Below are 113064 nucleotides of genomic sequence, written 5' to 3' on the forward strand. Positions count from 1 at the left end.
GGTTCGCGGTTTCCGCGGCAAACTGAGACTGGTTCGAATTCGTCTGACAGCACCCTTAATCTGTTCAAATCTGGTGGTTGGTGCAGCATAACTCCACGCAGCTTTCTTTGCCGCGGCCGCCCCGCTCTGAACGTCCCAGTAGCTCGCAACACCCTTCCACTCGCAGAATGATCTACCCGAGGCCTTCGTCAGAACGGCATCAATGTCTTGCGGCGGAATATAATACGTGGGGGCGTGATGGGTTTCGAGAACCTGAAACGCCTGATCGGTCTCCACGATGGTTTGACCGCCGAGTTCGATCCGCACTCGATGGGGTACAGCCCGTAGCGCAGGTGGTCGCGGATAGTCTTGGACGTTTTCAGTTGTCCAACCTGTCATTTCGAACCTTGGTTATGAATCGGTTGTTCCATCTTCGAACTAGCGCGCAACCAGCGCTATTCTAGCGGAAAAGCTGTCAGCACATGGCGGGTGAACTTGCACCATCAAGACGCTCAATGTCAGCTTTGATCGGGTAGCACTTTTTGACCGGCGTTGCAGGCCGAGAAGTCGAAATGAGTGTCCTAAATCTACCAGTTCGCCAACAGTTCGCCCATGCGCTCTAGGCCAAGGTCAAGGTTGGCAGCAGCACCTCCCCCCACACCCAGTCGGATGTGGTTCCGCATCCCGTAAGACGAGCCCGGTAAGAGAAACGTCCGATAGGGATCTGCCAGCAAGCGTTTGGCGAAAACATCGCCATCAATCCCATCGAGCCGTGCCAAACCAATCAATCCAGCCTGAGGTTTGACCCAATCGAGGCCGGGTTGATCGGCAACAAACCGATCCAGGCGTTCCAGCGTTTTCATCCCAGCTGCCCGCGCAGTTTTCAAAGCCTGGCTATATCGGTCAGGCCTTAAGGCGATTTCGGCAATGACTTCGCCGAGAATATTCATAATTTCGCTCGAGTTTTCCCGCAGAATAATAGCATCCCAAATCAAATCGGGATCACGGCAAACCATCCAGCCGATTCGCAGCCCTTGGAGCCCCAATGCCTTGGAAACGCTGCCTGTCGTGATACCCCTAGGATACAAACCAGCAATCGAAGGGGCACGGGATCCGACCCACTCCAATCCTGCATAAACCTCATCAACAACCAGCCATGCGCCGACGCGATCTGCAATTTGAATAAGCCTTTCAAGCTCTGCTTGCGTCATCAACTGCCCGGTGGGATTATTGGGGTTGGTTATAAAGATTAGTCGAGTGCGTTCTGTTACTGCGGCCTCAACTTTGTCGAGCGGCAATACCCAACCAGCACTCTCTTCCCGGTCGACAACTTTTAGCGTCGCGCCAACTGCCTCTGCCAATACGCTCGCTTGTGGCCAACCCGGGCGTTCCGTTACGACTTCGTCGTCCGGTTGGACCAATTGCATGAATGCAAGATAATTGGCTTCTGCTGCGCCGGCGGTGATTAGGACGTCGTCTGGCTTGCAATCATCAGACAGGCCGGCGCGGTCCAGAACATGCCGTCGTAAAGCAGGCAGACCCCGAAAGCTCTTTTGGTTCCAATCCAACGGCAGCGCTGGATCCAGCGCATCCATGAACTCACCCAAACGCGGCGACTCGGACAAGGAAAACCCAACAAAAGCTTCTGGATCCGCTTCCGTGGTATCCAGAAGGTACTGAAAGAGTGTGTGTATCTTGACTTTCATGCTCTACTCAAAATCTTTGTAGTCAATCTGGGAGAGATTCTGTGCAAGCAAAGGGATTTGTCAAAGGGCGACCGATTGACCTTGCAGTTTTGGACTATGGGCTGTTCAAGGTCCATTCCACTGGCCGCATCATAGGGATCTGCGGGTTTCTGATCCGGACAGATTTAGGAGAAGCAATACTCATCGATACTGGGTTTCCTGAAAAATATGCCAACGATACCGACGCCGCGATCAATGAAGATCGATTGTACGAGTTTGGCGAGGTCCTGAAGTGTGAACCAGCTAATCTGCCACGCGCACAACTGGCAAAACTTGGGCTTATTCCGTCAGATATTACATTACAGATTTGTACGCACACCCATATCGACCATATCGGGGCACTCGGCGACTTTCCAAGCAGTCCAATTCTTATCTCTGCTGCGGAGCGAGCCTTACCCCGCCCGTTGTACTGGGGCGATATGCGGCCATTGGAGTGGCCCGATCAGGATTACCTGGTTGTTGATGGCGACGTAGAGCTTGGACCGGGCATCTTCGTTTTGGCGGCGCCGGGCCATGCACCTGGCCAGATCGCCGTTATGGTCGATCTTCCGTCGGAGGTGATTTTATTAACCAGTGATGCGATTTCCCGACCAGCAGAAATCGACGAGAAGTTTGCCGGATCTTGGAACGAAGATGCAGCGATTGCCAGCGCAGACAGGTTGATGCGTCTAGCGTCCGAGCGAGGTGCCTTTGTAATCTATGGGCATTGTCCAAAGCAGTGGCCTGTTCTGAAGAAAGCACCAGAAGTCTACAGCTGACCCCACACCGTGGACCATTTCCCGAAAAGTGATGTCGCACCCGAGAGTTATCTGACGTCGCGCCCTTGGTTCAGAATAATCACATTCCCACTAGAAACATCACCGGCCGGCGAAATGAGAAAACCGACCCAAGAGGCGATTTGCTCGGGCAGCATCGCGCGACCATGCGGCATGGCATTAACCGCTTTCTCCAAGACTTCCTCAGTTAACACATTGAACAACGGTGTCTCAGTCATGGCAGGAGCCAGAGAATTTACACAGATCTTTTCCTGAGCGTATCGACGGGCGAGGTCTTTAGTAAGTGTATCCATCGCCGCTTTTGACGCACGGTAATGAGGGGGGTCGAACACATCGAAATTGTAAGCACCGTTCGATGAGATATTTACAATCTTCTTGACACCTTCGCGTTCTAACATCAATTGAACTGCCTGCTGGCAACAATGGAATGCAGAGTTAAAGTTTATTGCCATCTGCTTTTCGAGTTCCTCGGGCGGAATGTGCGGGAAGTCAGACATAAAGCAGGTGCCAGCGTTGTTTACCAAAGCATCCAGACCGCCATAGGCTGTCCTAATGCGCTCAAACGTTTGAGCCACGGCCAAAGGATCCGTTAGATCAACATAAATAGATGTGAAGTCCGAACTAAATTCTGATGCCAGTTCGTTCAGACGCTCTTCTTTGAGGTCCAGACCAATCACATGCAACCCGTTTGTCTGCAATTGGCGGCAGATGGCCTGCCCCATCCCTCCCGCGGCGCCAGTCACAACCGCTGTTTTCATAGTTAATCCTCTCACCTTGGTATGATTTGGGATACTGCGAATTAAAGAAGGAAACTCACAACCCTTTTTTCTAAAAGCCGCGAAGTTCAATTCTGCTTGAATTCAGCGCACGCCCGTTTGGGGTTCAAGCTAGACTTTGCAAAACCCGCTTTCTTCGCGTTTCAGACATTCTTCCGTCCGGATGCTGCTCAGCAGCGAAGTGGAGCTTTGTCCGAATCGCGGTCGTTCGCTGCAACTTGCTTGAACGTCTACTTTGCGGACAAACGCGCCATTTGTGTCTGCTAACCGCTTATCAGCGATCAATCGCCCTTCGAGCGCCGGCTCGGAGGACAAACCACCAATTTTTTAGTGCATCAATTTTGGGTTAAAGAAAGCTCACTCTCTTGATTATGATGAATCGTCACCATTCTTCGTGGCTGAAGTAATCCAGTTTCTTAAATCCGGTGCAATTAGTCAGAAGTACCTCTAAGACGCTCGGATCTACGGCGCAGCAATTCAAGTGTTGCTAAGAGAGCTATGGATAGAAGCACCAAAAGCGTTGCTACCGCGAGGATCGTCGGATTTATCTGCTCGCGTAGCCCTGAAAACATCTGGCGAGGGATTGTTCTTTGTTCTGGACCCGCCAAAAACAACACCAAGACTACTTCATCAAATGAAGTTACGAAAGCAAACAGTCCTCCAGAGATGACACCTGGCCGGATGATCGGAATAACCACATCGAAAAACACTTTAGTTGGCGAAGCTCCTAGACTAAGGCCAGCGCTGAATAGTGAACGATCAAAGCCAGTCAGTGTTGCGGTGACAGTGATGATAACGAACGGTACGCCAAGGGCTGCATGAGCAATTATTAGGCCAGGGTAGGTGCTGACCAAATTAAAGCTTGTATAGAAAAAGAACATGCCGGCAGCGATGATGATTAATGGCACGATCATGGGCGAGAGAAGAAGCGCAGTGATCAAGCGCTTAAATGGCATCCAAGGCGACGCGAGACCAACCGCCGCAAGTGTTCCCAATCCTGTTGCTAAAATCGCAGCGGCGGTGCCCACGACAAAACTATTCCAGATGGCAAGCGTCCATTTCTGGTCCTGTGCGATTGCCTGGTACCAGCGCAGGGAAAAGGCATCCGGGTCTAGCGAAAGCATACCTTCAGTGAACGTAAAGAATGGTTCTGCATTGAAAGACAGGGGCACAATAACTAAAATTGGCAACATCAGAAAAACGAGTACCAGGTAAGCTGAGAAACGCAGACTATAATGTCCAGCAATGTGCCAAAAGGTAAAATACTCTGGGAACTTCCGCATCGCTCTAACCCAGTTTGATATTGCCCGCGCCCACGAACCGGTCATAGAGCCAGTAGAGCGCAAGGATTAAGAACAACAGAAGCGAGCCAAGGGCAGCTGCAAGCTCCCAGTTGTTGGATTGCTGCATGTGAAAGGCGATGATGTTTGAGATCATCTGGCCATCCGTGCCCCCAACCAATGCCGGAGTGATGTAGTAGCCTACTGAAATTATGAAAACCAACAACGCGCCCGCTGACAGGCCCGGCAAGCTCATCGGAAGGTAAATGCGAAGGAAGGCCGGGATCGGTGGGCTGCCCATCGACATTGCCGCGCGCATGTAACTGGGATCAATGCCACGCATGACCGAATAAAGTGGCAGGATCATGAAAGGCAACAGGATATGCGTCATCGCAATGATGGTCGAGAATTGCGTATACAACATCTCAAGTGGCGCATCGGTCAGACCCAGGGCAAGCAGGGTGGAATTAACCACTCCGTTTGTTTGTAACAGTGCGATCCATGCGGTGGTTCGCACAAGAAGCGAGGTCCAGAAAGGCAACAGGACAAACACCATCAGGAGGTTCGCCGTTCCGCTGGAGCTGTTGGCCATGACATAGGCTAGCGGGTAACCAAGAATAACAGTCAAAATCGTTATGATCAGCGCCATCCGAAGCGTCTTGCCATAGAGCTTGACGTAAATCTGCGTCTCGCGGCGTTGGATGCCGCCGTCAGGGTCATTCTCGAGGTCGAGCGCAGTCAGGTAGTATCCGGCGGTATAGACCTGACCGGTTTTTTTTAGTGCTTGCCAGATCTCTGGTTCTGCCCATTTGGCGTTAGCATCAATCAGGATCGCGGCGCCATTATTGGCTAGCTCGCTGTCATCAACACGACGCAGCTTGCGAGCGGAGGATTTGATGACGCTGGAGGACCCGGGAAGGGCACGATTCACTTCTTCCGCCAGTTGACCAGAAGTGCGATCGTTGGCGAGCCTCTTTAGATCAAGGGCGAAGATGCTAAGAATCTCATCGCTTGGACGTTCCTCGCCTTGCCAGCTTGGCAGTTTTTCGAGCGTCTCGGGTACGAGGCTGGCAACAGTCGGATTATAGACACCGCGGTACAGCATCGAGGCTATAGGTGCGACAAATGAGAAACCAATAAATGCCAGAAGGGGCACAACGAACAGAAAAGCTCTCCAACGCCGTGACCGGTATTCACGCGCGGCGTTACGGGCATCTTCGCGGCTCAACCCATCTGGGGTGACGCTGGTGGTTTCGGGCAATTGTTCGTCTCCGGTCGATGAACCTGCGCCGATTGAACGGCGCAGGTTGGTGCTCTTAGACTATTGAAGCAGCCATTCGTTGAACTTTTCGCCTAGTGACTCACCGTAGTCGGCCCAGAAGATGCCGTCTGCTTTGACACCTTCGTCAAGATGTGCTGTCGGCAGATCCTGCTTGACGTCATCCGGCAAGAGCGCCTGAGCAGACTTGCGTGTTGGGCCGTAAGCCACGTCTTGCATACCTGATAGAGGCACGGTTTGAGTTGCGAATTTGACGAACTCAAGCGCAGTATCGAGCTTATCAGTACCTTTCATGACCGACCAAACATCAAGGTCATAGACATGGCTATCCCAAACCATTGTGAAGGGGGCGTTTTCTTCCTTGATGGCGGCGAAGATACGACCATTGGCGGACTGCACCATCTGGGCACCACCGTCGTTCAGAAGAACAGGTGCTTGTGACCAGCTATCATACCAAACGATATCGTCTTTGATTGTGTCGAGCTTCGCGAAGGCTCTTGCCTGACCTTCATCGGTGGATAGAACGTCATAGACCTCGTCTGGTGCCACGCCATCGGCCAGAAGGGCCCATTCCATGTTTACCTGTGGACGTTTGCGCAGGCCGCGCTTGCCGGGGAACGCTTCCGTATTGAAGAAGTCTTCGATCGTTGTAGGGCCGTCGGAATACGCATCGTTGTTGTATGCGAAAATAATGGTCCAAACGATGTTCCCGACGCCACATTCGTGCAATGCCTCGGGAATAAAGTCCTCGGCAGCGGGTGTACCGTCGTCGCCCGGCGGCAAAATCGAATGATCGATGACTTCCAAATACCCTTCCGAGCAAGCACGCTCGAGGTCGATCACCTCGATATCAACAACATCCCATTGGATGTTGCCGGATTCGCTTTGCGCTTTCATTTCGGCGACGCCGCCGCCGTAGTCTTCAAACAAAACGTTGACGCCGCTGTCGGCCATATATGGGTCGATCATGTGTTTCTGTTGTGCCGCCCCGTAAGCGCCACCAAACGACGTCACGGTCAGATCTTGTGCCATGGCTCCCGATGAAACCATTGCCAGTGCAGCAGCACATGTAAGCAATCCAGAATTTCTAATCACATTCACCTCCTGTTGTCGCGAGAAGCTTTGGGTCCCGCTTTCCCTTTCATTACTTCGCGCAACCTCATACAGGGAACGCAATGCAATCCGAAGTCAGCCACATCAGACTCCCGTCCTGGCCTTCTGAAAACTCAGGGGCGGACAAATCGTTCAGGACTTTGACAATAATCTCTGAACCGTTTGCCAGCCTGAAATAATAACGGATGAAATCGCCCACATAGATGCGCGTTATGAACGCCGCGGTCACCTCGTTGTCGTGATCATGCGATGTCGGGTGTATGAACAGCTTCTCGGGTCGTACCGACACACGACAACCGGAATTCTCGCTCAACCCTTGGCCAGCCATAGCAACCACGGTTTCGCCGCCCGGCGTAACGACTTTGGCTTGATCGCCTGAGATCGACTGAACGTGGCCATCGATAAAGTTGTTCTCGCCAATGAACTCGGCCACGAACGCATTTGAAGGCCGCTCGTAGAGTTCCGCGGGCGGGGCGCATTGCTGTACGACGCCGTCGTTAAAAACAGCGATCCGGTTGGACATCGACAGCGCCTCGGATTGATCATGCGTCACGTATATGACCGTAACACCCAATTGCTCGTGCAGGCGCGAGATCTCATACTGCATCTGTTCGCGCAGCTTCTTGTCCAACGCACCCAGCGGCTCATCCATAAGGATAAGCGTCGGCTCAAAAATCATCGATCTTGCCAAGGCCACGCGTTGTCTTTGACCACCAGAGAGCTGGCCGGGATAACGTCCGCCAAACCCGTCCAACTCTACGAGCTTAAGCGAGGCAACCACTCTGGAATCTATTTCAGCCTTTGCCACTTTCCGAACCGAAAGCGGGTAGGCTAAGTTCTCCGCCACTGTCATATGCGGAAACAGCGCGTAGTTTTGAAACACCATCCCGATATTTCGACGATAGGGTGCGATACGATTGATCGATTGACCCTTTATTGCGATGTCGCCTGAGGTAACGCTCTCAAAGCCTGCTAGCATCATCAGGACAGTTGTTTTGCCGGAGCCTGAGGGACCAAGAAGAGTGATGAACTCTCCTTCTTCGACTTGCATATCGAAACCCTTTACGACCAAGTTCTTCTGGTCGTAAGTTTTTTTCACGTTATCAAATACGAGAAACGGTTGTGATTTCCCAGCTTGTTGTTTGTGGGCATCCATGTTTTTCGCCACTATGTTGACCATTCATGTTTGCCGCCGTTATGGGGGCTGACAGCAAGTAAATCGTGTATTCTGGCAAACTGCAACTTATCGTTTTATTTCTATAAAATGAGGCTCTCGGGCAAAAAAGGTCCGCGTTGGGCTCTAAGCCGACCTTGGAGCAAGCGCGGCATCTCAAAACTTGCACCGCCAGGCTTCGTTGAGGGCGGCCCAAGGCGGACCTTGGTGGCATCCTCGAGCGCCGCAATGCAGCTTCACCAAACCAAACATTCGTGCATCTCGCAGTATTCCGCTTCCCGCAATGACCGGGTCGCGGACAATGCGGCCACTAGCTGGACGCTCTTGAGCCTCGGTCGCTTGTTTGCCATTCGTAGTCCTCCGTTTCCTAAACATAACGGTGGACCCGTTCAGTTGGGGAGGCTCAATACGAGTCGATGAATTTTCAGGACGTCGGTTTACCTTTTTCCGCGATCCGGACGATCTTCCATTAGAATTGTATGAAGCGGCGCCGATTGTGTTGAAGTGATATTTCTCGTTCTTTAGGCTGAGCGAAGCAGGGAGGAAGGCGCATAGAAGTAAAACCTCTCACCGGTGGATTGGGTGTGGAAATCGTCGGAGCGGACATCCGGCGTAAAGATCAATTCGACGCAATTAAGTCAGCCTTTGCAGTGTATTCCGTTATCGTACTGACGGGTCAAAACGTTAGCCCGGAAGAGCATTTAACGTTTGCGCGAAGGTTCGGCCTAATCAAAGTGAACCGTTTTTTCAAACCGCTGGACGGCCACCCAGAGATTGCCACGGTGGTGAAAGAGAAGGATCAGAAAGAGGCTGTGGGAGAGGGGTGGCATACCGACCACTCTTATGATCAGGAGCCCGCCATGGGCTCGATCCTACACGCGCTAGAGGTCCCGCCCCATGGCGGTGACACGTTGTTTGTTTCGATGGCTGCCGCCTACGAAGCTTTTACCAGTGCTTTTCGGACACTGATGAAGTGAGCCGACGACTGTGACTTTCTGGGAGCCAAAGCTATTAAAAATCATCGGTAAATACTTGAGAAACCGTTTTTTTTAAGTGTTTGCTTGAGGTTGAAGCGTGTTCGCCCGACCGTTTTCGCCAAGGAAATCTATCACAATTGACGTTAGCTCATTCCAGTCAGTAAACTCCCTTGCTCCTTCTCGTGGATCGATTTTTCGACCGAGCAAGACGACGTGCTTAAGGATCTCCCTCTCAAAATACCCGTAGTTTTCGGGCCTCACCGCGCCTGCGATCAAAGCCGTCGCATTTGGTTCAAAAGCTGTTCGAAGAAGCATTTCGTCAAGATAGTCGCGTGCTTCTTCTCGACCTGACGCAAAAGCAGCTTTTAAACCGACGGAAAGCACGAGAGACTTTCGCTTCATTAAGGCATCTCTATTTGAAGCGATAAATGCCTCAAATGAATTGGGGTGCCTACGCTCGTGGACAGGGGCCAGAAGAACGACCTTGACCACATCGTCAAGAGAAACGTGGCTGGGCATTTCATCGGTATTGATCAGCTTTGCGTTGAAACCGGCATTCTTCGCTACACTGCTGATGAAGCGCGCAATCTTTGCTGTCTGGCCTTCGACTGTAGCGAAGGCGATGAGTACGGTCATTCCGATCCTCCCATAAACCGGTCTGAATAGATTGCTGATTATGAATAAGTGGCCTGCGTTGCCCTTGATCTCCATCAAAGGCGTACATGGGAGCGTATCGGGAGAGTTGTGGTACGCTTTTGCTTTCCACGCAGAGCATGTTTTTAAGGAAGTTTGCGGCGACCTACATCTCGAATCAAATCGGCCTTTTTGGCGGACAATTTTTGAGACTGGCCACGGCCCAATGGCTTGTTTTGCTACCTTAAAGAAAAGGCCAAGACAGCGACGAGGATTATAAATCTGATGCACCAAACAGTGACCTTCACTTGTTGGCGTGCGGGCAGGTTTCTGATCAGTCTAATCATAGTCAAACCTTTCAGACAAAATCCGGTGTGACGCGGTGCCCCGAGCGATCAGATGATCTTCGACGGCGTCCATCATGGCAGGGGGGCCGCAGAGAACAAAAAGCCAGCTCTCAAATTGCTTGGAAGATAAATTGCGGTCCAACAGGGGACCGTCGATCAAACCTGTTTCGCCGCGCCAATCCTTTGGCGGTTCGGATAGAACAAATACTGTGTCTTCTTTGGACAACTCCTGGCGAAAAACAATCTGCTCCTCCACCCGGTTGCCATAGATAAGCTTGAGATCGCTTTGTGTTCCACTCAGTCGAACTTGACGCATAATGCTCAACATGGGCGCGATCCCGACACCACCTGCGATCAGAACAATGCCTGTCTCATTGCGGAGGCTGATCGACAGGTTCCCGTGTGGGGCATCCAGATAGACAGTGGTTTGCGGAGCGATCTGTCCCAGACCGCATGTGAAGTCCCCAAGCTCCTTTATCACGAATGAAACTTCGGAGCCTTCGGCGGGTGCCGAACTAATCGAGAATGGGTTCTCGTGCAGCGAGAAAGCGCTGTGGCCGACGTTTAGCCAGGCAAACTGCCCTGCTTCGAAGTTTAGTCCGCTGTGACTATCGGGCTTGAGGCGCAACTCCCATTGCTTCGGTGTTAGTCTAGACACAGACGTGACGCGCCACGGCTTTTTCCTCTGACGTAAAGGCCGAACGAGATAGACATACAGCAAAGTTCCAACTGCAATACTGGTCAGGGCTAGCCAGAGATACGTCAATAGCGGATGCCCACCGTAGCGCCCTGCATAGACCGTGTGATGGAACAGCAGGCATGCGATCACCAAGGCTCCCAGCCCGTGTAAGAGGCGCCATGTTTCGTATTTGTAATCAAGGGATTTGCGGGCAATTGCCGAGGCGACCAAAATGAACAGCAGAAAGTATGCGCCGATGCCCGATACCAGCGTAGAAAAGTCGGTCGAAATCGTAAGTTGGTTTGTTTCATCCCACGGGCGGCGTCCGCCAGAAGGCGTACCCTGATAAAGCAGCGGGTGTATCAGCGCAAAGCCGAGTGCTGTACGTGCCATCAACTGATGCACTCGCATGGTTACATCCATACCCAGACCGGAAGAGATGAACCTGAACCGGCCAGACAGCAGGAACTCGACTAAGATTATTGAAAACGCAAGCATTCCAAGCCCGGACGCGAGCTCTTGATGAAAGGATCGCGGTGGCCATCCCAGAGACCAAGAAAAACCCAAGGGAGCCAAGATCAGCAAAACGTAAATCAGCGCCAGATAAGGCCATTTCATACGGTTTTGCTCCACTGCGCTAAAGGTAGGCAACTCAGGCTCATTTAGAATAAACGCTAAGCTGACCTGGGGTTCCGATCAAGACTACTGAGATTGGTGTTAACTCCAGCACGACCTGGCAAGTCTGTTGGACGACGGTTCTCGTTTCTGTTCGTTCAACCGGTGCGAGCGATCTGGCGACGGATGAGGTTGTATGCTTGCGCAAGATCAAGGTCCTTGACCGCGTTTTCTGCCATAATGTTGCGCGCGCGAAATCAGACCAAAGGAGGAGGCTCAAAAAATGCTAGAAGACAAAAAGTCCCCGCAACTTTTCACTGGAACGCATCCGCTCTCCGACAACTTTCGGCGTGAAATGGAAACGTTGATGTCGCGTTTTTTGGGGGGAGGATCATCCTTCCTGCCGATGGAAACGGCTGCGCAAAGCACGGGTTTTCCGTCTCTTGACATGAGAGGTGCGATTTCACCGGCAATCGACGTCCAAGAAATGGATTCTGCGATTGTCCTGACGGCTGAATTGCCAGGGCTGGAAGAGGATGACGTGGAAATTGAAATCAAGGATCGTAGGCTAATCCTGCGCGGTCAGAAGAAGATTGCGCATGATGAAACGGGCGACCTGCGTGTCAGCGAAAGAAGCTATGGCAGCTTTTCCAGAGCCATGTCGCTACCAGACACTGTGGAAATCGACAAGATTTCAGCAACATTCGACAAAGGCGTTCTGCATATCGAAATGCCGAAGACTGAGCCTCAGGATCCAAGCCGTAAGATCAAGGTATCGTCGAAATAGACGGTCAGTTGGCTCGATACGAGGCTTGAAAATGCCAAAGCAGAGGGTCGATCATTGATTGGCCTTCTTTGAGTTGCGGCCTGAATGATGTTTTTTGGTTGAATCCGGGCAGACATCGCAAGTGTTTATATAAATGCGTTTTTTGTACATTCGCACCAGGCCATGGGTTTGGTGTTGCAGCGTGGTAGAATGCCCTCACGCGTTTGGATAGGGGGCCATAATGCAAAAACCAGAAGCGAGTAGCATTACACCCTCTGGACATGCTGCTGAAGGTGAGGTTTGGGCCTTTCTGGAGAGCCTGACCGGACCATCGCGCGGAAACGTGAACTGGCTGGTCGATAAAGCCCTGACCGTTTCTGTTGACGATGGCAGGGTGTTAAGCCTTCGACCTAAAGGCAACCTGCCTCCGCATGATAACGATATTGCGACCCTACAGTGGGTTGACGACGGTTACACAATAACCGCGTCAGCAGGGCGCAATATATGGGTAAACGGACAAAAAGCCTCATCGGTGTCTCTGAGGCATGGCGACATGATCGAGTTTGGCGAAAAGGGTCCTATGTCTCGATACAGGTTGTGCGATCACTCATTTCCCGCGCACCATACGGTCGAAGATATCTTTAGTGACGCATATGCCTACGCCCGAGCGAGCCGCCGACCTTTCGCTAAAAAGCTGTCTGGTGCCTTGCGCGATAGTGGGCTGCGGCTTGCGTCTCAGACCACGACACTGTTCAGGATCACAGTACTTGCAACGCTTCTTGTGATCGCGGGGTTTGGGTACCTACTTTACCAAAACGACCGGCGCTTGGCGGATAGTATCGAACAGGAGTCCCGTAAAATCGAAGCGGTCGCGGTTATGCTCGCCCAGACGCGAGAAGATGCACTTACGCCTGATGACCTGGCTTCGTTGCGTGATGCTTTTGAAAACCAAGTTCTGTCGACCGAGCAGCGTCTTGGAACCTTGGAGCAGCGGGCGGGAGCACCAACGCGGGTGATCGCTGCCTCCACTCGATCGGTCGCTTTCCTTCAGGGGGCTTACGGATTGCGCCATGTGGAAAGCGGAAAGATTTTACGGCATGTGTTGGGACCTAACGGAGAGAACCTGAAGACCCCGTTTGGCCAGCCTTGGATCGAACCGGACGGGACCGGCGAACCTGCAGAATTTCAGTTCACCGGAACAGGGTTTTTGATTGCTGGGGTGCCATTGATGGCCACCAACCGCCATGTCGCTTTGCCCTGGACCTCGGGGAACCGAGAGAAAGCGCTGAGCGACGCTGGTCTTGAGCCAGAGATGTTGAGACTGCTGGCCTATTTGCCTGATCAGACGGAACCAATAGAGGCGCGTTTGGTCCGGTTCAGTGAAGCCGCAGACTTGGCGATTTTGGCAGTTGAGCCAAGCCGCGTTCAGGACCTCGGAATTCCGTTGGCGGATGCCACGTCGCGCGTTGGTGAAGAGCTTTATCTGTTGGGATATCCAACGGGTTTGAAAGCTTTGATCGCGCAGGCTGGTCCGGGCTTTCTAGAGGAACTGGAGGCAGAAGGAACGTTGAACTTTTGGTCGATTGCGTCCCGGCTTTCCGCTCAAAGCAAGATTCACCCGCTAGCAAGCCGGGGGATCGTCGCGCGGACAAGTGGGAGCGCCATCGTTTATGACGCTGAGACTACGACCGGTGGGAGTGGAGGACCAGCATTGAATCGGCAGGGCGAGGTCGTTGCCATCAATGCTGCGATCCTGCCCGAGTTTGGTGGTTCAAACATCGGCGTCCCGGTCTCACATCTCAGAACTCTGCTAGGAGAGGTGGAAAGCCAGTGATCATTCGCTCGTTCGGAAGCGCGAGTTTTGAACAAAGAACACAGTGACCAGTGGAACGATCACTGAGATCAGGGCCACGGAGATCAGCAAGTACCCAAGTTGACTGTAGTCCGCAGTCGACGTGACCTCACCGGTTTCGGGCTTGGTGACAGCGCGCGTGACGACGTATGTCTGGTTGAGGTATTTGGTGCTGAGGCTGCTGGCCGACAATGCCATGTTGGTAAACGATGCCATCACGGCAAAGAAGGTCGCTTTCAAATGAGTTGGGGCATTGCGTGCAATCCACGCCAACATCGGGACCATGGCGATCTGTCCGAGTGGAGACTCAACGGCGGTGTCGAGAATGGCAATAAATCTTGCGTCTACAATTCCGCCGGTTCGCCCCGCTGTCCATTCATGAATGCCGTAGTAGAGAGCAAGGTTAGGCAGGGCGAGTATGCCTGCGGCGATTGTCAGCAATATCACCACATGCGCAATTGAGCGGTTGGCCATGAATGGTCGCAGAACAATTAACCCCAGCAGTGCCAGCAGCGAAGTCAACAAAGCCAAGATTGCTATGAATTGCTCATCGAACTCTAGTTCATCGATTTCAAACCAGGTCAGGCCTGGTCCCGGCAGAGGAACGGAACGGAAAACAAAAATGATTGTCGCTGTCCCAATTAAGGCTTTGGCTTGGGCCGGTTCCAGCTCTTTGAGCAGGCGCGACATGAGGTACAGAATTACCGTCAGGGAAACCGCGAAAACTGTTTCCTGCGCAAATTCGAAATCAGCGGTTCCCAGAACGATGCTGAGCACCACGAATGCGAGACCGCCGAGCAATATGGACCATTTGACTTCTGTGACTGCGTCCGGTGTGTGGGGCGGGTGTCCCCGCTGGACACGTTGACGCTGGATCAAGCTGTGAAGAACGACTCCGCTGACCGACAACACGGGTATGGCCAGTGCTACTAGGTACACTCGGCCATAGAGCGCGAGGCGCTCGGATTTTTGCAGATCTTCGGTTCCAGAGAAAATCCAGATGTTCACAGCCGCCACCGCCGCAAACCCGGAAATGATCGAGACTCTGCCCAAGGTCTGCATTGTCGTGTGCTGTGCACGGGTTTCTTCAGGTGTAAACGGGAGGCCGTGCTGGTTGACCTTGGGAACCGCCTCAACCGTCATGGCGTCGGCAACAACGTCCTGAATGGCATAGCCCGAAGGCGCCAACAGCAAGGCAACAACATACCAGTCTTCCAGTGGCATGAAACTGGACATCTGTGCAGGCGCGGTCACAAGCCCATACATTGTTAGCAATGACAACGTGATCAGGGATGCGCCAAACAGGATCAGCAGGGACTTCCAGCGCCAGAACAGGTCCACGACATGGCCAAGCGGCATTTTGAGTATCCACGGGATACCAGCCCAAAATGCAAGTCCAGCAACGAAAGAGGCGGATAAATCTAGATAGTCTTTGAGGAAAAAAGCTCCGACGACCGAGGTCAGGCCGGACACGCCGGCAGCGAAGTAGACCATCAATGGCGGTAAATACGACCATTGCAGCTGCTGAACCAGATCCACAAACGTTCTATGCCACCAGGCCGAAAGTTTTGATCCTATTGAAGTTTGGTCAGTCGTCATTTGCCGTGGTAGCTCGTGGAAGCCTTTGGGTCGTTGTGTTTAGTTAGAGAAATCCAGATCCGAAAAGCAATGCACTGGTGATCACTCCAAGGATCGGTACCACAAGAGGAACACGGAAGTGCTTGGCGGCCTCGTCCGGCTTCATCTTCAGCAAGATCAGCGAAATGTTGACGAGCACAAAGACGCCTAGAACGATCTGAGACGTGCGCTCTGCCAGAGTACCAATCGGTATAGTTTGGGTCAGCAAAACGATGATCGCCACGACCAGCAAAGTAGCGATAACTGGTGTCTGAGTTGCTTTTGGGACAATCGCCAGAACCTTCGGTAAATGGTTACGGTCAGCTAGGCCGTAGATCACCCGCGAGGCCATGATCATCTGGATCAGTACTCCATTGACTGTCGCCACAATCGCGACCGCGGAAAACCCCTGTTTGATCACCTCGGGGGCGTTTGAAAACACAAGCGCGAGGGGTGCTGCGGATGTCGAGAGAACATCGATCGGAACAACAAGTAGAACCGTCATTGAGGTTCCCAGATACAACATGGTCGCCAGAACGAGGGTTAGTAAAATCGCTTTTGGGATGGTGCGCACGGGGTCTTTGACCTCTTCCGCGACATTGGCCATGTCCTCGAAGCCAACAAATGCAAAGAAGGCGAGAAGTGATGCTGCGAAAATGCCTCTCCACGCGTCGAGTTCAAGTGGTGGAAGCATCGAACTGATCCCGTATCCCTGCGGATCCTGAACCGACATGCCCCAGCCAATCACAAAGAGAAGGCCTGCGATCTCGATGATCGTAATGACGGCCGCAACAAAGACCGATTCAGTGATCCCCCAAAGCGCGATTAGACCCATGATCAAAACGACGCTGATGGTCAAAACAGGAATCGCAAAACCGGTCAAAGCATGAAGATATGATGCTGCGCCAATTGCAACGGCAGAGGCAGAGATAACCCCCGAAGCCGCGACCGCGAGCCCTACGAAAACCGCCAACCATCCTTTCTGAAATCCCGCCTCAACATAGGCTGCTTCACCTGCACTGACAGGAAATCGTGTTGCGAGTTCTGCATACGAAAGCGCGGTCAGTGATACGACGAGCGCGGCTACAACGAACGACAACGCCGCAAACGGTCCGGCAATGTCAGCTGTTGCACCGACTAAAACGTAAATGCCCGCTCCGACCGTTACCCCAAGGCCATAAAGCGTGAGCAACGGGGTAGTAAGGGCCCGTCTGAGTTTCTGTTCGTTTGGATCAACAGAGCTCATAAGCGATTTCCACCAACTGCCCATTCAGAACGTCGTCAGTGGCGTCCTTCTCGTTACTTTCCGCGATTGGCGGAGCAGCTCAATCCTATGGTCAAAGCTGCACCGAATGCTTTGTGTCTCAACGTGTGGGCGCATTGGGCGCCAATCAACCAACTGGGGGCTCGCCACCACTTCTGCCGAGCCCCCGTGGGTGGAACTTCCACTCCTACAAAATTCCGTTCACCATAGTGTTCGCTTGGGGACAGGTCGGTGAACGTAGAACAAGTTGAAACATTCGCATTTCAGTATGTGATTTATGTTGGTGCTTTGATCTATGTCAATCAACTTGCAGTGTCGGGGTTGCGATGCTGGATGCAAACCAATTGTCGAACACCGTCGAACTTAAAGGCAAAGCTAAAATGTTCGGCAATGTCAGATCAAAGGTGAAAAGCTATTCGCGATGTTCTGGAACCTGTTACCAGCTTTGGGTGGCATCGGCCTTTTTCTTATCGGCATGCTGTTGATGACGGACGGTTTGAAGGCTTTGGCAGGGGCGCAATTACGAGATATTTTGGGCCGGTTCACGTCGACACCGTTTACCGGGGCGATAACAGGCGCGGTCACGACAGCTGCAATCCAGTCTTCTAGTGCAACGACTGTCGCGGCAGTAGGATTTGTCGCGTCTGGCCTTCTCACGTTTCCACAGGCGCTTGGGATCATCTTTGGGGCCAATATCGGAACGACTATGACAGGTTGGCTCGTCGCGCTCTTGGGGTTCAAGCTAGACCTGGGGCAAGTGATGTTGCCCGTTGTTTTTGTTGGGGCTTTGCTGGCGCTTTCGGGAAGAAAAGCGGTTTCCGGCCTTGGGCTGGCGTTGGCCGGGTTCAGCTTGATTTTCATTGGGATCGAGCAACTCAAGTCCGGGCTTGACGTATTTCGCGGCATAGTGACTCCTGCCGATTTCCCGCCAGATACACTGCTAGGCAGGCTGAAGCTTGTATTGATAGGCGTGCTTATCACGATGGTGACGCAGTCTTCGAGCGCTGGCGTTGCGACCGCATTGGCTGCGTTGAGCGCGGGTGCTGTGAACTTCCCTCAAGCAGCAGCTCTCGTCATTGGAATGGATGTGGGCACGACTTTTACGGCAGTTCTGGCGACTTTGGGCGGGGGCACGATGGCGCGTCGAACCGGGTTTGCTCATGTGATCTACAACGTGATGACAGGAGCAATGGCTTTTTTCTTGCTAGGTCCATTTACTTCGGTGTTTGCAAGCGGGGCGGGGGCCGGAAATTCTCTGACTGCGCTGGTCGCGTTCCATAGTTTCTTCAACGCCATAGGCGTGGCGCTGATCTTGCCGTTCGCGAATCCCTTCGCCAGATTTGTCGAGGCGCTTATACCTGACCGAGGTGCTGAGTTAACGAGATCTCTGGATCCGCTTGTCCTTGGGATGCCGGAATTAGCCGTGGATGCGGCAAAGGCTGCAGTCGAACGCATTGTAAGGGCCGAAGTGGCGCACCTTCGGTCGTGTCTGGGGGCATCTCAGACAAACGCAATCGATTTTGGTCGGGATAACACTAAGACCGCCGTGTCCGAAGCCCGCTCGTATCTGGACAAAATAGAACTGCCCAGCATGCCCGACGCAGAGATATCCAACATTAAGGATATGTACCATATCCTGGATCATCTTGACCGGTTGCTTTACCGGTGTGGCCAAGATGATCGGATAAGCGAGTTACCAAAAGACTGGCGGTTGAAGCGGCTTGCTTCGGTGATGATTGCAGCAACTGATGGCTATTTGGAAATCGACGACCCAGTGGAGTGTGAAATTACGCTGAACCGCGTTCGCCGTTTTCTGCGACGACAGAGGAAACTTCGCAGAGACTTGCTCATCTCTGACGCTGCGACTGACAGTCTGCCGGACGACGTGGTCTGGGCTCGCTTGGATGCCCTCAGATGGTTGCATCGAGTGTCTTATCACCTCTGGCGAATTCGTCTGCATTTGAACGCATTGGAAGGAGTGCCGTCTGGGCGCAAGGGTGGTGAGGTCGATGACGAGGTTGCGTAGTTGGAGGTCGGGCTGGATTAGATTCGGCGCGCGCTCAAACGCTATTCGACTGAAACGCCAATGTTCGTGCAGGTGCGGACAACATGAGCAAGGTCAAAGACGTTCCTTAGCTATACTGTTTAATGGGATCTTCATTTGTGGCAGAGATTCGGAGGGGAATATGCAGGTTTATCGAGGGATTTTACTGGCACTATTCGTCACGGGGCCTGCACTAGCGCAGGAGGTCAGCGTCGGTGAGGGAAGTGATTTGTACCGGACGTATTGCTGGCAATGTCACGGTTTCGAAGCGACCGGAGACGGGCCAATGGCCGAAATGTTGGCTATTCGAACACCCGACCTTACCAAATTGGCGGGCGAAAACGACGGTGTGTTTCCGATAGTTCGCATAGCTGAACAGATTGATGGTCGTTCACAATTGCTCGCCCATGGGGGCGAAATGCCAATCTTTGGCGCGGTGTTTGAGACAGACCAACAAATCGCGGTGGCTCTACCTAATGGGCAACCTATGATGGTAGGCCTGCCGTTGGCGAATTTGCTCGCCTTTCTTGAATCGATCCAGTCTGAATAGTCACTGACCAATCTGGTCATCCGTTTCAGCCGTTCGTCTGATTGACATGAGAGTCAACGGCGGCCCCAACACCTCGAAGGCCACAGTACTGGCTAGAGTAAAGGCCATGATCGACGCGGCCCAATGCGGAAATTGCTCTCCGGCTACAAGGGCCATACCTACCGCGACACCAGCCTGTGGCAACAAAGCGGAACCGTACCAGCGGGTCTGACGGCGAGGCAGGCCGCCCAGTTTTGCTCCGCAGTAACCTCCGACAAGGCGGGCCACGGCACGTAAGAATAGGAAAAGAACACCAGCCCAGCCCATCAAACCGAAGGCTTCAATTTCCAACGTGGCGCCGGCCAACAGGAAGAACAGGATCATGAATGGCCACTGAATGTGCTCAATCTCATGAAAAGCACGGTCGTGATGGCGGGCAAGATTCCCGATCACCGCGCCGACAACCATGCCTGCTACTAGAAATGAAACCTCCAGCCAAAGCGCTAGACCCGCTGAAAGAAAGACGATGCCCACTGCTTCTGCCTGCATTGGCTCTCCCGGTTTCAAACGGCCGGTTAGGTAAGCGGACGGAACGCCCAAGGTGACACCCAAAACAATGGCGCCCCCGAAATCCCACATCGCTGCGGCGGTGATGCTGGCCCAACCATCCGAATGACCGGCCAGAACCAGGGCGATGCTGAAAACGATCAGACCCCAAGCGTCATCAATTGCGACGACGCCCTTTAAAGTCTCGGTAAAGCTGTTAGACACCCCAGATTGTTTGATCACATCAGTCATGGCGGCCGGAGCCGTAGCTGTGGCAATTGCCGCCAACACCATTGCCAATCCAAACGGCATACCAATTGCGGTCAATCCAGCAGACACGATAACAAGGGTTGCAACCACGATTGAAATCGAAATCGTCAGAATGGCCCGGCCATGTCGAACCAGGTTCTCGCGGGTCAAAGATCCGCCAAGAAGGAACGCGACCATCGTCAAGGCCACAATGGAAATCTCGTCGAACCACATGGCAACGTCGAGTGGGATTAGCCCCATTCCGGCGTTCCCGGCGATCAGACCGAGGAACAGTAAGGTTGTAACACGAGGAAGATGCGTGGCCCGTCCTAGTTGGTCGGCCGCCAATCCGGCAAGAAAGAGAACACCAAGAGTAATCAGAAAGCCGGCAATGTGCATAGAAATCCAAGCGTTAAGTTCTTGTCTAGACTACTCTAACCCCAACACTGCCCTCTAGGAACCGATGTCGGAGAGAATGCGAGTGTCCCGTTGCGGCCTATGCCGAGGGTAATAAAAATAAGGGATTTTGATCTGTATTAAGGCGAAAGCGCGCCGCAGGTGGCACAATAGTCTATTCAGGGAATGAGGAGGAATTTTCGATGCCGACAAAGAAATCTAACACAAATAGCCCGACCTCACTTTTGGATGTTTTCAAGCAAATGCAGCCGCCCATTTCTGGCAATCTGGCGTTCGGTGCCCAGATCGAACAATTTTGGGACGCGCAAGAAAAATTGCTCGAAGAAACAGAGGCCTTTGCGCAGCATTGGTTCGAACGGCGTCATGAGGCGGTCCGGACGGCTCTAAAAGCTGCACGCAATGTGTCTTCCGCGAACCCGTCCGATCCCTCTAAAGCCCTTCAGAGCATGGCGGAGTGGCAGCGCCATTCGGCGGAGCGGTTGGTTGCTGACGCTCAGGAATGGTTCGAAACCGTGTCCCGTTGTGCATCTTATGTCGCTGAAACCGAAGCTGAAGCTGTTGAGAAAACAGTTGATGATGTTGTAGCCGCTACAAAGAGCGCGGGGAAATCTTCAAAGTCCGAGCCTGTATAGGTTTCCTGCTGCCGAGGAACCAAACTGGAATCATCGGAGCAGTAGATAGGAGGTCAAATGTACAAGAATATCCTGATCCCGGTTGCTCTGGACCAAGAACACGACACACAAGCGTCGTTTAAAGCCGCGCGCCAATTGGCTGATGCGGACGCTGTATTCACCGTGATACACGTCCAAGAACCAATTCCGGCGTATGTAGGGTCTCAGATTCCCAGCGAAGTACTTGCCAATACGCGGCATGAAATCTTAGAAAACCTGCATCAAACTGCTTCTGAAATTCCAGGCGCGAAGGCTCGGCTCATCTCTGGGCACGCGGGTAGGGCTATTGTCGATTTCGCAAATGAGAGCGACGCGGATTGCATCGTCTTGGCTTCGCACAAGTCTGGTTTTGAGGACATATTTTTAGGTTCCACTGCGAACAGAGTCGTGCACCACGCCAATTGTTCGGTTCACGTAATTCGGTGATCCAAAGCTAGCGATGCGAGATAATTATGGAATGGCCCTTTCTTGCTGAGCCAAATTAGAGGTCTTATCAGAAGAACTTTGCTTGAGCGGGTCGGGGTGTTGCGTAGCTTTCGCCCATGACCAATCCTGCCTCTTTCAAGTATTTCAAAACAGCTCCGAGATCATCCGCCTTGCGGTGATGCTGTACATCCGTTTCCCGCTCTCGCTTCGGAATGTCGAAGACTGTTGCACGAGCGAGGCATCGACGTGAGCCACGAAGTTGTCTGATATTGGTGGAACGGGTTTGGTCCAATGTTTGCTGCGGAGATAAGGCGGAAGCATGTTCTGCAGCTGCGCGCGTTCTCTAAATGGAAGTGGCACGTGGACGAGGTTTTCGTGACGGTGAATAAGCTGACGCGCACCGCCGCTCTCGCAGGGTAGCGTCAACTTTGTGCTGGATAGGTTCACGGTTTCCGCGGCAAACTGAGACTGGTTAGAATTCGTCTGACAGCACCGCCACTCAAGCCGATTGTGTCTCTGACCAGTAAACAAAGCCATCTGGTCCGCAAGGCAGTACGTCCCGTTTTTTCCTGAACCCTAACTGCCCCTGCGATGCAGATCAGATCACCGGATCTGGTAATAGAATGACAGCTTGCGACTGGCGCCTCCGGGTGGGCGTGGGAAAGGTGCGGCGGTTCGGACCTGTTCCTTTGCGGCACGTTCTATGTCGGGTGAGCCAGAGCTTTCGACGACTTCGACCCAAGCCAAAGAGCCATCGGGATCAATCTGAAAAAACACGCGCGCATATCCGCGCGCAGCAACGTAGACGATTGGCGCTCGGTTCAAATGAACAAGAACCTCACCGGCATAGTTTGTTGTATCCGAGTTTCCGGGGCCACGTCCCCCAGACCGATTGCTGCCTCTGCTTTGTCGGAAGACATCCACACCTTCTCGTTTGAAGGCCGTGAGAGGCGATTCAACTGTCTGTTCGGGAAAGCGCAGATTGTCGAAGTTTCTGAAAACCTCCAATGATCTTGGCTGTTCCGTTTGCGCATTGCGATTTGGTGGTCGCGGTCGAAGCGACGATGTAGGGGCCTGATCCGTTTGCTCTGATTCCGCTTCGGGAAGAGGCACATCAGCGTCATCCTCCAAAGGGTTCAACGCTGTATCCGGTGTCACGGGCTCGATGGTTTCAGCTTCTTCGGTGTCGACTGGAGAGAGCTCGGGTGGCAAAGCGGCAATCTGTACGTCATTTACCGGTTCCTCGACAGAAGAGGGCTCGACCGGGGAAATGGTTTGATCGGGTGTTGCTTCCGGGTTTTCGGTCGCGGTATCGGATCCTGCGGCTTCAGCGCTTTCACCATTGTCATCAGGGGCTTGTTCCACAGGTTCGGTGACGGCTTCGTCAGGCGCTCTGGGCTGAATGATCGTCGAGTCGCCGGTATCGGGCGCATAGGTTTGCTTTGGGTCGGGCGACGCGACACGGGCATCGCTTGTGGGACTCTCGGCCTCGCGCGGCTCAACTGGTGGTTCTTCTGGCGGGGGCGGCGCTTCGGTCAGCTCCGGCTGAACGGGTTCAAGTTGGGTATCGACAAACTCTTCGAATGTATTGCCTAGCTCGACAGTGTCAGTGCGGTCTTCTCCGGCGGCTTGGTTTGAAAAGTTTGGCACAGTCAGGGTTAGGCCCCCAAGATGCACCAGCACAGAAACCGAGATCGCAAGGAGTGCGACGAATAAAGACCGCCGGATCATTCGAGGGCCTGTTCTGTCACCAGAAAAACCGAAGGCGCACCTAACCGGCGCAGATTGCTGGTAATCTCCATCAACGCGGGGGCAGGTGCATTTCTATCCGGCACGATCCGCACAGGCCCGCCGTCGTGGTCTTGCATGAATGCCTCGGCGCTTATCGGTCTGCCACGAAAGCGCAACGTGCCATCCGGATACAGGACAAGCGCATCTGGGGGCTCGCGGCCTTCAAGATCTGCGGTGTTTACCAGATCCAGTTCTGAGTCCAGCGGCGGCGCTATCGTGCCCGCGATCAGAAAAAAGATCAGAATGAGGAAGACGACATTGATCAGCGGAATAGTTGAATCTCGGTGTCGGCCGGGTCGGATTTTGCGGATCATCGACTTACTCCAGCACGCTAACCGTCAGACCTTCGCGACCACGCAGCCGAACAAGAAGATCCACAAGACGTTGTGCGGACGTGTCGCTATCAAGGCTGACCAGAACCTGACCGGTCAGGGTTTGCTCGGCCAAGTCGTCAAGCGACATGGGCTGGCCATTCAACACCGCCCGCGTGGCGCCAAGTTGAACAAAAAAGCGCTCGGTTGGTTCCGCGTCGCTTGACCCGCCCGCAGCCGCACTGCTGAGTTCAATCTCGCTGAACCGTGAAAAGGTCGAGGACAGCATGAAAAACAGCAAAAGCAGAAAGATCACATCGATCAGGGGCGTCATCGACATACGCCGCCGGACAAATTGCGCCGTGTTACGCATGTTCCGGTGCAACTGAAACTGCTTCGGTTCCAACTGCGCTTGTTATCGAGGGTCCTGGCACCAGAACCGTGCGAAGAGCCTTGTCCGCAAAAACACGCTCGCGTGCGGTGCGACTTTCCAGCCAGGACAAAACCATCGAAGTCGGCATTGCGACGGCCAGACCTACGGCAGTTGTAATCAAGGCCACCCAAATCCCACCAGCCAGTACCGATGGATCAACTGATGACCCTGCGGCTTGCAGGCTTTGGAATGCGCTGATCATACCCAGAACCGTGCCAAAAAGACCCAACAAAGGTGCAAGCTGTGCCACTGTGTCCAGCAGGCGGAAGCCTCGCTCCAACCCGGCGAGTACAAGGCTCGCCTCGGCATCCAGCCTGTCATCGGCCCCGGGCAAGCCCGATGCGTCCATTGCAGCGCCAACGATGGGCGCAAGATAGCTTTTGCTGCCAGCCAGTTTTGCGCGTGCTGCATTCTGGTCACCTGCGTCCCACGCGGCGAGTGCTTCGGACAGAACCTTGTGCCGACCGACACCACAGACCGCAAATTGCCAGAGTTTGTAAAGCGTGACGGCCAGCGTCAGAACCGACATCGCGATCAGGATCGCGACGACGGGTCCACCAAGGGCAAAGATCTCACGAAGCGCGGTCAGCGGACTCATCCCAAAAGCTCCATGTCTACCCGGCTGCTCATGGACAGGGTGTCTTCGCAAATTTCACTTTCGGATCCGTCCACCACGCAGGACTGTGCGCCATTGATCAGGGCTTTCCCAACCGAAGCGCAAGCTAGGTTGGGTAAGTCGAACTGGCGAACGCGCAATTTGTCCGCCGGCAACTCACGGAACCCGAAATTAGAGAGTTGTAGAAGGCCACCATCGACATCAAACAAGACTGTTTCAAATACCGCGTTGTCGATGGAATGTCCGGTTTCATTCTTGACCAGAAACGTCAATCTGCAGGATCCCTCGATATCCTCAACCGTGTTCAATTCCATAAACAGCTTGCCTGATTGTTCGGCGTCAGATTGCGCAAGCGCGTATGACGACAGCCCCCCGCACAACACGGCCGCTGCAAAAAGGCGACTAAGAAACATAAGTTTACTCCAATTTTGTTGCGCTCAGTTTGCGGGCGATGACCATCAGTTGGCCGTTTGTTTGTTGTCCCAGTTGTTCGTCATGTAAAGGGTAACGAAGGGTCGAGGAGTAAAAGGATCGTCATCGTAAGTTGATGAGTGCGTCTACATCGTAAGAAATACGAAGCACAAAAAGAATTTCAACAGCGCTTGTGAACATCAAACCCAGCCGTAGCGGCGCCGCGAGCAAAGGGCGAAAGTTTCAATCTAGGGCAGACACAACAGCTTGCCCGCTTAAATGCTGGGTTACGCCAGAACGGTGGATTGGACATGCTTTGCATATAAAACTTGCTAATCGCGCATCAAATAATGCATATTTGTCTATATTTTTTCGTCATCATAATAACAAAAAGTATACTTTTTAAGGGGCGGACATCGAGCACAGTGCAATTTGCACGTATCAGGACCCAAAGGGGGAAGGGGCTCGATTTTGTCGTGGTTAAAGATTGTGTTGGTTCTTTGCTTTGTTGTGATCATGCCGTTGCAAGCCGTTGCCAGCATTGGAAAAGTTATCAGTGCCAAGCAAGGTGCCCAGCTTATTCGTGAGGGAAAAGCTCAGCCTGTGTATTCAGGGATGGATGTCGTGTCAGGGGATACGATTTCCACGGACCGGACTGGGTTGATCCAAATTGTCTTTGTGGATGACACCAAGATCGCAATCGGCCCCAACGCGCGCATGGTGTTGGATGTGACTCTTTTACGTGGCAATCGTAAAGCCAAGAACTTTGCTGTTCAGGCGCTTGGCGGCAGCTTTCGGTTTATTTCCGGCAAAAGCCGAAAGAGGGCTTATTCGATAAAAACACCTTCAGCGACGATGGCGGTTCGCGGCACAACTTTCGATATGTGGGTCGTGTCGGAACAGCAAAGCGCGATGCTTGTGCTTGAGGGGACTGTCCGAATGTGCGGCCTCAAGGGATCCTGCAGATCTTCGGGGCGTCAGTGCAGCATGTACGCGACAGGCGGCAGCGGAGCCGTCGGGCGCCCTGCCAGCCAGGCACAATATGAACAGGCGCTACAAAGCGGGTTTCCCTTTGTTCAATCCCAGGAAGGTCTATTGCCACCTTTGCAGGTGAGGGTCGAGGGCTGTGCCGGGGAAGCTGCGCCGATACGACGTGTCAAACCCAATAGGGCAGAGCCACGCGTAGCGCCTTTGGAACGTGGGGAGAGATCGGAAACCGTAGACGCGACTCCCGCGTCAAGCCCGTCAACTTCGGGGCAGAGTGAGCCCGAAAGACCAGAGCCAGAGCAAGAGCCCGACTATGACGACCCCGAACCGCAAGAGCCAGACGATGAGGAGCCTGATCGGGAAGAGCCGGACGATGAAGAACCCGACCCGGAAGAACCTGAACGTGAAGAGCCTGACCCCGAAGGCCCCGAGCCGCAAGCACCTGAAAGGGAATAGTTCGACGGGCGCTTTTAAGTAACGGCGTGTTTTTCCTCTTTCCCGGAGGATGATATGAGCGAAAAGATACGTAGAACCAAGAACGGGCGGTGGGCCTTTCGTCTTGTTGGGCTGGTCCTGATCCTCTTTGGCTGCTTCATCAGAGCAGTGGATCCTTACCCGGTTCGCATGACGCGCCTTGTTTATTTCGACGTTTTGCAAAGGTTGTCCCCGCGAGAGTTCGATCCGAATCTTCCGATACGCGTCGTGGATATCGATGAAGACGCTTTGGCCAATTGGGGGCAGTGGCCCTGGCCACGCACTTTGGTTGCGCAGATGGTGGAAAACCTTGGGGAATACGGTGCTGCAGCCATCTCATTCGATATGCTGTTTGCCGAGCCAGACAGGTATTCGCCGTCACGGCTTTTGAATGATCCGTCATTGGTTGGCATTCTGACAGTGGAACGCCACGCCAAGAGGCTGGACAATGATGTGCTGTTGGGGATGGAAATTGCTTATTGGCCGGTAGTTCTGGGTGCCGCCGCGCGGTTGTCTGAGGAAGGAAAGAGTGTCGCGGCCAAAGCAGGTATCGTTGAGTTTGGAGAAAATCCGACTGCTGGTCTGATCTCGGTTCCACATTGGACGCCTATTGCACCTCCACTGGATCGTACTGCCGCCGGCATCGGTGGTGTCAACGTCTCACCCATAGGTGGAACAGGCATCGTGCGCCGCGTGCCTGTGCTTTGGGACGGGCCGGATGGGCCTATGCCTGGTCTGGCTATAGAATCCTTGCGGGTCGCATTGGGAGAAAGCAATATTTTTGCTGAAGGTGCGGTGGACGAAGAAGGGATCATGCTGGCGGTTGAGGTTGGCGGATACCAGGTGCCAACGACCGAGAATGGCGAGCTTTGGCTTAAGTATCGGCGAGACACACCCGATCTGTATATTTCGGCCAGCGACGTTATGAAGGGTTCTTCGGACGCGTCTTTGCGGGCCGAAATCGAAGGGCGCATAATACTCGTTGGAACATCTGCTGCTGGTTTATTCGACATACATCAAACCGCGCTTGGGGAAAGCGTTCCTGGTGTTTCCATTCATGCACAGATGATCGAGCAGGTTCTGACCCAAGACATGCTCAGCCGTTCTGACGTGACGGCTGCGCAAGAACTGCTTGCTTTTGTCTTTCTTGGGCTCGTGGTTATTGGCGTCATGTCCAGCTTTGGCGCCGTCGCGTCTTTTGTCGCCGGGGGTATTGCCGCAGCTGCAGTTCTGACGATCAGCTGGATGGTTTTTCAAAATCAATCAGTGTTGTTCGACGCAACATTTCCTTTGATCGGCGGTATGGCAAATTTCGGTCTTTTGGCGGGGTACCTGTTCATATCGACCGAGCGCGAAAAGCGTGAGATCCGCAAGGTTTTCTCGCATTACGTCGCCCCGGAGATCCTTGATGAAATGGAGCACTCGGGCCACCAACTGCAACTGGGCGGGGAAACTCAGGAAATTACTGTGATGTTCTCGGATATAAGGGGGTTCACCTCTCTGTCCGAGTCGGCATCCGCCACTGAACTTGTTTCAGTACTGAATGCGCTGTTCTCCAAAATCGGGGACCAGGTGTTGGACGAACGGGGCACAATCGACAAATTCATTGGCGACGCGATAATGGCCTTTTGGAATGCGCCAATACCCGTTGTGGACCATCCGTGTCGCGCGGCATTCGCCGCGCTCAAGATGCGGGGCGCTTTGGCGGATTTCAACGCATCCGGTATTATGAAAAACCGTCAACCCATTGCATTGGCAACAGGAATTGCCACGGGGCAGGCGTGCGTTGGTAACATCGGGTCCGAAAAACGTTTCAACTATACTGTCATCGGGGATGTCGTGAACGTTTCGGCACGGCTCGAACAAAGCTGCCGTACGGTCGACTATGATATTGTTGTGTCAAGCGGGGTTTCTCAAGCCGGGCAAGCGGATCTGGCCCTGTTGGAAGCTGGGCATGTTGATCTGAAAGGCAAAGCCAATCCGGAACCAGTGTATATACTGGTAGGGGACCAACTTGTACGAGAGACTGCGGCTTTCAAAGACCTTGAAGCTTCGCACAGCGAATTGATTTCGGCAATTACTGGTCGTCACCCGCAAAGCAGAATTGAAGATTTGTGTCAGTGCTGCGAGGGCTTGGCTGAAAATATCGAACCTGGGCTGCGCCGATTCTATCGCGCGCTTCTTGGGCGAACGGCCGATTTCAGATCAGACATACCTGCAGGTGAGCTTATCTTCACCAGATACAATCAAAGGCTTGGATCTGAGTAGGCGGGGTCACGTCCCGGAAAACGATCTGCTTTAACCAGACTTCATTGAAATGGCCCGTGGGTGTGAGTTTGGCAACTCGACGCTGGGTGATCTTCTGCTTTGACGCCTTTAGCGCTCGGGATACCACACAAAAAAGATGTCGCATTCCTTGAATTTGGCGTAAGACGTTAGCGCAAACTGTTTTGCAAGAAGCCAGCAATAGCCTGGTCGTAAATTGCGACGGACAAAAAGGGGGAGAGCAGGTGTATCTTGGTCTGGATCTGGGGACATCCGGTCTCCGCGGTATTGTTGTGGACGACGGCGGGCGTGTGCTTGCGGATGCCGAAGCGGGTGTTGAAACCTCAACGCCGCGCTCTGGCTGGTCGGAGCAAGCGCCATCGGACTGGATCAAGGCTTGCCAAAACGTGGTTGTCCAATTGCGCCAGTCGAATTCCGCAGCGTTTTCTGCTGTGCGTGCCATTGGGTTAAGCGGGCATATGCATGGTGCCACGTTACTTGACCACGAAGGCTCGGTGTTGCGGCCATGTATCTTGTGGAATGACACGCGATCCGCGTCCGAAGCTGCCGAGTTAGACGGTTCCACCGGGATGCGCGAGGTTACAGGGAATATCGTTTTTCCAGGATTTACGGCGCCAAAGCTGGAATGGGTGCGCGTACATGAACCCGAGATCTTCGAAAAAGTGTCTAAGGTTCTGCTTCCCAAGGATTACCTGCGTTTTTGGCTCACAGGCGAATATATCAGTGACGTGTCGGACAGTGCCGGGACAGCGTGGCTGGATGTTGGTCGCCGCGAATGGTCTGACACGGCGCTTGAGCTGGGGCATATGCGCCGAGATCAGATGCCTCAACTGGTAGAAGGCAGCGCAGTTGGAGGGCAATTACGGTCCGAGATCTTGCAGAGCTGGGGCCTGACCGGGCCTGTACTGATTGCAGGAGGAGCAGGAGATAACGCTGCAGCAGCCTGCGGTATCGGCTGCATCCAAGAAGGCACGGGTTTTCTGTCACTGGGAACTTCGGGGGTGCTGCTGGTGGCGAAAGAAAGCTATGCGCCCGCGCAGGAAACGGCGGTTCATTGCTTTTGCCACGCGGTGCCAGACCGTTGGATTCAAATGGGTGTCATCCTGTCCGCCACAAACAGTCTGAACTGGCTTTCACGCAACGTTGGGCAGCCTGTTTCAGCGCTGGCGTCTGCCTTGCCGGACCGGATCGATGGGCCCTCGGATACGACTTTTCTGCCTTACCTGTCGGGCGAGCGGACACCCCATAACGACAGCGCCATCAGAGGGGCTTTTCTGGGGCTGGATATAGCGGCGGATCCCAAGGCGCTGACACAGTCTGTGACGGAAGGCGTCGCCTTTGCCATGCGCGATTGTCTTGAGGCGCTCAGGGGTACGGGAACAATGCCCCAAAGTCTTCTCGTCGTGGGGGGCGGGGCACGATCGCGGTTTTGGCTGGAGACGCTGGCGACTGCTCTGAACACACCGCTGGCTTTGCCCAAAGGAAGTGAGTTTGGCGCAGCGACCGGTGCGGCACGTCTGGCCGCCTGCGCATCTGAAGGGGCAGATCCAAAGGACATTATGACCCCGCCGGACATTTCAGAGGTCATTATGCCCAGAACAGAACTGTGCGATGGGTATGATGAAGCGTACGAACGCTATCGCCAATATTACAGGGCCCTGTCGCCGCTGTCGGTGCAAAGATGACGGATCAGTCTTCTGCGACCATTGAGCGGGTCACCTTGCAGGACGGTGACATGTCTGTTGCCTTGCTGAACTATGGCGCGATCACACAAGGTTGGTGGATGGGACAAACGCCTTTGATACTGGGCTATGACTCTCCGCAAGAATACCTCACAGATCCGTATTACCTTGGCGCAACTGTCGGACGCGTGGCCAACCGCATCAGCGGAGCCCGGTTCGACTTGCTGGGTGAAACCTGTCGCCTGACCGCAAATGAGGGGCAAAACACCTTGCATGGCGGCGGGACCAGGTTGTCCAGAAGACACTGGGATTTCCGTGAAGTTTCTAGAAATCAAGCTGTTCTGTCCGTGGTTTCACCCGACGGCGACGGTGGCTTCCCCGGCTCAGTGCGGTTTGAGTTAGGCGTAGAGCTTAAGTTCCCGCGCCTGAACTATACGATCACCGCGCAACCGGATCGACCCACGCCGATCAGCATCGCGCAGCATAATTATTACACTCTTGGCTGTTCGCAGGGCATTCTCGATTGTCGTCTCAAATTAAACGCCGATCAGTTTCTGGAACTAAACGAAAACGCTGTTCCCACAGGCCGCATTCTGAACACCAAGGACGAAAACCTGGATTTCTCGAACAATCGCTTTATTGGTCAACAAGCAGCCCATCTTGACCATTATTTCGTGTTTGCGGACGGGAGAGATGTGAAAATGCCTGTGGCAGAAGTCGACGCACCAACGGGTTTAAGTATGAAAGTCTATTCCGATCAACCCGGTGCTCAGGTCTATGCGGCGGCGCATTTGTCGGATCCGTTCAGACCTGGGGCAGCGCTTTGCATTGAACCTGCCGGATACACAGACGCGGTCAACCATCCCGCGTTCCCGTCTGTGATCTGCACGCCGGAAAGGCCTTATCATCAGAAACTTACGTTAGAGATAGACGGGGTGCGCACATGAGAGGTCAGATTTCGGCGGCCGTTGCCGGCCTGTGGCTGTTCGTACCCGCAGTTCACGCGCAGGACCTTGGCCCGGTTCCGACATTTGTTGAGCCGGATCTGGAACGTGTCGAGTTGGGGCAACTGCTGTTCTACGACCCCATCCTGTCGGGAAACAAAAACATCAGCTGCGCGACCTGCCATCATCCTGAACTTGGCACATCTGACGGGCACTCGCTTGGAATTGGCGAAGGCGGCGTTGGGCTTGGGACAGAGCGCAAGATCACTGAGGACAACACGCCCGAACAACGGATTCCGCGAAACTCTCCGGGCTTGTGGAATTTAGGCGCGCTGGAGTTCACGACCTTTTTCCATGATGGGCGGTTAGAGGCTGATCCGATACAGCCAAACGGCATCCGAACACCGTTAGGAACGGATATGCGGCCCGGTTTTCAATCGGCTCTGGCCGCGCAAGCGATGTTCCCGGTGCTTTCACCCGACGAAATGGCTGGGCACTATTCCGAAAACGAGGTGAGCAAGGCCGTGCGACTTGGCTTGTTGACCCAGGAGGGAGGGGCCTGGGACCTGATCGCGGCCCGGGTGGCGGCGATACCGGAATATTCGCAGCGGTTTGAGGACATCGCGCCCGGGGAAGAGATCACCTTTACCGCCATCGCCAATGTCATCGCGGATTTCATCGCGTTTGAATGGCGGGCAGATAACAGCCTTTTTGACCGCGCGATGCGGGGTGAAGAAACTCTGCCCGCGAGAGCGCAATTGGGTATGACACTGTTTTACGGTGAGGCCGGGTGCAGCAGTTGTCATAGCGGATGGTTCCAGACGGATCACAGTTTCCATTCCATCGCCATGCCCCAGATCGGCCCCGGAAAAGCGGCCCGTTTCGAAAACCACGTGCGCGATGACGGACGGTTGCGCGTCACGGGCGATACAAAGGATGCGTTTGCCTTTCGTACACCTTCGCTACGGAACGTGACGTTGACCGCGCCTTACGGGCACAGCGGCGCATATACTAAGCTTGAGGATGTGGTGCGCCATCATTTGGATCCGGTGGCAGCCTTGCGCAATTATTCGGTCGAAAAAGCCAAACTGCCCGGATTTCATGGGGCCGAGGATGCCCAGGCCATGCAGGACCCGGCACACGTCGAAGCGATTGCCGCTTCTAACACACTGGCTCCTGTTAGCCTGAGCGACGATGACATCAGCGCCATCCTGAGTTTCCTCAGTACTCTGGAGGACCCGGCAGTTCGGTTGGGGGTGCCCAAGGCAGTTCCCAGTGGTTTGCCCGTTGACCAATAGTCAGCGGTCAGCGGCTAAGACGTATCACCTGATTGGGGTTTGCGGTCTGCCAATCACTTGCCTTGCCATTGGGCCAGATCACCCTGATCTGCAAGCTTTCCGCATCGCCCAAGCCAAAATGGTGAAATCCAGCAATGCCACTGGCATGGCCGCCGCCAACTGTGACTTCCCGCGTCTGCACTTTGCCGTCCGTTTTGACCTCGATAAAACTGCCAACAGCCAAGCGATTGGGTTGCGCTTGACTCAGATCTACCATCAACCAGTTGCCGTCCTGTGGCGTGTTCTGAAAAACCTCCAGCGGAGAGCTGCGATTGACCACCACCATGTCCAGCCAGCCATCCCCGTTCAGATCGGCCAAGGCTCCGCCACGGGATTTTTGCATAGAAGCGACGCCTGCGTCTGATGCTGTTTCGACAAACTGACCATTGTCGTTTTGCATCAGCAGGTTGTTTGGATCAGTTTGCGCAGCGTCGGGCATCTGCTCGACGTTACCTTTGGTGACAAAAATATCGTCCAGCCCGTCATTATTCACGTCACCAAACTGCGCATGCCAACCGGTTGAAGGGCGACCATCTTCACCTATATGCGGCCTGTGTGCTGTTGTTCCCCGATCATAGGTCGCATCCCGCCATGTCGGTCCCGCAGTTGACGGATCAAATGTTTGGAATTTCTGATCCCCCATCGAGGTCAGGTAAACGTCTGGAAACCCGTCTCCGGTCAAATCGCGCGAGGCGATACCCATGCCCCAGATCGAATAGGGCAGCCATCCGTCCGCCTGACCATACAGACGCGGGGTGTCTTCCATCGCCCACAATTGCTCTTGCCCGCCGCGCACATAGTAGTGTCGGTCGTTACTGACACGAAGGTCCGCGCGCCCTGACCGCGCCCAGTCCGAAAACAGAAGCGAGAGGGAACAATGCCCGGGTTCCAGATGGACGGGTGCGCCATAGGCTTCGCCGTCCGGCCGGTACAACACGGTTGGTCCACAAGTCTCAAACGGTCCGTCCGGATCGCTGCGGTCAACATAAGTACCAAACGCCAGCGTAGGTAGCGCTTGCCCGTTTTCCCAAGTGGCCGAGAAGCCTGTGGTCCAATGATCCGCGGAATGGAAGTTCAACGTCGTGAAAGGCGCGAATGTGCAATCCGGCCCGCCGCGCAGCAACAGATCGGGACCGACCCGCAGAATTGCGAGATCAAGCTGCCCGTCGCTATCTACATCCAAAGGGTACGCGCCGGTCACACCCGTCAGGGATAGTGCGCTGGGCGTATCTGCTTGAAACCGAATATCTGCCTTGGACAGGTTAACAAATAGCTGCGCGGGATTGGAGCCTCCGGCGGCGTAAAGCTCGGGGCGGTTGTCGCCGTTGCAGTCGAAGACGGCGACCCCGCCGCCGACGAAATGTTCCCAGCCACCGTCATACACGTGGGGCGGAACGTCAACGCCAAGAAACTGCGGGGAAGGTACATCGGCAGAAACGGTTGTTGCTGTGATCAGCAGGAAAGCCAGACTAGTTCGCATGTGCTGCCAATTCCCTGACTTTCAGGATTGAGACCTGTTCGATTCCATAAGCAGCCGCTCCCTTTGCCCACATTGAATCCCCCCAGTGGTTCACTTTGATTTCGGGTAAGGGCGCGTCAACGCTGACGACACCGCTTTTGACGCGCGCCATGACCTCCTCTGAATGCAGGTACTCAAAACTTCCGCGTGTTCCGGACAGAATAATGCATTCGGGGTCGAACAGATTGATCAGGTTCGAAAGACCCATTCCAAACATCTGCCCGGCACGCGCCAAAACCGAGATCGACCTTGCATCCCCGGCTTTTGCGGCTTCGAGAATATCGGCAAGTGTTCGCGGGTCCGTGGCTTGGCTTGCGATCGTCGCTTCACGGATCAGGGCGTATTCTCCGACATAAGCCTCAAGGCAGCCGCGCTGCCCGCATTGGCACAGCGCGCCGTCCAGTTGAACCTTCAAGTGCCCGAACTCTGCCCCGCAACCGCGTTCGCCGCGATAAAGCTTGCCATCAAACACAATGCCCAGACCTATCCCATGTTCAATGGTAACGACCAGAAAGGTCTTCAGCCCTTTGCCCAACCCAAAAAGCTGCTCGGCTTTGGCCACCAGATTGGCATCGTTTTCGATAAAGGCGGGGCAGGGCAGGGCCTTGGACAAGAGCGGGCTCAAGTCCACATTACGCTCGGTTAAAGACGATGACCAATGAACAAAGTTCTTTTCAGCGTCGATCAGCCCTGCGATGCCGATGCACACTCCGGACAGATCCGTCAGCGAACGATGCGCCGCGTCGCAGGCATGGGACAGGGCCGTGTAGATCATCTGTGTGAAGCCCTCGGGTGCCATGCGTGCCTCATCCAACGGATGGATATAGGACGCGATTTCCGTACCCTCGAAATCCACCAAAATGACCGAGATCTGATGCCGGGCGACTTTCACGCCAGCGATCACGTGGCATCCACCCTGCAGCTTGAGAAGCACACGCGGTCTACCGCGACGCGCGGATTTTGACGGCGACTCCCCTTCAATTTCCTGGATAAGACCGGCGGACAGCAGGTCTGCCGTGGCCGAGGTGACCGTAGCAGGGCTGGTTTCAAGCGCGGTGGCAATGTCGATTCGCGAGATGGCTTCCGTTGCGCGAATCTGTTCCAGCACCCGCAACCGGGTGATGTTTCTTTGGTCCGTGGCGTTTGAAGAAGCTTTGCTTTTCAGCATCTTGCCCTCGCGAATCTAATCCCTGTTTCAACCTAGGTGGTTTTTTCTGTTACCGATAGCATAAATATTTTACCGACTGAAATAAATATGCTACTCAGAATTATCGGGGCCACGAATCATGAAGCGATGGCTCAATGAAACCGGGAGGAAATCATGAAAAGAATTCTCAGCGCTTCCGCTTTGGCGGTGTTGATGGGTACGGCCGCTTTTGCCGAACCTGTTGTGGGCGTCAGCTGGTCGAATTTCCAGGAAGAGCGTTGGAAGACCGACGAAGCCGCGATCAAAGCCGCGCTTGAGGCGGGTGGAGCCGAATACATTTCGTCGGATGCGCAATCATCCTCGGCCAAGCAGTTGTCGGATATCGAGAGCCTGATTGCCCAGGGCGTTGATGCGCTGATCATTCTGGCGCAAGACTCTCAGGCCATTGGTCCGGCGGTTCAGGCCGCTGCTGACGAAGGCATTCCAGTCATTGCCTATGACCGCCTGATCGAAGATGACCGGGCGTTTTATCTGACCTTCGACAACGTCGAAGTTGGTCGGATGCAAGCGCGCGCAGTATTCGACGCCATGCCCAAGGGTAATTACGTGATGATCAAGGGTTCGCCCACCGACCCCAACGCGGATTTCCTGCGTGGTGGTCAGCAAGAGATCATTCAGGGCGCCGTTGACAGTGGCGACATCGTGATTGTGGGTGAGGCTTATACTGACGGCTGGCTGCCTGCGAACGCGCAGCGCAACATGGAGCAGATCCTGACTGCCAACGAAAACAACGTTGATGCCGTGGTCGCCTCGAATGACGGTACTGCTGGTGGCGTTGTTGCTGCACTGACCGCACAAGGTATGGACGGTATTCCGGTCTCGGGCCAGGATGGTGACCACGCGGCGCTGAACCGTGTTGCCAAGGGTACGCAGACCGTCTCGGTCTGGAAAGACGCACGTGAGCTGGGCAAAGCTGCCGGTGAAATCGCGGTTGCGTTGAGCAGCGGAACCAGCCCTGCAGATGTCGAAGGCGCGATCAGCTGGACTTCGCCCGGCGGCACCGAGATGAACTCTGTCTTCCTGGCTCCTGTGCCGATCACCAAGGACAACCTGACAGTTGTGGTCGACGCGGGCTGGATCCCGCTGGAAGACCTGTGCCAGGGCGTCGAAAACGGCCCTGCGCCTTGTAACTAAACCAAGTTCCAAACCATAATGTCTCTGGCCCGCAAGGGTGGGCCAGAGATCATAGCTGAACATGAAAGATCGGATATGACCGAAACTTCGTCTCAGCCGGTACCCCAAAAAGCAAAGGCCAACCTGTTCCAGCAGCTGGAACTGGATATGCGGCTATTGGGCATGATCGGCGCCTTCATCATCCTGTGCATCGGCTTCAACATCGTTACGGACGGCCGTTTTCTGACACCCAGAAACTTGTTCAACCTGTCGATCCAGACCGTTTCGGTTGCGATCATGGCCTGTGGCATGGTGTTTATCATCGTCATGCGCCACATTGACCTTTCGGTCGGCGCACTTTTGGCGACCACATCTGCTGTGATGGCGATGACCCAGACCGAGCTGTTGCCCAACGTATTGGGAATGGGTTTGAACCACCCGGCGACCTGGGCGATCACGTTGGTTGTGGGCCTTGTAGTGGGCACATTAATCGGCGCGTTCCACGGTTGGATGGTGGGCTACCTGACCATTCCAGCCTTTATTGTGACGCTTGGCGGTTTTCTGGTCTGGCGCAACGTGGCCTGGTACATGACCGATGGCCAGACAATCGGTCCGCTGGACAGCACTTTCCTGATGTTCGGGGGGACAAACGGCACGTTGGGAACAACCGTCAGCCTTCTGTTCGGCCTTGCCGCCACTGCTATTGCGATCTGGGCGTTGTGGAGCGGCCGCCGGTCCAAAGCCGCCCATGGGTTTCCTGTGAAACCTGTTTGGGCCGAAACGACACTGGCTGGGATCATTGGCATCGCCATCATGGGCTATGTCCTGATTGTCAACAGCTATGCGATCCCGACCCGCCGTCTGGAACGGATGTTCGAAGCGCGGGGTGAGACCATGCCCGAGGGGCTGATTGTTGGCTACGGCATTCCGATCTCGGTCCTGATCCTGATCCTTGTGGCCGTGACATTGACGGTTGTGGCCCGCAAAACCCGCTTTGGCCGCTATATCTTTGCCACTGGCGGCAACCCAGACGCGGCAGAGTTGTCGGGTATCAACACCCGGATGATGACCGTCAAAATCTTTGCTCTGATGGGGTTCTTGTGCGCGCTCTCAGCCATTGTGGCCTCGGCTCGTCTGGCCAACCATTCGAACGACATCGGCACGCTGGATGAACTGCGCGTGATTGCTGCGGCCGTAATCGGTGGAACCGCTCTGTCGGGTGGTATCGGCACGATCTATGGTGCAATCCTTGGCGCTCTGATTATGCAGGCGCTGCAATCTGGTATGGCCATGGTCGGAGTTGATGCGCCGTTTCAGAACATCGTCGTCGGCTCTGTTCTTGTCTTGGCCGTCTATATCGACATCGTCTATCGCAAACGTCTGGGGGCGAAATGATGCAAGCTCAAGAAACACAGAACCAAGCATCGGGCCGTGGCTCCGGCCAGCCTCCGCTTGTGGAAATGCGCGATATCTCGATTTCTTTCGGGGGCATCAAGGCGGTGGACCACGTCTCGGTCGATCTGTACCCGGGCGAAGTTGTGGGCCTCTTGGGCCACAACGGGGCCGGTAAGTCCACTCTGATCAAGGTGCTTTCGGGTGCCTATCAGATGGACTATGGTGAAATCCTGATTGATGGCAAGAAGGTTGAGATCAACAATCCGCGTGACGCGCGGGCCAACAATATCGAGACGATCTATCAGACGCTGGCGCTGGCGGACAATCTGGATGCAAGCTCGAACCTGTTTTTGGGGCGCGAGATGGTCACGCCCTTTGGTCTGGTCAATGATGCTGCGATGGAGGCTGAGTGCCGCAAGATCATGGCGCAGCTGAACCCAAACTTTCAGAAGTTCAACGACCCGGTTTCGGCCCTGTCAGGCGGTCAGCGGCAATCGGTGGCCATTGCGCGCGCGGTGTATTTCAACGCACGCATCCTGATCATGGACGAGCCTACGGCCGCGTTGGGTCCTCATGAAACGCAAATGGTGGCGGACCTGATCCAACAGCTAAAGGCGCAAGGCATCGGGATTTTCCTGATTGACCACGATGTGCATGCGGTGATGGAGCTGTGCGACCGGGCCTCGGTCATGAAGAACGGGCAACTGGTTGGTACCGTGGACATCCCTGATGTCACCGATGACGACCTGTTGTCGATGATCATTCTGGGCAAGAAGCCCGGCGAAAAGACGGAATGAGGTGAACGAGATGACGAGCGGTTTCTTTCAAGGGATCGAGCAGGTCCAATTCGAGGGCGAGGGCAGTAAGAACCCGCTCGCATTCCGTCACTACAACCCGGACGAGATCGTCATGGGCAAACGCATGGAGGATCACCTTCGTTTTGCCGTGGCTTGGTGGCATTCGTTCGCGTGGGAGGGCGGGGATCCGTTTGGCGGCCCCACTTTCGAACGCCCCTGGCACCCGCAAGACGATATGGGGCGGGCCAAGATGAAGGCCGATGTGGCCTTTGAGATGTTTGAAATCTTGGGGCAACCTTACTTCTGCTGGCATGACGCGGACATTCGCCCCGAACAGGGTAACTACGCGGACAATCTGCGGACACTGAACGAGATCACCGACTATATCGGTGAAAAGATGCAGGTGTCGGGCACCAAGCTTCTGTGGGGCACGGCCAATATGTTCAGCCATCGCCGTTGGATGGGCGGTGCCAGCACCAACCCTGATCCCGATGTCTATGCTTTTGCCGCAGCCACGGTGAAATCCTGCCTGGACGCCACCCACAAGCTGGGCGGCGAGAACTATGTGCTTTGGGGCGGTCGTGAAGGGTATGAGACGCTGCTCAACACTGACATGAAGACCGAGCTGGATCATATGGGCCGGTTCCTGAACATGGTGGTCGAGTACAAGCACAAGATCGGGTTCAAAGGCGCGATCCTTGTTGAGCCCAAGCCGCAGGAACCGTCAAAGCACCAGTATGATTTTGACGCCGCTACGTGCATCGGTTTCTTGCGTAAGTATGGGCTTGAGGATGAGGTCAAACTGAACCTCGAACAGGGGCACGCGATCCTTGCGGGGCATAGCTTTGAGCACGAGATCGCCGTGGCCGCAGCCGAAGGGATGCTGGGGTCCATCGATATGAACCGGAACGATTATCAATCGGGTTGGGACACGGATCAGTTCCCTAACAACACGCCCGAAGTCGCGCTGGCCTATTACCACATTCTGAAAGCGGGCGGGTTCACCACAGGGGGCACCAATTTCGACGCCAAGCTGCGCAGACAATCCATCGACGTCGAAGATCTGATTGCCGCGCATGTGGGCGGGATGGACATCTGTGCCCGAGGTTTGAAAGCAGCGGCTGCAATGCTCGAAGATGGCGGTTTGGAACAGGCGCTGGCGAACCGCTACGCAGGCTGGAAGACGCTCAAGGGGCAAGCGATGCTGGCTTCGGGCCTTGACGAGATTGCCGCGCGGGTTTTGGCTGAGGGGATCAATCCGCAGCCGAGATCAGGGCGACAGGAAATACTGGAAAACTACGTCAACAGATTTGTCTGAGGACCAGGGTCCGGGAGAGGGCGGTTGGTTCCGCCCTTTACGGTTCAGTCGTCCTGAACGACCTGCTGATGGACTTCGATCACATTGCCTTCGGGGTCGTGAAAGAACACTTGATGCCATTCTTTCGCAAATGTGGTCCCATAGTCTGAATAGGGGATGCCGCGGTCGTCCAGCAGCTTCAGGAAGGCGGGCAGATCATCGGTGCGAAAGGCGATATGGCCGCGCTCGACAGGGTTGATCACCCGCCCGTTCTTGAAGGCTACGTCAAATGCGCGCTGGGCCAAGTGCATCTGCATGTTGCCCTCGGTCGCAAAGCGGATTTTGCCGTCATAGCCGCTGTCTTTGTCAGCTTCGGTGCGCGGGAAATTGTCTTGCGGGATATCATCCAAACCCAGCACGTTAGTGTAAAAATCATGCATACGATCAACATCATCAGCCACGAAGTTGATGTGGTGGAATTCCAGTTTCATGCTCTGCCTCGCCTCGGACAATAGGTGTTTGGGCAGTTCTAACACGTCCTCATGGGGCTGTGGATGGCAAAACGGGATGGCGGGTTGCGTCGGGTGTTCGTCAGCGACCACAAAGATCGGAACGAAACCGTTGACGCGTGGCGGTGATCTGTGATGCTGGCGAGATAACACACCGACCACCACAGGTTAGAATGTCCAACCAATCTCAAACCGAAGCCGTATTCCTGAGCGGCAGTCTGATGCGGCATGTCACCCGCATGTCGTTGACGACAAGCATCGGGCTTATGGCTATTTTTGCCGTCGACTTTGTGGACATGGTCTTCATTTCGATGCTGGGCAACGACGCGCTTGCAGCGGCAGTGGGTTACGCTGGAACGCTGTTGTTTTTTACCAATGCGATCAATATCGGCCTGTCGATTTCTGCCGGGGCGCTGGTTGCGCGGGAACTGGGTGCGGGGCGGGCCGAACAGGCAAGGCATTATGCGTCCAGTGTAGCGGTGCTGGGTTTGATCGTCGGGTTGGTCGTACCCGTTCTGGTTTTGTTGAACCTTGGTCACCTGCTGTCATTGCTTGGCGCAGAAGGTGAGGTTCTGAGGCTGGCCATGCGCTATGTCACGATCATTCTGCCGACAATGTGCGTCATGTCGATTGCTATGGCGGCCATGGCCGTATTACGCGCCCATGGCGATGCGCGGCGGTCGATGATGGCCACGATCTATGGCGGCGTGGTGAACGCGGTTCTGGATCCGATCCTGATCTTTGCCGTGGGGCTGGGGCTGGATGGGGCGGCAATAGCCTCGGTTCTGGCGCGGCTGTGCATGTTGGGGGCAGCACTATGGCCTGCGCTGCGGGTTCATCAAGGGTTTGCGCGCCCATCTTTGAAACAGGTGGCTCAGGACTTGCGTCCGGTTCGCGCCATCGCAATTCCTGCTGTTCTGACAAACGTGGCCACTCCCATCGGGAATGCGATCGTAGTGCGGGAAATTGCGCAATACGGGACAGATGCGGTGGCGGGTATGGCCGTCATTGGTCGTCTGCTGCCAGTTGCCTTTTCGGTCATCTTTGCCCTGTCGGGCGCAATAGGGCCAATCATCGGGCAAAATTTCGGGGCCGAGAAGATTGACCGGGTACGCGCCGCTTTTCTGGCCGGGATCAAATTCACCGCAATTTATGTTCTTGGCATGGCCGCGATCTTATTTCTTCTGCGCGCACCCATTGCAGACTTGTTCGCGGCCCAAGGGGAAACACGAGTTCTGATTTATCTGTTCTGCGGACCTTTGGCGCTGGCCTCGTTTTTCAATGGCGTGATTTTCGTCTCGAATGCCAGTTTCAACAACCTTGGGCACCCGGTTTATTCCACATGGATCAATTGGGGACGACACACGATTGGAACCTGGGTTTTCGCAACCATCGGTTCCAACCTTGCTGGGGCATCGGGTGTTTTGCTGGGCCAGGCGTTTGGCGGCGTTATTTTCGCAATAATCAGCTGGGTTATGGTCGAGCGCGTGGTGGCGCGGTTGGGGCGGTCACATGCGCCCGAGCCCTTTGTGGACCAGGGTCGTATTCATTCCCTGTTCGGGCGTCGCGGCTGGTGAGGCAGCGGCATCAGTTGCCCTGATTGCGCGCCTGAAGACGTTCCAGATTGACCACCGTCGACAGCATCAGGCGATCATGACTCCAGTCCTGAGTTTGCTGGATCGAAGCCGCACCCAGCGCCAAAAGGATGGCGAAGGTCAGTGACATACCAAGAAACAGCGCGGGTAGGGGGGCTTCGGCGGGCTGTGCGTCAGTCAATGCAATCACTCGTTGACGAAGCACGCGTTTGGCTTTTCCACCAGTCACAAAGGCAACGTTTAAGACGCGCGGATTTCTTGTCGAAAGAGTGCGCGCGCAATAGTCCAGCAGACACGTGGTGTATTCACGCGCATCAATCCTTTTGCGTGCAACGACAGATTGGTCGCATGCCAGTTCACGCAAGCGACCGAACTGGTACTTGAGCATCAGATATGCGGGGTTCCAGAACAACAAAGGACGCAGAAGCTCAAAACCAAGTTCCCATTCCACATCGCCCGCACGAATGTGCTGAAACTCATGGGCCAGCGCAAAGCGCAGTTCGCGCGGTGTATCCAGAAGATGGCTGGGCAGAACGACATGACGGCGGCGCAGGCCGCGCACCGCGAACGGCACGGTGATGCGATCCGACAGGCGGATATCCACCTTTGCCGATTTCCGCCAAAGGAAGCTGGACCTGACCGTTTGCCGGATCATTACAGCGTCCCGAAAAGCTCGAACGGCATATACAACTGCGACGACAGCGAACAGGGCGGCGAGTGAGATGAAAACGGGCTGCTGTCCTGACAAAGCAAGATCAACCCATCTTTCACGTGTATTCAGCAGGGCCTCAAATTGCACGGCAGGCATGGCGATATCACCACGCAGGTAAGCGGCAACCGCTATGTCACCAAGGGCGACGGCGCCCCCCGGCCATGCGTGAGCGGCCAAAGACGATACGCCCAATGCAAGAAAGGGGCTGATCAGAATACAAACGCACAGAACCTTGAGTGCGCGTAGCTGTGCGACATAGCCATGGCGCAGGGTCGTGCGGGTCAGGGCGACGCGTGCCATCAACCAGATGGCCGCCGACAATGCCAGCACAATGTTGAGTTCGATATATGCGTCGAGAACCGGTCTAACCGCTGTCATTTTGCAGTCTCCTCTCTACCAGCGCTCGAATATCCTCCAGGTCGGCTTCGCTCAGCCCCGCATCATCGACAAGTCGCGCCACCAGCGTGGCAGGCGTGTCATCGAACAAGGTGCGGGACAGGTTTTGCAGCGAACGGGCCTGATATCTGTCCTTTTCCAAAAGCGGCGTATAGATCAGGGTTTTTCCTGACTTACGGCTTTCCACAAAACCCTTTTCATCCAGAATACGCAGGATCGTGGCACCGGACGTGTAGGCCAGATTGCGGTCTGAGGGCAGGCGGTCCAGGACATCGCGCACCGAGCCTTCGCCGAGGGCCCAGAGTTCGTTCATGAACTCCAGTTCGACCTCGGTCAGCAGATTTGTCGTCTTTTTCTTTCGCATCGATCTCGGTGCCGTCATGTTTAGTATGCCTGACAGACAAGCATCCTTTCGCTGTTTCGCAAAGCTTAAACTTTCCAGAAGACGAAGATACCCCAGCCGATGGACAGGAAAAGTGGCGTCCAGACCGGTTGCCCGACAAATCCCAACCAAGCGAGGAAGATATAGGCCGAGCCAAGCAATGTGATGAACAGCCGGTCGCCCAACGTGGTCGTCAGCCCCAGCACACCACGGCGTTCGATTCCGTCGCGGTACTTGAACCCTTCGAGCAAGCCGATCAGGGCGATGGCCGAAAAGATACCGACAAACAGGGCCAGAGTTGCTGGCGTCCATGCCATCCAGAAATCGGGCCAGAGGGGATCGGTCCAGGAAAAGCCCTTTTCTTCTTGCTGGCCGACATTGCCCCAACCCGCTTGCTGGGCGACAGCCATGGTGGGCAGGAAGGGGAGGGTGAATAGTAATTTACGCATATCGAACCTCACACTCGGCCCATCGCGAAACCGCGCGCGATGTAGTTGCGGACAAACCAGATGACGATGGCACCGGGGATGATGGTCAGCGTCCCGGCGGCGGCCAGCAGGCCCAACTCATACCCCGCGCTTGAGGCGGTGCGGGTCATTACGGCTGCGATGGGTTTGGCTTCGACGGCTGTCAGGGTTTTCGCCAGCAGCATTTCCACCCAGGAGAACATGAAGCAGAAGAAGGCTGCGACGCCGACGCCTGCTTTGATGTTGGGCAGGAAGATCGTCACGAAAAAGCGCGGGAAGGAATAGCCATCGACATAGGCCGTCTCATCCAGTTCTTTCGGGATGCCTCGCATGAAGCCTTCCAGAATCCACACTGCCAGCGGCACGTTGAACAATGTGTGCGCCAGCGCCACTGCCAGATGGGTGTCGAACAACCCGATGGAGGAATAAAGTTGGAAGAACGGCAACGCGAACACCGCCGCCGGTGCCATCCTGTTTGTCAGCAGCCAGAAGAACAATTGCTTGTCCCCCAAGAACCGATAGCGCGAGAAAGCATAGGCCGCAGGTAGTGCCACACAGACCGACAGCACCGTGTTAATCGTCACATAGATGATCGAGTTGACATAGCCCCAATACCACGTCGGATCGGTGAAGATGGTGATGTAGTTTTCCAGTGTAAAGGTCTGGGGAAACAGGGAAAAACCCGACAAGATCTCGTTCGTTGTCTTAAAGGACATCGCCACCAGCCAATAGATCGGCAGCATCAGGAACGCGATATAGAGGATCGGGATAAGGGACCGCTTTTTCATTCCGCGTCATCCTTTGTCATCAGTGTGTAGAAGACCCAAGAGACCAGCAGCGTGATGGCGAAATAGATCAGGCTCATCGCGGCTGCGGGGCCAAGGTCGAACTGTCCCAGCGCGATCTTGACAAGGTCGATCGACAGCAAGGTGGTTGAGTTGCCGGGGCCGCCGCCTGTTAGAACGAAGGGCTCGGTGTAGATGTTGAAACTGTCCATAAAGCGCAGCAGAACGGCGATGGTCAGGACGGTCTTCATCTTGGGCAATTGAATATAGCGGAACACCGACCATGGGCTTGCACCGTCGATCTTGGCCGCCTGATAATAGGCATCCGGGATCGACACGAGGCCCGCGTAGCACAGCAGCACAACCAGTGATGTCCAGTGCCAGACATCCATGACAATCACAGTGATCCAGGCCGAGATCGGCTGTTGCGTCATGTCATAGTTGATGCCCAAAACATCATTCAAGAAGTATCCCAGCAGGCCGATCTTGGGCAGGGTAAAGATGTTCCACATCGAGCCGACCACGTTCCATGGGATCAACATGGGCAGCGCCATCAGGACCAGACAGACCGGCACCCAGAAGCCTTTGCGTGGCATTGACAGTGCCACGATGATGCCCAGAGGGACCTCAATGATCAGGATCAGGAAGGTGAACAGGAATTGCCGACCGAGGGCCGCTTGGAACCGGTCCGACCGTAAAATTTGTTCGAACCAGCCCAATCCTTCCCAGAAGAACTGGTTGTTGCCGAAGGTTTCCTGCACCGAGTAGTTGACCACTGTCATCATCGGCACCAGCGCGTTGAACGCGACCAGCGCCAGCACTGGCAGGACAAAGAACCAGGCCTTTTGGTTTTCCGTTCTCATTGCGCCCGCTCCTGAGTTGCGATCCAGCCGTCACGGTAGACGCGGGATTGTTCTGGTTTGAATTGCAGGAAGACATGCGAGCCTGGGTTGGGCGCGTTGTGTTCCGCCACCGCCTTTACCGGCGTGTCTCCGACCATGGCGCTGACCACATAGTGACGACCGATATCCGCAACTTTGGTCACATGCGCGGGGACGCCTGTTTCGCCAAAGCTTATGTATTCCGGGCGAATACCCAGATCGGTGCGGCCACCTTCGCCTAGGGTTGGACCTTCCAGCATGACCTCGTGTCCTTCGAAGACCGCGCGGTCACCCTTGGCCTCGCAGGGCAGAACATTCATGCCTGGTGAGCCGATGAAATGGCCGACGAATGTGTGTTGGGGCCGCTCGAACAGCTCGACCGGGGTGCCAATCTGCACGACCTCGCCCTCTTGCATGACGACCACTTCGTCGGCGAAGGTCAACGCTTCGGTCTGGTCGTGGGTCACGTAAATCATCGTCGCTTTTACGCGTTGGTGCAGCTCTTTCAGCTTGGACCGCAGTTTCCATTTCAGATGCGGGTCGATCACTGTCAGAGGTTCGTCGAACATGACCGCGTTCACGTCATCACGGACCAGACCGCGCCCCATCGAGATCTTCTGCTTGTTGTCTGGGCTAAGGCCGCTGGCGCGGGTATTCAGCATATCCGTGACGTCCAGCATCTCGGCAATCTCATCGACGCGGCGCTTGATCGTCGCTGCATCTACGCCCCGATTTTTGAGCGGAAAGGCCAGGTTTTCGCCCACGGTCATCGTGTCGTAGATCACCGGGAACTGGAACACCTGTGCGATGTTGCGCTGATCGGGGGGCAGCGCCGTCACGTCCCGGTCATCAAATAGGATCCGACCTTCCGAGGGGGTAAGAAGGCCGGATATGATGTTCAGCAGCGTTGACTTGCCGCAGCCCGACGGCCCGAGCAGAGCGTATGCCCCACCATCGCGCCAGGTCACATCAATTTCTTTCAGCGCATAGTCCTCGGGGCCTTTCGGCGCGGGCATGTAGCTGTGTCGTAGGTTTGAAAGCTTGATCTGTGCCATGTCAGGCCACCCTTTTGCCGTCTTGGCTGAAATACCGGCAATGTGCCGGGTTCATGTAGAAACTGTGATCCTCACCAACCTGATAAGGGTGCACGCCAGCGGCCAGAGAGACCCAGTCATCCGATCCGTGCCGAAAATGCGCACTGGAATCCGAGCCAGACAGTTCTGTCACGATCACTCGGCCTGTCAGTTCCACATCTGCATCAGATGTCCGATATGGAGTCACCCTGTGCGGGCGCACGGCGACCATGTAATCCCCATCAGCCATATCTGAGACGGCCCATCCGCCGCCTCCGGCCAACTGCGCCTGAGCACCGGCTACGGTGATCCGTGCGACATTGATTGGCGGGTCCGAGAAAACGCGCGCTGCGGCGATGTTTTCAGGGTTGCGGTAAATGTCTGCAGTTGGACCGAATTGAGTCACGCGGCCATCTTCCATCAAGGCAGTGTATCCGCCCAGCAAAAGGGCCTCTTCGGGTTCCGAGGTGGCGTAAACCACCACTGCGCCGCGTCCTGCGAACAGGTCGGGCAGTTGTTCGCGCAGCTCTTCGCGCAGCTTGTAGTCAAGGTTGGCCAGCGGCTCATCCAGGAACACGGCGCGGCTTTCTTTTGCGATTGCGCGGGCCAGCGCGGTGCGTTGCTGTTGCCCACCCGAAAGCTCATGCGGGCGACGGTGTAGCATGGGGCGCAGTTGCAGCAGGTCAGCGGCCTCTTCCACACGGCCTTCGATCTCGGATTTCGCCATGCCAGCCACGCGCAGGGGCGAGGCGATGTTGTCGAAAACAGTCATATGCGGGTAGTTCACGAAGAATTGGTGCACCAGGCTGATCTGCCGCTTTTGCGTGTTCAGTCGGGTCACGTCTTGCCCATCCATAAAGACCTTGCCCGAGGCGATCGGGTCCAGCCCGGCCATCATCTTGATCAGAGAGGTCTTACCCGATCCCGTCGCGCCGAGCAGCACGTTGAAGTGGCCGGTCTGCAGCGTCAGGTTCGTAGGTTTGATATGGATGACATTGCCAACCCGTTTGGTGGCGTCTTGAAGTTCGATCATGTCCGTGAGTTCCGGTCCTTCAGTGCATTGCACTGGCATTGGGGTGGGGATGCCTGACGCGGCACCCCCGGTTGCTTTTGGCTTACTGAGACTGCCAGCGCTGAACCAGTTCGTCATAGTTGACGGTCTGGCCTTGCGGCTTTTCGTTCTCAAGCTTGGCCTTAGGCGAACCTGCTTTTTCCAACCAGAAGGACGGATCCTGCGGCTCGTTCAGGCGCGGACCACAGCCGCCATAGACACCGGCGCTTTCATCCGCGGCCTGCATACGGGCCATGGTGATGTCCATTTCCTCAGCCAGACGGTCCATCGCCTCTTGCGGGGTAAACGCACCCGAATTCACGTCACCGATCTGCTGCCACCAGATCTGGGCCAGCTTCGGATAGTCCGGAACGTTGATGCCGGTCGGCGACCACGCCACACGGTCAGGCGAGCGATAGAACTCGACCAGACCACCCAGCTTGGGTGCGCGTTCGGTGAACGACTCGTGATTGACCGAGCTGTCGCGGATGAAGGTCAGACCCACATGGGACTTCTTCACGTCAACAGTTTTGGACGTCACGAACTGAGCATAGAGCCACGCGGCCTGAGCACGATCCTCGGGGGTCGATTTCAGGAAGGTCCACGAACCCACGTCCTGGTAACCAACCTTCTGGCCTTCTTCCCAGTAGGGGCCATGCGGGCTGGGGGCCATCCGCCATAGCGGCGTGCCTTCGTCATCCACGGTGTTGTTGCCTTCGGACTTCGGCTTCACCATGTCGGCGGTAAAGGCGGTGTACCAGAAGATCTGCTGCGCCACGTTGCCCTGGCTGAGTGCTGGCAGCGACTGGTAGAAGTCATAAGACGCCGCACCCGGAGGCGCATAGGCGCGCAACCACTCATCCCATTTGCGGATCGCATAGACCGCAGCCGGGCCATTGGCTGCACCACCGCGCGATACGGATGCGCCAACAGGGTTACAGGTTCCCGCTTCCATGCGGATGCCCCATTCATCGACCGGAACACCGTTCGGCTCGCCCACGTCACCGGCACCGGCCATCGACAGCCAGGCGTCGGTCATGCGCCAGCCAAGGTCGGGCGCACGTTTGCCATAGTCCATGTGGCCATAGATCGTCACGCCGTCGACTTCTTTCACGTCATTGGTGAAGAATTCAGCGATGTCCTCATAGGCCGACCAGTTGACCGGAACACCCAGGTCATAGCCATACTTTTCCTTGAACGCGGCCTTGTTGGCCTCATCATCGAACCAGTCCTTACGGAACCAGTACAGGTTCGCAAACTGCTGGTCGGGCAGCTGATACAGCTTGCCGTCCGGGCCGGTGGTGAACTGAATGCCCATAAAGTCATCCAGATCCAAAGTCGGCGAGGTTGTCGCTGCCCAGTCGCCGCCCATCATGTCGGTCAGCGGATAGGCGAGTTGCAGGCGCGAGTGCGTACCGATCAGGTCACTGTCGTTGACATAGCCGTCATACAGGTTCCGGCCCGTTTGCATCTGGGTCTGAACAGCCTGAACCACTTCACCTTCACCGAGGATTTGGTGGTTTACCTTGATGCCGGTGATTTCCTCGAACGCCTTGGTCAGAACCTCGGACTCATAGGAATGGGTCGGGATGCCCTCGGACAGGACGTTGATTTCCATGCCAGCATAAGGTTGTGCAGCTTCGATGAACCACTGCATCTCGGCCATCTGTTCGTCTTTCGACAGGGTTGATGGCTGGAATTCGTCGTCGATCCAACGTTGTGCTGCGGCTTCGTCGGCCCAAGCAGAACCGTGCCCCGCAATGACGGCAGCCGCCGCCACTGCGGAAAGTAGATGTCTCCGCATCTGTCTCCTCCCAAAGATTATGGTTTCCGGCGGTAACCGGATGCCAGACAGCATCAGCGATTTGTCGCGCATGTGTCAAACTAAATTTTTAGTAATTGACGCTCGGGCATCCGAGGGCGGGTGAAATCGAACTCATTTGCCAAATTGTGAATTCGTTGTAAGCTGAGGTTGTTATTATAAAAAATGCCGGTGAACGACGCGGCGCGGTTTGCAAAAAACAACTTGAACCAGCGAGGATGTGTAATGTCCCGAAGCCTGTTGAAGTACACGCGAGTTCTGGAAATTGTGGGGGACACGATCAAGGTTCGGGTGCCGGTCGAGGGCGATGGAAACCCTGCGGTTCGGTTCAACGACCTTGCAGTGATCGAGACCGTAGATGGCCGTAAAACATTGGCACAGGCGATCTTCATCGACCGGGATGTTGTGACGCTTCAGGTGTTTTCCGGGACCAAAGGAATCTCGACCGAGGCGACGGCGACCTTTCTGGGCCATCCGATGCAAACGCCGTATTCGGCCAACATTCTGGGGCGCGTTTTTGATGGCGCGGGTGTGCCGATTGACGGTGGACCAGACTTGTCTTCTGAACCCCGAATCGACATTGGCGGTCCTACCGTGAATCCGGCGGAACGGGCTGTGCCAAACAAGATGATCCGCACTGATGTACCGATGATCGATGTGTTCAACACGCTGGTCGAAAGCCAGAAAATCCCGATCTTTTCGGTCTCGGGCGAACCCTTCAACGCCTTCCTCAGCCGAATCGGTATCCAGGCGGATGCGGATATTGTCGTCTTCGGAGGTCTGGGTTTGATCTTTGATGATTACCATACCTTCCGGACGTCGTTCGAGGATGCGGGCGTGTTCTCGCGCACTGTGATGTTCGTCAATCAGGCGATGGATCCTCTGGTCGAGCGGCTGTTGGTCCCTGACATGGCCTTGGCGGTGGCCGAGAAATTCGCGGTGGAAGAGGGCAAGCGCGTGCTTGTTCTGCTGACCGACATGACAGCTTATGCCGATGCAATGAAAGAAGTTGGGATAAGTCAGGAACGCGTGCCCTCGCAGCGTGGTTATATGGGTGATCTCTATTCGCAGCTGGCACGCAGGTACGAGAAAGCCTGCGATTATGCCAAGGGTGGATCGGTCACGGTGCTAACCGTGACCACCATGCCCGGCAATGACGTGACCCATCCAGTGCCGGACAACACCGGCTACATTACTGAAGGCCAGTTCTATCTGCACTCTGGCGTGATTGACCCGTTCGGCAGCCTGTCGCGCCTAAAGCAGAATGTAATCGGCAAGACCACGCGCGAAGATCACGGGCAGATTATGAATACGATGATCCGATTCTATTCCGAAAGCCGCGATGCCGCGCAAAAACAGGCGATGGCGTTTGATTTGTCTGACTACGACCATCAGTTGCTGAAGTTTGGCGCCCTGTTCCGGTCGCGGTTCATGGACATTAACGTCTCGATCCCACTTGAAGACGCGTTGGATCTTGGCTGGAAAACGCTGGCCGAGTGCTTTGCGCCGGAACAGTTGCTGATGAAGCAGGCCTTGATCGACAAGTATTTCCCGAAGGATGCCAATGGCGCGGTTGCAGCTGAATAAATCGTCGCTGGCCCGCCAGCAGACGCAGCTGAAAAGCTATGAGCGGTTCCTGCCGTCGCTGGACCTGAAGCGCCAGCAGTTGATGGCCGAACGGGTGAAAGCGCGCGAGGACGTCAAACGCCTTGAGCATGAGGTTAAGGCCCTAGCGCAGCAGGTGGGCGAAAAGCTTCCTATGTTGGCCCAGCAGGGTATCGATCTGGACGGGTTGGTTGAGCTTAAGGATTACAAGGTCAAAGAGGTCAACGTGGTTGGCGTCAAGATGCCTGACCTTGACCGGATCGAAGTTGTTGTGCGTCCTTATTCGGTACTGGCCAAACCTCATTGGGTTGATGCCTCCGCACAGTTGTTGCACGACATGATCGAAGCGCGCCTGCGGGTCAAAATCGCTGAGGAGCGCGTGCGTATTTTCGACAAGGCCGTGGCCACGATTACGCAGAGGGTCAACCTGTTCGAAAAGGTTCTGATCCCCCGCGCCAAGGCCAATATCAAGAAGATTCGCATCTATCTGAGTGACGAACAGATGCAGGCGGTCGTGCGGTCAAAAATCTCCAAACGCAAACACGCGCGAGAGGTTTTGACATGAGTGTCGCGCGATTGAAGAAGATGTCTCTGGTCGGGCCTGCAGCGCACAAGGCGGATACGCTTGAGGCGCTGCAAGACCTAGGCTGTATGCATGTTCTGCCGCTTGTTCCGCCACCAAACGAACCTGAAAAGATCAGCGAGCGTGGTGCAAGAGAAGCATATAAAGCGTTGCGTTTCCTCGCAGAAGTTCCCGAGCCACGGCGCCAGATTCAGCGAGACCCCGAATTTGACATGGACCGTTTTGTGCATGAGGTGACTGACCTCATGCAGCGCACACGGGATACGATGGACCGGCGGGATTTTCTGGCGCATCGTATCGCCCAAGTGCGTCCCTGGGGTGATCTGGACTTCCCGCCAACGGATGTTTTGGCAGGCAATCGGCTGTGGTTCTATCAGTTGCCACTCAAACACCGTGAAGCTCTGTCAGAGGTCAAATTGCCCTGGGCGATTTTGGAAGAAGATCACCGGTTTCTTTACGCGGTCCTGATCTCACCCGACGAACCCGACGATGACATTCTTCCGATCCCGCGCACACATGTGGGCTCGTTGCCCATTCACGAGCTTGAGGCGCAACTGGAGGAAGCCGAAATCGCGCTTGAGGCGCTCGAGGCTGAGCGCGTGGCGCAAACCCGCTATCTGACCTTGATGCGCCAGAACCTGTCCGTAGCTGAAAGCGCCGCCGAACTGGCCCATGCCACGCAAAAGGTGCGCGACGATGAGGCGATGTTTGCTGTGCAGGGGTGGGTCCCCGAAGATCGGGTGGATGCTGTATTGGAGTTGGCGAAAGCAAAAGATGCGGCAGTTCTGATCGAAGAACCGGGGCCGGAAGATAACCCGCCCACATTGTTGGAACAGCCTGAAAAACGTAGTTCTGCTGTGGACTTGGCGCTGTTTTATCAAGTGCCTGGCTATAAGGATTGGGACCCCAGCGTGATCGTCGCAGCCTCGTTCGCGTTCTTCTTCGCAATGATCGTGGCAGATGCGGGATACGGCGCCGTAATCCTGCTGGGCCTTTTGCTGTTCTGGAAGCGAATGGGCGCGACTGCGGGTCAACGGTCTTGGCGGCTTTACGGGCTGATCATTTCGGGGGCGACGATCCTTTACGGTATTTTGGTTGGCAGTTATTTTGGCGTGGCTCCGCCCGAGGGGTCGGTCATTGCCAAGCTCAAGGTACTGGATTTGAACAATTTCGGGGCCATGATGATGGTCTCGATTGTGGTTGGCGTCTTGCATCTGGTTCTTGCCAACGCACTTGCGGCCCGCGCGGCATGGGGGCAACGCAAGGCGATTGCCAATCTGGGTTGGATTGCTGCTTTGATCGGCGGGTTTGTATTGTGGCTCAGTTATATGAACGGCAAATCACCTGTGCCGGGGTCGGCGATCCTGATCCTTGGCGTTGTGGCCATTGTCTTGTTTTCCAGCGAGCGGATCATCCAAAAGCCGACAGACTGGATCTGGCGTCTGATTGAGGGCGTGCAAAGCCTTGCCGGAGCAATGGGCGCTTTTGGCGACGTGCTCAGCTATATGCGCCTGTTCGCGCTGGGCCTTGCTTCGGCATCGTTGGCCATCACGTTCAACGATCTGGCCGTTTCCGTCATGCAGGCGCTGAAGGGGCCGGGCATTCTGTTTGGGTTGCTGATCCTGATCATTGGTCACGTTTTGAATTTCGCCCTCGCTATGATGAGCGGCGTCGTCCACGGCTTACGTCTCAATTACATCGAATTCTTTAAATGGGGTCTGCCGGATGAAGGCATCGTCTTTCGTCCGTTTGCCCGCAAGGAGGTTCAGGAATGAATGAGCTTGTTCTTACACTGGGTTGGCTGGGCATCTACGCGCCTATGGCGTTGGGGGCTGCGGCAAGCGCCATTGGCTGTTCGATTGCGGGGATGGCCAGTATCGGAGCCATGACAGAAACCGAAGGCGGCTACGGGCGTTTCGTCGGCGTTTCGGCCTTTCCGTCCACGATGGTGATCTATGGGATCGTCATCATGTTTACCCTGAACCGCGCTGTGACGCCGGAAAACGCAGGGGGGCTGTTCGGCATTGGCATCCTGTCCGGCATTGCACTGATGTATTGCGGTATCTGGCAAGGTCGGGCCTGTGCAGCGGCAATCAACGCCACCAAGGAAAAGCCCGAAATTTTTGGCCTCGCGCTCGCACCGGCTGCGATCATCGAAGGCTTTGGTGTTTTTGCCTTTGTATTCGCCTTGGTCATTAGTGCGGGGATCAGCTGATGGCACAGACCGGAGCAATTTCACATGGCGTTGATGCCCTGATCGACAAGCTGCGCAACGATGGGGTTGCCGCAGGTCAGGCCGAAGCCGAAAAGCTGCGCGAAGACGCCAAGGCCGAGGCTGCGCACATTCTGGCGGACGCAAAACGCGAAGCCGATGAGTTCAAAAAGAAAGCCCGCACAGAATCCGACAACTACCGTGCAGCGGGTGAGGAGGCGTTGAACACCGCGATGCGGGACGCTGTCCTGACCATGAAGGCCGGTTTGACAGATCGCTTCAAAGAAGACGTTGAACGCCTTGTGACCAAAGAGATGTCCGATCCTGAGCTTCTTAGGCAAATGATACTTGAGGTTGTCGGTCGGGCCAGTGAGGGGGTCAATCTTCACGGCAAGGTTCAGGTCATTTTGCCTGTCAAGGTCGCCACACAGGAGGACATCAAGCAAAACGCGGATGACATTCAGTCTGGTAAGTTGACGAAGTATGTTCTTGGACTGACGGCGAAGATGCTGCGCGAGAATGTTGAACTACACACAACCGATGACAATCAGGAAGGTATCCGCGTGCGGGCAGAAGATCAGGGGGTGGTTCTGGACCTGACCGACAAGGCGGTGGCTTCGTTGTTGATGGAACATCTGCAACCCCGGTTCCGCGCCGTACTGGAAGGGGTCATCCGCTGAGATGTCAAAACAGGACGCCTATATCGCGTTGATGTGCAGTCTTCCGGGGTCGGAGCGCTTGTTTGTTGCCAAACAGCCTCCGCTTTCGCGTATCAGGCTCGAGCGTCGGTTGACGGCTCTGACAGCGGATGATGCCAAGGTCCTGAATGTGCTGGAACACACACTAAGCTGGAGCGCGTATGACATGGATGTCACAGACGTTCAGGCGATCCAGCGCTGTAAACAGGCGTTGAAGGACATCCCACAGCCCACCTTGCGCAAACTCTTCATGGAACGCATGGAACTCCGCTCGGTTGTTGCAGCACTGCGCCTGAGAAAACGAGGAGAACCCGCGCCTACAGGTTCATTCGGTGTCGGGCGATGGAGCCGCCACATTCCAACCCATTGGACCGATCCTACATTTGGGCTGGATACGCCCATGCCGTGGCTGAAAGAAGCGCACCAATTGCTCGAAGACGAAGATCCGCTTGGACTGGAACGTCTGCTTTTGTCGATCAGCCAAAAGCAACTCAAGCGACGCGCAGCCCGCCACATGTTCGATTTTGAGGCGGTCGCAATCTACGTCCTAATCTGGAACATTTTTGACCGCTGGGCACAAAGCAGCGCCACGGAAGCGGCCAAGCGATTTGAGAAACTGGCGCAGCAGGCCATGGCCGATGTCGCCGATATTGATTTTGAGGGAGCAAGCGCATGACAGCCCCAACCTCAGCTAAGCAAACCTCGACCGCACGGGTCGTCTCGGTTCAGGAAGGGCTTGTGCAAATACAAGCCAACCCTGACGCGACCGGTCAGCCCGGCCAATTGGTCAAAAACGAAGTGGTGTTCATCCTGCCATCGCGCCCCGGTCCCGGTGGGCGTCAGGAACGCCTGAAAGCCGAGGTGTTGCGTGTACGAGGAGATACCGCAGACGTACAGGTCTATGAAAGTACCGACGGTGTGGCCGTTGGCGATCCGGTTGAGCAATCGGGACAGTTGCTGTCGGTTGAGCTGGGGCCGGGACTATTGGGACAGGTGTTTGACGGGTTGCAATCGCCTCTGCCCAAAGTGGCCGCCGAATTTGGCACCTTCCTGCCGCGCGGTGCAGATGTGGCGCCCTTGGATGAGCTGGCGAAATGGTCCTTCACGCCTTCGGTCAAGGTTGGCGACACAGTAACCGCCGGGGATAGTATCGGGACAGTGCCCGAAGGCCACTTCAGCCACAAGATCATGCTGCCGTTCAATTGGTCCGGCACATACAAGGTGGTCTGGGTACAAAAGGGCGCGGCCACGATCCATGACATTGTGGCCCGTCTGGAAGACGAGAACGGTGGTGAGCATACTCTGACCCTGTCGCAGAAATGGCCGGTTCGACGGCCATTGCCGGAAAACATCCTGAAACGCACTTTGTCCGAGCGCTTGTATCCGACCGAGCCTGTTCTGACTTCGCAACGTCTGATCGACACCTTCTTCCCGATTGCCCGCGGCGGAACCGCATGTATTCCCGGACCGTTCGGGGCAGGCAAGACCGTATTGCAGAACCTAATCGCGCGGAACGCAAAGGTCGATATCGTGATCGTTGTGGCCTGCGGTGAACGGGCAGGGGAGGTGGTGGAAACCATCGAAGAGTTCCCGAAGATGACCGATCCAACCACGGGCGGCAGCCTAATGGATCGGACAATAATCATCTGTAACACTTCATCCATGCCGGTTGCAGCGCGCGAGGCATCTATCTTCACTGGCATTACCTTGGGCGAATACTACCGCCAGATGGGCTATGACGTATTGCTGATCGCCGACAGTACCAGCCGCTGGGCGCAAGCCATGCGGGAAACATCAGGCAAGCTTGAGGAAATTCCCGGCGAGGAAGGGTTCCCCGCCTACCTGGAAAGCTCAATCAAAGGGTTGTACGAACGCGCAGGGGCCCTGAAAACCAATGACGGTGATTTGGGCAGCCTGACGCTGATCGGAACGGTTTCACCTGCGGGCGGTAATTTTGATGAGCCGGTGACCCAATCCACCCTGTCGACGGTCAAGTGCTTCCTCGGCCTGTCGTCCGAGCGTGCCTACAAACGCTTTTATCCGGCGGTTGATCCGATGCTCAGTTGGTCTCGATACACCGACCAGTTGTCGGATTGGTACGACAAGAACGCCGAACCGGGCTGGACGGATAAAGTGCGCGACCTGATCGCCCTGATCGAAAAGGGCGAACAGGTTGACCAGATGATGCAGGTCACGGGGGAAGAGGGTGTCACGATCGAAGACTTTGTCACCCAGCAAAAAGCGCTGTTTGTTGACATGGTCTATCTGCAGCAGGACGCCTTCGACAAGGTTGATGCGACCGTACCGCTGGAGCGGCAGAAAATGACGTTCAAGCTTGTCTATGATGTCACGCAATCCACGGCGGCCTTTTCGGACAAAGCCGAAGTACGGCAGGTGTTCACGCAGCTGACCGGGTTGATGAAGAACTTCCATTATGCAGCGGAAAACACACCGGAATACAAATCTATCTGGACTCAGATCGAAGACCTGTGTCGCGAAAAGTTCGGAAGTTAGCGAAGGAAATGGCAGCCCGTAGGGGAATCGAACCCCTCTTTCCAGGTTGAAAACCTGGCGTCCTAACCGATAGACGAACGGGCCATTTGGTAGTGGCACAAGCACAAGTGGCAGCCCGTAGGGGAATCGAACCCCTCTTTCCAGGTTGAAAACCTGGCGTCCTAACCGATAGACGAACGGGCCACGCTGGCTTGTGGAGGGCCTTTTACGGTTTCACCGTGACCCCCGCAAGCGGAAAAATGCAGGGATGTGAAAGTTTTTTGGGCCTCTGGCGCAGAGCATCAATTGGCCTCTGCCGCATCCTCCAGCCGAAGTTGAACGGATTGTCGTCCACCCCATGTGTTCACCTCAAGCCGACCCGCAAAATGAAAGCGTGCGCCGCCGTGATTTGACAATTTCTCGCCCATCGGGCTGTCAAACGCGCCAAAGGCAATTGCGTCCAGGCCACTACCCATTCCATCGGCCAGTGAAAGCTTCAGATGGGTTTCCCCCACTCGTTTGGCAAAACGCACCTGCAGATCCGGCAAAGCATAGCGTGGGGCAGGGGCGCTGGCCCCAAATGGCCCCGCCTGTTCAACCTGTTCTATCAGATCAACCGTTGCTGCACCGGGCATAAGCGTGCCGTCCAGCTTCAGATCGGCCGGGCCGCCCTGACCGGCACCCTGCTTGGCCAGCAACTCGCTCAAGCGCTCCATTGCGGGTTCAAGCTTGTCGCGCATCACGGTAAGACCCGCCGCCATCTTGTGACCGCCCCCTTTGACCAACAGCCCTTCGGCGGCAAGGCGCTGGATCGAGGCCCCCAGATCAACGCCCGAAACCGACCGGCCCGAGCCTTTGCCTTCATCCCCATCAAAGCCAATCACGATAGCAGGGCGGTTGGCGGTTTCCTTTAGACGAGAGGCTACGATCCCGACCACACCGGGGTGCCAGCCTTCGCCAGCCGCCCAAACCAATGGCGCGTCTAGGCCGCGGTGTTCGGCCTGTTCCACAGCAGCGGCGCGCACCGCGTTTTCAATGTCCTTACGTTCGGTATTCAAAGCGTCCAGACGTTCGGACAAAGCTTGTGCTTCGTGCAGGGACTCTGTGCTTAGCAACCGCGCGCCCAGATCGGCCTGACCGATCCGCCCGCCTGCGTTCACGCGAGGACCAAGCAAAAACCCAAGATGATAGCTGTTCGGCGCGGTGTCCATGCGCGAAACATCGGACAGGGCCACAAGGCCGGGGCGCTGTCGCTGCGCCATCACTTTCAACCCCTGCCGAACCAGAGCGCGATTGGCGTCGATCAAAGGCGCGACGTCAGCCACAGTGGCCAGCGCCACCAGATCCAGCATCGACATCAGATCCGGGCCTTTCGCGCCTGCTTGACGCAATTGGCGCCCGGCTTCGACCAGCATCAGAAACACAACGCCCGCAGCACACAGGTATCCCAGATCGCCGCTTTCGTCCTGACGGTTGGGGTTCACGACAGCGACGCAATCTGGCAGCGTCTCACCTCCAAGGTGATGATCCAGAACGATCACGTCTGCACCCTTGGCCGCTGCGATCGGATCATGGCTAAGCGTCCCGCAATCGACGCATATGATCAAGTCATGCGCCGCCGCCAGTTCCTGCATGGCGGGCACGTTGGGGCCGTATCCTTCATCGATCCGGTCGGGCACATATAGCGTCGCCTGCAATCCCATCTGGCGCAACCAGACCAGCAGCAACGCGGCGGAACTGCCGCCGTCGACATCATAATCTGCAAACACTGCGATCTTCTGGCGATGCCGAACGGCGTCCAGAAAGCGTGCCGCTGCAATCTCCATGTCTTTCATCGCGCGCGGGTCGGGCAACAATTCCATGAGCTTGGGATCCAGAAAGCCGCGTGCCTCCATCGCGGGCACGCCGCGTCTGGCCAGAACCTGGCACACCGCGCGTGGCAGATCGGTCTGTTGCGCCATCATCTCGGCAGCGCGCTCTACCTCGGCGCTGGGACCAACCCAACGCCGCCCTGTCAATGACTGCTCTACCCCAAGAAAACTCATCTCTCGCCTCTTATGCGCCAAGGCCGGACCCTTGCGGACCCGGCCTTTTCATCTTTTCAAAAATACTCTCGCCGAAGGCAACGGCGCAAGCCGTTACGCCTTGTCGTGCGGCCAGGTGGGCGTGCGGTAAGACATGCGGCGCACCGACCCGGTTTTCGACCGCATCAACAGCGTGGTGGTTTCAACCCAGCCCGGCTCTCGCTTGATGCGGGGCAGCAGCGAACCGCCTGTGACACCCGTCGCGGCGAAAATCACATCTGCGGTCACCATCTCATCGCGCGCATAAACACGATCCAGATCAGTGATACCAGCCTTGGCGGCGCGGCCACGCTCGTCGTCGTTGCGGAACAACAGGCGACCAAAGATCTGACCGCCCATACATTTCAGGGCCGCCGCGGCCAAAACGCCCTCAGGCGCACCACCTTGGCCCATATACATGTCAATGCCGGTCACTTCACTCTCAGCGCAGTGCATGACACCTGCCACGTCACCATCGGTGATTAGGCGGATCGAGGCACCGGTTTCGCGTACTTCGGCGATCATGGCTTCATGGCGCGGACGCTCCAGAATGCAGACGGTGATGTCGGCCGGTTTACAGTCCTTGGCCTTTGCCAAAGCTTCGACCCGTTCACGCGGGGACATGTCCAGATTAACCACGCCTTCAGGCAGGCCCGGACCAACGGCCAGCTTGTCCATGTACACATCCGGCGCGTGCAGCATAGACCCACGCGGCCCCATGGCGATCACGGTCAGCGCGTTGGGCATGTCCTTTGCCGTCAGCGTAGTGCCTTCCAGCGGGTCCAGCGCGATGTCCACACCGGGGCCGTTTCCGGTGCCGACTTCTTCACCGATATACAGCATCGGCGCTTCGTCGCGTTCGCCTTCACCGATCACCACGACACCGGCAATGTCCAACAGGTTCAACTGCTCGCGCATGGCGTTTACGGCTGCCTGATCGGCGGCTTTCTCATCGCCGCGCCCCACCAGCGAGGCCGAGGCCAGTGCAGCCTGCTCCGCCACCCTTGCAAGCCCCAGAGACAGCAGGCGGTCGTTGAAATCGGTTTTGGCAGCACTCATTGTTCAGTATCCCTTGGTCAGTTAAGCCGTTTCTTCCGGCATAACGTGCGTTTCATGCAGGCCGCAAGATCAAACCTCTTCAATCCGCAACGCAACAGGCTCACCGGCCACTACGTCCGTGTTGCGGAAACCATCCAGCGCGACGTCCAGAGCGGCGCGGGTGGTTTTGTGGGTGACGATCAGCACGGGTGCGGTGCTTTCGGCATGGGCATACTGGCGCATCCGATCGATCGAAACGCCAGCGTCGCCCAAAATGGCGGCCACCTTGGCCAGAGCACCCGGTTTGTCCATCAGGCCCAGCCGCAAATAATATGGCGCAGGCAGACCTGTCACCGCCGGTTTGGCGGCCTCAAGAGATGTGGCAGGGCGGCCAAAGGTCGAGATCTGAAGACCGCGTGCCAGATCGCACACATCCCCCATAACGGCACTGGCCGTCGGGCCTTCACCCGCTCCGGGACCGCGCAACACGACCTGTTCGACCGAGTCGCCTTCGATCACCACCATATTGGTGCCGCCCTCCAACTGACCCAGAGGCGAGTCGCTGGGTACGAGGCAAGGTTGCATACGTTGCTCAAGCCCACGGGCAGTGCGCTGTGCTACGCCCAACAGTTTGATGCGAAAGCCCATATCCTCGGCCTGATCGATATCGTCCAGGCTGATCTGCTGAATACCTTCAATCTCGATCCCGTCGAAATTCGGCTTGGTGCCAAAGGCGATCGAGGCCAGCAACGCCAGTTTATGCGCCGCGTCGATGCCCCCCACGTCCAGATTGGGGTCAGCCTCAAGATAGCCCAGTTCGGCGCACTCATCGAACAGGGCATTATACCCCTGACGCTGCGATTGCATCCGGGTCAGGATGTAGTTGCAGGTGCCGTTCATCACGCCCATCACACGCGTGATTTCGTTTCCTGCCAGACCCTCGGTGAGGGATTTGATCACCGGGATGCCGCCAGCAACTGCAGCCTCGAACCGGATGACACGACCTGTGGCTTCGGCCTGTTCCGCCAGTTCCTGACCGTGGATGGCCAGCAATGCTTTGTTGGCCGTGACAACATCCTTGCCTGATGCCAAAGCCGCTTCAACCGAAGCCTTTGCAGGGCCGTTTTCGCCACCCATCAACTCGACATAAACATCGATATCGTCGCGCTTAGCCAGCGCGACCGGATCGGTTTCCCAGGCGTAATCCGACAGGTTTACACCACGGTTTTTATTGGGATCTCGTGCGGATACGGCCACGATCTCAATCGAACGGCCTGTGCGGGCTTTCAGCAGGTCGGCATGGCGGCGCACAATCTTGACGACACCGACGCCGACTGTTCCCAAGCCCGCAATTCCCAGCCGCAGTGCCTGTGTCATGTCGTGTGTTCCTTTCCGCCGGAATCTAACTGAATTCGGATGCTTGTCCGATCAGCGCTGCCTTAGCGGGTTCGGGCCAAGGGTGCAATCCGTCACCGGGTGATTGTGGGGGGAATGCCGTGCTTTAGTTGGTTTGCGCGTTTTGCAGCGCTTCCGCCTTTTGTGCCAAAGCTTCGCTGCGTTGAGTCAGATCTTCTTCAACCGCCGCAGCTTCGCTTACTGGATCAATGGGGGCACCAAGTGTTTCCTGTAGTGGTACAAGCTGCGGGTAGGGGGCTTTTTTAACTGAAGCCGGTTCGCTTCCTTCCAACTCAGGAAAATCCGCGCACCCGGCACAAAGAAAAACAAGAGGAAGTAAAGGCAGCAGTTTCATAGGGCACGCTTTTGGTTTCTCGAGCCCTCTTGTGATGCACGTTTTGGAACCTTCGATCAAGCAGGGTTCTATCTGAACAATTGTTCAGATACTGTGAAGGCATGGCACGAACTCAAGGCTCTCATTCTGACATTACCGGCCCCCGCATTCGTAAGGCCGCGCTGCACCTGTTTGCACGCCACGGTTATGCTGCCGTTTCGATGCGGCAGATTGCGAAAGAAGTCGGTGTACAAGCGGGGGCCCTGTACAATTACACACCAGACAAGCAGAGCCTGCTGTACCGTTTGATGCGGGAGCACATGCAAGAGCTGCTGTCAGCGTTTCACGATTTGCAAGGTGGCGATGACGCAGAGGAAGCGCTGCGCCAGTTCGTCGGGTTTCACATCCGGTTCCATTTGCAACGCCCTGATGAGGTTTTCATTGCTTACATGGAGTTGCGAAACCTCTCGCCTGAGAACTTCGCAGAAATTGAGGACCTTCGCCGACAGTACGAAAACGCGTTGGAAAACATCCTTCACGCCGGACAGCAGGCGGGTCAGTTTGCTATACCAGACACCAAGATTGCGACGCTTGCCGTGATTGCCATGTTGAACGGTGTGATGACCTGGTATCGATCCGGTGGCCGATTGTCGCTGGATGAGGTCGAACAGACATATTGGAACATGGTGCACAAGGCTGTGACGGCCTGACAGGATCAGGCCGCCGATGTATCAGTGTGAGGGGCGAATGAATGTCCCGTTTCTGAGTTCCCGAAAGGCTTGTTCCAGCTCGGCGCGTGTGTTCATCACGATAGGACCGTGCCACGCGACCGGTTCATCAATCGGGGCACCAGAGATCAACAGGAACCGAACGCCTTCCTCGCCTGCCTGAACCGTGATTTCATCTCCGGTTCCAAAACGGACAAGAGTTCTGTCGCCTGACATGTCGCGGATGTTGACCTCTTGCCCTGCGACCTCTTTCTCCAACAGTACGCCTGTTGGCTGCGAGGCGTCGGCAAAGGCGGCTTGCCCCTGAAAAACATAAGCGAAGGCCCGGCGGTAGGTGTCGATCCGAAGTGTTTTTTTCACACCTGCGGGGATCGAGATGTCCAAATATTGCGGGTCTGCTGCGATACCATCCACCGGCCCGGTTTTACCCCAGAACTCTCCGACAATCACCCGAACAGTTGTGCCGTCGTCATCGGTGACTTCGGGAATGTCCTTGCTTTGAACATCCTGATAGCGCGGAGCGGTCATCTTCTGGTCCGAGGGCAGGTTGCCCCACAATTGGAATCCATGCATCTGGCCCGAGGTGTTTCCGTGCGGCATTTCCTGATGCAGGATACCTGAACCCGCAGTCATCCATTGCACATCGCCAGCACCCAGGGTGCCGGTGTTGCCCAGTGAATCGGAATGCTCGACCGATCCAGCCAGAACATAGGTTATTGTCTCGATCCCGCGATGGGGATGCCACGGAAACCCGGCTTGGTAGTCCTGCGGCCGTTCGTTTCGAAAATCGTCGAACAACAGGAAGGGGTCCAGCTCGGACGGGTCCTGAAACCCGAATGCACGATGCAGCTTCACGCCGGCCCCTTCCATTGTTGGAATGGCCCTGCGCGTTTCCAATGTAGGTCTGAGAGACATGGCAACCTCCGTTTTGTTTGAGCAGCATGTAAACTCTGCGCTTGCGCAGTCAATTCGCGCGGAAAAACCGAACCTGTGCGAAATTGCAGATCAACCAAACCCCTGTTGTTTCCTGCGCAAAGCGGCTAAATCCAGAGGATCGAAACAGGAGATTTCCATGCAGGAAGAAGTGCTGGCAACGATTGAGGCATCTTCGCCCAGACGCTGGGCCGGGGTAGGGATGCTGACGACGGTTGGGGCACTGGTAACGTATGTCGCTCTGGCGTCCCCGCCCGAGCCGATGTGGCAAGCGTTCCTGTTCGCCGTGGGTGGGGCTTCGCTGTGGCTGGCATATCGAGTCTGGCACGCGACACAGGACCGTATCGAATTAACCCGTTCAGAACTGCGCACGGGGTCAGGTCAGATCATTGCGAAAGTCGAAGACATCGAAACTGTTGATCGCGGCGTGTTCGCGTTCAAACCGTCAAACGGTTTTCTTGTTCGGATGCGTCACAAGTCGTCAAACAGATGGGCGCCGGGTCTGTGGTGGCGACTGGGGCGCAGGGTGGGCGTGGGCGGCATGACAGCTGCCGCCGAAGCCAAGTTCATGTCAGAGGCCTTAAGTCTGATTATCCACGCAAACGGACGGGGTTCGAACTAGGTCGCAGGCAACTTTAGTGCCAAACCGGGGACGCGTGAAAACGAAGTTGGTAAAAGTGATACCCGTGGCAAAATCCCAACCGGGTTTGAACGCGGGAATATACTCATTGGAAGATTCAACCAGGATAAGTGTGTCCTGGTCTGGCATCGGGGGGAGGCGGTCTTCGATTTCGTGAATGTTGTCATCGTTCCATTCCGCTTCATACCCACGCACAGTCGACCAATCCACGTAGTGACGATCGTCCGTTTCGTCGAAACGGATAAGTGAGATGCGAACAAAAACATCCGATCGGTTGTTGATCATCTCGCCCATCAGCTCATGAAGGGAATCGATATAAACATCCGTTACGGCAGTCGACTCTCGCGAAATGAGATCACTGACCGTGTAGGCCGCCTTAAGGTTGGACGCGCTCTGGCGAAACCCTTCAAAAGCGGTAAAAGTAAAAGTGATCGTCCACAGCAACAGCGGGAAGATCATCAAAGCTTCAACGGTCAGAATACCATCTTCATCCTGCTTGAATGCACTAATCCGGTTTTTCAATTTTTTGAGTACAGTCATTGTTTTACTGTGGCTCCTGAACGAACGCCGTTGTAGCAGTCACAGCATAGTGGCCGGTCTCATCGACGACGGTTTTTGCAATGATTGTACTTTCCAGTACCGGGTCAACACGCAAGCAGGCGCGCAAGATCATGAGCTCATTTGATGCGCCGCTTTTGAAGTCCAGAACCGGTTTGGGGTCTTCTGAACTGTCGGTGCAGGGGATGTCATCCGAAAGTACGATGCCATTGAAGGCATTCTGGCGGATCATTTGAAGCCGCAGGTTGGACTCGCAGTCCTTAATGCCGGAAACATCACAAATCCGGTCTTTGATGGTATCATGGCTCCAGGTTGTTCCCGTACCTAGGCGAATGTCTCGTACAACCAGATCAACACCACGTTCCAGCGCTGCATGTCTCATGGTAAGCATGGACATTTCTCCGCCAATTCCCAGAAACGCCAGGAAGAACGGGACGATCATAACAAATTCAATTGTAGCGTTGCCGGTTTCAGATCGCTTGAACCCGCGGAGGTTTGACAAAGTTTTGCGGATCATTGGGTCAGCCTCAGTTTACGGATGGATGCCGCAATCGACTTAAACGCCTCATCCAGGTCCAATCCGTCTACGTTGTAGACATGGCTGTCCGAGCTTGCGCAGGATTTGATGGTGTTCAAGCCACTCGTCGGTGCTTCGAATGCGATGCCATAGATAATGACACCTTTGTCTCTGGCTGCACCACAGATGTTGGCCGTACGTGTGTTCTTTGTCGTCGAACCCACTGATCGTCTGAGGTTGTAGTACCAGTTGTTTTCGTGGTTGCTCTGCCAATAGAAGTTATTCTCGGAGTTCCACCACAGCGACGCTCGATTGAACAACGCCGGATATGACAGTCGGGTCGCAGTTCCAATTTCCTCATTCGTCGGGTTCTCATTCGGGGGGTTCCCAAATGGATGTTCTGAGGTCACGTAGTTACCGGCTTCCTCGGTATGCTGCATCCAAACCCAACGGTCCGGGTTGCGCGTATAACGAACGCTATATTCACCTTTCGATCCGTCCGCGCGCACATATTCAGGGTTGAACCAAACTTCAGTTTGCCCGCTGCGCACTGACGAATCCAACATGTACTGCGTGGTGTTCTGACCGTCGGTCATCACGATCACGACTTTCAGGGTATCTGAATCATAGGATGCAGGTCGATTAGCGAATTTTGCGGGTACCTTACCTTCATTCGACAATCTGCTGACAACAGGCTGGAATGTCGGGTCCAACATGCCGGCGCCCCATTTCACGCCCAAGTCAATGGAAGTGTTGCCGCTGGCAGTCAGGGCGTCGATGCGATCATGCAGATACTGAACATTGTCTGAGACAGCTGTAATCTCACTGCCCGCGCGCACCGGGCAAACCAGATAGGCAGGTGGTTCACCATCTGTCGTTCGCCCATTCACAGTTGCGCGTGTATAACGCCATGGGTCAAAATGGCCAGTGCGTTGGTAAAATGCATCTGGGTCCAGCGTGGCTGAATTAAACTGACCTGACGTGAAGTTTACGCAGTGAGAGTAGTCATGCTCTGACGTCACGTTGCTGAATTTGTCCAGGATGTCCCCACCCGCATTTACTTGGGTTGCATAGGGTACAATGGACATCGAAATCTTCGTTTCGCCCGATTCCTCGAGCATTTTTGTGACGAACCCCTTGGCAGCGGTTCTCAGAACGTCGATTTTCGACTCGCCGGGGCTGGCAGAAGACCGCGTCATGGAACCGGACATATCCAGAACCAGCGAAATTTCAACCGAACCGATCGACTCGATGGCTGTACTTGCCGCATTCATGTTCAGTTCGGTCACTTGGCCGAATCTCAAGTAACGAGTGGGCATCACAGCCTTTGCCGTCGCGGCGACTTTTCTTGATCCGAACCCTTCAGTGACGGTCACGGTCTTTTCCAAATGGCCCAGCCCAGCCTTGTCCATGTAAGCGTCGACCACATCCTTGGGTGGGAGCTTTTGGTCAAGGTCCGCTGCCGCCAGCACCGCGCGGTCCAGAGTGGACTGCAAACTGGCCCGATCGCGTTCATAGGCCATGAAATCCATTGCCATTCCGGTGATAGCCAGCATCAGGATCAAAATGAGCAGCGTGAAGATCGTAAAAGTGCCGTCTTCCTTTTCAGCGAACGCGCGCAATTGGGAAGCCTTGCGTTTCGGCATCGAGCCGTCGTTCTTAAGCGAGTGTTTAATCATTTGATGACTCCGCACCGCACATAGAATCCGTGCGACAAAAAAAGAGATTTGGTATAAATTTAGTTTTCAAACATGGCGTGAATTGGGCGAAAAAGGCTTGGTTTTGGCCTTTTTACGCGCAAATCGGCTATAAAACCTGTCGTTCAGACCGATCTGTCAATGAAATGAAAACAATCCGTTAAGCATTTAGCCTGTAGGCCGACTCATCCGCAGGCGGTGACGTATTTGTTAATGAAATGATGAAAAAAAGTGCAATGTTTGATTGCAGCCTGACGCAACTGGTGCGACAAAAAGTCATGACGTTGCGTCTGGTATCGATACGGAGGATTGTATGACCGGCATCAAAGAACCCAGCTTTCGTGAGAGTGTTGACTTGATGTTCAATAGGGCGGCGTCCCTGATGGACCTGCCACCGGGGCTGGAGCAAAAGATCCGGGTTTGCAACGCGACCTACACCGTACGATTTGGTGTGCGGCTCAGGGGGGAAATCCATACCTTCACCGGATACCGTTCTGTGCATTCCGAACATATGGAGCCTGTCAAAGGCGGTATCCGCTATGCTTTGGCCGTGAACCAGGACGAAGTTGAAGCGCTGGCTGCATTGATGACCTATAAATGCGCGCTGGTTGAAACGCCGTTTGGCGGATCCAAAGGCGGTTTGTGCATTGATCCCAGAAAGTACGAAGAACATGAGATGGAGCAGATCACCCGACGCTTTGCCTATGAACTGGCCAAGCGTGACCTGATCAACCCGTCTCAGAACGTACCAGCCCCCGATATGGGAACGGGTGAGCGAGAAATGGCATGGATGGCCGACCAATACGCGCGGATGAACACCACAGACATCAACGCGCGCGCTTGTGTGACGGGTAAGCCTCTGAACGCGGGTGGCATTGCCGGACGGGTTGAGGCAACGGGACGCGGCATCCAATACGCGCTGCGCGAGTTCTTCCGTCATCCGGAAGACGTGCAGAAAGCTGGCCTGTCCGGCAAGCTGGACGGTAAGCGCGTAGTGGTGCAGGGATTGGGTAATGTGGGGTACCACGCGGCCAAGTTCCTCAGCGAACAGGACGGCTCAATCATCGTTGGCATCATCGAATGGGACGGTGCGCTGTACAATCCTGACGGCATCGACGTTGAAGCGGTCCGCCAGTGGATCGTCAAACATGGCGGGGTCAAGGATTACCCCGATGCGACCCACTCGGCCGAAGGTGGAAGCGTGCTGGAAGCGGAATGTGACATCCTGATTCCGGCTGCACTGGAAGGTGTCATCAATCTGTCCAACGCCGAGCGGATCAAAGCGCCTTTGATCATCGAAGCCGCAAACGGGCCGGTGACGGCAGGTGCGGATGAAATCCTGCGCAAGAAGGGCACAGTGATCATCCCGGATATGTATGCCAACGCTGGTGGTGTGACCGTTTCTTACTTCGAATGGGTCAAAAACCTCAGCCATATCCGCTTTGGCCGGATGCAGCGGCGACAGGAAGAAGCGCGGCATGAGTTGATCGTGAGCGAATTGGAAAGGCTGGACCGCTATCTTGGCGATGCCTGGACGATGTCGCCTGACTTTAAGACGCAGTATCTGAAAGGGGCTGACGAGTTGGAACTGGTGCGATCCGGTCTGGATGACACCATGCGCATTGCTTACCAGTCGATGCGCGAGGTCTGGCACAGCCGAGACGATGTAGAGGACCTGCGTACAGCGGCCTATATCGTGGCCATTGACCGCGTGGCGAAAAGCTACCGCGCCAAAGGGCTCTGACGTCAAAACAGGTGGGGCAGGCTAGCTGCCCCACTCTCAAGCTGTTCAGCGTTGCCAGGTGGCAAAAAAGGATTATGGCAGCCCGAGACCCAGACAGGTAAGCTGCGCCGAAAGAAACGAATCCGGGAGAACCCCATGTTGCGTATCGCCATCGTCGCGGCCTTGCTTGCCACCCCTTCACTGGCTCAGGACAGCGCCGAGCAAAGCTGTAAATATCAGGCCGATGTGGTGGCCGCGATCCAGAAGGCACGGTTGGACAGGGTAAAAGAGCGCGACGTCGCACAGGCGATTGCGGACAGTTCACCGACCTGGCCCGAGAACTATAATGCCGCGATTCCGCTGATTACCCCGTGGGTTTATGAGCAAAAGATGCGCGATGTGCGCAAGAAGGATCTGGGTGCCGCGTGGTTGGAGCTGTGTCTGCAGCAATAATCCACAGTTATGCGAATTCCTTGTGGATAAGCCCGCGCCGTCCCCTTGGCGCGGGTTTTCATTTCTGGCAGGTTTGACCCATGTCTTTGCCCCCCGGATTTCTGGATGAGTTGCGTACCCGGCTAAGCCTGTCTCAGGTCGTCGGGCGCAAAGTCATGTGGGATCAGCGCAAGTCCAACCAAGGCAAGGGGGATATGTGGGCCCCATGCCCGTTTCACCATGAAAAGACGGCCTCGTTCCACGTCGATGACCAGAAGGGGTTTTATTACTGCTTTGGCTGTCACGCCAAAGGCGATGCGATCAGTTTTGTGAAGGAGACCGAGAATGTCTCATTCATCGAAGCGGTTGAGATTTTGGCGCGTGAGGCTGGGATTCCCATGCCCGCCCGTGATCCCAAAGCGCAAGAAAAACAGGACCGCCGGTCGCAATTGGCTGATGTGATGGAGCAGGCAGTTCAGTTCTTCCGACTGCAACTCAAAACAGGGGCGGGTGCGCCTGCACGCGATTACTTGACGGGTCGAGGGTTGGACGCGCAAGCGCTGGATCGGTGGGAGATCGGATTTGCCCCGGACGGCTGGCAGGCGCTGTGGGATCATCTGCGCGGCAAGAATGTGGCTGAGGATCTGATCCTTGGGGCAGGGCTGGCCAAGCCCTCGAACAAAGGGAAGAAGCCCTATGACACGTTCCGCAACCGGATCATGTTCCCTATCCGCGATCCGCGTGGACGATGTATCGCGTTTGGTGGGCGGGCGATGGACCCTAACGATAACGCCAAGTACCTGAACTCGCCCGAGACAGAGCTGTTCGATAAGGGGCGCAGCCTGTACAACCATGGCCCTGCGCGACAGGCGGCGGGGAAAGGGCAGCCGTTGATCGTGGCCGAAGGGTATATGGACGTGATCGCGCTGGCCGAGGCGGGCTTTGGAGCGTCGGTCGCCCCTTTGGGCACGGCAATCACCGAGCATCAGTTGCAATTGCTCTGGCGCGTTTCCAACGAACCGATCATTGCGCTGGATGGCGACACAGCGGGACTGCGTGCTGCAATGCGAGCGGTCGATCTGGCTTTGCCGTTGCTCGAAGCGGGTAAATCACTGCGCTTTGCGCTGATGCCCGAAGGCAAGGATCCCGACGATTTGTTGCGGGCAGAAGGGTCAGGGGCTGTGCAATCGGTGCTGGAAAGCGCCATTCCGATGGTCAAACTGCTGTGGCAGCGTGAGACCGAAGGGAAAGTCTTTGACAGCCCCGAGCGCAAGGCGGCACTGGACAAATCGTTGCGCGACAAGATCAAACTGATCCGCGACCCCTCGATCCGCTCGCATTATGGGCAAGAGATCAAGGACTTGCGCTGGCAGCTTTTCCGTCCCCAGCGACAACCACAGAACCGACAGTGGCAGCCGCGTGGCAAGTGGCAGCCTCCGCAGAGCGCCTCGCCGGGTGCGCGGGCGTCTTTCCTGGCGTCGTCCGAGACCGCTGATATCCAACTGCGCGAGGCGGCCATTCTCGCCATCGCCATCCTAAACCCACAGGTCGTTGTCCAGTTCGAGCACCAGCTTGAAGACATGGAATGCCTCAACCCCGAATACGCTGCCCTGCGAGACGCCATTCTGCGCCACGCGATTGATGATCCGGATCATCTGAAAGACCACATTGTCGATTCTTTGGGCCCCCAGCCCCTTGAAAACCTGCTGGCCCTTCGCCATGTCGCAGTGATCCCCTGTGTGTATAAACCAGGCGACGTTGAAAAGGCCGAGATGACGCTGGCCGAGGAACTCGCAAAGATCAAAGCGCTCCGGGGGTTGGATGCTGAGATAGCCGAAGCGGCGGAGGAATTGTCTGATCTGGCCGATGAGGCGCTGACATATCGGCTGGCGCAAGCCGCCGAAGAGCGCAACCGTACAAGCCGCAGCCAGAACGAAGACAGGGCCGTATTCGACATTGCCGACAACGGTGCGCGAATCAACCGCGACGAGAAAGACGCGTTTAAGGCAATCATGTCCGGCATCAATTTCGAGCGGAAACGCCGGTAAAGTGGTGTTTTCATAAGGCACTGGAAAAGAAAAACGGGTAAACGGGTGGCCGAATCACTTCTACGCGCTAATGATTCGGTTCAAACGAATCACCCATCCCTGCAGGAGCATTGAATGGCCGCCAAAGACACGACCGAAGATCGCAAATCCGAAGAGCAGGAACAGGAAATCTCGCTGGACATGAGCCAGGCCCAGGTCAAGAAGATGATCGCCGAGGCCCGCGAGAAAGGTTACATCACCTACGACCAGCTCAATCAGGTTCTGCCGCCAGATCAGGTCAGCTCGGAGCAAATCGAAGACGTTATGTCGATGCTGTCCGAGATGGGCATCAACATCATCGAAGATGAAGAGGCAGAAGAGGAAGAGAACAAAGGCTCGACCGAACTGACCACCACCGATAGCAACCGTGAAGTTGCATTGGCTGGGGCCGCCACAGAAAAACTGGACCGCACAGACGACCCTGTCCGCATGTATCTGCGCGAGATGGGTTCGGTTGAACTGCTGAGCCGCGAGGGCGAAATTGCCATCGCCAAGCGGATTGAAGCGGGTCGGAACACCATGATCCAGGGGCTGTGCGAAAGCCCGCTGACCTTCCAGGCGATTACCATCTGGCATGACGAATTGTTGTCCGAAGACATTCTTCTGCGCGACGTCATCGATCTGGAGGCCACATTTGGCAATCAGATGGACGAAGACGGTGATGTGGAAGAGCCTGTGGTCGACACATCCACAGTGCAGGCAGCGAAGCCCGCAAAGGACACCGGCCCCGAGCTGGATGCTGACGGCAACCCGCTGAACAATGACGATGACGACGATGATGACGATCAGGCCAACATGTCGCTGGCCGCGATGGAAGCGGCGCTGAAGGATCAGGTCCTGACCACGCTTGAACGCATCTCGACCGATTTTTCGATGTTGTCGGAAATGCAGGATAGCCGGATCTCGGCCACTCTGAATGAAGATGGCTCGTTCAGTGAAAAAGACGAAGAAACCTATCAGAAGCTACGCGCCGAAATCGTTGAGCTGGTGAACGGTCTTCATCTGCACAACAACCGGATCGAAGCGCTGATCGACCAGCTTTATGGTATCAACCGCCGTGTCATGTCTCTGGACAGCGCGATGGTGAAGCTTGCCGATCAGGCCCGTATCAACCGTCGTGAGTTCATCGAAGCCTACCGGGGTCGCGAACTGGATCCGAACTGGTTGTCCGAGATGGCAGAAAAGCCGGGCCGCGGGTGGCAGATGTTCATCGAACGCTCGACGGCTAAGGTCGAAGAACTGCGCAACGATATGGCTCAGGTCGGTCAGTATGTCGGTCTGGATATTTCTGAATTCCGCCGCATCGTGCAACAGGTTCAGAAGGGCGAGAAAGAGGCGCGTCAGGCCAAGAAGGAAATGGTCGAGGCCAACCTACGTCTGGTGATCTCGATTGCCAAAAAATACACGAACCGTGGCCTGCAATTCCTTGATCTTATTCAGGAAGGTAACATTGGACTGATGAAGGCGGTGGACAAGTTCGAATACCGCCGCGGCTATAAGTTCTCGACCTATGCGACGTGGTGGATTCGTCAGGCGATCACGCGCTCGATTGCCGATCAGGCGCGGACCATCCGTATTCCAGTTCACATGATCGAAACGATCAACAAGCTGGTTCGGACCGGTCGCCAGATGCTGCATGAGATCGGACGCGAACCGACGCCGGAAGAATTGGCTGAAAAGCTGCAAATGCCGCTTGAGAAGGTTCGCAAGGTGATGAAAATCGCCAAAGAACCAATCTCGCTGGAAACACCAATCGGTGACGAAGAAGACAGCCAGCTGGGCGATTTCATCGAGGACAAGAATGCCGTGCTGCCTCTGGACAGCGCCATTCAAGAGAACCTCAAGGAAACGACCACTCGGGTTCTGGCCTCGCTCACCCCGCGTGAGGAACGGGTTCTGCGGATGCGTTTTGGCATCGGTATGAACACTGACCACACGCTAGAAGAGGTTGGCCAGCAGTTCAGCGTGACCCGCGAGCGCATCCGCCAGATCGAAGCGAAGGCGTTGCGCAAGTTGAAGCACCCCAGCCGATCTCGAAAGCTACGGTCTTTCCTGGATCAGTAAATTCAAAGGCGCTTCACACGAGGCGCCTTTTTCGTTTGGCCATCACATTGGCCTGTTCTCTCATCACATTGGCGAGAATTCACACGGCACGGGCGCTGTCGATTTCTATATCGGTCTTGTCCACTCACGGGACAGGGCCGGGGCGAGGCTTTAGGGCCGATGACCCCCGGTCTTACGTTTGAATGGGATGTTCTACACGGGTCTTGAAGGCGCTTGGCGGCTGCCCGGTCCAGCGTTTGAAGGCGGTCGAGAAGGCGGCCTGATCCGCATACCCCAGCGAAAACGAAATCTCTGACAAGGACATCCGGTTGTTCAGAAAGGTCTGTGCCAAATCACACCTTAGGTCGTCCACGATGTCGCGATAGCTTGTACCTTCTTCCTTCAGGCGGCGGCCAAAGGTTCGCAAGCTCATCCCAAGCTCAGACGCAATGGCCTCGGCCTGCGGAATCGTGCCGGGCAGGGACTTAGTGATCATGCCTTCGGTCCGCGCGCGGATCGAGCGGTTTGGTTTTTCACATTCGGCCAGCAGGCGTTCACCATATTCCAGAAGATGTTCACGTAGTTTGGGATCATATGTGGGAACTGGTAGCTCCAGCGCTGAAAGTGGCAGCACGATCTCCATTTTCTCCGAGCCAAAGATCACCGGAAAACCAGCAATCTTTTCAAAGCTTTTGGCTTGATCCCCAACCTTGTGTTGAAACCGAATTTCAATCGGTTGCAGGTTGATCCGGGTCAGATTGCGCATTCTTGCCAGTGCGGCGAAGATCAGAAATTCGGTGCGTCGATGGTAGCGTGCAAATCCAGCATCTTTCCAATCCGCTTCCAAAGCTGCAAAATTGCCTGCGACGCGCAAACTGAGCGCGATAGCCGGGTCAATAATCCCGTGAAACCGTGAAAGGTTCTCCATCACCTGTTTCAGGTCTCTGGAATACTTACTGATATATGCCGTCACGGTTGAGGCCGAGGTGACCTCAAGCCCTGTGCGGGCCGCAAAAGTTATGTCTTTGGTGGCGTCACAGGCATACCGGATGAAGAGGGCTTCTTTCTGAATGCTGCACGTTTCAACCGGAGGGGCGATATCTTGCGGTTTCAGCCCGGTTTGGCCCAGAACAGCCCGAGACATATTTTCATTGCCGCTGTAGCGATCCAACGCCTGAACAAAGAAATGAAGACGGCCAACATCCACGTCCATCGCAATAACAATACCTTACGATTACAAAACCATAGGCAGCATATCATAGAATTCCGTAAGGCGATTGTGATTTTCGCAGACCCGCAATCGTCGATGGCAGAATCCCGCAAGGAATTGACCGGGCCTCACATGAACATCACGGTCTGAATACCCAGATATGGCGTGTTGCCGGGTTAGCACCTTCATGGGGATGAGGTCAGAGCCTTCGGAGAAATCACCACTCTCTGCTCAGCGCTCCCCGGCACGCTTCCTTTCGCAGATGTCGCATTGTTCCGAGGCTAAAGATTTGCGACCTTTCGGGAAAAGCGAGGTCACGGATACCAAAGACGTGCGAGAAAGTGGCTTAAATTCAGAAGGCTACGGCCCGAACCTGATTGTGTTCGACGGCGAATGCGTCCTGTGTTCGTGGTTCTTCAAGTTCATGCTCAGACATGACAAGTTGCGGTGTTTTCAGTTTGCAACTGCGCAATCTCCGCTTGGGCAAAAGCTCTACCAACAGCTGGGTTTGCCGACACGGAACTTTGAAACCAACTTGGTGATCGTCGATGGTGTGGTCTATCAGCATCTGGATGCGTTTGCCGCAGCCATGCGTCAATTGCCGGGAATGTGGAAGCTGTTGTCGATATGCCGCTTCCTGCCCAAAGCGCTGAAAGTTCCCGCATACCGCCTGATAGCACGGAACAGGTACAATATGTTCGGCAGATCCGGCACATGTCTGATACCGGGTGCCGACGTGAAGGCGCGATTTGCAAGCGACGGCTTTTGATGTCAAGTGACCCTTTTTTGCAAGCTTTGGGCCCCAATCATAGCTTGCCCAATGCGGTTCAGTGGCTGCACAGCACGGAAGGTCAGTATTCAGGCCAATGTGACATCGAGCGGGGCGCCGGTTTTCTCACCAAGATCGCGACAAACTTGGCCGGGTTTCCTCCGGGCGGCAAAGGCGTTCCTGTATCTGTTACGATAAATCGGATGGGCGAAACCTTAACCTGGACCCGCGACTTTGGTGGCCATTGCACCACTTCGCATCTGATCTTCGACGCAAATCGGAACTGTGTCCGAGAAAAATTCGGGGCGATTTCTATTTGGTTGCGGCCGAGCCTGCAAAACGGCGTGTTGCACATTGAAATTCTCCGCCTGACCGTATTTGGCGTTCCTTTACCTGCCTTTGCATTGCCGCGTTCGAACACGCGTGAATGGCAGGACGCGCAAGGCCGGTTCAGGTTCGACGTTTCGGCCAATGCGCCCGGGTTGGGATTGCTGATCCGGTACCAAGGTTGGCTCACACCTGATCACACAATGCGCGGAGCTGGCTGAATTGATCGTGAGGGGCACTGTGCAATTTGCGAAGCTGGACTAACCTAACTGGGACACACAATCAGGGAAGATTTAACGATGAAAAAGTTTTCTACACTTGCCGCATTAGCCATGGTTGCCTTCAGTGTTCCCTTGACTGCGGATGCCGCGCGAAACGGGTATCGTACTGAGCCGATCAACGCCACAGACTTCGAGGTTATTCCGCGAGGCGATCAGCGTACGGAAGGGTACTGGTGTGCGGCTGCGGATTATGCGCGCCGAACCCTGGGACTGGGCTGGATGGACCGGATCTATGTCTTGCGCGGTTATGGGCCCAGTGTCACCACCGGACGCAGAACGGCGATTCAGTTTTCGATCAAGCAACCCCAGTCCGCTGATGTGCAACCCAGCAGCTTTATCTCGTTCGGGTTTCAGCCCGGCAATAGTGAATCTGTACAAGGTGCAAACGCCCAGTGTAATTATCGGCCGTTCTTCAACGACTGATAAACCAACAGGATCGTCACGATGCAGACTGAATTCGTAGTGCACACCCAAGGTCCGGGGCTATACGAATTCACGTCTGACGTCCGTCACTGGGTGGATCAGGGGGCTGCCGACGGCGTTCTGACTCTGTTTGTCCGCCATACCTCGTGCTCACTACTGATCCAGGAAAACGCCGACCCTGAGGTTCAAACTGATCTTCAGGCCTTTTTCGAACGCCTTGTGCCTCCGTCTGACCATCCAGCTATGTCCTATCTGCGCCATACTTATGAAGGGCCGGATGACATGCCAGCACATATCAAGGCAGCACTCATGCCTGTGTCATTGTCGATCCCAGTGTCGAAGGGCCGAATGGTTCTCGGAACCTGGCAGGGGATTTACCTGTTTGAACACCGCACTGCGCCTCATCAAAGACATGTCGCTGCACATTTGGCCTGACCCTTTATCTAGCGGTTGAAAATTCCGACTACCCAAACCCTAGCGGCTGCCCTATAGTTGTGGATAAGTAAGCCGCAGCGCTTACAAAAAGAGGCCGAACATGGGACGAGGAGACGGCGGATGCGCTGCCCGTTTTGCGGAAATATCGACACTCAGGTAAAAGACTCACGTCCGGCAGAGGACCATGTGGCAATTCGCCGACGCCGGTTCTGTCCAGCCTGTGGGGGGCGGTTCACGACGTACGAGCGTGTGCAACTGCGCGATCTGGTGGTGATCAAAACCAACGGTAAGCGCGAGGATTTCGACCGCGACAAGCTGGAGCGTTCGATCCGCATCTCGATGCAGAAACGGCCTGTTGATCCGGAACGGATCGATCAGATGATCTCGGGCATCGTGCGCCGGCTGGAAAGCATGGGCGACACGGATATTCCGTCCAACAAGATCGGTGAGATTGTCATGGAAGCTCTGGCGCGGATCGATACCGTCGCCTATGTTCGCTTTGCGAGTGTGTACAAGAATTTCCAGGCGGCCGATGATTTCGAGGAGTTTGTCCACGAACTGCGCCCGCCGCAGCCTCCGACGGACGAGTGACCGAAACAGATAAGCGATTTATGGCGCTGGCCCTGTCGTTAGGGCGGCGCGGTCAAGGCACGTGCTGGCCAAACCCGGCTGTCGGGTGTGTTGTTGTGCGTGAAGGCCGCATTGTGGGGCGTGGCTGGACACAGCCCGGAGGGCGTCCTCATGCCGAGACCGAGGCTTTGGCCCAAGCCGGAGCCGCTGCGGCTGGCGCCACCGCCTACGTGACACTAGAGCCCTGTTCCCATCATGGAAAAACCCCGCCCTGTGCCGAGGCTTTGATCGCAGCAGGTGTATCTCGTGTTGTTGCCGCCGTTGAAGACAGCGATCCACGCGTGGCCGGACAGGGCTTTGCAATGCTGCGTGAGGCCGGAATTGAGGTTCAAACCGGTATTCTGGCAGAACAAGCAGAACGGGATTTGGAAGGTTTTTTCTTAAAGACCGAACAGGGCAGGCCGTTTGTCACGCTCAAACTGGCCAGCAGTTTTGATGGACGGATTGCTACCTCGACAGGGCACAGTCAGTGGATCACCGGGCGACAAGCGCGCCGCGTTGTTCACGCAATGCGGGCGCGTCACGATGCGGTCATGGTCGGGGCAGGAACAGCGCGTGCAGATGACCCGTCGCTGACGGTGCGGGACCTAGGTATTGCGCATCAGCCTGTGCGCGTAGTGGTATCGCGCCACATGGACATATCCCTGATGGGGCAGTTGGCGCGCACAGCCTCGAAAACACCGGTCTGGCTCTGCCATGCGCATCACCCCGATGCCGAGCGTGCGCGCGCTTGGGAAGGGCTTGGGGCAAAACTCATCCCGTGCGCCTTGAAAGATCACCATATCGACGCGCTGGATCTGCTTCAGCAATTGGGGCAGGCCGGGCTGACAAGTGTGTTCTGTGAAGGCGGAGCAGCACTTGCGGCTTCGCTTCTGGCCGAGGATTTGGTGGATGAGCTGGTTGGCTTTACAGCCGGTCTGACAATCGGGGCCGACGGGCTTTCATCCGTTGGAACCTTGGGGTTTGAAACACTTGAAGCCGCGCCGCGGTTCGAGCTTATCGAAACGCAGGTTGTGGGGGACGATATCCTGCACCGTTGGCGCAAACCCCCTGCGTAAGACTAGCGCCAAATATGAGCATGCGTTGCGAACGCACCCTGGAGTTTTGACAGTAAACGATTGACCGGACCTGTCGCAGCGGCGTTTCCCTGTGACAGACGCTCGACTGCTACTTCGACAGGGCAGGCTTGACCGGTAACAGGATCGAAATAGCGGGGATAGTCGATCAGCGTGGCGTGGACCAACCCCAACAGTGACGGTCTTGCGCCCCGACGGGCTGGAACGACCCCAAGGTCTGCGGTCAAGCCCCACCCGGCATAGAAAGGTGCGCCAAGGGTTGTCACCTTTACCCTGCGCAACAAGGCTTCGAACCCCAAAAGCGAGGTCATTGTCCAAACTTCCTGAACTTGGGTCAGCAACGCAGCGGGATCCGTGTGGGGTACGACAACGTCTGCCAAGACCGTTGCATCAATCTCACCTTCACGCAATCCGGCCTCGACGTCGGGATGTGGCTTGTAGATCAGGATTGCGTTTGGGTTGGCGTCGCGAGCAGCTTGCAGCAAATCCATATTGCTGCGCACAGCGCCTGTGCCCAACAGGATCGAAGCGTCATCCTCGACCTGTCCGGGAACCAGGATGCGGTGCCCTTCAGGCAAGGTAGGGGCGGGTTGGCCCGTGTTGTACTTGCTCAATCCCTCAGCCAATAGCCGCTCTATCAGGCGTTCGGCACGCATCTCCTGATCTGGGCGCAGTGTTTCGCGCAGGCTGATCAGGTCCTCCAACCGGCTCGGTTTGGTGGGGTCGTAATAGATGCCGATTTCGTCCGTGACCAATGACAGTGGAGGCACCAGTTCCGCCCCCAATCCGCGCGACCTGAGGAACCCGTCTTCAACCCGCACCGCTCCTTCGGTGTTTCTTGCCTGACTGGCCCAGACCATATGCGGGCGATCTGAGTGTTCTGGCTGCGCGGATGTGAATCTCAGTTTTCCGTGCCGCCCAAAAATCTGCTGCATGTGTTTGCGTTTCCACAGACGCATGCCCGAGGCAGTCCAGCCTTTATGGTCCTGACGCCAAGCGCGGGTTTGTGCTTCAAGCGTGTCCAGCACCATCTCCAGATCGCAGATCTCGTCCCGGTATGGATCGTACCATGTAGGGTACAGCAGCATAGCTGCAGCGAAAAGTTGCGCGCGGGTCAGGTTGCGTTGGCGGCGCGCAATCGGGTTTTCGTCCTGCGTCAGGCCCCAACCGGCATAGAAGGGTTGACCGAACACACGCGGTTTGTGCCCGGCCAGGATGGCTTCGAACCCCAGTTGAGAGGACACTGTATAAACGGCGACAGCACCTTCCAACAGTGGCCAAGGGCTGATCGGGGCGTCGAACAGCGAGATCCGATCTGAAAGGTCCTGATCGGTGAAATGCCCTTGGCGATGACCCGCCTGTGTTTCCGGATGTGTCTTGATTAGTATCTGTGCGCCAGGGTTTTCTTCTTGCGCGACAAACAGCATTTCAAGGAAACGAGCCCGGTCCGCTCCGCTGGCTGTGACCGCAGCGTCTCCCACCGTTTGATCGACGACCAGAACGTAACCGGGATTTGGAGGAGCCTCGTCCAGATCAAATGCGGAATATTTGCTGAGGTGCAGTTCCTTGATCCGTTCGATTGCTGCGCGCGCGCGATTGAGTAGAGCGGTGTTGTCCAACGGATCGTTGATCAGAATCTTCTCAAGATCGGACGGTCGTGACGCGTCGAAATGCAAGCCCGAGCGATCCAGAAGCAGACCTAGCGGCGGTTCGCCTTCGCGTCCGGGATGCAGTGACCTGAGAAGCGCATCTTCGATGCGTAGAACTGGAACTTCGTGCTTTTCGGCGACCCTCAAGCCTCGATGAGCCGTGGGGCTGTTGCCCCAGACGCCCACGCAATCTTCGCTTTGGGGGATGCCCAAACGAATATCAAAGCCAGCCAGAGACAGTATTCTCTTGAGACGCTTTTGCGTCAAAAACCCGCCGTTATAGACAAACAACCGGGTGCGACTGGCCCCGGTTGCTTTGTCGGAGTCAGGTATCATGCATCAGTTGCCAGTCAGCGTGGCAACATTCGCAATTGGCGTCAGGCCACCTGCAATAAGCGAGATCGATTTGCTCCACTGTGCGTAGGGCGCTTCAGTCACGTAGATCGTGTCATCGTCGCGGATTACGAAGTCGCGCGCGATGAACAGACCGTTGGGTGAGGTCAGGTTCAGTAGGTAAATCATGCGCTGATCACCCTTCAGATCAGCACGGCCTGTGATGCTCCGGGCCACGCTCTCGCGTTCCTTGCGCAGGATGAAGATGCCTGTTGGATCCGACGACAGAGTTAGGAGGCCACCTACCTGGGCAAGGGCTTCGAGCGCGGACAAATCCTGGCTTTCAAATGCCACGCGGGATTGGCCGCCAGTGGCGCCGAGGGCGATGTAAGACCTGCTGTCTTCTTCCACGAGGATCCTGTCACCACCGCGCAAGGCTACGTCCAGCTTGGGGTTCCGGTACAAATCTTCGTACCAGACGGTGCCCTTTTGGCCTCCACGGATCAGGGTCACCAGTGCAATGTCAGACGCCACCGAGACGCCACCCGCCTGAGACAGCATACCCAGCAAGGACCGGGTCGGCCGCTCGATTGGGTAGATGCCGGGTGCTGCGACTGTGCCGGTCAGCGAGACAGTAGACCCGTCGCCAGCAGCGCGTCGTACTTCGACCTGAGGGTCTGGCGTCTGTTCCTGCAACTTGTTTGTGATCAGAACACGCAGTTGTTCCGGTGTGTTTCCGGCAGCCCGCAAACGACCTGCATAGGGGACAAAGATGAAACCCTCGCTGTCGACCTGCACCTCGTCCAACGCCGTTGCTGCGCCTGTTTCGCTGGACAGAAGGCCATCATCAACGTTTTCCCAGATGGTCAGGCTAAGGACGTCGCCGGGTCGCACGGTATCAGCAGTCAACGTCTGGGCGCTGCTAAACGACGAGGAAAAGCCGTATTGCGGGATCGAGGACGTTGCACGCGTCACCCGGTCATCGACTTCGACAACAAATGCGTTGCCGCCGTTTTGAACGGCTCCGGCCAGAATTTCGGATTTGTTCGGTCCGGATTTCGGAAGCTGGCACGCCGCCAGAAGGCCGATTGCGGCCACAAGGGAAGCCCCCCGCATCCAACGCATAGGAGAGATGTTCACTGCCGAATATCCTCAGTCTTTTTATACTTGGGCGCAGATTAGCGGGTCAGGCGTTCAACTTCCAGTCACAGAGTAGCCGTGTCCTTCAACGATTTTCAACTGTGGCGTCCGGGCCGCGTTCTTGTTGAGGATCGATTGATAGGGGTCGGTGGCCGTCAACATCATATCTGCGGCACGTCGCAAAGCCTGCCGTCGACCACGTCGCGAATAGAACCCGCCGGGCACTTGACTGGTCTCCAGAAGGAACTGCCGGTAACACCTGTAGGCATCGCTGTCCGGGTGCTTGGGGGCCGCGAAAAAGGCAGCGATAGGTTGCTGCGACACAAATTCCGGCTTCTCATAAACCGACCGCCCGAATGTTCGCAGCGGAATGCCGCGCCACAAGACCTGCTGACCTGCCGTCGAGTTTACGGTGACAGCCGAGTTCGCATCGTCCAGAAGCTTGGCAAGCTTACCGCCGGGCACATAGTGAATTCTGTCCCGGATGCCATTTCTTCTGGCGCTTTCCATCGCGTGACGGCGCAAGGGCTCTCGGTGGTTTTCCAGCGGGTGTTCTTTGATGACCAACCTGTGATGGGCTGGTGCGCCTTGCGCGAAGCCTTCGATCACGTGATCCAGGAATTCACACATGCCAGAATACCCGGAATGTGCCTGGACTGAGCTGTCATGCCCCAACTGCAGCAAGACAAGGTGATAAGGATAACCGCCCCGTCTGACCTGAGCCGTTGCAACGCTGCGGCGCAGCCGGTGAAAAGGCATCAAAATCAGGCGTTTGAAGTAAAGTCTGAACTCTTGTGATACGGGCAGTTCCCTATGTCGGCGGAAGTTTTTGTATCGCCCGTTCCGGAACATTACGAACCAATGATAGAGGGCGCCGTAGAAGATATGCTGCCGCATATCCCCCCAATGTGATGGTGGCGGAGGCGATTTGCTGTCCGCGACTTCCAAAGCCTGCTGCATTTGCTCGGCATCCAGGGACATGAGCCGAGAGTTCCCGTTTGACCCGTTGCGCTCATAAGTGATCCACCATGGGCGCAGATAGCCCTCCTCGAACACATGAACGATAATGCCGCGCGCCTGCGCAATTTGGACTGCCTGAGCGTGAACCGGGCGGGTGTCCCCGTACAGGACGACATCGGTAACGCCCTTATCCTCCATGATCCGGCAAAGGGTATCAGGCCAGTTTTCTTGTCTTTCAAGGAACGGTAAAAAACTTGCCTTTTCGAACCAGAATGCCTGATCACCGGCATTGAACCCAACGCGCCAGACCTGAGCCCCAGCGGCGCGCAGCATTTTTCCCAGCGCCGAGAAAAACGGCCCATGTGGTCCCTGCAGAAACAGGAATACGCGATCTTTTGGATCTAAGGGCGTATGCTGCATATGGACTGCTCGTTTGGTTTTATTGTCGAAACTATGCCCGTTTGGGCGAGGCACGGCAAGGCAGGGCTTGCTCGCGCGGTCTGATAGGCTTACCTCGGCGGTGATAGACACGTACAGCGTAGGGACTGAGGGTTAACGGAATGTTTACAGGGATCGTAACCGACATGGGCACCGTCACCGAATTGGAGCAGAAGGGAGACCTGCGCGCCCGGATCAAAACAGCCTATGACACGTCCGGTATTGATATCGGGGCTTCGATTGCCAGTGATGGCGTGTGCCTGACCGTGATCGCACTGGGGGACGATTGGTATGATGTTCAGATCAGCGCCGAAACTGTGTCGAAAACTAACCTGGATACGTGGACTGTTGGCAAACGCGTCAATCTTGAACGTGCGCTGAAGGTCGGCGACGAGTTGGGTGGCCATATCGTGTCCGGTCACGTGGACGGGGTGGCCGAGGTTGTTGCCGTCGAAGATGAAGGCGACAGCACCCGTGTGACTCTGCGCGCGCCCAAAGACTTGGCGCGGTTTATCGCCCCAAAGGGATCGGTTGCGCTGAACGGAACCTCTCTGACGGTCAACGATGTGAATGATTGCGATTTTGGTATCAACTTCATTCCGCATACCAAAGAGGTGACCACCTGGGGCGACGTTCATGTAGGTGATCGTGTCAACCTTGAGATCGATACGCTGGCCCGCTACGTCGCGCGTTTGGCCGAGATGTCCTGATACGTCGCGTCGCGTCCGACCTACGCCGTTTGCAGGCTGGCCTTTGGGGTCTGAGTGGTCTATTCCGCCGTGCAAACATGCCATCTGAAAGGCTGCCCCATGAGCTTTGAAACCCCAGGACCGGTCGAGGCCCAGCTGCGCGACGCGATCAGCCCGATCGAAGACATCATCGAAGAAGCGCGTGCCGGCCGGATGTATATCCTCGTCGACCACGAAGATCGTGAGAATGAAGGTGATCTGGTCATTGCCGCTGAATTCGCCGATGCCGAGGCAATCAACTTCATGGCGACCCATGGGCGCGGCCTGATCTGTCTGCCGATGACAGCGGAACGCGTGGATGCGCTGGGGCTGCCGATGATGGCCGTCAACAACTCGTCCCGGCACGAGACGGCCTTCACCGTATCGATTGAAGCGCGCGAAGGCGTCAGCACTGGAATTTCCGCTGCTGATCGTGCGCTGACCGTGGCCACCGCGATCAATGAGCAGAACACAATGGCGCATATCGCGACGCCCGGCCATGTCTTCCCGTTGCGGGCCAAGCGGGGTGGGGTGCTGGTACGCGCAGGTCATACAGAGGCCGCCGTTGATATCTCGCGTCTGGCAGGGTTGAACCCGTCCGGCGTGATTTGCGAGATCATGAAGCCCGACGGCACCATGGCGCGTCTGCCTGATCTGGTTGAGTTTGCGCAAGAGCACAACATGAAGATCGGCACGATCAGCGACCTGATCAGCTATCGTTCACGCAACGACAATCTGGTGGTGGAAACATCGCGTCAGACTGTTACGTCTGAGTATGGCGGCGAATGGGAAATGCGGATTTTCACGGACCAGACCCACGGCATCGAACATGTCGTGATGATCAAAGGCGACATCGCCACGCCCGAACCGGTTCTGACCCGCACGCACGCGCTGCACGAAGCGCCGGATATCCTGGGCCTCGGGCCGAAATCTTCGCGCGAGTTGCCCCGTGCGATGGAAAAGATCGCCGAAGAGGGGCGCGGTGTCGTCTGCCTGTTCCGGCAACCACGCAACTCACTTTACGCTATTGACGATGATGGCCCGCGAACCATCAAGCAGACCGGGCTGGGCGCGCAGATCCTGTCCAAAATGGGCATTCAGGAACTGGTGCTGCTGACCGACTCGCCTGAAACTGTGTATTTGGGGCTCGACGCGTTTGGCCTGTCCATCGTGGGCACCCGTTCGATCCTGAAGGAAGACTGATTATGGCTGAACAAGACAAACACGGCATTCTGCCGACACCCAGTTTCGACAAGCCGGTGAAAATGCTGATTGTGGCGGCTCCGTTTTACCGCGCCATCGCCGACAACCTGATCGCCGGAGCCAAGGCCGAGATCGAAGCGGCCGGCGGTACCTGCGAGGTGGTTGAGGTTCCGGGCGCGCTGGAGATCCCCACCGCCATCGCGATGGCCGATCGCCAGTGCAATTTCGACGGCTACGTCGCGCTGGGCTGCGTCATTCGTGGTGAGACGACGCATTATGAGACCGTCTGCAACGACTCGAGCCGCGCGATCCAATTGATGGGACTGCAAGGGCTGTGCATCGGCAACGGTATCCTGACGGTTGAGAATGACGAACAGGCCGAAGTCCGCGCCAACCCAGAAAAGATGAATAAAGGTGGCGGGGCGGCCGCTGCGGCCTTGCATCTGATCGCACTCAGCCGTAAGTGGGGCTCTTCCAAAAAGGGCGTCGGATTCAAGCCGCCGTCCGAGTCCATCCTTGTGGCGGGCGACAACAACGGACCCACGACAGCATGACCCAGACAGACGCGCCGAAACCGGCCAACCAGAAACGCCTGATGAAATCCGCCGCCCGGCTTTATGCTGTGCAGGCGCTGTTCCAGATGGAGCAGTCGGGCCAGACGACGGAAGCCGTCGTGAATGAGTTTCTGGATCACCGTTTTGGCGCCGTCTATGAGGGTGAAGAAATGCTGGATGGCGATATCAGCGTCTTCCGATCGCTGGTCGACAACGCGGTGAACTATCAGGCGCCGATCGATCAGATGACCGACCGCGCTCTGGTTGCCAAATGGCCGATTGCGCGTATTGACCCGACATTGCGTGCCTTGTTCCGCGCAGCTGGGGCAGAGCTGACCCAAAGCGATACGCCGCCCAAGGTGGTCATCACTGAATTCGTCGACGTTGCGCGCGCTTTCTTCCCCGAAGGCAAAGAGCCTAAATTCGTCAACGCCGTTCTGGATCACATGGCACGTGAGGCTCAGCCCGAGGCGTTCTGACGCCTTTACCGTCGCCCTCTAAGCGCTAGACTTCTGATATCTGCGCAAGGAGAGATGCGATGCCGAAACTGATCCGTCTGTATATCACGCAAGTCGCTTGGGGTTTTGTCATCTCGGCGGTGTTTGTCGGCGTACTATTGGCGTTGAACGTGGCGAATCTGCGCCACCTGATCACCGGCTCGGAAATCGGCCTGATCGCGCTGGTCATGATCTGGTTCATGAATGGCATCGTCTTTGCCGGGGTGCAATTTGCCTACAAGATCATGAGCATGGCCGAAAAGCCCGGTGGTCCACGGCGTGGATCGCCTGTCGTGCACAGCTTCAAGCCTGCACTTGCCAAGCAGGAAGCCCGCGCAGAGCGCTGAAATTCAGGGAAAATTGCGGCGGGACCACCAGTCAACCGTGCGGTGTGATTCCCGAGGACCTGTATGTACAGGTGGGCGCCAGGTAATCAGGCCAGGACCTGAACAGAGCTAGCCCCCTCGGAATTGCTTAAGGCCACCAGAATGCTACCTGTCACAAGAAGGGCAGAACCCGCCACGCGTTTAACTAGGGTGTCTGGCGGGTTCGCACAAGGGGTCAGGCATCAACAGTTTCGTGCAATGCCACGCGCATCTTGCCAAAGTGTTCGTCCCACCCTTTGTCCAAGGCCAGGATCAGTCCGAAGGCATCACCACCCTGCGGCAAGCCTTCGTGCAGCAGATCAAGACGCGTTCCACCGGCCACAGGCTCCAAGGTCCATTTCACGGTGCTTACAGCATCGCCCATAGGTTTCACTGTGAACGTGTATTCAAGATATTTGGGAGGCTTAGCGACGCGAACTTCGCCCCAGATCAGCAAGTCTCCACTTGTGGTGCCAAACATCTCAAGCTTTTGACCTTCGACCAACGGCCGTTCCGGTTTGTGAAACCATTCTGCCAAATGGTCAGGGTCCGTAAGGTAAGCCCATACGGTTTCCGGTTCGGCCCTGAGGAAAATTGATTTCTTCAATACAGAATCGGTCATTTTGATTTCCTTTCAACAGCTTCCTTGAGAGAGTTGAGGCGATCGTCCCAGAACTGGTCAAAATAGCTGAGCCAATCCAGAACAGGGGCCATCCCCAGTGGTTCAAGTCGATTAATGCGTTCCCGACCGCGCACTTCGACCGAGATCAAGCCACCGTCAGAAAGAACAGTCAGGTGTTTCTTGACCGCAGCTCGGGTCATGTCGAACCGGTCGGTCAATTGCCCGATTGTCATGTCCTGAACTGCAAGCAGTTGCACGATGTCCCGGCGGGTTGGATCAGCCAGCGCACGAAACGCGTTTTGAGTTAGGTTTTCCATAAGCACCCTCAAATGAGATACCATTTGGCATCATATTAATGCAGTACCAAAAGGTATCATGTCAAGTCTGAAGGGGTGCTTTACTTTTGTTCACTAATTGTTCACATTTGAGAAATGGTTTTGGATTTGCAGCCTGGACAAAAACTGGCGCGGGGTGTCGCGCGACACCTTGCGACGCATGGTTTTGTATCTCTTGAGGAATTTGTCCCGGCACGCGGTTTACGCGTCGATGTGATGGGGTTAGGCCCCAAGGGTGAGCTTTGGGTGATCGAATGCAAATCCAGCCGGGCGGATTATCAGTCAGATTCGAAATGGCAGGGCTATTTGGACTGGTGTGATCGGTTTTTCTGGGCTGTCGACACTGATTTTCCGGTCGATCTTTTGCCCGCGGAAACCGGTTTGATCATCGCCGACGCGTATGACGCGGAAATTGTGCGCATGTCGCCCGAAGACAAATTGGCCCCGGCACGGCGGAAGAAGATGATCCAGAAGTTTGCAACAGATGCGGCACGTCGTCTGCACGCGTTGCGCGATCCACGGCTTTAGCGTCAGCCTTTGACGGCCAGAGCGGCTTGGACAGCTGCGCGGATCTCATCCGCGATTTCTTCGGCTTCTTCCGGGTCGAAATCCATCGGAATTTCCACACCGTCAGCTTCGATGAACAAGCGTACCATACCCTGATCGGTTGGGCCGATTTGCAGATTCGCCTGAATGTCGCGTTCGGTATTGATGCCCATCTGTGCCTCCGAGACTGAGCATTCCTGCTAGCGCGCGCAGGGTTGAGAATCAAGTCACCTTTGCTGTCAGATAAGACATGGATGATGTCATACTCAGAACCTTTCAACCGGATGATGCCGCCTGGCTGGTCGAACAGCACGGTGCGCTCTATGCGCGCGATGAAGGGTTTGACGACAGTTTCGCGCCTTTGGTTGCACGTATCCTTGACGAGTTCATCGCATCCCACGATCCCACCCGCGAAAAGGGGTGGATTGCAGAGCAGGGCGGGCGACGGCTGGGCAGCATTTTTTGTGTAGGTGTCGATCAACACACGGCAAAACTGCGCTTGTTTCTGCTTGTCCCCGAGGCACGCGGTCATGGGGTTGGGAAACGGCTGCTGGAAGCCTGTACAGGCTTTGCAAGGGACGCCGGTTATCAGGAAATGGTTCTGTGGACCCATGAAAGCCACAGGGCGGCATGTGCGCTGTACAAGGCGTTTGGGTGGGAACTGACAGACAGCAAACCGGTGCATTCCTTTGGGGTCGATCTTGTCGAACAAAGCTGGAAATTTCGGCTTTAATCCTCTTGCATTCCCCCGGCGCGTTCGGTACATCGCCCCTCACGAGTGCCGCCTTAGCTCAGTTGGTTAGAGCGCTGGATTGTGGATCCAGAGGTCCCCTGTTCAAGCCAGGGAGGCGGTACCACTTCTCTCAAAACAGGTTTGTTTTCATGCGACTGCACGCGTTACGCCATTGGAATGGCCTTGAAAGTTGATGCGATGCGCGCGCTGAAGATCAGCGCGCGAGGTTCAGTTTGAAACGCATCTTGGTTTGTCTGGCCACTGGAAGATGCCGGTTCAAGCGCTTGTTGATCATGCCAAAACCCCAGACGATCACCAATGTCAGCAGAATGAAATAGAACGCCAGAATCGGATATGGAACGAACGGGTTGAACGTCTTGTCGGCAAAGTAGCTGGCGTAATACAGCGCGTCTCCGCGTTGTTGCCAGGCCGGGAAAGCCGAGAAGAAAACCAGCGTTGTGGCGTGGAACAGAAAGATCGCCTCATTCGTATAAGCTGGCCATGCCAGGCGCAGCATAGTTGGCCAGACGATCCGGCGGAAACGGGCCCAACCGGTCATGCCATAGGCATCTGCGGCCTCAATATCGCCTTTGGGAATGGATCTGAGCGCACCATAGAAAATCTCGCCCGAATAGGCAGCGGTGTTCAGGAACAGCACGATCAGCGCCCCCAGCCAGGCTGAGGTGAAGGCGTCAAACATGGGGTAGGATTTCTTCAGCGACAGGAAGAAGAAGTAGGCAAAGAAGAACTGGATAAACAAGGGCGAGCCACGGAACAGGAAGATGAACCATTCCGAAGGTTTGCGCAGCCACTTGTTCGTCGAGGCTTTGCCGACGGCCAGAGCGGTGGCCAGAAAGAAACCGGTCGCCAGTGCCGTGATCCCGAAATACACATTCCAGATCATACCTGACCCGATCAGAGTAAACTGCTCGCACAGGGTGAAATCGTTCTTGGGCAGCAGGCGCTCGCCAATGCCAAGAGAACGGAGGCCATAGTCCTGAATGGTCTGCAAGCAGCTCATGCCGTGGTCTCCTTGCGTAGCAGTTCACCGCCCGAGGTGGCTTGTCCGTGCGACAGCTTGCGCATCAGTTTTTCCAATCCAATCTCGGATACACGGGTCATACCCAAATAGAAAATCAGCAGGAACAGGAAGTACCACATGCGCCAGTCGCCGTGGGGATATTGTGTGAATCTGGAGGTCTTGGTGCCACCAAGCTCGCGCGCCCAATATACGATATCCTCGATCCCCAGCAGGAACAGAAGCGGCGTCGCCTTGATCAGTACCATCCACAGGTTTGACAGGCCGGGCAGGGCATAGACCCACATCTGCGGCACAAGGATGCGCCAGAAGGTCTGACGACGGGTCATGCCATAAGCTTCGGCTGTTTCAAGTTGCGCGTGTGGAACAGCCCGCATTCCGCCGAACAAGACGTTGGCGGCAAAGGCCCCGAAAACGATTGAGAAAGTGATGATGGCCAGAAAGAACCCATAAGTTTCATGCACCCATTCCGGCGCTGTCCCTAATGGCAGTTTGGCCGCCTGACACACGATGAAGTCATTTCCCTGACGGATCGGGTCGGTCCATTCGGGGCACAGGATTTTATGCCGCGTCCATTCGAACGCCTGATCCAGGGCAATGACAAAGAACAGGAAGAATGCGATGTCGGGGACGCCGCGCACAATGGCGATGTACCCTTTTCCCAGCCAGCTTAGTGGTGGGAAATGCGATCGGGCTGCCATCGCACCCATAAAGCCAAACGCCAACGCAACAGGCGCAGTCACGGCCAGCAATCCCAATACTTTGAGGAAAGATAAGTAGAAGGACCAGTGGACACCGTTGGTCAGGTAACAAGAAAACCAACGGAATGTTCCGAGCGTGTCTGGATCAGCGCAAAAGGAAAACATGTAGCGTCTTTCGAACGTCGTGCCCGCGTTTCTGACGGGTCAGGTTCGGCGCGACGAACGCGCCGAACCGCTTGATACGGATTAGTTTGTAACGACCGAACCGTCAGCGTTGTAGGTCGGCACGCCTTCGCCGAACCACTTGACGATCAGTTCGTTCAGCGAACCGTCTGCTTTCATCGACGTGATTGCTTCGTCGAACTTGCCACGCAGTTCGCCATCCGATTCACGGATGCCTAGGCCAATACCGCCGCCCAGTGGCACGTCATCGCCTACGAAAACCAGCTCACCGCCCGACTCCTCAACGATCGGCACCAGGAAGTCCTTGTCAGCAAAGACCGCGTCGGCTTCACCGTTACGCACGGCTGCGATGGTTTCTTCCGGGGTTGCGAATTCAACCAAAGTCGCGCCGGATTCGGCTACGTGACCGGCCTGAATGGTTGCGGTTTGCGCGGCGACGATACCACCGGCAACATCAACGCCTTCCGCTGCACCGACGTAGGCCGAAGCCGCAGGCGGGAAGTAGTTCTGGGTGAAATCGATAACCTCGTCACGCTCGTCGGTGATCGACATGCCAGCGATGATGGTGTCGTAGTTGCCCGACACCAGGTTCGGAATGATCGAATCCCAGTCGTTCTTGACCCACTCACACTCTAGGTTTGCGCGTTTGCACAGCTCGTCGCCGACCTCACGCTCGAAACCGTCGATCTCACCGGCGTCGTTGATGAAGTTATACGGAGGGTAGGCGCCCTCGGTGCCCATGCGGACGGTGTCGGCCATGGCGATACCGGCAGTTAGTGCCAGTGCTGCGGTGGACAGAATCAGGTTTTTCATTGGTTACTCCCCAGTTTGGTTCTGTATTTGAAGTTAAGCCGCCTGAGTGGCGGAGAGAAAGCCCCGAAGCCGTTCGGATTCGGGTGACGTAAAGATATCTTCGGGCGTGCCTTCTTCCTCGATCAGGCCCTGGTGCAGAAACACCACGTGGCTTGAGATGTCGGCAGCCATTTTCATGTCGTGGGTCACGATGATCATGGTGCGCCCTTCGGCGGCCAGATCCTTAATCACCTTGATGACCTCTTGCTCCAATTCCGGGTCCAGTGCCGAGGTTGGTTCGTCGAACAGCAGCGCCTCGGGTTCCATACACAGACCACGCGCAATGGCAGCACGCTGTTGCTGACCACCGGACAATTGGGCCGGGTAGACATCGCATTTGTCACCAATGCCCACTTTGTCCAGGTACTTTCGTGCGCTGTCTTCCACTTCAGCCCGGTCGCGACCCAAAACGGTCACTGGGGCCTCCATCACATTTTGCAGGATGGTCATATGCGCCCAAAGATTGAATTGCTGAAACACCATAGACAGATTGGTGCGAATGCGCATGACTTGCTTGGGGTCCGCCGGACGGCGCGCATGGCCTTCACCAGACCATTTGACAGGTTCACCCTTGAAAAGAACTTCACCCTGCTGACTGTCTTCCAAAAGGTTACAGCAGCGCAGCAGCGTCGATTTTCCGGATCCTGATGATCCGATCAGCGAGACCACGTCGCCCCGATGAGCCGTGATATCCACCCCTTTCAACACCTCGAGATTGCCGAAGCTTTTGTGAAGGTTTTTGATTTCGATGACGGGAGCGGTTTCTGTCACGGGCAGTCCAGTGGTTGGTGGTGTTGGTGCGGTACTAGGACCGAAAAAATAGGTCAATGCAATGCGCAAATGACAGAATCAAGACCTCAAACGCCCAAAATGGCCAAATGCATTCGACAAATTGGTCAGCTGTTCGAAAGTAAGGCGTTTGGGGTCGGTGGGTTGGGAACAGACAGGTAATCTGACGCCGGAATGTCCACTAGGCCCCGCAGGTACAGCTGTTGTCGATCCGTGTCCTCTAGGCTTTCAATGGCTGCGCGAACGGCATGTGCGATTTGCGCAGCGTTTTGCCCTTGTGCGGTAATGTAGGGCAACGTTGGGGTCGGCGCGGTCCTCGTCACCTCTTGCACGCGGTCATTCAGGTCGGTGTGATCTTGCAGTAGGCGCCATGTCAGCGCATCCAAAGCGGCAAAATCGGCTTGTCCTTCGGCCACGGCTTGCGCCGATAGTGCGTGCCCGCCGGTTTCCAAAACTGCAGCGGGGCACAGATTCAACTTTGTCAAATGCGTGATTGGGGCCGCCCAACCGGACTGAGATAGGGCCTCGTTATAGGCAAAGGTGCCGTTCGCCAGATCTGGCAGATCGCGGGCGTCATCCCGACGTTTGACAAAAACCGAGCAGTAATGGCCAGCCGGACAATCGGGCAGGCCATAATCTGGCGTTCCAACCAATTGCACATGACCATGTAGTCGGGTTCGATACGGCATCCCACAGGTCTGAGCCAATATCAGATGCGGATCTTGCCACACCTCCCACACGTCCTGATCTCGGGTCAGGTGATCCGGGCCGTAACCCAGATGATTGCGTATCAGCCCCCAGAACCGGTCATTGGCAGCTTGAAGCGCAGGCATTTCGTACATGCCAAGCATTGCAATCACGATTTTGCAGCCCTTTGGCGCGCCAAGGCCGAATCCACGTCGCTTACACCCAATAAGCTGACCACGAGACGCAGCAGAGAGTCTTCTTCGCCAGTGCGATGACCGTCAGCAAGCGCTACGGACCACAGAGCCTGTACCACGGCCAGCCGGTCCTCATAGGCGACAGCTTCTTTGATGGCACGGGTAAAGCGGACCGTGTCGGGGGCTTCGGCCTCCAAATCCTCGGCCTGCGCGCGCAATGCCGCGCTTTCGAACGGGGACAGGCCAAAGCGTTCCGCCGAAATGCGGTCGATCCGCGCCATCTCGGTATCGGAATAATCATTGTCAGAACGGGCCAGACGCACCAGCAGGGCCGTCAGGGCAAGGCGGGCGTCGTCTTCGACAAGCGGGTCGGGCTGAGGCTGCGTGAGCCTGGAAAGAAAGTCACTGAACATGGGATAGATATAGCGAGCGCCTAACTCACATCCAAGCGGCTTTGAACGCGTTCACGTGCGGCCTTACTGTCGTTGAAGCTCAACCCCATGGCGACGCGGGCTTCTTCGACGATTTTCATTTCGCCTTCGTCTGTGCTGCCATCGGCCAGAACAACTTCCCAAAGCGCATCCAGCGCGGCCAGACGTTCCTTCAAGTCGGTCGTTTCGCGGATCAGCTTACCAAAGGTATCCGTTTCCGGCGCAGCTGCGTGAAGTTTTTCGCAAGTCGCACGCACTTTAGCGGCTTCAATCGCGTTATGCTGGTAAAGGCGGGCCAGAATTTTGTCGATCAAACTGATCTCTTCCAGTTTGTAGTCCCGGTCCGCCTGCGCCACACGCACCATGAGCGCGCCCAGGGCAAGCTCGGCATCCGGATCGGGCAGGTGTTTATGTTGAGGCGGTCTGAGCGCCTGAAAGAACTTTTTCAACATAAGGTCAGGTTATTCCATATTTTGTGGTCCGCCAAGCGAAGACTACCTGCCATAGCCCTGAATGATCACAAGATTGCCGATCGACAGCAGGCCGCTACGAACTTGCATTCATCGTTTGATGCGTTCAACCAAGAGATGAGGGAAATACTGACCGAAGGCAATGCCATCCCACCAGCGGCGCTTAGCCTTTATAGTTCAAAGCCGCTTGCGCCTGCTCGGTCAGCCATTTGATCATCTGACGATATGGCACAGGCCCGTAACTGACACGAGCCACGCCCAGTTCAGCCAGCTTGGACGTAGCAGGCGTGCCGGGCAGGGCGATGATGTTGACCGGCAAGTTAGTTGCTTCGCACAAACGACCAATCAAAGCTTCGTCTTTCAGGCCCGGTGCAAAAAAGCCGCTGGCACCGGCCGCTTCATAGGACGCGGCCCGCGTGATGGCTTCGTCCAGCATTGCTTCGCTGTGGGTCTCTGCAGGAGCTTTGAGAAAGATATCGGTGCGCGCATTGACATAAGCGGGGATGCCCATGCTGTCGCACGCCTCTCGCATGGCTTCGACGCGCTTGGCCTGAACCGCCACATCATAAAGCTCCGCGCCGCCAATAATCTGATCTTCGAAGTTGAAACCAACCACACCGCAATCCAGAGCGCGTTTCACGTTTTCTGAAATACCCTGCGCGTCTTCGGCATAAGCGCCTTCAAAATCCAGAGTCACTGGCAGATCGACCGCTGACAAAATACGGCGAGCGTTGTCCAAGGCAGCCTCAAGCGGGACGTTTTGTCCGTCGCTGAACCCCTGAGCCATGGCAACCGGGGCACTGCCAGTTGCAATTGCCTGCGCACCGGCATCCCGAACCGCACCAGCGCTGCCTGCGTCCCAGATGTTGAAAAGGATGACCGGATCGCCCTTTTTGTGAAGGCTGGTGAAGGTTTTCGCGTTCTGGATCTGGTCGGCCATCGGAACTCTCCTGTTGTAACGTGACCAACAGTTAACGTTACGATGTCCGACCGAGTAGGTTTTTTTTTCCTTTGATACGTCACTTTGAGGTGACGGGCCCTGCATCCCTCAATTCCTATCGGACTGAGCTATGCGGGTGATTTGCGGCAAGCCGAATGTAAGCGGCCTATGCCTCGTCCGCTGCCCCAGATACGAATTTCGCACTGAAATTGGCTTCGCCCAGACGCTTCAGCAAGCTCAGTTGAGTGTCCAGCCAGTCCTTATGACCTTCCTCTTCCAACAAAATGCGTTCGAACAGCGTACGTGAACCGACATCGCCGACTTCAGCTGCTTGCAGCGCGGCTTGGGTATAGAAATCAACAGCTTCGGTTTCGTCTTTCAGATCGGCAGAGAACATCTCTTCCAAAGAACCTGCCGCCGCCGGGCTTTTTTGAAACGAAAGCTCGGGCACGCCACCCAGAAACAGGATGCGCTCGATAAACGCGTCAGAGTGGCCCAACTCTTCCTGCATTTCGCCCCGCATCTTTTCGGCCAGAATATCAAGGCCCCAGTCTTCTAGCACATGGGCATGCAGCTGATACTGATGCGCCGCCGTCAGCTCCATATGCAGTGCTTGTTGGAGGTTGGTGATCGTTGTTGCGTTGCTCATCGGAAATCTCCTGAATCTCTGAACTGTATCCAAGGCGCGAAGCAGAAACTTCGCATCCTCATACAGTTAAGAGGTCAGCCCCCACAAAACAACGTGGGGGTGACAGACCGACACAGCGGGGGATTACACCAGACGCGAGGTGTCTTTTGCAGCGCGCACAAAATCGCGGAACAGCGGGTGAGGGTCAAAAGGCTTGGACTTCAGTTCCGGATGGTATTGAACGCCGATGAACCACGGATGATCTGACCATTCCACGATTTCGGGCAAACGTCCGTCCGGCGACATGCCTGAAAAGTTTAGGCCCGCCTTCTCAAGCTGTTCGCGATACTTGATATCAACCTCATAGCGGTGACGGTGGCGTTCCTCGATCTGGGTGCTGCCATAGACGCCGGCAACTTTGGATCCTTCGGCCAGAACCGCGTTGTACGCGCCCAACCGCATGGTGCCGCCTTTGTCGTCGCCGACTTTGCGTTCAACCTTGTGGTTGCCCTGTACCCACTCTTTCAGGTGATAAACAACTGGCTCGAAACGTTTTTTCCCGGCCTCGTGGTCAAATTCCTCTGAACCCGCCTCGGTGATGCCAGCGGCATTTCGCGCCGCCTCGATCACCGCCATCTGCATGCCCAAACAAATGCCCAGATAGGGGACCTTGTGTTCGCGCGCATACTGAGCGGCCTTGATCTTGCCTTCGGTGCCGCGTTCGCCAAATCCGCCGGGGACAAGGATCGCGTGGAAGCCTTCCAGATGCGGGGCCGCGTCTTCTGTGTCGAACACCTCGGCATCGACCCACTCGATTTTCACCTTAACCCGATTGGCCATGCCACCATGGGTCAGGGCCTCGGCAATCGACTTATAGGCATCCTCGAGCTGAGTGTATTTGCCGACGATGGCAACTTTGACCTCGCCTTCGGCATTGTGGATGCGGTCACTAACGTCTTCCCATTTAGCCAGATCGGGTTTCGGGGCAGGGCTGATCTGGAACGCGTCCAGCACCGCCTGATCCAGACCTTCCCGGTGATAAGCCAACGGGGCGTCATAAATGGTGCTCAGGTCCTGAGCTGCAATCACGCTATCGGGGCGCACGTTACAGAACAGCGCCAGTTTCTCGCGTTCCTTGGTCGGGATCGGGCCTTCGGAGCGGCAGACCAGAATATCCGGTGCCAGACCGATCGAGCGCAGCTCTTTTACCGAGTGCTGAGTCGGCTTGGTTTTCAACTCACCCGACGCTTTGATGTAGGGCAGCAATGTGAGGTGCATAAAGATACACTGACCGCGCGGCTTGTCCTGGCTGAACTGACGGATGGCTTCAAAAAAGGGCAGGCCCTCGATGTCGCCGACAGTGCCGCCGATCTCACACAGCATGAAATCAACCTCATCTTCGCCGATGGCGATGAAATCCTTGATCTCATTGGTGACGTGCGGGATGACCTGAATGGTTTTGCCCAGGTAATCGCCACGGCGCTCTTTCTCGAGCACATTCGAATAAATCCGCCCCGAACTGACCGAGTCGGTTTTCCGCGCTGCTACGCCGGTGAAGCGTTCATAGTGGCCAAGGTCCAGATCTGTTTCGGCCCCATCGTCGGTGACAAAAACCTCGCCGTGTTCAAAAGGCGACATCGTGCCGGGGTCGACGTTCAGATAGGGGTCCAGCTTGCGCAGGCGAACGGAGTACCCCCGCGCTTGCAGCAGCGATCCCAAAGCCGCCGAAGCCAGTCCTTTGCCCAAGGACGAAACCACACCACCAGTGATGAAAATAAAACGCGCCATAGTTTTTCGGCTGCTCCCGTGAGACGTCAAAATCAGCTGCCCGACGGTTCCGAAAAACCGCTGCATCACGGGACTTCACGTATAAAGGATTCGCGCCAAAAGCGCAAGAGAACCGCAAGATGCTGTTGCAGTCCTCTTTCAGGTTTCTAGGTTTTGTGGATCAGTCCGCTTGCGGGATCAGTGGCGCGTTGTCGCCCTGTGCCGGTGGCAGAAGATCATCTGCCGACGGAATCGCCGGAGTGCTTTCTTCGGTCGCAGCCGGAGCCGGAACGCCCAGACGGTCGATCACCGAACTGCCCGACGACTTCTGAGCCGCGAGGATTGTCAGTGTAATCGAGGTCACGATAAAGCAGGCCGCCAGGATCCAGGTCAGTTTGCCCAAGGCGGTTGCCGCTGCGCGACCAGTCATGGCGCCGCCACCGCCGCCGCCCATACCAAGGCCACCGCCTTCGGACCGCTGCATCAGAACAACGGCAATCAGGCCCAAGGCCAACAGAAGGTGGATGATGAGAACGACGTTTTCCATGGTGGTCCTGTACAGCGTGGCGTGTATCGCGTGGTACTTATGCAAGTTTGTCCGCGGGGGCAAGTCAGGAGTTCACATCACCACACGTGATACATCATATCACGGCAACGGGACTGGACAGAACACCAATGCGTGACGCAGGCTGCGCCTTATGCCACATGACGACCACGACCACCCGCACGCATTGTTACCACCGGAACCCGCTTTGCGCGTCAAGGCGCTGGAAACGATTCTGACCCGCAAAGGGCTGATCGATCCGGCGGCGTTGGATGAAATCATCGACACGTATCAAAACAAGATTGGCCCGCAAAATGGCGCGCGCGTCGTTGCCAAAGCGTGGAGTGATCCGGCGTTTAAGGCCGCTTTACTGGAAGATGCCACACCCGTTGTGGCGGATCTTGGTTATTACGGTCGACAGGGCGAGCACATGGTGGTTGTTGAGAACACACCCGACCAGCACAACATGGTCGTCTGCACGTTGTGCAGTTGCTACCCGTGGCCATTGCTGGGTATCCCGCCCGGCTGGTATAAGTCCGACGCCTACCGTGCCCGCGCTGTGCGCGAACCGCGTAAAGTGCTAGCCGAATTCGGCGTCACTCTGCCCGAGGGTACATCTGTGCGGGTATGGGATTCGACTGCCGAGATTCGCTACCTCGTTCTGCCCATGCGCCCCGAAGGCACAGACGGGATGAGCGAAGACGAACTTGCCGCGCTGGTGACACGCGACAGCATGATTGGTACCGGCCTTCCTATGGGGTCCTCATGACCCGCGTTCATGACATGGGCGGCCGTTTTGGAGATGGCCCGATTAATCCAGAAGCAGAGGGCGCGCAGGTTTTTGCCGAAGAGTGGCACGCTCGGGCATTGGCGGTGACACTTGCCGCAGGGTTTCTGAGGCAGTGGAACATCGATGTGTCGCGACATGCGCGCGAGCGGCTGTCTCCAAAAGACTACGCGCGATTTTCATATTACGAAAAATGGATCTCCGGCCTAGCCGACCTGCTGGTTGAAAAAGGTGTTCTCACTTTGGATGACCTGCGGGGTGGCGGTGAGGAGGGAGCACACCCGCTGACCGAGAAAATGCTTAAAGCCGAAGCTGTTTCTGCTGCTTTGGCTAAAGGTGGGCCAGCGGACAGACCGTCGAACGTCGCGGTGCTGTACTCTGTTGGGCAAGACGTCATCACGAGTCGACCTGCTGCAAACCGGCTTGTGGATGGGGGCCATACGCGATTGCCGATCTACGCATCTGGCGCCAAAGGGCGAATCCTGCGTTTGCATGGGACGCACGTCTTGCCTGACGCGAATGCCCATGGTTTGGGCGAAGCCCCTGAACCACTATACGCAGTGGCCTTCCCGGCGTCTGAACTGTGGATCAACCCAGAACATCCCAAAGACGAAGTGGTGCTGGATTTGTGGCAAAGCTATCTGGTTCCAGCATGAGCGAATGCGTCATCCATACCGCCCCGGAACCTGTCTTTGCCGAACCCTGGCACGCTCAGGTCTTTGCCGTCACCGTTGCATTGAACGAGGCTGGTCTGTTCGATTGGTCCGACTGGGCAAATCGATTCTCGAATACACTCAAGCGTCATGGCCTTGCGCGCGAGCTGGATGGTGGCGACGACTATTTTCACGCATGGTTGGAAACACTTGAGGACATGCTCGCCGAGCAGGGGGCTGCTCTGCCGAAGGATGTGTCTGACCTGCACCGGGCGTGGGAAGAGGCTTATCTGACGACACCCCACGGGCATCCGGTGCATTTGCGTTGACCATTGATCGGGGGCTCTGCCCCCGCCGCCCGTTCCGGGCGACTCCCCCGAGGTATTTCTAGCCAGATGAAGCTGGGGATCCGTCTTCATCTGGCCCCAAATACCTCTGCCGGAGGCATCGCTCATTTGCGCGATTTCAATCTGCGGCGAAATATCGGTTTCCCTGCCGTTTGTGCCCGGCTATATGAGCCGAGTTTGATTACTCAGCACGAAAAGGACCGGATATGGCCAACGTGGTTGTTGTCGGCGCTCAATGGGGCGACGAAGGAAAAGGCAAGATTGTCGACTGGCTCAGCGAACGGGCGGACGTGATCGCGCGTTTTCAGGGCGGGCATAATGCCGGTCATACGCTGGTGATCGATGGTGAGGTCTACAAGTTGAATGCCCTTCCGTCGGGGGTTGTGCGCGGCGGTAAACTGAGTGTCATTGGCAACGGTGTCGTATTGGACCCCTGGCATCTGGTAAACGAGATTGCCTCGATCCGTCAGCAGGGCGTTGAGATCACGCCTGAGACATTGATGATCGCCGAGAATACGCCATTGATCCTGCCAATCCATGGTGAATTGGACCGTGCGCGGGAAGAAGTTGCCAGCAAAGGCACCAAGATCGGAACCACCGGTCGCGGAATTGGCCCTGCTTATGAAGACAAGGTTGGGCGCCGTTCGGTCCGTGTGGCTGACCTGGCGGATGAGGCAACGCTTGAGGCCCGGGTGGATCGTGCATTGCAGCACCATGATCCGTTGCGCAAAGGTCTGGGCATTGAGCCTGTCGACAGGGACGCCCTGATTGCACAACTAAAGGAGATCGCGCAGGAAATCCTTCCCTTTGCCGCTCCGGTCTGGAAAGTGCTGAACGAAAAGCGCAAGGCGGGCAAACGCATTTTGTTCGAAGGGGCGCAAGGTGCTCTGTTGGACATCGATTTCGGAACCTATCCATTTGTGACCTCGTCCAATGTGATCGCCGGGCAGGCCGCTACTGGTGTGGGAATCGGGCCTGGCTCGGTTGATTTTGTTCTGGGGATCGTCAAGGCCTACACCACCCGCGTCGGCGAAGGTCCGTTCCCAACAGAGCTGGACGACGACGACGGCCATCGCCTTGGAACCCGGGGTCACGAATTTGGAACGGTGACAGGCCGCAAACGTCGCTGCGGCTGGTTCGACGCCTGTCTGGTGCGCCAGACCTGTGCGACCAGCGGCGTGAACGGCATCTCTCTGACAAAGCTGGATGTTTTGGATGGGTTTGAAACGCTGAAAATCTGCACCGGATATGAGCTGGATGGCAAACGGCTGGACTATCTGCCCACCGCGGCCGATCAACAAGCACGGTGCACCCCCATTTATGAAGAAATGCCGGGGTGGAGCGAATCGACGGAAGGCGCGCGCAGCTGGGCCGATCTGCCAGCTAACGCGATCAAATACGTACGTCGTGTGGAAGAACTGATTGAATGCCCGGTGGCGCTTTTGTCCACCAGCCCGGAGCGGGACGACACCATTTTGGTGACAGACCCGTTTGCCGACTGATGGCCGAGGAAAAGAAGCCGGGACTGAGTTACAAGGCGCGTCGGCGGTGGTCTCTGGTGATCCTTGTTATTGGCTTGCCGCTGTACATTGTGGCTGTGGTGACGGTTGTGAACTGGCTGGATCGCCCCCCGATCTGGGTTGAGCTTCTGGTCTATGTCGTACTTGGCGTTCTTTGGGCTTTGCCGTTCAAGTTCGTTTTTCGCGGCGTCGGGAAGGAAGACCCGGATCAGTCCTGACCCTCTTGAAAAGCCTGTGTCTGGTTAGGCCAGCTGAGAACCGCGCGTGCAAATGCGCGGTATTCGCTTGTGATTTCTTTGGCCATGCTGAAAGGGGTGGGCCATGGTGTGGTCAGGGTCGCCTCGACCTGACCCGGTACAAGGGTTAGCTCTGCGTTGTGCTTTGCGGCCAGGCGCCTCATTTTCTGATTGGTCGCAAGGCATAGCATATGAACCTCTCTGATCCCTCGGTTTTGAGCGATCGTAATGAGGCGGGATAGCAACGCATCTCCAATCCCCTGATCTTGCCAAGCTTTTTCAACAGTAAATGCCGCTTCGGCGACGTGGTATTTGTGGTCAGGTATCAGACGCAATTCTCCCACGCCGCGTAGACAAGAATCCGGGAAAGCTCCGAAAACAAATGCTGCGTCGGCAAACATATTGGACAGGTAGTCTTGCACCCCCTGCGGCTGAACAGGTGTGCCAAAGCGCGAAAGCAAGACGTCCTCATCCAAGCTGTTGAAATGGCTTGAAATTAAAGCGTGATCATGTCTTCGAAGTCGGCGAATTACGATGTCTTGCATAGCACTGCCTCAGTCTGAAACGGATCTCGTGACGAGAGTTTTACCGTGAGACTATACCATAATTCTGCGCTGCAGCATAAACCGTTTTGACGCGCTGCCTGAATAACGGTGCACCTTGCACAGTTGAGTTCGCAAAAAAAAGGGCCGGGATTTAACCGGCCCTGCTTGTCTATAGGCGCGTCAGTCAGCCCACTGCGCGTTCATCATCCGGGCGGAAGCCGATCAGATTGGAGGCCGCAAAACGGCCACCGCCGGCTTTCTCGATTTTGCCGTCGCGCAGCAACTGACCGAATGAACGCAGGCTTTCTTCGCGATTGAACTCATCCTGCTTCAAAGAGCGGACTTTGTTCATCAGTTGCGGGCGCGAGAACTGTTCCTGACCTTCAATAAAGGACAGATAAGCTGCTGCTGCTTCCAGAAGGTCAGGCAGTGATTGAGCGCCCTGGTCCTGTGCAAACTGGGCAAAGCCGCCTTCTTCCGAACCGCTGTCTTCCATTTCAGTGGTGACGCGACGGGGCATCACGGGGCCGGTTGGTTCGCTCTGATCGTCAACGCGCTGTTCAGCCACCAGTTTTAGCGGGGCCGGAGCATCTGCTTCCGGACGCGCACTGGTCACCTTCACTTCGGGGCGGCGGGGGCTGACCACAGATTCCAAGTCGCCACGGTATTCGTCGGCCTTTGAGGATGCAGTGTCTGCGTCATCCAGCTCTGCCTCGGTCGCAGCGACAGCTGTACGCAGGTGCGAATAGGTTTCGCGCGCATCGCTGCTGGACGGATCATCCATATGTTCGCCGGTTTTGGCCATCAAACGCTGGACATCCTGATCCGGATCGGCGTCATCCGCCAGTTTTTGGCTCGAGCGCTCAGAGAACTCTGACTCGATCTCGGAAATCTCGCTCAGCAGGTTCTCTTCATCTTCGGCCGTCAACAAACCATGGGTCTGATCGTCCTGTGAGTCCTGGGATGCTTCATCCGAAGTTTCAATCGCCACTTCCTCTACATTCAGGATGTTTGGAACGTCCTCTTCTTCGACCTCGTCTGCTACGTCTTCTTCCAGATCCGCGAACAGCGGTTCGGCAGGAAGTTGCTGCATTTCGGGGGCGTCTTCGAGGCTGTCGACCTGCACGTGCTCGGGGGTCATGGGCACGTGCAGGTTGTCAGCGTCACTCGTTGGGGCTTCTGTTTCGACGGTTTCGACTTCGTCTTTGTCTTCAGTCTCTTGTGCCTCCGCCGTTACATCCACGGTCAAGTCGTCTGTTTCTTCGGGCTCGAACTCTTCCACAGCAGGTGTCTGCTGTTCTTCGGCCACTGGAGCAGCGGGCTTTTCAAAGTCTTCAGCGCTCAGCGCACCGGCCTCAAAAGCTGCGGCGACTGCGTCCACTTGGGGGGTGGAGCCTGCCAGTAAAGATGTGTCTTCATCTTCGGAGTAAGCCGAAGGGGGAACGTCCGAATGAGAGACGACCGCGCGAATACGCTGCAGCTTAGACGCGATGCTGTCAGCTGCCGGAGGAGAAGTATCTTTGACGGGTTCCGCCTCGGAAAACGCTGTTGGTGTCGGCTGTTCGTGAGTAGGGGTGTGTGCAACAGGCGGAGCGGCGGTGTGCGAAACCGGTTCCTGGTACGTGGCTTCCGGTGTCTGCGTGGCGCGCAGCAGCAGTCCAGATTCGTTCTGGCTTGCTTCTACCCGCTGCGACGCATCGCGCCGGGCAATGCGGGTCAGCATTTCGGCATCAGGTTGAGGGGGCTCTGAGCCGAAATAGCGGTCATCCGCAGCGAGGTCACGAAAATACTCGGCGATGGCTTTCATCGTCTCAAAGGAATCGTCAAATCCTTCCAAAGTGCAGGAGAAGGTTCCATAAGAAACGGTCAATACCTTGTTATTCTGTACCATCAGACGCACGTCCTTTACAAACTACGAGAGCCAGCTTACCCGGAATCGGGAGCACACACTGGCTCGGAACTCTTCGCATGAACCTATCATTTTGTGGTCTTAATGTGTCCAAATCCGGGAAAAATGGCCAATCTTGTGAAAAATGAGCCAATTGTACGCTCAACGGATCCAATTGGACTGTTTGGGGGGGGATTTGTCGGCGCAGAAGACCTGAATCTGGTGCTGAAGCGCGTCAAATCCGTTGTAGCTGCTGATGGTGGTGCGGCTGTTCTAATAGAATCAGGTCAGATCCCGGATGCGGTCATAGGTGATTTCGATTCGCTAGACGCAGTGGAAAAAGCGAAAATACCACCCGAGCGTCTATTTCCGGTCCGCGAACAAGACAGCACAGACTTCGATAAAGCCCTGCGTAGTGTGCAGACCCCATTGGTTCTAGGGGTGGGGTTTCTGGGTGGGCGGCTGGATCATCAACTGGCTGTTTTGAATACTTTGGTCAGAAGGCAGGATCAGGCGTGCATTCTAGTGGGTGAGCTTGAGGTGGTCTTTCACGCGCCGCCGTGCATTCACCTGCCCGTTGATCCCGGAGATGTCGTTTCGCTGTTTCCATTATGCTCGGTCACAGGACGCAGTACCGGGCTGGAATGGCCAATCGAAGGGTTGGAGTTTGAGCCAAACGGTCAGGTAGGCACTTCCAACCGGGCGCTGGCCGAGGTTGAGTTGCAAATGGACGGGCCGGGGCTTTTGGTCATGATCCCGCGCTCCGCGCTGGATCGGCTTATGCAGGTGTTTCTGTCGGGGCAGACCGGGCGCTGGCCCGCTCGCGCAGAATGACATAGAGGCCCGCGGCGATGGTTATCAAAATGCCAATCGCGGCAAGCCCGTCCGGCAAGTCGCTGAAAATCACCCAGCCGATCAGGGTTGCGACGGGAATTTCCAGATATTGCATGGGGGCCAACGTGGCCGAAGGCGCATAGCGCAACGACCAGGTCATCAGCAGATGGGCGACAGTGCCCAAGACCCCGATCGCCAGCAAAAGCCAGTACATGTCCGGGGCTGGCAGGGTCGCAGAAATCTCCCACACATCCAGATATGTTCCGATCACCAGAACCGGGGCCAATACCAGAGTCGCAAGAACGCCTGATACCGCCTGTAACGACACAGGGTCGGTCTCTTTGGCGATCTGCCGCGTGACCAGCATGAACAGGGCAAAGACAACCGCAACAATCAGGGGCAATAATGCAGGAGCACCGACCTCGGCAAAGCTGGGTTGGATGACCAGAAGCGTGCCGATAAATCCAACGATGCACGCGACCAGACGGCGGGCACCAACTTCTTCGCCCAGCACGTATTTACCCAACAACAACATGATGAACGGCATGACAAAAGCGATTGCGATAGCATCCGCCAGAGGCAGGAACTGAAGCGCGCTGAACATCGCCGTGATGCCGACGATATGCAGAAATGTGCGGATCACAGTCAGGCGCAGAATACGCCCGCGCATGCGCCATGGTCGTCCTGTCAAGGCAACCAGCGGGATCAGGATCAAGGCTTGCACAGCAAAGCGGACTGTAACCAGCAATCCCAACGGAGTCGTCTCGCCCAACAGCTTGGCCATTGAATCACCCAATGGCGCAAGCACGCAGAAACCAAGCATCAAAACAATGCCAAAGACGGGACGATCCTGAGTCATGCCTGCGACGCTAGCCGTTTCGCGAAAGAGTGGAAAGGTCCGACGTTAGGCTTTCGGCAGAGGCTGAACCTTGGTGTAATCTGGCCCAACACAGGTGGGCAAACCGTCATCAAAGTGCAGCCAGCTCAGCTTTTCCTCGTGAGAGACATGAAGTGTTGGGTGCAACACCTCTGGGTTCTCTAATGTCGCCACGTACAGATGCAGTACATCTGACATCTTGGCCGAACGGAACGAGATCGGTGTGCCGCAATGCGGGCAAAAGCTGCGCTCAACTCCTGGTGAGGAGTTGAAGCGCTTAGGTTCTTCCCCGGTCCAACGCCATTGCCCGTCGCGAACCGCGAAATAGATTGTCATCGGAGCTGCGCATTGGCGGCGGCAACTGTCGCAATGGCACGTCACACAAGACAGAGCAGGAGAGTCGACTTCGTATTTGATTTTGCCGCACAGGCAATGTCCACGCATCCGGTAGACTCCTTTCCGACCTCAACAGTTCGGGATGTTTACAGCCAACCCGCCCAGCGAAGTTTCTTTGTACCTCTCGTGCATATCAAGCCCGGTTTGTCGCATGGTTTCAATTGCCGAATCCAAAGGCACAAAATGCTGACCATCACCTCGCAGCGCGAGCGACGCTGCAGAGACTGCCTTGATGGCGCCCAACCCGTTACGCTCGATACAGGGTACCTGAACCAGACCCGCGACGGGATCGCAGGTCATGCCCAGATGATGCTCCAGCGCGATCTCGGCGGCGTTTTCCACCTGCTCGGGTGTGCCGCCCATCACCGCGCAAAGCCCGGCTGCAGCCATGGCAGAAGCGCTTCCAACTTCAGCCTGACAGCCCGCTTCAGCGCCCGAAATCGAAGCATTGAACTTGACCAGCCCGCCAATTGCAGCGGCAGTCAGCAGGAAATCTTCGATATGGCTTTCCGAAGCACCGGGCACGTGGTCGAGGTAATATCGCAGCACTGCAGGCAGCACACCCGCCGCGCCGTTGGTTGGGGCCGTGACAACTTGCCCGCCGGCCGCATTTTCTTCGTTGACCGCCATCGCATAAACGCTCATCCAGTCGTTGATTGTGTGAGGCGCGGTCAGGTTCATCCCGCGCTCGGCCATCAGAGCGTCATAGATCCCTTTGGCACGGCGACGCACGCTCAGGCCACCTGGAAGAACACCATCGGTCCGCAGGCCGCGCTCGATACAGTCGTTCATTACCTGCCAAAGGCGGGCCGAGCCCTTGGCAAAACTATCCGCGCAGCCGCGCGCGATTTCGTTGGCGCGCTTCATTTCGGCGATGGATTTGCCGCTGGAATTTGCCATTTCCAGCATCTCGGCTGCCGATTTGAACGGGTAGGGGACTGGATCGCCTTCTTCGGTGGCTTTGCCTTCGGCCAGTTCCTCTTCGGTCAGAACAAAGCCGCCACCGATGGAATAGAATACCTGCCTCAGGATCACGTCGCCCTGCGCATCCGTTGCCATCAGGATCATCCCGTTGGCATGCCCGGGCAGGTTGTTGTCGTAGTCAAAGACCAGATCGGTTTTCGGGTCGAACGTCAGTGTCGGCAGACCTTCGGGCGACACGGTATGCGTGTCGGCAATGGCAGCAAGCGCAGCCTCGGCTTTGTCATTGTCATACGTGTCGGGCACAAACCCGGCCAAGCCAAGGATAGTTGCACGGTCGGTCGCGTGGCCGACACCGGTAAACGCCAGCGAGCCGTGCAATGACCCCTTGAGGCCGGAAAACTCAAACGGCGACGCGCGCATCATGTCCAGAAAGCGCGCGGCAGCGACCATGGGGCCCATGGTATGAGATGAGGACGGGCCGATGCCCACTTTGAACATATCGAAGACAGAGAGGAACATATCAGATAGCTGAGCCTTCTGGAGGGTTGGCGTGAACAGGGGATGTGAACGGGGTGGCCCCAAGACCTTCTGCGGCTATGGCCGAACGGGTCGCGGGGCGTGTTTCAAGGTGCGCCAGCATTGTTTGCAGGCAAGGTGTATCGGCCAGCTGGTACCAACTGCGGTCTGCCTGAGCGGGGTACAGCGCCATCCAGCGCATCATGCACGCAACGTAATAAGTCAGCACCGATGGTTGGTCAGCGCAGAACCAGTCCGGCGCGCGTTTTGCTACAGTATCCAGCAGTTGCAGGTGGCGCCTCAGACGCGGGCGAATGCCAGTCCGCAATGTGTCGGCCTGTGATGGGTCGATGTATTTCTCAGCGTAAAAGAGGATACGCAGGTCCGCGTGCAACGTATTGGACGCAAAAAACAACCACTTCAGAAATTCTGCACGCGCAGGGTCACCCGGCGCAGGTGCAAGCTGTCCGTGATGCTCGGACAGCCACAGCAGGATCGCCGCGGTTTCAAAGATCGGCCCTTGGGGTGTTTCCAGCACCGGGATCAACCCGTTGGGGTTCAAGGCACGGTATGCGGCACTGTCCTGTTCGTTCCGGCGGCGATCCACCAGAACGGTTTCATACGTCACGCCCATCTCCTCCAGCGCCAGGCGGATCACCAGCGAGGCGTTATCAGGGGCATAGTGCAGGCGGTAGGGCGTCAACATGGCGGCAACTTATAGCTCTAAGATGAACTTGTAAGACATGATTGCGACGTTTCCGATAGGAAACGCGTAGTCCCGGGCCATCTTTGGGTTCGCCGCACCGCGAATTGGGGTCGCAGTTACGCTGCGCATTCCCTATAACTCGGGCAAGCCAATTTAGGACAGCTGCCATGACCGGAGATCTTTCGCCTATCGACACTGCGAAATTCGTGGCTGCGCGCCGCGCGGCCGAGATGGTCGAGGACGGAATGCGCGTCGGCCTGGGCACGGGTTCCACGGCCGCATGGCTGGTCAGACGCCTGGGCGAGAGGGTTCAGCAGGACGGCTTGCGGATCAAGGGTGTGCCAACGTCAACACGAACCGCGCAACTTGCCCGAGAGGTCGGGATTGAGGTGATTTCGTTGGACCAGGCCGGATGGCTGGACCTGACAATCGATGGAGCAGACGAGTTTGACAGCGACTTGAACCTGATCAAGGGCGGCGGTGGCGCGCATTTGCAGGAAAAGATCGTAGCGACTGCCAGCGACCAGATGATCGTCATCGCTGATTCCGGCAAAGAGGTCGAAACGTTGGGGGCTTTCCCTTTGCCGGTCGAAGTCGTTCCGTTCGGATGGCAAACCACACGCACCCTGATCGAAGAGGCACTGGATGCCATGGATGTTCTCGGGACGACATCAGTGCTGCGTATGAACGGCGAGGCCCCGTTTGTAACGGATGAGGGAAATCATATTCTGGACCTTCATCTGCAGCGCATCGGCAATCCGCGCCAGATGGCGCTGATCCTCAATCAGGTGCCGGGTGTCGTCGAAAACGGCTTGTTCATCGATATCTGTGACAAAGTCGTGATTGGCCACGGCGACGGTCGTGTCGAATTGAGGGATATAAATGCAGGGACCATCCAACTGGATCAGTTGCTTGGGGGCTCTCGTGACAACCTGTTTTCCGATGTTTCGGACTGACTTTAATGCCCTTATCCCCGACAAGCGCCAGTGAATGTTCGAAATTTCAGTGCCCGGGGGTTGGCACCGGGGTTTTCGCGCCCAGATATCCAGAGAATTTTTGCAAGTTGAACGAAGGAAACCGGCATGAGCTTTGACTATGATCTTTTTGTCATCGGCGGAGGCTCGGGCGGGGTCCGCGCAGCGCGCGTGGCAGCGGGTGAGACCGGAGCCAAAGTCGCACTTGCCGAAGAAGACCGCTATGGCGGGACCTGTGTGATCCGGGGCTGTGTGCCCAAGAAACTGATGGTCTTTGCCAGCGAATATTCGGGTATGGTCGGCGATGCGCAGGCTTATGGTTGGGACATTCAGCCTGGTGCGTTCAACTGGAACACCTTTCACGACAAGTTGGTGACGGAGCTGGATCGGCTGGAAGGGATCTATCGTAACATCCTGAAAAACAATGGGGTTGAAAGCTTTGATCAGCGCGCGCGTTTGGTGGATGCGCACACGGTCGAGTTGACCGACGGTACCCGTAAAACCGCCAAGCACATCCTGATCGCCACGGGTGGCCGTCCGGTCGTGCCTGATTTCCCGGGATCAGACCTGGCGATCACTTCGAACGAGATTTTCCATCTGGATAAGCTGCCCCAGAGTATTCTGATCGTCGGAGGTGGCTATATCGCCAGCGAATTCGCCGGGATCATGAACGGGCTGGGCGTCAAGACCACGCAATTCTATCGCGGCGCGCAAATCCTGCGCGGCTTTGATGAAGAGGCGCGGGGGCTGATCTGTGAAGAGATGCGCCAAAACGGCATCGACGTCCGTCTGGGCACAAATGTGCTGGAAATGACCCAAGACGGGGACCAGATCCGTGTCAAGGCAACCGATGGTACCGAAGATCGTTTTGACGTGGTGATGTATGCAACGGGCCGTTTGCCAAATGCGGACAATCTGGGGCTGGAAGACTTGGGCGTCGAACGCGGGCGCAAGGGTGAAATCGTTGTAAATGAATTCAGCCAGACCGCCGTGCCTTCGATCTATGCCATTGGCGACGTTACGGACCGGGTGAACCTGACACCGGTTGCGATCCGCGAGGGAATGGCTTTTGTCGAAACCGTGTTCAAAGGTAATCCGACACCTGTGGATCATGAACTGATCCCAACCGCGATCTTTACGCAGCCGGAATTTGGCACGGTTGGCCTCAGCGAAGAAGAAGCGGCGGCGCAAGAACCGATCGAAGTCTATGCCACGTCGTTCAAGCCGATGCAAAAGTCATTCGCTGGCGGAACGCAGCGGGTTTTGATGAAGCTGTTGGTCAGCCAGGCCACACGAAAGGTACTGGGGTGCCACATTGTTGCCCCCGGTGCGGGTGAGATGATCCAGCTTGCAGGTATTGCCGTAAAGATGGGCGCGACCAAAGAAGATTTTGACCGTACTGTCGCCGTGCATCCGGTGATGGCCGAAGAACTGGTGACAATGCGGCAACCTGTGCGCACGGCTTGATTTGCAACCGCGCGCACACAAGTTACAAAGGACGCCGTGATCACACGGTCAAACACAAGGGAACATATACATATGGCGGGCAACAGCGGTGGCCCCTGGGGGGGCGGAGGCTCTTCCGGTGGTGGAGGAAATCGGGGAAATAACGGGGACGGGCGCAAGCCACCCGAAGGCGACGGCCCGCAGATCCCCGAGATCGACGAGCTGATGAAAAAAGGCCAGGAGCAGCTGCGCGTCCTGATGGGCGGTCGCGGCGGCGGTGGCCGTGGCAGTAATGGTCAGGGTTCAGGCGGTGGCGGACCGATCTTTACTAAGGGCACCGTTATTATTGGTGGCTTGGTGGCTGTTGGTCTTTGGGCTGCGGCAAGTTTCTACACGGTTAAGCCGGAAGAACAGTCCGTTGAGCTGTTTCTGGGCGAGTTTTCCGCTGTTGGAAATCCTGGTCTGAACTTCGCGCCGTGGCCTCTGGTAACAGCTGAGGTCATTCCGGTTACACGCGAACAGAACGAAGACATGGGCGGTGCCCGTGGCAGCGACGATGGTCTGATGCTGACCGGCGACGAAAACGTGGTCGACATCGACTATCAGGTCGTTTGGAACATCAACGACCCGGCCAAGTTCCTGTTCAATCTGCGCGACCCGCGCCAAACGATCCGCGCGGTTTCGGAATCGGCGATGCGCGAGATCATCGCGCAAAGCGAATTGGCTCCAATCCTGAACCGGGATCGTGGTGTTATCGCCGACCGGTTACAGGAACTTATTCAGGCAACAATGGACAGCTATGATTCCGGCGTGAACATCGTCCGTGTGAACTTTGACAAGGCCGACCCGCCGCAGGATGTGATTGCCGCATTCCGTGACGTTCAGGCCGCTGCGCAGGAACGTGACCGTCTGCAAAATGTGGCCGACGCCTATGCAAACCGCGTTTTGGCGGAAGCACGTGGTGAAGCCGCGCAGGTACTGGAAGAGGCCGAAGCGTATCGCGCCCAGCAGATCAACAGTGCACAGGGTGAGGCGAGCCGTTTCAGCGCGGTTCTGGAAGAATACTCTAAAGCGCCGGATGTGACCCGGAAGCGTCTGTACCTGGAGCGGATGGAGCAGGTTCTGGGTGATGTCGACAAGATCATCCTGGACGAGAACTCGACCGGTCAGGGGCAAGGCGTCGTACCCTATCTGCCGCTGAACGAACTGCGTCGCAACCAACCTGCGGAGAGCAACTGATGCGTAAGTCGCCTATTATCCTTATCGTCATTGCCATTCTGGGCGTAGTTGGTCTGTCCTCGATCTTTATCGTGGATGAGCGCGAACGCGCGTTGGTGCTGCAATTCGGTCGCGTTGTGGCTGTGAAGGAAGAGCCCGGTCTGGCTTTCAAGATTCCTCTGATCCAGGAAGTGGTTCGCTACGACGACCGCATCCTGTCCATCGACGTTCAACCGCTTGAGGTAACACCTCTGGATGACCGTCGTCTGGTGGTCGATGCGTTCGCACGTTACCGGATTTCTGATCTGGAGCAGTTCCGTCAGGCTGTTGGTGTTGGTGGCGTTCCTGTCGCCGAAGACCGTCTGGACCGTATCCTGCGCGCGGAAACGCGGGAGGTTCTGGGTTCGGTGTCCTCGCGTGACATCCTCAGTTCAGACCGTGCGGCTTTGATGCTGCGCATCCGTAACAGCGCGATAGCCGAAGCGCGCGCGCTGGGCGTCAACGTGATCGACGTGCGTCTCAAGGCAACCGACCTGCCACAGGCGAACCTTGAGGCTACATTTGACCGGATGAAAGCGGAACGTGAACGTGAAGCAACCGACGAACGCGCCCGAGGGAACGAGGCCGCGCAGCGTGTACGCGCGCAAGCCGACCGGACCGTTGTTGAACTGGTGTCGGACGCCAACCGCGAAGCCGAGATCATTCGCGGTGAAGCAGACGCCGAGCGCAATGCAATCTTCGCCGAAGCCTTTGGCAAGGACCCGGAGTTCTTCGAGTTCTATCGCTCGCTGTCAGCCTATGAACGCGCGCTGGGCGGCAGCAACAGCTCAATGGTGCTGAGCCCGAATTCCGAGTTCTTCAACTACCTGAAATCGCCCACAGGGCAGGCGACCCAGTAATGGGCATTATCCT

115 protein-coding genes, 3 tRNA genes and 1 pseudogene (1 of these 119 only partly in view) are annotated in these 113064 nt (G+C 56.0%); 57 read left to right on the forward strand and 62 right to left on the reverse strand.

Annotation, left to right across the window (positions count from 1 at the left end; genetic code table 11):
- A partial coding sequence (locus tag GOV90_RS00005; protein WP_371732481.1) for a DUF427 domain-containing protein occupies positions 1 to 276 on the reverse strand: 276 nt, incomplete at its 3' end.
- Positions 277 to 566: 290 nt separating this feature from the next.
- Positions 567 to 1685 carry a pyridoxal phosphate-dependent aminotransferase gene (locus tag GOV90_RS00010; RefSeq protein ID WP_171089113.1) on the reverse strand — a complete coding sequence of 373 codons (1119 nt, stop codon included), beginning with the start codon at positions 1683 to 1685 and terminating at the stop codon, positions 567 to 569.
- 41 nt (positions 1686 to 1726) lie between these two features.
- Between GOV90_RS00010 and GOV90_RS00015 the strand changes: the two genes are divergently transcribed.
- Complete coding sequence (locus GOV90_RS00015; protein ID WP_171089115.1) at positions 1727 to 2482, forward strand: N-acyl homoserine lactonase family protein; 756 nt, start codon at positions 1727 to 1729, stop codon at positions 2480 to 2482.
- A gap of 47 nt (positions 2483 to 2529) precedes the next feature.
- Here the strand turns inward: GOV90_RS00015 and GOV90_RS00020 are convergent, their stop codons facing one another.
- The 5 genes from GOV90_RS00020 to GOV90_RS00040 form a co-directional block, all read right to left on the reverse strand.
- Complete coding sequence (locus GOV90_RS00020) at positions 2530 to 3258, reverse strand: SDR family NAD(P)-dependent oxidoreductase (RefSeq protein ID WP_171089116.1); 729 nt, start codon at positions 3256 to 3258, stop codon at positions 2530 to 2532.
- 449 nt (positions 3259 to 3707) lie between these two features.
- Entirely contained in the window at positions 3708 to 4559 is an 852-nt protein-coding gene (locus tag GOV90_RS00025; RefSeq protein ID WP_171089118.1) for an ABC transporter permease, read from the reverse strand.
- Positions 4560 to 4563: 4 nt separating this feature from the next.
- Positions 4564 to 5817: an ABC transporter permease gene (locus tag GOV90_RS00030; protein WP_253284729.1), complete on the reverse strand. Its 1254-nt coding sequence runs from the start codon at positions 5815 to 5817 to the stop codon at positions 4564 to 4566.
- A 60-nt stretch (positions 5818 to 5877) separates the two neighbouring features.
- A complete protein-coding gene (locus GOV90_RS00035) occupies positions 5878 to 6867 on the reverse strand; it encodes an ABC transporter substrate-binding protein (RefSeq protein WP_245223352.1) in 990 nt (329 codons plus the stop codon).
- A 127-nt stretch (positions 6868 to 6994) separates the two neighbouring features.
- Entirely contained in the window at positions 6995 to 8128 is a 1134-nt protein-coding gene (locus tag GOV90_RS00040; RefSeq protein WP_371732471.1) for an ABC transporter ATP-binding protein, read from the reverse strand.
- 545 nt (positions 8129 to 8673) lie between these two features.
- Here GOV90_RS00040 and GOV90_RS00045 point away from each other — a divergent pair.
- Entirely contained in the window at positions 8674 to 9099 is a 426-nt protein-coding gene (locus GOV90_RS00045; protein ID WP_171091119.1) for a TauD/TfdA family dioxygenase, read from the forward strand.
- Positions 9100 to 9171: 72 nt separating this feature from the next.
- On the opposite strand, the gene GOV90_RS00050 is transcribed toward GOV90_RS00045, so the two are convergent.
- Together GOV90_RS00050 and GOV90_RS00055 are read right to left on the reverse strand one after the other, a co-directional pair.
- Entirely contained in the window at positions 9172 to 9735 is a 564-nt protein-coding gene (locus GOV90_RS00050; RefSeq protein WP_171172800.1) for a flavodoxin domain-containing protein, read from the reverse strand.
- 336 nt (positions 9736 to 10071) lie between these two features.
- Positions 10072 to 11376, reverse strand: a complete 1305-nt coding sequence (locus GOV90_RS00055) for a ferredoxin reductase family protein (RefSeq protein ID WP_171089125.1) — start codon at positions 11374 to 11376, stop codon at positions 10072 to 10074.
- A 364-nt stretch (positions 11377 to 11740) separates the two neighbouring features.
- Between GOV90_RS00055 and GOV90_RS00060 the strand changes: the two genes are divergently transcribed.
- Both GOV90_RS00060 and GOV90_RS00065 read left to right on the forward strand, forming a co-directional pair.
- Positions 11741 to 12160, forward strand: a complete 420-nt coding sequence (locus GOV90_RS00060) for an Hsp20/alpha crystallin family protein (protein ID WP_171089126.1) — start codon at positions 11741 to 11743, stop codon at positions 12158 to 12160.
- Positions 12161 to 12380: 220 nt separating this feature from the next.
- Complete coding sequence (locus GOV90_RS00065; RefSeq protein WP_171089127.1) at positions 12381 to 13973, forward strand: trypsin-like peptidase domain-containing protein; 1593 nt, start codon at positions 12381 to 12383, stop codon at positions 13971 to 13973.
- Here GOV90_RS00065 and GOV90_RS00070 read toward each other — a convergent pair whose 3' ends face one another.
- Complete coding sequence (locus GOV90_RS00070; protein WP_371732472.1) at positions 13974 to 15530, reverse strand: hypothetical protein; 1557 nt, start codon at positions 15528 to 15530, stop codon at positions 13974 to 13976. It lies immediately after the preceding gene.
- 103 nt (positions 15531 to 15633) lie between these two features.
- Positions 15634 to 16854, reverse strand: a complete 1221-nt coding sequence (locus GOV90_RS00075; protein WP_171089129.1) for an APC family permease — start codon at positions 16852 to 16854, stop codon at positions 15634 to 15636.
- Between the two features lie 439 nt (positions 16855 to 17293).
- Here GOV90_RS00075 and GOV90_RS00080 point away from each other — a divergent pair, with 439 nt between their 5' ends.
- Positions 17294 to 18898 carry a Na/Pi cotransporter family protein gene (locus GOV90_RS00080; protein ID WP_171089130.1) on the forward strand — a complete coding sequence of 535 codons (1605 nt, stop codon included), beginning with the start codon at positions 17294 to 17296 and terminating at the stop codon, positions 18896 to 18898.
- A 160-nt stretch (positions 18899 to 19058) separates the two neighbouring features.
- Positions 19059 to 19466: a c-type cytochrome gene (locus tag GOV90_RS00085; protein WP_253284728.1), complete on the forward strand. Its 408-nt coding sequence runs from the start codon at positions 19059 to 19061 to the stop codon at positions 19464 to 19466.
- On the opposite strand, the gene GOV90_RS00090 is transcribed toward GOV90_RS00085, so the two are convergent.
- Complete coding sequence (locus GOV90_RS00090; protein WP_171089131.1) at positions 19467 to 20639, reverse strand: cation:proton antiporter; 1173 nt, start codon at positions 20637 to 20639, stop codon at positions 19467 to 19469.
- A gap of 200 nt (positions 20640 to 20839) precedes the next feature.
- On the opposite strand from GOV90_RS00090, the gene GOV90_RS00095 reads away from it, so the two are divergent.
- The 3 genes and pseudogenes from GOV90_RS00095 to GOV90_RS21120 form a co-directional block, all read left to right on the forward strand.
- Positions 20840 to 21289 (forward strand): phasin family protein, encoded by a 450-nt coding sequence (locus GOV90_RS00095; protein WP_171089140.1) that lies wholly within the window; start codon positions 20840 to 20842, stop codon positions 21287 to 21289.
- A 57-nt stretch (positions 21290 to 21346) separates the two neighbouring features.
- Positions 21347 to 21754 carry a universal stress protein gene (locus GOV90_RS00100; RefSeq protein WP_171089142.1) on the forward strand — a complete coding sequence of 136 codons (408 nt, stop codon included), beginning with the start codon at positions 21347 to 21349 and terminating at the stop codon, positions 21752 to 21754.
- A 116-nt stretch (positions 21755 to 21870) separates the two neighbouring features.
- Positions 21871 to 22141: pseudogene (locus GOV90_RS21120) on the forward strand (IS6 family transposase); the annotation flags it as partial.
- Positions 22142 to 22357: 216 nt separating this feature from the next.
- On the opposite strand, the gene GOV90_RS00105 reads toward GOV90_RS21120, so the two are convergent.
- The 5 genes from GOV90_RS00105 to GOV90_RS00125 are packed head-to-tail and all read right to left on the reverse strand — an operon-like array spanning position 22358 to position 25318.
- Positions 22358 to 23485 (reverse strand): TonB family protein, encoded by a 1128-nt coding sequence (locus GOV90_RS00105; RefSeq protein WP_171089144.1) that lies wholly within the window; start codon positions 23483 to 23485, stop codon positions 22358 to 22360.
- Positions 23482 to 23859, reverse strand: coding sequence for a biopolymer transporter ExbD (locus GOV90_RS00110; RefSeq protein ID WP_171089146.1), 378 nt, complete (start codon positions 23857 to 23859; stop codon positions 23482 to 23484). The genes GOV90_RS00105 and GOV90_RS00110 overlap by 4 nt, the downstream gene beginning before the upstream one ends.
- Before the next feature lie 4 nt (positions 23860 to 23863).
- Positions 23864 to 24190: a biopolymer transporter ExbD gene (locus GOV90_RS00115; RefSeq protein ID WP_171091123.1), complete on the reverse strand. Its 327-nt coding sequence runs from the start codon at positions 24188 to 24190 to the stop codon at positions 23864 to 23866.
- Between the two features lie 31 nt (positions 24191 to 24221).
- Complete coding sequence (locus GOV90_RS00120) at positions 24222 to 24887, reverse strand: MotA/TolQ/ExbB proton channel family protein (protein ID WP_171089148.1); 666 nt, start codon at positions 24885 to 24887, stop codon at positions 24222 to 24224.
- Positions 24884 to 25318 (reverse strand): hypothetical protein, encoded by a 435-nt coding sequence (locus GOV90_RS00125; protein WP_171089150.1) that lies wholly within the window; start codon positions 25316 to 25318, stop codon positions 24884 to 24886. The genes GOV90_RS00120 and GOV90_RS00125 overlap by 4 nt, the downstream gene beginning before the upstream one ends.
- A 469-nt stretch (positions 25319 to 25787) precedes the next feature.
- Between GOV90_RS00125 and GOV90_RS00130 the strand changes: the two genes are divergently transcribed.
- The 5 genes from GOV90_RS00130 to GOV90_RS00150 all read left to right on the forward strand — a co-directional run bounded on the left by GOV90_RS00130 (position 25788) and on the right by GOV90_RS00150 (position 32987).
- Positions 25788 to 26759 (forward strand): FecR domain-containing protein, encoded by a 972-nt coding sequence (locus GOV90_RS00130; RefSeq protein WP_253284727.1) that lies wholly within the window; start codon positions 25788 to 25790, stop codon positions 26757 to 26759.
- A gap of 54 nt (positions 26760 to 26813) precedes the next feature.
- Positions 26814 to 29045, forward strand: coding sequence for a CHASE2 domain-containing protein (locus GOV90_RS00135; RefSeq protein ID WP_171089152.1), 2232 nt, complete (start codon positions 26814 to 26816; stop codon positions 29043 to 29045).
- A gap of 242 nt (positions 29046 to 29287) precedes the next feature.
- Positions 29288 to 30748 carry a xylulokinase gene (xylB, locus tag GOV90_RS00140; protein WP_171089154.1) on the forward strand — a complete coding sequence of 487 codons (1461 nt, stop codon included), beginning with the start codon at positions 29288 to 29290 and terminating at the stop codon, positions 30746 to 30748.
- Positions 30745 to 31692, forward strand: a complete 948-nt coding sequence (locus GOV90_RS00145; RefSeq protein ID WP_171089156.1) for an aldose epimerase family protein — start codon at positions 30745 to 30747, stop codon at positions 31690 to 31692. The genes xylB and GOV90_RS00145 overlap by 4 nt, the downstream gene beginning before the upstream one ends.
- On the forward strand, positions 31689 to 32987 hold the full coding sequence (locus GOV90_RS00150) for a cytochrome-c peroxidase (RefSeq protein ID WP_171089158.1): 1299 nt from the start codon (positions 31689 to 31691) through the stop codon (positions 32985 to 32987). The genes GOV90_RS00145 and GOV90_RS00150 overlap by 4 nt, the downstream gene beginning before the upstream one ends.
- 7 nt (positions 32988 to 32994) lie before the next feature.
- Here the strand turns inward: GOV90_RS00150 and GOV90_RS00155 are convergent, their stop codons facing one another.
- The gene (locus tag GOV90_RS00155) at positions 32995 to 34506 is read right to left on the reverse strand and encodes a CRTAC1 family protein (RefSeq protein ID WP_171089160.1); all 1512 of its coding nucleotides are present in this window, start codon (positions 34504 to 34506) and stop codon (positions 32995 to 32997) included.
- Positions 34496 to 35713: an ROK family transcriptional regulator gene (locus GOV90_RS00160; protein ID WP_171089162.1), complete on the reverse strand. Its 1218-nt coding sequence runs from the start codon at positions 35711 to 35713 to the stop codon at positions 34496 to 34498. The genes GOV90_RS00155 and GOV90_RS00160 overlap by 11 nt, the downstream gene beginning before the upstream one ends.
- A gap of 192 nt (positions 35714 to 35905) precedes the next feature.
- On the opposite strand from GOV90_RS00160, the gene xylF reads away from it, so the two are divergent.
- The 4 genes from xylF (at position 35906) to xylA (ending at position 40375) form a co-directional block, all read left to right on the forward strand.
- Positions 35906 to 36886 (forward strand): D-xylose ABC transporter substrate-binding protein, encoded by a 981-nt coding sequence (gene xylF, locus GOV90_RS00165; RefSeq protein ID WP_371732105.1) that lies wholly within the window; start codon positions 35906 to 35908, stop codon positions 36884 to 36886.
- Positions 36887 to 36961: 75 nt separating this feature from the next.
- On the forward strand, positions 36962 to 38260 hold the full coding sequence (locus tag GOV90_RS00170; protein ID WP_171089167.1) for a sugar ABC transporter permease: 1299 nt from the start codon (positions 36962 to 36964) through the stop codon (positions 38258 to 38260).
- A complete protein-coding gene (locus GOV90_RS00175; RefSeq protein WP_171089169.1) occupies positions 38260 to 39057 on the forward strand; it encodes an ATP-binding cassette domain-containing protein in 798 nt (265 codons plus the stop codon). The genes GOV90_RS00170 and GOV90_RS00175 overlap by 1 nt, the downstream gene beginning before the upstream one ends.
- A gap of 10 nt (positions 39058 to 39067) precedes the next feature.
- A complete protein-coding gene (gene xylA, locus GOV90_RS00180; protein WP_171089171.1) occupies positions 39068 to 40375 on the forward strand; it encodes a xylose isomerase in 1308 nt (435 codons plus the stop codon).
- A gap of 44 nt (positions 40376 to 40419) precedes the next feature.
- Here xylA and GOV90_RS00185 read toward each other — a convergent pair whose 3' ends face one another.
- The gene (locus GOV90_RS00185; protein ID WP_171089173.1) at positions 40420 to 40845 is read right to left on the reverse strand and encodes a VOC family protein; all 426 of its coding nucleotides are present in this window, start codon (positions 40843 to 40845) and stop codon (positions 40420 to 40422) included.
- 191 nt (positions 40846 to 41036) lie between these two features.
- On the opposite strand from GOV90_RS00185, the gene GOV90_RS00190 reads away from it, so the two are divergent.
- The gene (locus tag GOV90_RS00190; protein WP_253284726.1) at positions 41037 to 42440 is read left to right on the forward strand and encodes an MATE family efflux transporter; all 1404 of its coding nucleotides are present in this window, start codon (positions 41037 to 41039) and stop codon (positions 42438 to 42440) included.
- 10 nt (positions 42441 to 42450) lie between these two features.
- Here GOV90_RS00190 and GOV90_RS00195 read toward each other — a convergent pair whose 3' ends face one another.
- The 8 genes from GOV90_RS00195 to GOV90_RS00230 all read right to left on the reverse strand — a co-directional run bounded on the left by GOV90_RS00195 (position 42451) and on the right by GOV90_RS00230 (position 50009).
- Entirely contained in the window at positions 42451 to 43548 is a 1098-nt protein-coding gene (locus GOV90_RS00195; protein WP_171089175.1) for a M56 family metallopeptidase, read from the reverse strand.
- Positions 43535 to 43930: a BlaI/MecI/CopY family transcriptional regulator gene (locus tag GOV90_RS00200; RefSeq protein ID WP_171089177.1), complete on the reverse strand. Its 396-nt coding sequence runs from the start codon at positions 43928 to 43930 to the stop codon at positions 43535 to 43537. Before GOV90_RS00200 ends, GOV90_RS00195 begins: the two co-directional genes overlap by 14 nt.
- Positions 43931 to 43995: 65 nt before the next feature.
- Positions 43996 to 44397, reverse strand: a complete 402-nt coding sequence (locus tag GOV90_RS00205; protein ID WP_171089179.1) for a DUF2160 domain-containing protein — start codon at positions 44395 to 44397, stop codon at positions 43996 to 43998.
- Positions 44398 to 44405: 8 nt separating this feature from the next.
- Positions 44406 to 45203, reverse strand: coding sequence for a carbohydrate ABC transporter permease (locus tag GOV90_RS00210; protein WP_171089181.1), 798 nt, complete (start codon positions 45201 to 45203; stop codon positions 44406 to 44408).
- A complete protein-coding gene (locus GOV90_RS00215) occupies positions 45200 to 46063 on the reverse strand; it encodes a carbohydrate ABC transporter permease (protein WP_171089183.1) in 864 nt (287 codons plus the stop codon). The genes GOV90_RS00210 and GOV90_RS00215 overlap by 4 nt, the downstream gene beginning before the upstream one ends.
- Positions 46060 to 47136: an ABC transporter ATP-binding protein gene (locus GOV90_RS00220; protein ID WP_171089185.1), complete on the reverse strand. Its 1077-nt coding sequence runs from the start codon at positions 47134 to 47136 to the stop codon at positions 46060 to 46062. The genes GOV90_RS00215 and GOV90_RS00220 overlap by 4 nt, the downstream gene beginning before the upstream one ends.
- 1 nt (position 47137) lies before the next feature.
- On the reverse strand, positions 47138 to 48187 hold the full coding sequence (locus GOV90_RS00225; RefSeq protein WP_171089187.1) for an ABC transporter ATP-binding protein: 1050 nt from the start codon (positions 48185 to 48187) through the stop codon (positions 47138 to 47140).
- A gap of 82 nt (positions 48188 to 48269) precedes the next feature.
- Positions 48270 to 50009, reverse strand: coding sequence for an ABC transporter substrate-binding protein (locus GOV90_RS00230; RefSeq protein ID WP_171089189.1), 1740 nt, complete (start codon positions 50007 to 50009; stop codon positions 48270 to 48272).
- Positions 50010 to 50252: 243 nt separating this feature from the next.
- Here GOV90_RS00230 and GOV90_RS00235 point away from each other — a divergent pair, with 243 nt between their 5' ends.
- From GOV90_RS00235 to GOV90_RS00265, 7 genes are read left to right on the forward strand one after another with little or no spacing between them, the layout of a single operon-like run.
- Positions 50253 to 51614, forward strand: a complete 1362-nt coding sequence (locus GOV90_RS00235; protein ID WP_171089191.1) for a V-type ATP synthase subunit B — start codon at positions 50253 to 50255, stop codon at positions 51612 to 51614.
- A complete protein-coding gene (locus tag GOV90_RS00240) occupies positions 51592 to 52197 on the forward strand; it encodes a V-type ATP synthase subunit D (protein ID WP_171089192.1) in 606 nt (201 codons plus the stop codon). The genes GOV90_RS00235 and GOV90_RS00240 overlap by 23 nt, the downstream gene beginning before the upstream one ends.
- Positions 52194 to 53990 (forward strand): V-type ATP synthase subunit I, encoded by a 1797-nt coding sequence (locus GOV90_RS00245; protein WP_171089194.1) that lies wholly within the window; start codon positions 52194 to 52196, stop codon positions 53988 to 53990. Before GOV90_RS00240 ends, GOV90_RS00245 begins: the two co-directional genes overlap by 4 nt.
- On the forward strand, positions 53987 to 54430 hold the full coding sequence (locus GOV90_RS00250; RefSeq protein WP_171089197.1) for an ATP synthase subunit C: 444 nt from the start codon (positions 53987 to 53989) through the stop codon (positions 54428 to 54430). The genes GOV90_RS00245 and GOV90_RS00250 overlap by 4 nt, the downstream gene beginning before the upstream one ends.
- Entirely contained in the window at positions 54430 to 55107 is a 678-nt protein-coding gene (locus tag GOV90_RS00255) for a hypothetical protein (protein WP_171089199.1), read from the forward strand. Before GOV90_RS00250 ends, GOV90_RS00255 begins: the two co-directional genes overlap by 1 nt.
- A 1-nt stretch (position 55108) precedes the next feature.
- On the forward strand, positions 55109 to 55801 hold the full coding sequence (locus GOV90_RS00260; RefSeq protein ID WP_171089201.1) for a hypothetical protein: 693 nt from the start codon (positions 55109 to 55111) through the stop codon (positions 55799 to 55801).
- Positions 55798 to 57639, forward strand: a complete 1842-nt coding sequence (locus GOV90_RS00265; RefSeq protein WP_171089202.1) for a V-type ATP synthase subunit A — start codon at positions 55798 to 55800, stop codon at positions 57637 to 57639. Before GOV90_RS00260 ends, GOV90_RS00265 begins: the two co-directional genes overlap by 4 nt.
- A gap of 9 nt (positions 57640 to 57648) precedes the next feature.
- Here GOV90_RS00265 and GOV90_RS00270 read toward each other — a convergent pair.
- The 6 genes from GOV90_RS00270 to GOV90_RS00295 form a co-directional block, all read right to left on the reverse strand.
- Positions 57649 to 57723 (reverse strand) — tRNA-Glu (locus tag GOV90_RS00270).
- Positions 57724 to 57747: 24 nt separating this feature from the next.
- Positions 57748 to 57822: transfer RNA gene (locus tag GOV90_RS00275), tRNA-Glu, on the reverse strand.
- A gap of 98 nt (positions 57823 to 57920) precedes the next feature.
- A complete protein-coding gene (gene recJ / locus GOV90_RS00280; RefSeq protein ID WP_171089205.1) occupies positions 57921 to 59663 on the reverse strand; it encodes a single-stranded-DNA-specific exonuclease RecJ in 1743 nt (580 codons plus the stop codon).
- A 93-nt stretch (positions 59664 to 59756) separates the two neighbouring features.
- Entirely contained in the window at positions 59757 to 60740 is a 984-nt protein-coding gene (gene glpX / locus GOV90_RS00285) for a class II fructose-bisphosphatase (protein WP_171089207.1), read from the reverse strand.
- 69 nt (positions 60741 to 60809) lie between these two features.
- Entirely contained in the window at positions 60810 to 62096 is a 1287-nt protein-coding gene (locus GOV90_RS00290) for a homoserine dehydrogenase (RefSeq protein WP_171089209.1), read from the reverse strand.
- 124 nt (positions 62097 to 62220) lie between these two features.
- Complete coding sequence (locus GOV90_RS00295) at positions 62221 to 62469, reverse strand: hypothetical protein (RefSeq protein WP_171089210.1); 249 nt, start codon at positions 62467 to 62469, stop codon at positions 62221 to 62223.
- A 101-nt stretch (positions 62470 to 62570) separates the two neighbouring features.
- On the opposite strand from GOV90_RS00295, the gene GOV90_RS00300 reads away from it, so the two are divergent.
- On the forward strand, positions 62571 to 63158 hold the full coding sequence (locus GOV90_RS00300; protein WP_171089212.1) for a TetR/AcrR family transcriptional regulator: 588 nt from the start codon (positions 62571 to 62573) through the stop codon (positions 63156 to 63158).
- Positions 63159 to 63179: 21 nt separating this feature from the next.
- Here the strand turns inward: GOV90_RS00300 and GOV90_RS00305 are convergent, their stop codons facing one another.
- A complete protein-coding gene (locus GOV90_RS00305; protein WP_171089214.1) occupies positions 63180 to 64091 on the reverse strand; it encodes a pirin family protein in 912 nt (303 codons plus the stop codon).
- A gap of 157 nt (positions 64092 to 64248) precedes the next feature.
- Here GOV90_RS00305 and GOV90_RS00310 point away from each other — a divergent pair, with 157 nt between their 5' ends.
- Positions 64249 to 64731: a hypothetical protein gene (locus tag GOV90_RS00310; RefSeq protein WP_171091127.1), complete on the forward strand. Its 483-nt coding sequence runs from the start codon at positions 64249 to 64251 to the stop codon at positions 64729 to 64731.
- Here GOV90_RS00310 and GOV90_RS00315 read toward each other — a convergent pair.
- Genes GOV90_RS00315 through GOV90_RS00325 form a run of 3 tightly spaced genes read right to left on the reverse strand, consistent with a single transcriptional unit; the run spans position 64690 to position 67503 of the window.
- Positions 64690 to 65289, reverse strand: a complete 600-nt coding sequence (locus GOV90_RS00315) for a TadE/TadG family type IV pilus assembly protein (RefSeq protein WP_171089217.1) — start codon at positions 65287 to 65289, stop codon at positions 64690 to 64692. The two genes, GOV90_RS00310 and GOV90_RS00315, sit on opposite strands and share 42 nt — an antisense overlap.
- Positions 65290 to 65293: 4 nt before the next feature.
- Positions 65294 to 65824, reverse strand: a complete 531-nt coding sequence (locus GOV90_RS00320) for a TadE/TadG family type IV pilus assembly protein (RefSeq protein WP_171089219.1) — start codon at positions 65822 to 65824, stop codon at positions 65294 to 65296.
- A complete protein-coding gene (locus tag GOV90_RS00325; RefSeq protein WP_171089221.1) occupies positions 65821 to 67503 on the reverse strand; it encodes a Tad domain-containing protein in 1683 nt (560 codons plus the stop codon). Before GOV90_RS00325 ends, GOV90_RS00320 begins: the two co-directional genes overlap by 4 nt.
- A 331-nt stretch (positions 67504 to 67834) precedes the next feature.
- Between GOV90_RS00325 and GOV90_RS00330 the strand changes: the two genes are divergently transcribed.
- From GOV90_RS00330 to rpoD, 4 genes are all read left to right on the forward strand, one after another.
- Positions 67835 to 69265 (forward strand): Glu/Leu/Phe/Val dehydrogenase, encoded by a 1431-nt coding sequence (locus GOV90_RS00330; protein ID WP_171089223.1) that lies wholly within the window; start codon positions 67835 to 67837, stop codon positions 69263 to 69265.
- Positions 69266 to 69400: 135 nt separating this feature from the next.
- Complete coding sequence (locus GOV90_RS00335) at positions 69401 to 69697, forward strand: hypothetical protein (protein ID WP_171089225.1); 297 nt, start codon at positions 69401 to 69403, stop codon at positions 69695 to 69697.
- An 80-nt stretch (positions 69698 to 69777) separates the two neighbouring features.
- On the forward strand, positions 69778 to 71724 hold the full coding sequence (gene dnaG, locus GOV90_RS00340; protein WP_171089227.1) for a DNA primase: 1947 nt from the start codon (positions 69778 to 69780) through the stop codon (positions 71722 to 71724).
- Between the two features lie 114 nt (positions 71725 to 71838).
- Positions 71839 to 73827 (forward strand): RNA polymerase sigma factor RpoD, encoded by a 1989-nt coding sequence (rpoD, locus tag GOV90_RS00345; RefSeq protein ID WP_171089229.1) that lies wholly within the window; start codon positions 71839 to 71841, stop codon positions 73825 to 73827.
- 172 nt (positions 73828 to 73999) lie between these two features.
- Here rpoD and GOV90_RS00350 read toward each other — a convergent pair whose 3' ends face one another.
- Complete coding sequence (locus GOV90_RS00350) at positions 74000 to 75019, reverse strand: AraC family transcriptional regulator (protein WP_171089231.1); 1020 nt, start codon at positions 75017 to 75019, stop codon at positions 74000 to 74002.
- Positions 75020 to 75347: 328 nt separating this feature from the next.
- Here GOV90_RS00350 and GOV90_RS00355 point away from each other — a divergent pair, with 328 nt between their 5' ends.
- From GOV90_RS00355 to ribD, 6 genes are all read left to right on the forward strand, one after another.
- Entirely contained in the window at positions 75348 to 75785 is a 438-nt protein-coding gene (locus GOV90_RS00355; protein ID WP_256367930.1) for a DCC1-like thiol-disulfide oxidoreductase family protein, read from the forward strand.
- Positions 75785 to 76333, forward strand: coding sequence for a DUF4166 domain-containing protein (locus tag GOV90_RS00360; RefSeq protein ID WP_171089235.1), 549 nt, complete (start codon positions 75785 to 75787; stop codon positions 76331 to 76333). The genes GOV90_RS00355 and GOV90_RS00360 overlap by 1 nt, the downstream gene beginning before the upstream one ends.
- A 78-nt stretch (positions 76334 to 76411) precedes the next feature.
- Positions 76412 to 76816 carry a hypothetical protein gene (locus GOV90_RS00365; RefSeq protein ID WP_171089237.1) on the forward strand — a complete coding sequence of 135 codons (405 nt, stop codon included), beginning with the start codon at positions 76412 to 76414 and terminating at the stop codon, positions 76814 to 76816.
- Positions 76817 to 76837: 21 nt separating this feature from the next.
- The gene (locus GOV90_RS00370; protein ID WP_171089239.1) at positions 76838 to 77251 is read left to right on the forward strand and encodes a secondary thiamine-phosphate synthase enzyme YjbQ; all 414 of its coding nucleotides are present in this window, start codon (positions 76838 to 76840) and stop codon (positions 77249 to 77251) included.
- Between the two features lie 120 nt (positions 77252 to 77371).
- Positions 77372 to 77842, forward strand: coding sequence for a transcriptional regulator NrdR (gene nrdR, locus GOV90_RS00375; RefSeq protein ID WP_050602693.1), 471 nt, complete (start codon positions 77372 to 77374; stop codon positions 77840 to 77842).
- A complete protein-coding gene (ribD, locus tag GOV90_RS00380) occupies positions 77839 to 78939 on the forward strand; it encodes a bifunctional diaminohydroxyphosphoribosylaminopyrimidine deaminase/5-amino-6-(5-phosphoribosylamino)uracil reductase RibD (protein ID WP_171089241.1) in 1101 nt (366 codons plus the stop codon). Before nrdR ends, ribD begins: the two co-directional genes overlap by 4 nt.
- Before the next feature lie 2 nt (positions 78940 to 78941).
- Here the strand turns inward: ribD and GOV90_RS00385 are convergent, their stop codons facing one another.
- From GOV90_RS00385 to GOV90_RS00395, 3 genes are all read right to left on the reverse strand, one after another.
- Positions 78942 to 80942, reverse strand: a complete 2001-nt coding sequence (locus GOV90_RS00385) for a capsular polysaccharide biosynthesis protein (RefSeq protein WP_171089243.1) — start codon at positions 80940 to 80942, stop codon at positions 78942 to 78944.
- 3 nt (positions 80943 to 80945) lie between these two features.
- The gene (locus GOV90_RS00390) at positions 80946 to 82064 is read right to left on the reverse strand and encodes a polysaccharide biosynthesis/export family protein (protein WP_171091128.1); all 1119 of its coding nucleotides are present in this window, start codon (positions 82062 to 82064) and stop codon (positions 80946 to 80948) included.
- A 69-nt stretch (positions 82065 to 82133) separates the two neighbouring features.
- Entirely contained in the window at positions 82134 to 83459 is a 1326-nt protein-coding gene (locus GOV90_RS00395) for a capsule biosynthesis protein (protein ID WP_171089245.1), read from the reverse strand.
- Positions 83460 to 83599: 140 nt separating this feature from the next.
- Between GOV90_RS00395 and GOV90_RS00400 the strand changes: the two genes are divergently transcribed.
- The 5 genes from GOV90_RS00400 to GOV90_RS00420 all read left to right on the forward strand — a co-directional run bounded on the left by GOV90_RS00400 (position 83600) and on the right by GOV90_RS00420 (position 86806).
- A complete protein-coding gene (locus GOV90_RS00400) occupies positions 83600 to 84187 on the forward strand; it encodes a riboflavin synthase (RefSeq protein WP_171089247.1) in 588 nt (195 codons plus the stop codon).
- 99 nt (positions 84188 to 84286) lie between these two features.
- Positions 84287 to 85408, forward strand: a complete 1122-nt coding sequence (gene ribB, locus GOV90_RS00405; RefSeq protein ID WP_171089249.1) for a 3,4-dihydroxy-2-butanone-4-phosphate synthase — start codon at positions 84287 to 84289, stop codon at positions 85406 to 85408.
- Positions 85409 to 85410: 2 nt separating this feature from the next.
- A complete protein-coding gene (locus GOV90_RS00410; protein ID WP_171089252.1) occupies positions 85411 to 85962 on the forward strand; it encodes a 6,7-dimethyl-8-ribityllumazine synthase in 552 nt (183 codons plus the stop codon).
- Entirely contained in the window at positions 85959 to 86441 is a 483-nt protein-coding gene (gene nusB, locus GOV90_RS00415; protein WP_171089254.1) for a transcription antitermination factor NusB, read from the forward strand. The genes GOV90_RS00410 and nusB overlap by 4 nt, the downstream gene beginning before the upstream one ends.
- A 59-nt stretch (positions 86442 to 86500) precedes the next feature.
- Complete coding sequence (locus GOV90_RS00420; protein WP_171089256.1) at positions 86501 to 86806, forward strand: hypothetical protein; 306 nt, start codon at positions 86501 to 86503, stop codon at positions 86804 to 86806.
- Between the two features lie 214 nt (positions 86807 to 87020).
- On the opposite strand, the gene GOV90_RS00425 is transcribed toward GOV90_RS00420, so the two are convergent.
- Both GOV90_RS00425 and GOV90_RS00430 read right to left on the reverse strand, forming a co-directional pair.
- Positions 87021 to 87446: an SRPBCC domain-containing protein gene (locus tag GOV90_RS00425; RefSeq protein ID WP_171089258.1), complete on the reverse strand. Its 426-nt coding sequence runs from the start codon at positions 87444 to 87446 to the stop codon at positions 87021 to 87023.
- A complete protein-coding gene (locus GOV90_RS00430; RefSeq protein WP_171089260.1) occupies positions 87443 to 87763 on the reverse strand; it encodes a helix-turn-helix transcriptional regulator in 321 nt (106 codons plus the stop codon). Before GOV90_RS00430 ends, GOV90_RS00425 begins: the two co-directional genes overlap by 4 nt.
- Positions 87764 to 87877: 114 nt before the next feature.
- On the opposite strand from GOV90_RS00430, the gene GOV90_RS00435 reads away from it, so the two are divergent.
- Positions 87878 to 88309, forward strand: coding sequence for an MmcB family DNA repair protein (locus tag GOV90_RS00435; protein WP_171089262.1), 432 nt, complete (start codon positions 87878 to 87880; stop codon positions 88307 to 88309).
- A 2-nt stretch (positions 88310 to 88311) separates the two neighbouring features.
- Here GOV90_RS00435 and GOV90_RS00440 read toward each other — a convergent pair whose 3' ends face one another.
- Positions 88312 to 88500, reverse strand: a complete 189-nt coding sequence (locus GOV90_RS00440) for a DUF6324 family protein (protein ID WP_171089264.1) — start codon at positions 88498 to 88500, stop codon at positions 88312 to 88314.
- Between the two features lie 77 nt (positions 88501 to 88577).
- Here GOV90_RS00440 and GOV90_RS00445 point away from each other — a divergent pair, with 77 nt between their 5' ends.
- Positions 88578 to 89060: a GNAT family N-acetyltransferase gene (locus tag GOV90_RS00445; RefSeq protein WP_171089266.1), complete on the forward strand. Its 483-nt coding sequence runs from the start codon at positions 88578 to 88580 to the stop codon at positions 89058 to 89060.
- 47 nt (positions 89061 to 89107) lie between these two features.
- Positions 89108 to 89184 (forward strand) — tRNA-His (locus GOV90_RS00450).
- A gap of 90 nt (positions 89185 to 89274) precedes the next feature.
- Here GOV90_RS00450 and GOV90_RS00455 read toward each other — a convergent pair.
- From GOV90_RS00455 to secG, 11 genes are all read right to left on the reverse strand, one after another.
- On the reverse strand, positions 89275 to 90081 hold the full coding sequence (locus tag GOV90_RS00455) for an ABC transporter permease (RefSeq protein WP_171089268.1): 807 nt from the start codon (positions 90079 to 90081) through the stop codon (positions 89275 to 89277).
- Complete coding sequence (locus GOV90_RS00460; RefSeq protein WP_171089270.1) at positions 90078 to 90965, reverse strand: ABC transporter permease; 888 nt, start codon at positions 90963 to 90965, stop codon at positions 90078 to 90080. The genes GOV90_RS00455 and GOV90_RS00460 overlap by 4 nt, the downstream gene beginning before the upstream one ends.
- Before the next feature lie 81 nt (positions 90966 to 91046).
- Positions 91047 to 91796, reverse strand: coding sequence for a transporter substrate-binding domain-containing protein (locus GOV90_RS00465; protein ID WP_171089272.1), 750 nt, complete (start codon positions 91794 to 91796; stop codon positions 91047 to 91049).
- Between the two features lie 33 nt (positions 91797 to 91829).
- A complete protein-coding gene (locus GOV90_RS00470; RefSeq protein ID WP_171089274.1) occupies positions 91830 to 92606 on the reverse strand; it encodes an ATP-binding cassette domain-containing protein in 777 nt (258 codons plus the stop codon).
- Positions 92607 to 92731: 125 nt separating this feature from the next.
- Positions 92732 to 93484 carry a PhnD/SsuA/transferrin family substrate-binding protein gene (locus tag GOV90_RS00475; protein WP_171089276.1) on the reverse strand — a complete coding sequence of 251 codons (753 nt, stop codon included), beginning with the start codon at positions 93482 to 93484 and terminating at the stop codon, positions 92732 to 92734.
- Entirely contained in the window at positions 93481 to 93918 is a 438-nt protein-coding gene (locus tag GOV90_RS00480; RefSeq protein ID WP_171089278.1) for a TerB family tellurite resistance protein, read from the reverse strand. The genes GOV90_RS00475 and GOV90_RS00480 overlap by 4 nt, the downstream gene beginning before the upstream one ends.
- Before the next feature lie 20 nt (positions 93919 to 93938).
- Entirely contained in the window at positions 93939 to 94388 is a 450-nt protein-coding gene (locus GOV90_RS00485; protein ID WP_171089280.1) for a TerB family tellurite resistance protein, read from the reverse strand.
- Between the two features lie 181 nt (positions 94389 to 94569).
- Positions 94570 to 95346 (reverse strand): isocitrate lyase/phosphoenolpyruvate mutase family protein, encoded by a 777-nt coding sequence (locus tag GOV90_RS00490; RefSeq protein ID WP_171089282.1) that lies wholly within the window; start codon positions 95344 to 95346, stop codon positions 94570 to 94572.
- A gap of 166 nt (positions 95347 to 95512) precedes the next feature.
- Complete coding sequence (locus tag GOV90_RS00495) at positions 95513 to 95995, reverse strand: bacterioferritin (protein WP_171089284.1); 483 nt, start codon at positions 95993 to 95995, stop codon at positions 95513 to 95515.
- Positions 95996 to 96118: 123 nt separating this feature from the next.
- Positions 96119 to 97762 (reverse strand): CTP synthase, encoded by a 1644-nt coding sequence (locus GOV90_RS00500; RefSeq protein ID WP_171089286.1) that lies wholly within the window; start codon positions 97760 to 97762, stop codon positions 96119 to 96121.
- A gap of 160 nt (positions 97763 to 97922) precedes the next feature.
- Positions 97923 to 98288 (reverse strand): preprotein translocase subunit SecG, encoded by a 366-nt coding sequence (gene secG / locus GOV90_RS00505; RefSeq protein ID WP_171089288.1) that lies wholly within the window; start codon positions 98286 to 98288, stop codon positions 97923 to 97925.
- 151 nt (positions 98289 to 98439) lie between these two features.
- Between secG and nthA the strand changes: the two genes are divergently transcribed.
- From nthA to GOV90_RS00530, 5 genes are all read left to right on the forward strand, one after another.
- Complete coding sequence (gene nthA / locus GOV90_RS00510; protein ID WP_171089290.1) at positions 98440 to 99054, forward strand: nitrile hydratase subunit alpha; 615 nt, start codon at positions 98440 to 98442, stop codon at positions 99052 to 99054.
- A complete protein-coding gene (gene nthB, locus GOV90_RS00515) occupies positions 99051 to 99728 on the forward strand; it encodes a nitrile hydratase subunit beta (RefSeq protein WP_171089292.1) in 678 nt (225 codons plus the stop codon). The genes nthA and nthB overlap by 4 nt, the downstream gene beginning before the upstream one ends.
- Positions 99725 to 100054 carry a nitrile hydratase accessory protein gene (locus tag GOV90_RS00520; RefSeq protein ID WP_171089294.1) on the forward strand — a complete coding sequence of 110 codons (330 nt, stop codon included), beginning with the start codon at positions 99725 to 99727 and terminating at the stop codon, positions 100052 to 100054. Before nthB ends, GOV90_RS00520 begins: the two co-directional genes overlap by 4 nt.
- Before the next feature lie 224 nt (positions 100055 to 100278).
- The gene (locus GOV90_RS00525; RefSeq protein WP_171172801.1) at positions 100279 to 101574 is read left to right on the forward strand and encodes an adenylosuccinate synthase; all 1296 of its coding nucleotides are present in this window, start codon (positions 100279 to 100281) and stop codon (positions 101572 to 101574) included.
- Positions 101574 to 101810 (forward strand): DUF2842 domain-containing protein, encoded by a 237-nt coding sequence (locus GOV90_RS00530; RefSeq protein ID WP_171089298.1) that lies wholly within the window; start codon positions 101574 to 101576, stop codon positions 101808 to 101810. The genes GOV90_RS00525 and GOV90_RS00530 overlap by 1 nt, the downstream gene beginning before the upstream one ends.
- On the opposite strand, the gene GOV90_RS00535 is transcribed toward GOV90_RS00530, so the two are convergent.
- The gene (locus tag GOV90_RS00535; RefSeq protein ID WP_171089300.1) at positions 101801 to 102373 is read right to left on the reverse strand and encodes a GNAT family N-acetyltransferase; all 573 of its coding nucleotides are present in this window, start codon (positions 102371 to 102373) and stop codon (positions 101801 to 101803) included. The genes GOV90_RS00530 and GOV90_RS00535 overlap by 10 nt on opposite strands.
- 184 nt (positions 102374 to 102557) lie before the next feature.
- The gene (locus tag GOV90_RS00540) at positions 102558 to 104264 is read right to left on the reverse strand and encodes a hypothetical protein (protein WP_171172802.1); all 1707 of its coding nucleotides are present in this window, start codon (positions 104262 to 104264) and stop codon (positions 102558 to 102560) included.
- A 123-nt stretch (positions 104265 to 104387) separates the two neighbouring features.
- Between GOV90_RS00540 and GOV90_RS00545 the strand changes: the two genes are divergently transcribed.
- Positions 104388 to 105095, forward strand: coding sequence for a thiamine diphosphokinase (locus GOV90_RS00545; RefSeq protein ID WP_171089304.1), 708 nt, complete (start codon positions 104388 to 104390; stop codon positions 105093 to 105095).
- On the opposite strand, the gene GOV90_RS00550 is transcribed toward GOV90_RS00545, so the two are convergent.
- Genes GOV90_RS00550 through GOV90_RS00565 form a run of 4 tightly spaced genes read right to left on the reverse strand, consistent with a single transcriptional unit; the run spans position 105040 to position 108514 of the window.
- On the reverse strand, positions 105040 to 105954 hold the full coding sequence (locus tag GOV90_RS00550; RefSeq protein WP_171089306.1) for a DMT family transporter: 915 nt from the start codon (positions 105952 to 105954) through the stop codon (positions 105040 to 105042). The genes GOV90_RS00545 and GOV90_RS00550 overlap by 56 nt on opposite strands.
- A gap of 45 nt (positions 105955 to 105999) precedes the next feature.
- A complete protein-coding gene (locus GOV90_RS00555) occupies positions 106000 to 106416 on the reverse strand; it encodes a GFA family protein (RefSeq protein ID WP_171089308.1) in 417 nt (138 codons plus the stop codon).
- A gap of 21 nt (positions 106417 to 106437) precedes the next feature.
- On the reverse strand, positions 106438 to 107811 hold the full coding sequence (locus tag GOV90_RS00560) for an L-serine ammonia-lyase (protein ID WP_171105181.1): 1374 nt from the start codon (positions 107809 to 107811) through the stop codon (positions 106438 to 106440).
- 1 nt (position 107812) lies between these two features.
- Positions 107813 to 108514, reverse strand: coding sequence for a glutathione S-transferase family protein (locus GOV90_RS00565; protein WP_171089312.1), 702 nt, complete (start codon positions 108512 to 108514; stop codon positions 107813 to 107815).
- 167 nt (positions 108515 to 108681) lie between these two features.
- Between GOV90_RS00565 and rpiA the strand changes: the two genes are divergently transcribed.
- The 5 genes from rpiA to GOV90_RS00590 form a co-directional block, all read left to right on the forward strand.
- On the forward strand, positions 108682 to 109470 hold the full coding sequence (gene rpiA, locus GOV90_RS00570; RefSeq protein ID WP_171089315.1) for a ribose-5-phosphate isomerase RpiA: 789 nt from the start codon (positions 108682 to 108684) through the stop codon (positions 109468 to 109470).
- 126 nt (positions 109471 to 109596) lie between these two features.
- Complete coding sequence (gor, locus tag GOV90_RS00575) at positions 109597 to 110955, forward strand: glutathione-disulfide reductase (RefSeq protein WP_171089317.1); 1359 nt, start codon at positions 109597 to 109599, stop codon at positions 110953 to 110955.
- 72 nt (positions 110956 to 111027) lie between these two features.
- Positions 111028 to 112173 carry an FtsH protease activity modulator HflK gene (hflK, locus tag GOV90_RS00580; RefSeq protein WP_171089319.1) on the forward strand — a complete coding sequence of 382 codons (1146 nt, stop codon included), beginning with the start codon at positions 111028 to 111030 and terminating at the stop codon, positions 112171 to 112173.
- Entirely contained in the window at positions 112173 to 113051 is an 879-nt protein-coding gene (gene hflC / locus GOV90_RS00585; RefSeq protein ID WP_171089321.1) for a protease modulator HflC, read from the forward strand. Before hflK ends, hflC begins: the two co-directional genes overlap by 1 nt.
- Positions 113051 to 113064, forward strand: partial view of a DUF2065 domain-containing protein gene (locus GOV90_RS00590; RefSeq protein ID WP_171089323.1) — the 5' end (the start) only. Its footprint extends 181 nt past the window's final position; only the first 14 of its 195 coding nucleotides appear in the window; it begins with the start codon at positions 113051 to 113053; its stop codon lies off the right edge, out of view. Before hflC ends, GOV90_RS00590 begins: the two co-directional genes overlap by 1 nt.

The organism is Ruegeria sp. HKCCA5929, assembly GCF_013034525.1.
Lineage (GTDB): Bacteria > Pseudomonadota > Alphaproteobacteria > Rhodobacterales > Rhodobacteraceae > Ruegeria.

Coding starts and splice junctions, on each gene's coding strand:
- GOV90_RS00485 (WP_171089280.1), bottom strand. CDS start 94,388: ATGTTGAAAAAGTTCTTTCAGGCGCTCAGACCGCCTCAACATAAACAC.
- glpX (WP_171089207.1), bottom strand. CDS start 60,740: ATGAGTGCTGCCAAAACCGATTTCAACGACCGCCTGCTGTCTCTGGGG.
- GOV90_RS00040 (WP_371732471.1), bottom strand. CDS start 8,128: ATGGTCAACATAGTGGCGAAAAACATGGATGCCCACAAACAACAAGCT.
- GOV90_RS00300 (WP_171089212.1), top strand. CDS start 62,571: ATGGCACGAACTCAAGGCTCTCATTCTGACATTACCGGCCCCCGCATT.
- GOV90_RS00225 (WP_171089187.1), bottom strand. CDS start 48,187: ATGATCGAACTTCAAGACGCCACCAAACGGGTTGGCAATGTCATCCAT.
- GOV90_RS00320 (WP_171089219.1), bottom strand. CDS start 65,824: ATGATCCGCAAAACTTTGTCAAACCTCCGCGGGTTCAAGCGATCTGAA.
- GOV90_RS00305 (WP_171089214.1), bottom strand. CDS start 64,091: ATGTCTCTCAGACCTACATTGGAAACGCGCAGGGCCATTCCAACAATG.
- GOV90_RS00100 (WP_171089142.1), top strand. CDS start 21,347: ATGTACAAGAATATCCTGATCCCGGTTGCTCTGGACCAAGAACACGAC.
- GOV90_RS00465 (WP_171089272.1), bottom strand. CDS start 91,796: ATGAAAAACCTGATTCTGTCCACCGCAGCACTGGCACTAACTGCCGGT.
- GOV90_RS00090 (WP_171089131.1), bottom strand. CDS start 20,639: ATGCACATTGCCGGCTTTCTGATTACTCTTGGTGTTCTCTTTCTTGCC.
- GOV90_RS00195 (WP_171089175.1), bottom strand. CDS start 43,548: ATGACAGCGGTTAGACCGGTTCTCGACGCATATATCGAACTCAACATT.
- GOV90_RS00230 (WP_171089189.1), bottom strand. CDS start 50,009: ATGCGGAGACATCTACTTTCCGCAGTGGCGGCGGCTGCCGTCATTGCG.
- GOV90_RS00365 (WP_171089237.1), top strand. CDS start 76,412: ATGAAAAAGTTTTCTACACTTGCCGCATTAGCCATGGTTGCCTTCAGT.
- GOV90_RS00110 (WP_171089146.1), bottom strand. CDS start 23,859: ATGATCCGCAAAATCCGACCCGGCCGACACCGAGATTCAACTATTCCG.
- nthB (WP_171089292.1), top strand. CDS start 99,051: ATGACCCGCGTTCATGACATGGGCGGCCGTTTTGGAGATGGCCCGATT.
- GOV90_RS00480 (WP_171089278.1), bottom strand. CDS start 93,918: ATGTTCAGTGACTTTCTTTCCAGGCTCACGCAGCCTCAGCCCGACCCG.
- GOV90_RS00385 (WP_171089243.1), bottom strand. CDS start 80,942: ATGATACCTGACTCCGACAAAGCAACCGGGGCCAGTCGCACCCGGTTG.
- GOV90_RS00540 (WP_171172802.1), bottom strand. CDS start 104,264: ATGGTACAGAATAACAAGGTATTGACCGTTTCTTATGGAACCTTCTCC.
- GOV90_RS00525 (WP_171172801.1), top strand. CDS start 100,279: ATGGCCAACGTGGTTGTTGTCGGCGCTCAATGGGGCGACGAAGGAAAA.
- GOV90_RS00530 (WP_171089298.1), top strand. CDS start 101,574: ATGGCCGAGGAAAAGAAGCCGGGACTGAGTTACAAGGCGCGTCGGCGG.
- GOV90_RS00390 (WP_171091128.1), bottom strand. CDS start 82,064: ATGCGTTGGATGCGGGGGGCTTCCCTTGTGGCCGCAATCGGCCTTCTG.
- secG (WP_171089288.1), bottom strand. CDS start 98,288: ATGGAAAACGTCGTTCTCATCATCCACCTTCTGTTGGCCTTGGGCCTG.
- GOV90_RS00335 (WP_171089225.1), top strand. CDS start 69,401: ATGTTGCGTATCGCCATCGTCGCGGCCTTGCTTGCCACCCCTTCACTG.
- GOV90_RS00035 (WP_245223352.1), bottom strand. CDS start 6,867: ATGGCACAAGATCTGACCGTGACGTCGTTTGGTGGCGCTTACGGGGCG.
- xylF (WP_371732105.1), top strand. CDS start 35,906: ATGGGTACGGCCGCTTTTGCCGAACCTGTTGTGGGCGTCAGCTGGTCG.
- GOV90_RS00325 (WP_171089221.1), bottom strand. CDS start 67,503: ATGATTAAACACTCGCTTAAGAACGACGGCTCGATGCCGAAACGCAAG.
- GOV90_RS00200 (WP_171089177.1), bottom strand. CDS start 43,930: ATGCGAAAGAAAAAGACGACAAATCTGCTGACCGAGGTCGAACTGGAG.
- GOV90_RS00460 (WP_171089270.1), bottom strand. CDS start 90,965: ATGTTTTCCTTTTGCGCTGATCCAGACACGCTCGGAACATTCCGTTGG.
- GOV90_RS00310 (WP_171091127.1), top strand. CDS start 64,249: ATGCAGGAAGAAGTGCTGGCAACGATTGAGGCATCTTCGCCCAGACGC.
- GOV90_RS00295 (WP_171089210.1), bottom strand. CDS start 62,469: ATGAAACTGCTGCCTTTACTTCCTCTTGTTTTTCTTTGTGCCGGGTGC.
- GOV90_RS00250 (WP_171089197.1), top strand. CDS start 53,987: ATGAATGAGCTTGTTCTTACACTGGGTTGGCTGGGCATCTACGCGCCT.
- GOV90_RS00210 (WP_171089181.1), bottom strand. CDS start 45,203: ATGAAAAAGCGGTCCCTTATCCCGATCCTCTATATCGCGTTCCTGATG.
- GOV90_RS00075 (WP_171089129.1), bottom strand. CDS start 16,854: ATGAGCTCTGTTGATCCAAACGAACAGAAACTCAGACGGGCCCTTACT.
- GOV90_RS00240 (WP_171089192.1), top strand. CDS start 51,592: ATGGCGCGGTTGCAGCTGAATAAATCGTCGCTGGCCCGCCAGCAGACG.
- GOV90_RS00155 (WP_171089160.1), bottom strand. CDS start 34,506: ATGCGAACTAGTCTGGCTTTCCTGCTGATCACAGCAACAACCGTTTCT.
- GOV90_RS00315 (WP_171089217.1), bottom strand. CDS start 65,289: ATGACTGTACTCAAAAAATTGAAAAACCGGATTAGTGCATTCAAGCAG.
- GOV90_RS00115 (WP_171091123.1), bottom strand. CDS start 24,190: ATGACGCCCCTGATCGATGTGATCTTTCTGCTTTTGCTGTTTTTCATG.
- GOV90_RS00025 (WP_171089118.1), bottom strand. CDS start 4,559: ATGCGGAAGTTCCCAGAGTATTTTACCTTTTGGCACATTGCTGGACAT.
- GOV90_RS00135 (WP_171089152.1), top strand. CDS start 26,814: ATGAGCGAAAAGATACGTAGAACCAAGAACGGGCGGTGGGCCTTTCGT.
- GOV90_RS00495 (WP_171089284.1), bottom strand. CDS start 95,995: ATGAGCAACGCAACAACGATCACCAACCTCCAACAAGCACTGCATATG.
- GOV90_RS00400 (WP_171089247.1), top strand. CDS start 83,600: ATGTTTACAGGGATCGTAACCGACATGGGCACCGTCACCGAATTGGAG.
- GOV90_RS00560 (WP_171105181.1), bottom strand. CDS start 107,811: ATGTTCCTCTCTGTCTTCGATATGTTCAAAGTGGGCATCGGCCCGTCC.
- GOV90_RS00050 (WP_171172800.1), bottom strand. CDS start 9,735: ATGACCGTACTCATCGCCTTCGCTACAGTCGAAGGCCAGACAGCAAAG.
- GOV90_RS00440 (WP_171089264.1), bottom strand. CDS start 88,500: ATGGGCATCAATACCGAACGCGACATTCAGGCGAATCTGCAAATCGGC.
- GOV90_RS00455 (WP_171089268.1), bottom strand. CDS start 90,081: ATGAGCTGCTTGCAGACCATTCAGGACTATGGCCTCCGTTCTCTTGGC.
- GOV90_RS00190 (WP_253284726.1), top strand. CDS start 41,037: ATGTCCAACCAATCTCAAACCGAAGCCGTATTCCTGAGCGGCAGTCTG.
- rpiA (WP_171089315.1), top strand. CDS start 108,682: ATGACCGGAGATCTTTCGCCTATCGACACTGCGAAATTCGTGGCTGCG.
- GOV90_RS00555 (WP_171089308.1), bottom strand. CDS start 106,416: ATGCGTGGACATTGCCTGTGCGGCAAAATCAAATACGAAGTCGACTCT.
- GOV90_RS00445 (WP_171089266.1), top strand. CDS start 88,578: ATGGATGATGTCATACTCAGAACCTTTCAACCGGATGATGCCGCCTGG.
- GOV90_RS00500 (WP_171089286.1), bottom strand. CDS start 97,762: ATGGCGCGTTTTATTTTCATCACTGGTGGTGTGGTTTCGTCCTTGGGC.
- GOV90_RS00145 (WP_171089156.1), top strand. CDS start 30,745: ATGACGGATCAGTCTTCTGCGACCATTGAGCGGGTCACCTTGCAGGAC.
- GOV90_RS00245 (WP_171089194.1), top strand. CDS start 52,194: ATGAGTGTCGCGCGATTGAAGAAGATGTCTCTGGTCGGGCCTGCAGCG.
- GOV90_RS00160 (WP_171089162.1), bottom strand. CDS start 35,713: ATGCTGAAAAGCAAAGCTTCTTCAAACGCCACGGACCAAAGAAACATC.
- GOV90_RS00105 (WP_171089144.1), bottom strand. CDS start 23,485: ATGATCCGGCGGTCTTTATTCGTCGCACTCCTTGCGATCTCGGTTTCT.
- GOV90_RS00170 (WP_171089167.1), top strand. CDS start 36,962: ATGACCGAAACTTCGTCTCAGCCGGTACCCCAAAAAGCAAAGGCCAAC.
- nusB (WP_171089254.1), top strand. CDS start 85,959: ATGACCCAGACAGACGCGCCGAAACCGGCCAACCAGAAACGCCTGATG.
- GOV90_RS00535 (WP_171089300.1), bottom strand. CDS start 102,373: ATGCAAGACATCGTAATTCGCCGACTTCGAAGACATGATCACGCTTTA.
- ribB (WP_171089249.1), top strand. CDS start 84,287: ATGAGCTTTGAAACCCCAGGACCGGTCGAGGCCCAGCTGCGCGACGCG.
- GOV90_RS00010 (WP_171089113.1), bottom strand. CDS start 1,685: ATGAAAGTCAAGATACACACACTCTTTCAGTACCTTCTGGATACCACG.
- GOV90_RS00065 (WP_171089127.1), top strand. CDS start 12,381: ATGCAAAAACCAGAAGCGAGTAGCATTACACCCTCTGGACATGCTGCT.
- GOV90_RS00395 (WP_171089245.1), bottom strand. CDS start 83,459: ATGCAGCATACGCCCTTAGATCCAAAAGATCGCGTATTCCTGTTTCTG.
- recJ (WP_171089205.1), bottom strand. CDS start 59,663: ATGAGTTTTCTTGGGGTAGAGCAGTCATTGACAGGGCGGCGTTGGGTT.
- GOV90_RS00020 (WP_171089116.1), bottom strand. CDS start 3,258: ATGAAAACAGCGGTTGTGACTGGCGCCGCGGGAGGGATGGGGCAGGCC.
- GOV90_RS00550 (WP_171089306.1), bottom strand. CDS start 105,954: ATGACTCAGGATCGTCCCGTCTTTGGCATTGTTTTGATGCTTGGTTTC.
- GOV90_RS00215 (WP_171089183.1), bottom strand. CDS start 46,063: ATGAGAACGGAAAACCAAAAGGCCTGGTTCTTTGTCCTGCCAGTGCTG.
- dnaG (WP_171089227.1), top strand. CDS start 69,778: ATGTCTTTGCCCCCCGGATTTCTGGATGAGTTGCGTACCCGGCTAAGC.
- GOV90_RS00175 (WP_171089169.1), top strand. CDS start 38,260: ATGCAAGCTCAAGAAACACAGAACCAAGCATCGGGCCGTGGCTCCGGC.
- hflK (WP_171089319.1), top strand. CDS start 111,028: ATGGCGGGCAACAGCGGTGGCCCCTGGGGGGGCGGAGGCTCTTCCGGT.
- GOV90_RS00150 (WP_171089158.1), top strand. CDS start 31,689: ATGAGAGGTCAGATTTCGGCGGCCGTTGCCGGCCTGTGGCTGTTCGTA.
- GOV90_RS00085 (WP_253284728.1), top strand. CDS start 19,059: ATGCAGGTTTATCGAGGGATTTTACTGGCACTATTCGTCACGGGGCCT.
- GOV90_RS00125 (WP_171089150.1), bottom strand. CDS start 25,318: ATGTTTCTTAGTCGCCTTTTTGCAGCGGCCGTGTTGTGCGGGGGGCTG.
- GOV90_RS00330 (WP_171089223.1), top strand. CDS start 67,835: ATGACCGGCATCAAAGAACCCAGCTTTCGTGAGAGTGTTGACTTGATG.
- GOV90_RS00220 (WP_171089185.1), bottom strand. CDS start 47,136: ATGGCACAGATCAAGCTTTCAAACCTACGACACAGCTACATGCCCGCG.
- GOV90_RS00260 (WP_171089201.1), top strand. CDS start 55,109: ATGTCAAAACAGGACGCCTATATCGCGTTGATGTGCAGTCTTCCGGGG.
- GOV90_RS00055 (WP_171089125.1), bottom strand. CDS start 11,376: ATGAAATGGCCTTATCTGGCGCTGATTTACGTTTTGCTGATCTTGGCT.
- hflC (WP_171089321.1), top strand. CDS start 112,173: ATGCGTAAGTCGCCTATTATCCTTATCGTCATTGCCATTCTGGGCGTA.
- GOV90_RS00265 (WP_171089202.1), top strand. CDS start 55,798: ATGACAGCCCCAACCTCAGCTAAGCAAACCTCGACCGCACGGGTCGTC.
- GOV90_RS00185 (WP_171089173.1), bottom strand. CDS start 40,845: ATGAAACTGGAATTCCACCACATCAACTTCGTGGCTGATGATGTTGAT.
- gor (WP_171089317.1), top strand. CDS start 109,597: ATGAGCTTTGACTATGATCTTTTTGTCATCGGCGGAGGCTCGGGCGGG.
- GOV90_RS00350 (WP_171089231.1), bottom strand. CDS start 75,019: ATGGACGTGGATGTTGGCCGTCTTCATTTCTTTGTTCAGGCGTTGGAT.
- GOV90_RS00095 (WP_171089140.1), top strand. CDS start 20,840: ATGCCGACAAAGAAATCTAACACAAATAGCCCGACCTCACTTTTGGAT.
- GOV90_RS00435 (WP_171089262.1), top strand. CDS start 87,878: ATGGTTTTGGATTTGCAGCCTGGACAAAAACTGGCGCGGGGTGTCGCG.
- GOV90_RS00565 (WP_171089312.1), bottom strand. CDS start 108,514: ATGTTGACGCCCTACCGCCTGCACTATGCCCCTGATAACGCCTCGCTG.
- GOV90_RS00370 (WP_171089239.1), top strand. CDS start 76,838: ATGCAGACTGAATTCGTAGTGCACACCCAAGGTCCGGGGCTATACGAA.
- xylA (WP_171089171.1), top strand. CDS start 39,068: ATGACGAGCGGTTTCTTTCAAGGGATCGAGCAGGTCCAATTCGAGGGC.
- GOV90_RS00360 (WP_171089235.1), top strand. CDS start 75,785: ATGTCAAGTGACCCTTTTTTGCAAGCTTTGGGCCCCAATCATAGCTTG.
- GOV90_RS00545 (WP_171089304.1), top strand. CDS start 104,388: ATGGCCAATCTTGTGAAAAATGAGCCAATTGTACGCTCAACGGATCCA.
- GOV90_RS00425 (WP_171089258.1), bottom strand. CDS start 87,446: ATGACCGATTCTGTATTGAAGAAATCAATTTTCCTCAGGGCCGAACCG.
- GOV90_RS00205 (WP_171089179.1), bottom strand. CDS start 44,397: ATGCGTAAATTACTATTCACCCTCCCCTTCCTGCCCACCATGGCTGTC.
- rpoD (WP_171089229.1), top strand. CDS start 71,839: ATGGCCGCCAAAGACACGACCGAAGATCGCAAATCCGAAGAGCAGGAA.
- nthA (WP_171089290.1), top strand. CDS start 98,440: ATGCCACATGACGACCACGACCACCCGCACGCATTGTTACCACCGGAA.
- GOV90_RS00235 (WP_171089191.1), top strand. CDS start 50,253: ATGTCCCGAAGCCTGTTGAAGTACACGCGAGTTCTGGAAATTGTGGGG.
- GOV90_RS00490 (WP_171089282.1), bottom strand. CDS start 95,346: ATGGCCGACCAGATCCAGAACGCGAAAACCTTCACCAGCCTTCACAAA.
- GOV90_RS00255 (WP_171089199.1), top strand. CDS start 54,430: ATGGCACAGACCGGAGCAATTTCACATGGCGTTGATGCCCTGATCGAC.
- GOV90_RS00410 (WP_171089252.1), top strand. CDS start 85,411: ATGGCTGAACAAGACAAACACGGCATTCTGCCGACACCCAGTTTCGAC.
- GOV90_RS00430 (WP_171089260.1), bottom strand. CDS start 87,763: ATGGAAAACCTAACTCAAAACGCGTTTCGTGCGCTGGCTGATCCAACC.
- GOV90_RS00120 (WP_171089148.1), bottom strand. CDS start 24,887: ATGAGTCCGCTGACCGCGCTTCGTGAGATCTTTGCCCTTGGTGGACCC.
- GOV90_RS00520 (WP_171089294.1), top strand. CDS start 99,725: ATGAGCGAATGCGTCATCCATACCGCCCCGGAACCTGTCTTTGCCGAA.
- GOV90_RS00420 (WP_171089256.1), top strand. CDS start 86,501: ATGCCGAAACTGATCCGTCTGTATATCACGCAAGTCGCTTGGGGTTTT.
- nrdR (WP_050602693.1), top strand. CDS start 77,372: ATGCGCTGCCCGTTTTGCGGAAATATCGACACTCAGGTAAAAGACTCA.
- GOV90_RS00060 (WP_171089126.1), top strand. CDS start 11,741: ATGTCGCGTTTTTTGGGGGGAGGATCATCCTTCCTGCCGATGGAAACG.
- GOV90_RS00290 (WP_171089209.1), bottom strand. CDS start 62,096: ATGACACAGGCACTGCGGCTGGGAATTGCGGGCTTGGGAACAGTCGGC.
- GOV90_RS00080 (WP_171089130.1), top strand. CDS start 17,294: ATGTTCTGGAACCTGTTACCAGCTTTGGGTGGCATCGGCCTTTTTCTT.